A 114,497-nucleotide genomic window follows, 5' to 3' on the forward strand; every position below is an offset into this window, starting at 1 on the left:
CGCCGGCCGTCGGCGTTTCGTCCCGCCTTCGGGGGGAGCCCACGAACTAGGCTGACGGTGACCACATCCACGGGGGCCGCGTCCATGGGGGGCGCCACCGGCCGGATGACCACTCCCTGATCAGCGAAGGACGCGACGATGAGCACACCACAGGACACTCCGAACGGGCAGGACAACGGGCCCGCCTGGAACGCACCGGGAGCGGGCGGCAGCGGCCAGAACCCCTCTGCCCAGCAGTCCCCGTCCCCGAGCTACGCCTACCCGGCATCGGGCGCGCCGGGTCTCACCGAGAAGGGACCGGCGCCGAAGGAGGTCCAGCGGGCGTACTACCTCATCCTCGCTGCGGGCGTCCTCCACTTCCTCTCCTCCGTCGTCGGGGTGACGGAGATCCCCGAGGGCGCCGGATCATCGGTCCAGATGGTGTCCCAGCTGCTGTTCGCGGCCCTCGCCGCCGCGGTCTACGTGGTCCTGGCGATCTTCATCCGCCGGGGTCGCAACTGGGCCCGCATCACCGCGACGGTCCTCGCGGCCCTCAACGTGCTGGTGACCGTCGGCGGCCTGCTGCTCCTGCCGCTTGCCAACCAGGCCGTCGAGGCCTCGGGCCAGGAAGCGGTGCCGGTCTCCGGTCTGTCGATCACACTCAGTGTGATCGTCCTGCTCCTGGGCGTGGCGGGCGTCGTCCTGACCTACCTGAAGCCGGCGCGGCCGTACTTCGCCCCGCAGAAGCTCGGGTACTGAGGGCGCGGGCGCTCGTACCCCCGCCTACTGGGCGCGGGAGACCGGACCGAGGTCCGGCTCCTGCGCCCTTTGTGCGTGGTAGGCCAGGATCTGGAGCTCGGTGGACATGTCCACCTTGCGCAGCTGGACGTGCGGCGGTACCTGCAGCACCACGGGCGCGAAGCTGAGGATGCTGGAGATCCCGGCCGCGACGAGGCGGTCGCACAGCTCCTGGGCGACCGCCGCGGGAACCGCGAGCACCGCCATGTTGGTGCGGGTGCGCTCCAGCACCGCCTCGAGGTCGTCGACCGCACTGACCCGGAGGTAGCCCACCTCGGACCCGACGACCAGCTGGTCGGCGTCGAAGAGCGCCACGATCTCGAACCCGCGCGAGCCGAACCCCGAGTAGCCGGCGAGGGCCCGTCCGAGGTTGCCCGCGCCGAGGATCGCGACGCGCCAGTCGAGCGTGAGCCCGAGGGCCACCGAGATCTGCCGGTTGAGGTACTGCACGTCGTACCCGACGCCCCGGGTGCCGTAGGACCCGAGGTAGGAGAGGTCCTTGCGGAGTTTGGGCGAGTTCACTCCGGCGGCATCCGCGAGTTCCTCGGAGGACACCCGTTCGATGCCCTCGGCGAGCAGGGAATTCAGCGCCCGCAGGTAGATGGTGAGACGCGCGACCGATGCGGGAGGGATGTGGCGCGCCGCATCGTCCACGGGGTGAAGGCCTGGCATGTCCGGCGTTGTCACTGTCATCGGCTCCGTTGCTAGCACCGCCGCGCCCGGTCCGGGAGCTGCGGTTCCGGGGTCCCTCGGCATCGGGGGCGGAAGTACCACCCACTGTATGCCGACGACGCGGGGCCTCCAAGCCGGGCGGCGAGCATCGTGGGGGGAACGGAGGGGCGGCCGGTCGGGGCCCCTCAGGCGCCCGCCAGCAGCCGCCTCAGCCTCGCCTCGTCGATCGACCAGAAGTCCCGCTGGACGCCGTCGATGAACAGGACGGGCAGTTCCTCCGCGAAGCGTGCACCGAGCGCGGGGACCTCGGCGGCGCTCACCTCGCGCCAGCCCAGGCCGAGGTCGTCGGTCACCCGCCGCACCACGGCGCGGGCATCCTCGCAGAGATGACACCCGGGCCGGGTGAGGAGCACCACGCCGGTGCCGGGCATCTCCGCAGGGGTTTGCATCCCTCCACGGTACTGCGCCCGTGCGGTGCCGGCAGCAGCGGCAGGAGATGCCGTCGAGCGGCGGGGCCGAAGAACTAGACTCGGAGCATGCCGGACGCCGCCCGGGTCACGCACCCCATCCTCCAGCCTTCGGCGACCGTCGCGGGCGAAGCAGCCTTCTTCGACGTGGACAACACGCTGATGCGCGGCGCCAGCCTGTTCCATGTGGGCCGCAAGATGTACCAGCGCAAGGCCTTCACGCTGCGCTTCGCCGCGGGCCTGGCCTGGAAGCAGCTCCGCTTCATCATGCGCGGCGAGACGATGACGGACGTGAACTCGGTGCGCGACGCCGCCCTCGCCTTCGCCATCGGGATCGCCCACGAGGACATCCTGGCCCTGGGCGAGGAGGTCTACGACGAGATGATCGCCTCGAAGATCTGGCCCGGCGCGCGCGCCCTGGCCGAACAGCACCTGACCTCGCACCGGCAGGTCTGGCTGGTGACCGGCACCCCCGTGGAGGTGGCCGGCGTGATCGCGAGCCGCCTCGGGCTCACCGGGGCCCTCGGCACCGTGGGGGAGGTCGCCGACGGCCTCTACACCGGCAAACTGGTCGGCGAGTTCCTCCACGGGCCGGCCAAGGCCGTCGCGGTGCTGGAACTGGCGCAGCGGGAGAACCTGGACCTCTCGCGGTGCTGGGGCTACAGCGACTCCTACAACGACATCCCGCTGCTGACCGCCGTCGGGCATCCGGTGGCCATCAACCCGGACGCCCGGCTCCGCCGCCATGCCCGGGCGAACAACTGGCCCGTCTACGACTTCCGCAGCGGACGGCGGGCCGCGACCCTGGGCCTGCGCGCGGCCACCGTCGTCGGATCCGTCTACGGGCTGTGGCGCGGGTACTCACGGTTCAGGAGCCACTGACCCCGGACGGGCCGGGAGCCCGGCCGACGACGGAGAGTCCGCCAGACGACGACGGCCCGGCTTCCACGCCGAGAAGGCGGGAATCCGGGCCGGTCGGCACGCTCCGGCTCTGGGCCGGGCGCCTGCCTACTTCTTGTTGCGGCGCTGGTGACGGGTCTTGCGAAGCAGCTTGCGGTGCTTCTTCTTTGCCATACGCTTGCGGCGCTTCTTGATTACTGAACCCATAGAGTCCTCACAAACTGTTGTGTTGCCAGGTCGGACCGCGGCGAAGAGCCTCGGGGCACACCCTGGTGATGACGAAAGGCGCGTGCCTGGTGGCAGTTGCCCGTTTGATGCAATAAGTCGAGCAGGCTCGAAACCCGCCCAAAACGCTCCTTAACAGGGTACATCCGTTTGCGGACCCCACGGACGACCGGCGATCAGGCGGTCTCGGACTGCCCGTCGACCTGCGCCCGGCGGAGGAAGTCCTCCACCGCGGACTCGGGGACACGGTAGGAGCGGCCGAACTGGACGGCCGGCAACTCTCCTGCGTGCACGAGCCTGTACACGGTCATCTTCGACACGCGCATGAGTCCCGCCACTTCCGCGACCGTCAGGAACTGCACATCCGAGACGTTGTTCCCGTCTGCCATCTCACCACTATTCCTTTGCATGGAGGCTTGCACGTCACCCTGGGACCGGTGCCGGAGAGCTACCGGCGGGTGACCGTTCGGCGTGTCGCCTTGAAGCAAAAGGATAATCCGCCTAAGGAGTCATTCTAGGGGCAGATGTGACTGGAGTGAAAGACGGCCGACCCGCCGGACCTACGACGACGGATCGCGGCGCCGGCGCAGTTGGGACAGCAGGTCTGCCGCGCGTTCCGCCGCCCGACCCATGGTCCGGCCCATCGGGGGACGCGGTGCGTCCGGCCCGCCGGACACCGGAGGTGCCACCAGGACCGCGGCGGCCAGCGCCGTCTTGTCCTCGGTGCTCGGCGCAGCGGTCGTCTCCGGCTCGAGCACCGCGACGACGTCCGCCACCGTCATCACCTCGGCGGACTGCTCCTCCGGACGGGCACCCCCGGAGGCCGCAGCGGGGACCGGGTCCGCGCTCGGCTCGAACCCGGCGAGCCAGTCGCGCACCAGGCCGAGCGGCGCGGTGTCCAGCGAGTAGTAGCGTTTCTGCCCCTGCGCCCGCATGCTCACCAAGCCCGCCTCCCGCAGCACCTTCAGGTGCTTCGACACCGTCGGCTGGCTGACCTGCAGTTGGATCACGAGCTCCCCCACCGCCTTGTCGCCGTCGCGCAGGTTCTCGAGGATCTGCCTGCGCGTTCCTTCGGCGATGACGGCGAATACATCATCGATTCCCATTCGCCCACCCTAGCGACATATACGCCACGCGGCATCCTGACGCGATCGGCGGGTCACGGTCAGTCGAACCAGGGGTCCAGTCCGTGGAGCGGGAACAGGGCCTTCCGGGTCGCCATCACCGTCCGGTCGAGGTCGTCGTTGGGGTCGTAGCCGATCTCCCACGAGCGCCACCAGATGTCCGCGCCGTCGCCCATCAGGCGGGGCGCCTCGACGCCGTGCCGTTCCAGCACGTACTCCCGCCAGACGGCCGGGACGGGCGTCGCCGGGCCCATCGGTGCGCCGGCGGCCACCGCGACGAGCAACGACCACGACCGCGGCACCACGCTCGCCAGGGCGTAGCCGCCTCCCCCGGTCGCGATCCACCGCCCCCCGCACAGGCGGTCCGCCAGTTCCCGGACGCCCAGCATCAGCGCGTGCTGGGCGTCGACACTGACCCGCAGGTTCGTGAGGGGGTCCTCACGGTGGGAATCACAGCCGTGCTGGCTCACGACGACCTCGGGCGCGAAGGCCCCGGCGAGCTGCGGCACGACGGCGTGGAAGGCCCGCAGTACCGCGGCGTCGCCGGCGACGGTGGGCAGCGCGACATTCACCGCGTACCCCTCCGCCCCTGGCCCCCCGGTCTCGCTGGCGAAGCCTGTGCCCGGGAAGAGGCTCATGCCCGTCTCGTGCAGCGAGATCGTCATGACGCGGGGGTCGTCCCAGAAGATGCTCTGGGTCCCGTCACCGTGGTGTGCGTCGACGTCGATGTAGAGGACGCGCTGGACGCCGCGGTCGAGCAGTCGCTGGATGGAGGCCGCGGCGTCGTTGTAGATGCAGAAGCCGCTGGCCCTGGAGCGGGCCGCGTGGTGCATGCCGCCGCCGAAGTTGACGGCCCTGACCGCGGAACCCCGGAGGATCGCCTCGGCGGCATCGAGCGACCCGCCGGCGAGCCGGGCACTGGCCTCGTGCATCCCCGCGAAGGCGGGCGTGTCCTCCGTGCCGAGGCCACGGGCGGCATCCGAGGTGTCCGGGTTGCTGCTGACCTGGCGGACCGCCCTGATGTAGTCCGGGCTGTGGACCGCCGCCAGGTCCTCGTCCGAGGCCACGCCGGGAGCGGCGACCGTCACGCCGTCGAGGTCCAGCAGTCCGCAGTCCCGCGCGAGCCGGGCCGTCAGATGCAGCCGCTCCGGGTTCATGGGGTGCTGGCCGCCGAAGTTGTAGGCCAGCATCGACTCGTCCCAGGCGACCTGGAGGGGCACCGCCGACCTTGAGTGCGTAGACATTCCTGAAAGGCTACGCGATGCGCGATATTCCGACGACGCACGCCGGTGAGATGCTTTACTACTGCAAGGGACAAATCAGGCTTGGTTACGCGCCGATGCGGCGGATGGACCAGCGGACAGGGCAGAGCGGACGTCAATGGTAGGTCAACAGCCGCGATGGCTGACGGACGATCGCCGCGGGTACATCAGGCTGCTGGCCTCGATCCGCGACTTCGCCGACTCCTTCGCCAACAGTTCACCCGCACGCCTGGCCCTCTTCATCTTCACCGCCGTGATCCTGGTGTTCACCGCACTGCTGAGCCTGCCGATGTCCGCCAGCAGCGGCACCGTGACCCCTCTGCACGATGCCTTCTTCACGGCGGTGTCCGCCGTGTGCGTCACGGGCCTCACCGTGGTGTCCACGGCCACCCACTGGTCCTTCTTCGGCCAGTTCGTGATCTTGCTCGGCATCTTCATCGGTGGGCTCGGCACGCTCACGCTGGCCTCGCTGCTCGCGCTGATCGTGAGCAAGCGGCTCGGGGTGCGCGGCAAGCTGCTGGCCCAGGAGGCGCTCAACAATGCGAGCCGCCTCGGCGAGATCGGCACGCTCCTGCGGATCGTCATCACGACGTCGGTGGTGATCGAGATCGTCCTGGCCGTCGTGCTCATCCCGCGCTTCATGCTCCTGGGGGAGCCCTGGTGGCAGGCGCTCTGGCACGGCATCTTCTACTCCATCTCCGCCTTCAACAACGCCGGCTTCACCCCCCACAGCGACGGCCTGGTCCCGTACGAGACGGACCCGTGGATCCTGACCCCGCTCATGGTCGGGGTGTTCCTCGGGAGCCTCGGCTTCCCGGTGATCATGGTCCTCGTGCAGGTGCGCCACCGCTTCAGCAAATGGACGCTGCACGCCAAGCTCACGGTGTCCGTGTCGCTGATCCTGCTCGTGGCGGGGACGTTCGCCTGGGGCTTCCTCGAATGGGAGAACCCCGACACCATCGGCACCCTGAGCGTCACGGACCGGGTGATCCATGCCCTCTTCGCCTCGGTCATGACCCGCTCCGGCGGGTTCAACCTCGTGGACCAGAATGACATGACGACGACGACGATGCTCCTGACGGACGCCCTCATGTTCGCCGGCGGGGGGTCCGCGTCCACGGCCGGCGGCATCAAGGTGACCACCATCGCGGTCATGTTCCTCGCCATCGTGGCCGAGGCCCGCGGCGACTCCGATGTCCGGGCCTGGGGCCGGACCATCCCCTCCGGTGTCATGCGTGTCGCGATCTCCGTGATCTTCATGGGCGCCACCCTCGTCCTGATCGGGAGCGGCCTGCTCCTCCGTATGACGGACGAGCCGCTCGACAAGGTGGTCTTCGAGGTCATCTCCGCCTTCGCGACCTGCGGCCTCAGCACCAACCTGAGCGCCGAGCTGCCACCCGAAGGAAAATACGTCCTGTCCGCCCTGATGTTCGCCGGGCGCATGGGCACCATCACCCTCGCCTCGGCCCTCGCGCTGAGGCAACGCAGCACGCTGTACCGCTACCCCGACGAGAGGCCGATCATTGGCTGAAAGACCCGCCCACAACGCACCCGTCCTCGTGATCGGCCTCGGCCGGTTCGGCGCGGCCACCGCGGAACAGCTCGTCCGCCAGGGACGGGAGGTCCTCGCGATCGAACGGGACCCGCAGCTCGTGCAGAAGTTCTCGGGCATCCTCACCCACGTGGTCGAGGCCGACGCGACGAACCTCGACGCCCTCCGCCAGCTCGGCGCCCAGGAGTTCTCCGCCGCCGTGGTGGGGGTGGGCACCTCGATCGAATCGAGCGTGCTGATCACCGCCAACCTCGTGGACCTCGGCATCGACCACCTGTGGGTCAAGGCCATCACGCCCTCGCACGGCAAGATCCTCAAGCGCATCGGCGCCAACCATGTGATCTACCCGGAGGCGGATGCCGGCCAGCGCGCCGCGCACCTCGTCGGCGGCCGCATGCTGGACTTCATCGAGTTCGACGACGGCTTCGCGATCGTGAAGATGTACCCGCCGAAGGAGACCCAGGGCTTCACGCTCGCGGAGTCCTCGGTGCGGTCGAAGTACGGCGTCACCGTGGTCGGCGTGAAGTCGCCGGGCGAGGACTTCACCTACGCGCGCCCCGACACCAAGGTGTCCAGCCGCGACATGCTCATCGTGTCCGGGCACGTGGACCTGCTGGAGCGTTTTGCCGGCCGCCCCTGACCGCACGGAGGAGACCGGGGCGCCGGTGCGGCGCAGGCGCAGCTCCGGCGGGTCCCGCCGTCGGACATCCACCCCCGCCGCGCGGTCGGCGGTCGGCCGGTGGGCCGCCGGGCTCGGCGGCGCCCTCGTGCTCGCCGTCGTCCTGCTGGCCGCCGGGATCCACGGCCTGGACCTGTCGGTGTACCGCGAGGGGGCCCTCGCCCTGACCGGCCGCGCAGGCGGGAAGGACCTGTACGACGACGCCCTGATCCAGACCGACACGCGCGGCCTGCCCTTCACCTACCCGCCCTTCGCCGCCCTCCTCTTCGTGCCCCTCGCGCTCGTCCCGGAGGCCCTCGCCCTCGGGATCGTGACCGCCCTGACGTGCGCGTGCCTCGTGGGCGTGGCGTTCGTCGTCGTCCGCTACCTGCGCGCGGCGGGCGTGGTGTCGGGGGCGGGGACACGTGCCGGCTGGCGGGGTCCGGCCGCCGTGCTCGCCGCCGTGCTGCTCATCGGCGTCAGCGGGCCGTGGCGTGAGGGCCTCGGATTCGGCCAGATCAACGCCCTGCTGATGGTGCTGATCCTCGCCGACCTGCTGCGCTCCACCAGGCTTCCCTCGGGCGTGCTCATCGGGATCGCCGCCGGGATCAAGCTGACGCCCCTCGCGTTCGGCCTAGTGTTCCTCGCACGCCGTGATTGGCGGTCCCTGGCGTGGCTGGCGGCGTCCTTCACCGGGACGGTGGCCGCGGGCTGGTTCCTCGCGCCCCGCGAGTCGGCGATCTTCTGGCTGGACGCGCTCTTCGACGCCTCGCGGGTGGGGGCGACGGCCGATCTCTACAACGTGTCCCTGAACTCGATCGTGGCGCAGTCGGGCCTGGCCGAGGACCTGCAGCGGCCCGTGTGGGTCGTGGCGTCCCTGGCGGTCGTCGCGGTCGGCTACCTGGCGATCCGCCGGGCGGACGACGACGGCGACCCCGTGCGGGCCATCGCCGCGAACGCCGTCGTCATGCTCGCGATCTCACCCATCTCGTGGTTCCACCACTGGGTGTGGATCGCCCTCGTGTTCCCGGCCGGCTGGGTCCTCGCCCGGCAGCAGGCGGGCGCACCGCGCGCGGCGGGCCGGGCGCTGCTCGCGCTCCTGGTGCCTGTGATGGTGTTCTCCTCGATCACCGTCACCCTCACGCTCACCGGCGCGGTCTCCGGCGAGGGGCCGCTACCGCTCCGGCTCTTCACCGCCCTCGGCGTGGTCCTGCCCGTCGCGCTGCTGGTCCTGTGGTCGCTCCGTCCCGTCAGTCGGCCGGGCCCGTCAGTTCCCGGGTGATCTCCGCCGCGCGGGCCGTGGCGGCGCGGGCGCCGTCCGCGACGATGCCGGGAAGGCCCAGCTCCTCGAAGGCCTCGATGGCGCTCTGCGTGGTCCCGTTGGGGCTGGTGACGGCGCGGCGGAGGGCGGCGGCGTCCGCGCCCTCCTCGGCGAGCATGAAGCCCGCGCCCGCGACGGTCTCCCTGGCGATCAGCGCGGCCAGGCCGGCGTCGAGGCCCAGACCGACGCCGGCGGCGGCCATCGCCTCCGCCAGGTAGAACGCGTACGCCGGCCCGGACCCGCTGACGGCGGAGAGGGCGTCCACCTGGTCCTCGGGGATCTCGACGACCGTCCCGGCGGACGCCAGGAGCTCCCGGGCCTGCGCCATCTGCTCGGGGCCGGCCGCGGTCCCGGCGGAGATCGAGAGCACACCCCTGCCGAGCCGCGACGGGGTGTTGGGCATCGACCGGATGACGGGTTGCCCCTCGGGGAGGACGGCCTCGATCATCGCGATCGTCACGGCCGCGGCGACGCTGAGGACGAGGGCGGTCGGCTTCAGGGACGATCCGATCCCGCGGGCGAGCGCGACGGTGCCGGCGGGCTTCACCCCGAGGATGACGACGTCGGCATCCCGGACGGCGGTGGTGTTCGCGGCGCCGTCGTCCGTGGTGGCGAGGGCCGTGACGCCGTGCCGCTGCCGGAGCTCCTCCGCGCGCCCGGTGCGTCGGACCGTGGCGGTGACCCGTCGGGGGTCGAGGCCGGCGGCGAGGAGACCGGCCAGGATGGACTCGTTCATGGATCCGCAGCCGAGGAAGGCGATGCGCGGGGCGCCCGGGGTAGTCATGATCCCATCCTGCCATGAGGGTCTCACAGGCTACTCCCAGCCTGTGTGGTGTTGCAGCACAAGGAGGAGCCCTAATGTGGGAGCTACCTCATAAGGGTGCGAGTGATGCGGCCGGAACTTCCTGATCCGGCCCGGCGTCGGTGGCACCGGATGGATTCCCCCACCATCCGGACCGTCCACCGGCGCCATTCCTCGTTGATGCCCCATTCGATCCCCGATCCGACCGGAGTGGGACGTCAGTGGCCCAGGTGCTCCCGGGCGAAACGCAGCGTCTCCGCGAGCCAGTCCTCGCGCTCCCCGGCGGCCCGGGCGCGGCGCGTGCTGACCTCCACGGCGACCACGCCGTCCCATTCCGACGCCGCGAGGTGGCCCAGCGCCTCCGCGCACCGCTGCTGCCCCTGGCCGGGGAGCAGGTGTTCGTCCTTGCCGTTGGGCGTGCCGTCCGTCAGGTGTACGTGGGCGAGCCTGCTGCCGAGCGTCCTGATCTCCTCGTAGGAGTCCATGCCGGCGATCGCGGCGTGCGAGAAGTCCCACGTGATGCGCTCGTACGGCTCGGGGATCGGGTTCCAGTGCGGCAGGTAGGCCTTCGCCTCGCGGCCCCGGACCTTCCACGGGTACATGTTCTCGACGGCGATGTCGACGCCGTACTCGGTCGCGATACGCGCGATGCCCTCGGGGAACGCCTCGGCGTACCCGGTCTGCCAGCGGAACGGCGGGTGGGTCACGACGGTCGCGGCGCCCACCTCGGCGGCCATCGCCGCGGACATCTCGATCTTCGTCCAGGCCTTGCCCCACACCTGCTGGGTGAGCAGCAGGGTCGGGGCGTGGATGGCGAGGATCGGGAGCTCGTAGCGTTCGCTCAGCATGGACAGCTGGTTCGGGTCCTGGCTGACCGAGTTGTTGGTGACCATCACCTCGACGCCGTCGTACCCGAGGTCCTGGGCCAGCGCGAAGGCGTCGTGGACGGCGAGCGGGTAGACCGACGCGCTGGAGAGCGCGACGGGGATGGAGGGCAGGCTGCCGGCGCGGGACACGTCAGGCTCCTCGCCCGACGGGGGTGCGCGCTGTCGCGTCGAGCTGGGTGTGGCCCACCCCGGCTCCCGGGAGGGGCTCGTCGGCGTCGAACATCTTGGTGTCGAAGCGCCGCAGCAGCAGTCCCTCGCGCAGCGCCCACGGGCAGATACTGATCGACGGGACGCCGAACAGATCGAGCGCGGACTCGGCGACGAGGGCGCCCGCGAGCACCTGGGGCGCGCGGAGCTCGGAGACGCCGTCCAGGTGGGTGCGGTCCTCCACGGTCATGGCGGCGAGTCGCTTCGTCCACAGGCCGAGGTCCTCGAGGCGCAGCTCACGGCGGACGAACGGCCCGGCGGCCGACGGTGCGGCCCCCGCGATCCGAGCCAGGGAGCGGAAGGTCTTCGACGTGCCAGCGACCAGGTGCGGCGTGCCGAGGTGGGCGAACGAGGGCACGGCCTCGCGGAGGGTCGCCCGGATGTACCGGCGGAGCTCCTTCACGCTCTTGGCCGACGGCGGATCCCCGTGCAGCCAGTCGCGCGTGAGCCTCCCCGCGCCGAGCGGGACGGAGAGGGCCACCTCGGGCAGCTCGTCCGTGCCCATCGCCATCTCGAACGAGCCGCCGCCGATGTCCAGGTTGAGGATGGACTCCGAGCCCCAGCCGTACCAGCGGCGCACGGCCTGGAAGGTCACCGCGGCCTCCTGGTCCCCGGACAGTTCCTGGAGGTCGACGCCGGTCTCCCGGCATACGCGGTCGAGGACCTCGCGGCCGTTGGCGGCCTCCCGGATCGCGGAGGTGCAGAAGGCGAGGAAGTCCTCGGCGTCGTGTCCTGCCGCGAACGCGCGGGCCTCGCGGACGAAGCCGACCAGCTCGTCCTGCCCCCGCCGCGAGATGCTGCCGTCCTCCTCCAGGTAGGCCACGAGCTGCAGGGGCCTCTTGTGGCTCGCGAAGGGGACGGGCCTCCCCCCGGGGTGGGCATCCACGAGGAGCAGATGAACCGTGTTCGACCCTATGTCCAGTACGCCTAGCCGCATTGTTCCCGCGCTTCCAGCTCATCCCCCGCCAACGTGTGTGTACCTGCCGCGCCCTCCGGGCTACTTCCCTGCGGCGACCTTGCGCTTCGCGGGTGCCCGGCGGGTCGACTTCTTGGGGGCCGGACCCTTGGCGCGCTTGTCGGCGAGCATGTCGATCGCCTGTTCGCGCGTCAGTTCCTCGATCGCCATCGAGCCCGGCACGGTGATGTTCGTGTCGCCGTCGGTGATGTAGGGGCCGAAGCGGCCGTCCTTCACCACGATCGGCTTCTCGCTCACCGGATCGTCGCCGAATTCGGCCAGCGGCGGCGTGACGGCGCGGCCGCCTCGCTGCTTGGGCTGCTTGTAGATCTCCAGCGCCTGCTCGAGGGTGATCGTGAAGATCTCCTCCTCCGAGCCGATGGAGCGGGAGTCGCTGCCCTTCTTCAGGTACGGGCCGAACCGGCCGTTCTGTACCGTGACCTCCTTGCCCTCCTCGTCCGTGCCGAGGACCCGCGGCAGGTTCATGAGCTTGAGGGCGTCCTCGAGCGTCACGGTGTCCACGGACATGGACGTGAAGAGGGATCCGGTGCGGGGTTTGACCTTCGCGGGCTTCTTCGGCGGCTTGGGCTTGCCGTTCTTGTAGTACTCGACGGGCTGGCTGGCGAGTTCCTCCGCCGTCGGCTCGGTGATCAGCTCGATCACGTACGGTCCGTAGCGGCCGTCGCGTGCCACGATGGTCCGGCCGGTCTCCGGGTCCGTGCCGAGCACGCGCTCCTGCGACGTCGGGGCTTCCATCAACTCGATGGCCTTCTCCGCGGTCAGCTCGTCCGGAGCGAGGTCCTCGGGGACGTTGGCGCGCTGCGGCTCCGTCCCCTCGGGGGCGTCCTCCGGCAGGGGCTTCTCGAGGTAGGGACCGAACTTGCCCACCCGGAGCGTGATGCCCTCGGCGATCTCCACCGAGTTGATGCGCCGCGCGTCGATCTCGCCGAGATCGTTGACGATGGTGTGCAGCCCGGTGTCCTTGCGGTCGCCGTAGTAGAACCGGTTGAGCCACTCCACCCGGCCGGCCTCCCCGCGGGAGATGCGGTCGAGGTCCTCCTCGAGCTCGGCGGTGAAGTCGTAGTCGACGTAGTCGTTGAAGTGCTCCTCGAGCAGGCGGACCACCGAGAACGCGATCCAGCTCGGCACGAGGGCCTGCCCGCGGGTGCGGACGTAGCCACGGTCCATGATGGTGGACATCGTCGCGGCGTACGTCGACGGACGGCCGATGCCGCGCTCGTCGAGGACCTTGACGAGCGAGGCCTCCGTGTAGCGCGGGGGCGGCGACGTCTCGTGGCCGAGGGCCTCGATCGCCGTCGCGCCGAGCGTGTCGCCCTTGGCGACGTTCGGCAGGCGCGTGCCCTGGGCGTCGTCGTCCGTGGTGTCCTCGTTGCGGCCGGCGTCGCGGCCCTCCTCGTAGGCGGCCATGAAGCCGCGGAAGGTGATGACGGTGCCGGAGGCCGCGAACTCCGCGTCCCGGCCGTCCGCGCTCTTCGCGCCGAGGCGCAGGGACGCCGTCGAGCCCTTGGCGTCAGCCATCTGCGAGGCGACGGTGCGCTTCCAGATCAGTTCGTACAGGCGGAACTCGTCGCCGCGCAGGGACTGGGCCACCTGGGCGGGGGTCCGGAAGGAATCACCGGAGGGACGGATGGCCTCGTGGGCCTCCTGCGCGTTCTTGGCCTTGCCCTTGTAGACGCGCGGGGACTCGGGGACGTACTCGGGACCGTACAGCTCGGAGGCCTGGCGGCGGGCGGCGTTGATGGCCTGGTCCGAGAGCGCCGACGAGTCGGTACGCATGTACGTGATGTAGCCGTTCTCGTACAGTCGCTGCGCCACCTGCATGGTGACCTTGGAGCTGAAGCGCAGCTTGCGGGCCGCCTCCTGCTGCAGGGTCGACGTCGTGAACGGTGCGGCGGGACGGCGCGTGTAGGGCTTGGTCTCGACGGAGCGCACCGCGAAGGCAGCGCTCTCCAGGCCGGTGACGAGCGAGCGTGCGGCCTCCTCGTCGAGCCGGACGACGTTGGCGGCCTTCAGCTCGCCGCGATCGGAGAAGTCCTTGCCGGAGGCGATCCGGCTGCCGTCGACGGCCACGAGCTTGGCCGGGAAGGTGCTGCCCTTGCCCGCGTCCTCGGGCGTGAACGTACCCGTCAGGTCCCAGTACGACGCCGTGCGGAACGCCATGCGCTCACGCTCCCGCTCCACGACGAGGCGGGTGGCTACGGACTGCACGCGGCCGGCGGACAGGCCGCGGGCCACCTTGCGCCACAGCACCGGGGAGATCTCGTAGCCGTACAGGCGGTCGAGGATGCGCCGGGTCTCCTGGGCGTCGACCATGGGAATGTCGACGTCGCGCAGCTCGCCCATGGCGCGCGTCACGGCCTCCTTGGTGATCTCGCCGAAGGTCAGCCGGTAGACGGGGACCTTCGGCTTCAGGACCTGCAGCAGATGCCAGGCGATGGCCTCGCCCTCGCGGTCGTTATCGGTGGCGAGGTAGAGCTCGTCGGCGTCCTTCAGGGCGGCCTTCAGCTCGGCGACGGTCTTCCGCTTCTCCGGGGAGACCACGTAGTAGGGCTCGAAGTCCTTGTCGAGGTCCACCGCGAACTTGCCCACCGAGGACTTCTTCAGCTCGGCAGGGAGGTCGGACGGCTGGGGGAGGTCGCGGATGTGCCCCATGGACGCGGCGACCTGGAAACCCTCGCCGAGGTAGCCCGAGATGCTCTTGATCTTGCTGGGGGACTCAACGATGACGAGCTTCTTGCCGTGCTTCTTGTCCGTGGCCTTGGTCGGCACTTCTCTCCTATATATACGGGTGAATGCCGCGGCAGATCCTGGGTATCCGGTCCGGATCCCGCTGCCGGGGTCACCTCACAGTATGCGCCATGAGTACCTGCACAAGACTAATGGCAGGTCTCAGGGGGCCGGAAGGAGGAAGCCCTCCCGGACGAGTTGCTCGACATCGAGCAGCAGTTCCGAGGTGAACGCGGCATCGGGCCGGTCCAGCAGCATGGCGAGGGCTCCCGCGATCTGCCCGGCCGTGAGATCGCCGTCGCACGCGGACGCGAACCCGGCCAGCTCGGTGCTGAGCAGGCTGGTCCGCCGCAGGCCCGCACCCTGCCGCAGCAGGATGACGCCGGGGTGCTCGGCGCCGGGCCGCTGGTGGCGTTCCTCGGTGACATCCTCGGCGACGAGCAGGAACTCGTCGGCGATGCCGATCCCGGACGCCGCCTGCTCGGTGTGGGCGGCGAGCCAGTCGCTGCGGCCGATCGCCGCCGCGAGGTGCGGCCCCACGGGCTGCTCGATGTCATGGGTGATCTCCTCGAGCGTCACCCGGACGAGGTCGCTCGGATGCCGGGGACGCCTCAGCCAGACGGACCCGAAGCCGATGCCCTCGACGTCCCGGCCGGCGAAGTCGGCGAGATAGGCGGCGAAGCTCGCCATGTAGCCCTCGCGGTCGCGGTTCTCGGCGGCGTCCCGCAGCCAGGTCTCCGCGTACTGCATCGGCGTCAGCTGCTCGCGCTGGATGATCCAGGCGTCGACGCCGGGAGGCACGAACCCGCGGATGCGGCGATCCCAGGGCGTCCCCTCGGAGATCTCCCAGTTGCCGAGCAGCTGCGCCGCCCCGCCCGGCGCGAGGATGCCAGGAAGCTCCCGCACGAGCGTGCTGACGATGGCGTCACCCGCGAGACCGCCGTCCCGGTAGGTGTACGCCTGGCCGGGTCCACCCGTGCGGGGCGTGATCACGAAGGGAGGATTGGAGACCACGAGGTCGAACTCCTCCCCGCGGACCGGTTCGAGGAGGCTGCCGAGCCGGAGGCTGACCCGCCTGCCGGGCCGCACGGGGTCGATGCCCAGGGCCGGCGCGTTCAGGAGCAGGTTGAAGCGGGCGAAGGCGAGGGCCCGATCCGAGATGTCGGTCACCGTCACGTGCCCGGCGTGCGCCAGCAGGTGGAAGGCCTGGATGCCGCACCCCGTCCCCAGGTCCAGCGCCCGATCCACCGGCGTCCTCATGACGGTCTGGGCGAGGGTCAGTGAGGCTCCGCCGATCCCGAGGACGTGGTCGTGCGGCAGGGGGCCGGGACGCTGCTCCGACCCGAGGTCGCTCGCCACCCAGAGGTTCCCTCCGACGTCCGAGCCATAGGGGCGGAGCTCGACGGCGGCACGCCAGCAGCGGGCGTCGGCGGCGGCGACCCGCTCGGTGACATGTTCGGTGACATGTTCGGTGACAGCAGGGGCCGCGGTGTTCTCCGCGGCCCCTCCCTCGGCGCTGTCTGCGGGGCCTTCCGCGGCGCTGTCTGCGGGACTGTTTGCGGCGCTGTCTCCGGCGCTGTTTGCGGCGCTGTCTGCGGGGCCTTCTGCGGGGCTGTCCGTCGTGCGCTCGATGAGCCTCAGCTGCTCGAGGCCCGCCACGCCGCTGCCGGGGAAGGCCTGCCCGAGCTCCTGCTCCGTCACGGTCTCGCCGAGCAGCCACAGCAGCACGGGAACGGCTCGTGCGGCATCTCCTGCGGTGGCTCCTGATCCGGATCCGCCGTCCGCGAGGCGACGGCATGCCAGCAGTGCCGGGACCAGCTGGTCCCGGCCGAGGGCCGCGTATGCCGCCGCGCCGAGGAGTGCCTCGACGCCGTCGACCGTGTAGTCGAGGGCCGTCAGGTCAGCGGCCAGCGCCGTGAGCGCAGCGAGGTCGCTGCTCGACGGCGCCGACTCGACCTCGTCGTCGAACTCCGGCCAGGCCGGGGCCTCCGCCGGCATCACGCGGCACCCGCGGCAGTCGCCTCGGCCTCGTCCGACTCGCAGCCCTGCGGGCAGCGGAGGGTCGAGGGGTCGGCCGCGCAGGCGGCGCAGTACAGGGTGAGGTTGCGGCAGGACTGGTTGGAGCAGTTCTCGAACGTGTTGGTCGGCGCCTGGCAGCGCACGCACTTGCCGATCGTCACGGCGTCGTCGCTGAACTCGAGGTGCATCCGCTTGTCGAAGACGTACAGCGAGCCCTCCCACAGTCCGGCGTCCCGGTACTTCTCGCCGTAGCGGACGATCCCGCCGTCGAGCTGGTAGACCTCCTGGAAGCCACGGTTGACCATGAGGCTGGAGAGCACCTCGCAGCGGATGCCGCCCGTGCAGTAGGTGACCACGGGCTTGTCCTTCAGGTCGTCGTACTTGCCCGAATCGAGTTCGCGGACGAAGTCGTGCGTCGTCCGGACGTCGGGGACCACTGCGCCCTTGAAGCGGCCGATCTGCGCCTCGAGCGCATTCCGCCCGTCGAAGAAGACGACCTCCTCCCCCGCCGCGCGCCTGGTGTCGACGAGCGCGTGCAGTTCCTCCGGGGCGAGGTGGATGCCGCCGCCCACGACGCCGTTCCCGTCGACCTTCAGCTCACCGGGCGCGCCGAAGGAGACGATCTCGTCGCGCACCTTGACGCTGAGCCGCGGGAAGTCCTCCGCACCGCCGTCGGACCACTTGATCTCGAGGCCCTTGAAGGCCGGGTATTCGCGCGTGGTCCTGACGTACTGCTTCACCGCGCCGATCTCGCCGCCCACGGTGCCGTTGATCCCGTCCTTCGAGATGAGGATCCTGCCGCGCAGTCCCCACTTCTCGCAGAGGGCCCGCTGCCACAGCCTGATGGCTTCGGGATCGGGCAGGGGCGCAAACACGTAATACAGGGCAATCCGGTTCATCGACACGGTTCACAGCCTACTTCGCGACTCATAACCGTTACCTCGCGGCCGCCTATATCATCGGCGGCGCCGGAGAACTATCGTCAGCACATGAACGCCCATGCAGACAGCCAACTTCTCCAGACCTGGATCACGGGATGGTCCAGATGTCGTGGCTACGAGCGTCGTGATGACGGACACAGCACCTCCGTCCTGCTCACCGACCAGCAGAACCAGACGGAGCATTTCCTGTTCGAGCCGACGACCGAGCAGTTCCTCGAGCTGGCAGCCGACACGCAGCGGGACCCGACGCGTGTCCTGACGGTGGTCACCAACCGGATGCGGGAACTGATCGACGCGGCCCACCCGCTCGGCATGCGGGTCACGGACCGTCAGCAGGCGCTGATGAGCGTCGACATGAGCGGCCAGGATGTCGAGGATCCACGCCCTCCCGGTGACGACTACACGCTGGAGCATGCCATCGACGGCGGATGCCGCCGCGTCCTGGTGCGGGCCTCCGGGGAGCTCGCGGCCCGCGGGTCGGTGGCGGCCGTGGACGACTACGCGGTCTATGACCGCATCATCACGGAGGAGGCCTTCCGGCGGCGGGGCCTGGGCAGCTTCGTCATGCGCGCGCTCACCGCCGGGGTCCTGGAGGACGACGTCACCACGGGCCTGCTCATGGCCTCGGCCGACGGCCGGGCACTCTACGCGTTCCTCGGCTGGGAGCACCTCGCCGACGTGTTCGTCATCAGAGGATAAGGCGCGTTTCCGCGGTTCGGTCCGTGCACCGATGGGAGAATGGCCCGATGGCTGCGCGCGATTCCCTCATCGACCTGCTCGGGGGTGGACCCGATCCCGAGCAGCTGCTGCATGTCCGTGAGATTCCCGCTCGCGACGCGGAGAACGCGCCGTGGCCCGCCTGGGCGCACCCCGACGTCGTCGGGGCCTTCACCCGGCGCGGCGTGCACCAGCCGTGGCGTCACCAGGTGGAGGGTGCCACGTCCGCCCACGACGGCGCGCACACCATCATCGCGACGGGGACAGCCTCGGGGAAGTCCCTCTGCTATCAGCTGCCGGTGCTCGACGAGATCCACCGCAGCGAACTGCTGGACCGCGCCACGCTGGCGCCCACCGGGTCGGTCGCCCTGTACCTGGCTCCCACGAAGGCACTGGCCGCCGACCAGCTGTCCGCCATCAAGGCACTGGGCATCCCCACCGTCCGCGCCGAGACCTACGACGGCGACACGGAGTCGGGTGCCCGCCGCTGGATCCGCGACCACGCCAACCTGGTCCTCGCGAACCCCGACATGCTCCACTACGGCATCCTGCCCAACCACACCTGGTGGGCCCGGTTCTTCCGCCGCCTGAAGTACGTGATCATCGACGAGGCCCACAGCTACCGGGGTGTGTTCGGGTCCCACGTCGCGAACCTCCTGCGGCGCCTGCGGCGCATCTGCGCGAGCTACGGCGCGAATCCGGTGTTCATCGGTGCGTCCGCGACGTCGGCGGAGCCCGCCGCGTCCTTCGGGAAACTGATCGGCGCCCCGGTGCGCGCCGTCGACCGGGACAGCTCGCCGCACGGCTCCACGACGGTCGCGTTCTGGGAGCCGCAGCTCACCGGCAAGAAGGGCGAGAACGGGGCACCCACCCGGCGGACCGTGATCGCCGAGACCTCGGACCTCCTGGCCAACCTCGTCTCCTCCTCGGTGCGGACCATCGCGTTCATCAAATCCCGGCGGGGCGCGGAGAGCATCGCGCAGACCTCGCGCCGGATGCTCGAGGACGTGCATCCGAGCCTGCCGCACCGCATCGCCGCCTACCGTTCCGGGTACCTGCCGGAGGAGCGGCGCGCCCTCGAGGCGTCGCTGCGCAGCGGTGAGCTGCTGGGTGTGGCGAGCACCTCGGCCCTGGAACTCGGGATCGACATCTCCGGCCTCGATGCCGTCCTCGTGGCGGGGTGGCCCGGCACCCGCGCGTCCCTGATGCAGCAGATCGGCAGGGCGGGCCGCTCCGGCCAGGACGCCATCGCGGCCTTCGTGGCGAGCGACGACCCCCTGGACACCTATCTCGTGCACCACCCGGAAGCGGTGTTCGACCTCGCCGTCGAAGCGACGGTCTTCGATCCGTCGAACCCGTACGTGCTCGGCCCGCACCTCTGCGCCGCCGCGGCCGAGCTGCCGCTGACCGAGAAGGACCTGGGCATGTTCGGTCCCACCTCGGAGGACCTGCTGGGCACTCTGTGCGAGCAGGGCTTCCTGAGGCGCCGCCCGGCCGGCTGGTTCTGGACCCACCCCCAGAGTGCCGCCGGGATGGTGAACCTGCGGGCCGACGGCGGTGGCCCGATCAACATCGTCGAGGAAGGATCCGGTGCCCTGCTCGGGACGATGGACTCGCCGCAGAGCCACTACCAGGCCCACCCCGGCGCGGTGTACGTGCACCAGGGCCGGACGTACGTGGTCCAGGACCTCGACGAGCAGGACCACTGCGCCGTGGTGGCCCGTGCGTCCCCGGACTACTACACGCAGGCGCGGGACGTCACGCAGATCGAGGTCATCGACCGGGACGTGAGCGCGCTGTGGGGCGGCGTCCTCGCGAGTTTCGGCGACGTGAAGGTGACGACCCAGGTGGTGTCCTTCCAGCGCAAGGCCTTCTCCTCGAACGAGATCCTCGGCGAGGAGCCACTGGAACTGGCAGCGCGGGACCTCTTCACGAAGAGCGTGTGGTTCGAGATCAGCCCGGAGCTGCTCGAGGCCGAGGGCATCCTCGCCGAGGAGCTCCCGGGTGCGCTCCACGCCGCCGAACACGCGGCGATCGGGCTGCTGCCACTCGTCGCCTCGAGTGACCGCTGGGACATCGGGGGCGTGTCGACGGCCCTCCATGCCGACACCGGCCTGCCGACGATCTTCGTGTACGACGGACACCCCGGGGGCGCCGGGTTCGCCGAGCGGGGGTTCGAGGCCGCCCGCACCTGGCTGTCGGCGACCCGCGACGCCATCGAGGCGTGCGAGTGCGAGTCCGGCTGCCCGTCCTGCGTCCAGTCCCCTAAGTGCGGCAACCGGAACAACCCGTTGAGCAAGGGCGGTGCCGTGGCGGTGCTGTCCCTGATCCTGCAGCAGGCCGCCGGCAGCGTCGCTCCCGGCCCGACCCTCGCCGGCGTCGATCCCGGCGCCTCCGGCGTCGAGCCCGGCGTCGATCCCGGCGTCGATCCCGGTGGGTCCCACGCGCCATCGGCGCTGGACACCGGAGCGGGGGCCGGCGGGGTCTGACGTTCCGGGCGGTGGTCGCGTCCGTCGGGCTGCGTTCGCCGGACCGTCCTCGCCTGGCGCCCCTCGTCTCACTGCCGTCACGGCGGTGGTCCGGCCCGTGCCGCACCGACGGCGTCCGGGAGCACCCCGGGCACACCTACGGATACCCGGATGACGGCGGTCCCCGCGCCGGTCCCGCCGATCTCGCAGGTCTCGATCACGGCACCGTGCTGATCGGCCACTGCCGAGGCCGCCGCGCAGGGGTCCCCGGAGGACAGTCCCCGGGCGGCATCCGCGGCGGCGAGCGCCGCGAGGTCGGCCGCCGTCGCTGCCTTCGAGGCTGCCGAAGCTGCCTGCAGCAGGAGTGCCGCCGACGCGACCAGCAGCAGCGCCAGGAGGGCGAGTGCCCCCATCAGGATGGTGCCGGCCCCGCGCTCGGAGTGGGTATCCCCCGGCAGCACCACGTCACCCTGCACGTCACCCTGCACGTCACCCATCGTGTTCCTTCCTCCCCGCTGCCGACGCATGCAGCTCGAGGTCCATGAGTTCGACGAGAGGACCCTCCACCCGCGCCCGCACCTCGATGGTCGTCCACTCCCCGGCCGACGCGATGTGCGCCGTGGCGTTGTCCCCGGCGAGGCGCCGCACGGTCTGTTGCACGCTGGCGCTGCTCTCGCCCCGCATCACCTCGCGGGCTCCGGCCCGTGCGGCCTCCTCCAGGCGCAGTTGCACGGTCCCGACATGGGCTGTCGCGAGCAGGAGCGCCAGCAGGACGACCAGGGCGGGGAGCACGACGGCGACCTCGGCAGTCACGGATCCCCGCTGCGAGCCCACCGCGCGTTCCCGTCGTATGGTCCCCGCGTGGAAGGCCCCGGCGAGCACCCCGGAGCGCGGCACGGAGGGACACCTGCCCGTCCGTGACGGTGTCGAGGGCTCCCCTCGGTCGCGCGTCGCCCCGCCCTGGCCGGTCCGCATCAGCCGAAGTTCAACGCCGACGTGATGAGGGACATGAGGAGTCCCTTGATCTCGCCGCTGGACAGGACGGCGACGAGGAGGGCGGCGAATCCGACGGCCGCGAGGGTGGCGATGGCGTACTCCGCGGTGGCCATGCCGGCCTCCTGGTCCATGATCCGGCCCCGGCCCTGCCGGATGACCCGATCATTGGCCCGCTGCCGCCGTGCGTCGGCCCGGCGCGTGGCCCTGTCCGCGAACTGGAGGGGTCCACTGTCACCGGACCCCTCCAGCTCGGCTGCGGGTCGGGCCTCCACGGACCGCGACCACCGGATGAAGGACACGGGGGTCGCCCGGCAGTCCTCAACGCGTGGGGGCCGTCGGGGCATCGGGGGCATCGGGGGCATTGCGCTCAGCGGCTCCCGCTCACGCGGCCCGTTCCTCGGCGGCTCGCCCTGAGCTCCGTCCGCGACTGCGTTCGTGGACGTGCTGTCCCGACCGTGGCCGGGGCTCCCGGGCTCCACCTGAGGAGCCTTGGATGTCAAGCCCTTCCCCTCCATACGCTGCGTCTGAATCGACATGGCATGCCCTTTCGTCGGTGGGGCTTCCCCCACGTGCTGTGAGCGACGGACGTCGCTGGACCAACTCTGTCGATCCAGGGGCCGGCCGCGGGGCGGAGGAGTCGCTAAGTGGATAACCGGGGGTTCCCCTGATCGGAGACCTCCGTGATCGTGCCGAACGCGCGAGACGTGGCCGGACAGGGACCGGCCATCACCGGATCGTCCCCGAAGGGACCGTCCGTGCCGGGAGCGGTCGGCGCCGGGATGACGGGAACGACGACCGGCCGGGCTACAGGTCGGGGAGCAGGCCCAGGACGACGGGCACCACGCCCAGGCAGATGAACGCGGGCAGGGAACACAGGCCGAGCGGCAGGACGAGTTGGACGCCGAGCGCTGCGGCCCTCCTGTCCACCTCGCGGTTGTGTCGCCGTCGGAGCTGGGCGGCGTGGGCGTGCAGGAGTGCCGCGGACGGCGCCCCGGTGGCCGTGCCGAACCGCAGACCCTGCCGGACGTCCTCGATGATCGGCAGCGGGTCGGAGCGCCGCCGGGTCCACCGCCCGCGCACCTCTCGCCGGCCGGACGCCTGTCGATCGGTCGCCCACAGGTCGGGGGGCGGGTGGCGGGTGGACGGGTCGTCGGTGGGCAGGCGGCCACCCGCTGCCCCCGCCTCCCACGCCGCATCCCAGGCTGCCCCCGCCTCCCACGCCGCATCCCAGGAGGCCCCGAGGAGGCGAGCCGCACGTACCCGGGTCAACACCGAGCCGACGGACGGATCACACGCTTCCCCGACGACCAGCAGGGAGCTTTCGACGGACGCTCCCGCGGACAGCACGGCAGCCAGCAGGTCGAGGATGAGGGGACCGTCCTGGATACCGCCGCGCAGCGCCCGATCCGTGGGCGCTGTCGTGACCCGCTGCAGGCGACCCGACGGCGCCGTCAGGACCAGTGCTCCCGCGGCGAGGAGGAGGGACACGATCAGCCCTGCCATCACGGGGAGCCGTCGACCCGCCCGACCAGGCGGCGGGACCAGAGGCGGGCGACGAGCATGAGCAGGACTCCGCCGGCGAGCGCAAGGCGTCCGAGCGAGGACCCGAACAGTACCTCCAGCGGATTCACGCCGAGGGCGAAGGCCAGCACCAGCCCCAGGGCCGGAAGCCAGGCCAGGAGCACGACCGTGGCTCGTGGTCCGGCAAGCGCTGTCTCCCGCGCCGACAAGCCGTCGAGCTGGGCATCGAGCTGCGTGGCGTACTGCTCGAGGATCCCGGCGAGGGGCGCACCGCTGCGCTCCGCGACGATCAGGCACCCGGCGAGGTCGACCCACAGTCGGTCGACGCGGCTGCGGGCCATGCCTACCCTCGCAGGGGCGGAGGTGTTGTCCAGCGCCTGGCGGAGAGCATCAGGGACGCTCAACCCGAGCTCGGCAGCCCGCCGGGCCGTCGCGATCACCGGCAGCGCGGTCACCGCGAAGGCGGTGCGTCCGTCAGCATGGACACGTTCCATGTCCTCCCACAGGACATGCGGAGGGCGGCCTGCGCGGAGGAGCCCGGCGAGCTGATGCACGAACAGCGGGAGCTCGTGCAGGTCGACGGTCCGGCGTCCAGCGGACCGCCACGGCCTGCCGTCGAGGACCCTCCGGGACTGCTGCGCGGGGCTGGACGCCGGGATCGGTCCCGTCCCCACCCCGGGCGTCACGCCGCTTCGTCGGCCGGCCCGCGGGAGGGCGAGGGTGATGCCGACGAAGGCCAGCAGGAGGGCCACCGCGATCCCGGTCACGGCGCCCGCCGTCCACGCCCGGGTGCGGCCGCGTGCCCGGGCCCCGGCCCGTCATCGTGGTCGAGGCGCTGTGCCCCATCGGCCCCAGAGCGTGGCCTCAACCCCGACCCCGAACCTGTCCCTGCCCCAGAACCTGACCCTGCCCCTGCCCCAACCCCAGCCCCAGCCCCAGCCCCTGAATCCCGGGCATCCTCGGCATCCTCGGCATCCTCGGCATCCCGGGCATCCTCGGGCCAGCGCACCCGGCGCGCGAAGCCCTCCCAGCCCGCAGCGCGCCGGCACCCCGCCCCGGCGTCCATGAGGACGGGCACCACGGTAAGTTCCCCCGTGGCGGTCCGCTCCAGCCTGCCGATGCCCTCCACGCGCCTGCCTCGCGCATCGCGCACCACGTGCACCACCACGTCGAGGGCGCTCGCCGCCTGCAGCGCGACTGCGTCCGGGCCGAGCCCTGCGAGCGCCGCGAGTGCGTTGAGCCGCGCGGGCACCGCCTCGGCGGAGTTGGCGTGGACGGTCGCTCCGCCGCCGTCGTGTCCAGTGTTCATCGCCGCAAGCAGTTCGCGGACCTCGGCGCCCCGGCACTCCCCCACCACGAGCCGGTCCGGCCGCATGCGCAGCGCCTGCCGGACGAGCTCGGTGAGGTCCAGCACGCCCGCCCCCTCGAGGTTGCCGTGCCGCGCCTGCAGCCCGACCGTGTGCGGGTGCTCGGGGTTCAGCTCCGCGGCGTCCTCGACGAGGACCACGCGCTCGTGGGGCGCGGCCAGGCCGAGCAGGGTGGCCAGGAGCGTGGTCTTGCCCGTCCCCGTCGCTCCACTGATGAGGAAGTTCAGGCGGCGCCGCATCATCAGCCGGAGTGCCTCTGCCATCATCGGCGAGACCGTCCCGCTGCCCACGAGGTCCCCGAGCGAGAACATGCGTGCTCGCCGGATCCTGATGGACAGCAGGGTCCCGGCCGTCGAGATCGGCGGGAGGACGGCGTGCACCCGAAGGCCCCCCAGCCGGACGTCGACGGCGGGGCAGCCGTCGTCGAGGCGCCTTCCCCCCGCCGCCACCAGGCGGACGGCCAGTGCCCGCACGTCCGCCTCGGAGACGAAGGCGCCCCCGATACGGCGCAGGCCCGTCGAGCCGTCGATCCACACGTCGTCCGGCCCGTTGACGAGGATGTCCGTGATCGATTCCTCGGCGAGGAGGTGCTCGAGCGGGCCCAGTCCCCTGAGCTCCGCACGGACACGATCGAGCGCCGACAGGGTGCCCTCCGAGCCGAGCAGCCTGCCACTCGCCCCGACGGCGTCCGCGAAGGCCGCTCCGGTCGCCGGGACGTTCCCGGCCAGAACGGCCCTGCGGACCGTTTCCACCATCGAGGCGGCACCCGGATCATCGCCGGCGACCGCCTCCGCCGCCGGGCCCGCCGTGGTCGGGTGCGGCGACGCCCTCCGATCGGCCGCACGCCGCTCGCGTCTGGTGGGCGCTGCCGCGATCCCGCCGTCCTCCGGCCGATGCGGGGCCATCCCGTTCTCCCCGCTCCTGGTCATCCCGCCTTCTCCAGACCGGCGACGACCGATTCGACGAGCTTCCGGGCCCTTCGGGGCAGCGGGAAGTCCAGGGCCCTGCCGCCGGCTTCCGCCGCCGAGGACCCCCGGACGAAGGGCAGGTACGGCAGCGGACCGGCGCGCCCGGCGAGGTCCGCGACCAGCCAGGCATCCAGTCCGTCGAGCACCGGACCGCGTAGTACGACGGTGGTCGGCAGTGGGCTGTAGGCCTCGAGGATGCGGGTCACCGCGACGGCGCTCCGCGGCCTGGAGGGAACGAGGAGGACCAGCTGGTCGCACAACGGCACCAGGGACTGGATCCCGGCACTGCCGGCGCTGCCGAGATCGACGACGCTCAGGTCGAACGCCCCGCGGGCGGCGTCCAGGACGGCTCCGGCGGATTCCATCCCATGACCGGGGTGCGGACCGGACCCCTCGGAGTGCGCGGCATGGGACAGCACGGCGAGGCGCCCGTCGGAGGGCAGCGCCGCCACGAGCTGCTCCGCATTGAGGGTCCCCCGGAGGTCGCGGAGGTCGCCCCAGCGCACGCCCGGGCGCTCCTCGATCCCGAGCGCCAGGTCGAGGCCTCCCCCCAGGGGATGCCCGTCCACCAGCAGCGTGGAGGTCCCCCGACCGGCGGCATGGCGTGCACACCAGAACGCGAACGTGCTGACGCCCGCCCCGCCGGCGGCCCCGAGGAAGCCGACCACGGTTCCGGAGGCAGCGGGGTTGAGGCGCCGCCCGAGGTGCTCCGCGAGCCAGCCCGCACCCTGCGGCAGGATGACCACCCGGGAGGACGCCAGGTTCGCGGCGGCGGCCCATGCCCGCGTCTCGTCGTCGGCCGCCCCGACGACGATGACGTCACGATGGCCCGGCAGTCCGCCCGCGGCCTGGTCGGCCCCGAGGAGCAGCACGGCAGGCTCGAGGGGAAGGGCCCGCGCGAGGTCGACCGCGAAGTGCGGGGCGACCCCCGCGGCGGCGCAGGCACGCGCCACCTGGTCCTGGACGAACTGGGAACCGCCGGCCAGGACCACGGGCCGTCGTCCCTCCGGGGTCCACGTCTGCTGGGTCATCCCTGAAGCATCCCCGGGCGGGTGGGGCGCGGCGAGTCCGATCCCCCGTATGTGGACAACGCTGCGGATTGCAAAAATGACACCGGCGCCACCGATGATATGGACATGTACATCGCCATGGCGCAGGGGCCGTCGACCCGCGACGGCCGCGTCGCCGTCGCGCTCCAGCCCCTGGACGCCGTCGGCGGCCGCATCGGCGAGCCGCTGCTGGTGGACCGCGACCGGCTCCCCGCAGCCGTCGCGCAGGCCGGGGCCCGACGGCCGGTCTGGGTCTGGGCGGGCACGAGGCTCTGGTACCCGGATCTGCTGGCGGCGGGGGTCGACGTCGACCGCTGCCGCGACATCGGCCTCACCCGCGCCCTCCTCGCGAACGCCCCGTCCTGTGCTCCCTCGCCGTATCTGGCGTCGATCCGGGCCGCGGCCCTCACGGCGGACGGCACCGAACCTCCCCGGACCCTGCTCCCACCGCCGCCTCCGCCGAACCAGCACTCACTGTTCGACGAGCCGCACGAGGCCACCGGACCCCTCCTCGACGACGTCGTCGAGGAGTTCACCCAGCAGCTCTCCACCATCGCCGGCGCCACGGACCCGGGGCGCCTGAACCTCCTCGTCGCCGCCGAATCCGCGGGCGCGCTGATCGCGTCCGAGATGGAGCACTGGGGGCTGCCCTGGCGCAGGGATGTGCACGAGGACCTCCTCGAACGGACCCTCGGACCGCGGCCCGCCGAGGGCGTCCGGCCCGCGAAGCTCGAGTACCTCGCCGGTGAGCTGCGCCGGACCCTGGGCAGTCCGGCACTCAACCCCGATTCCCCCCAGGAGGTCCTGAGGGCCCTGCACCGGGCGGGCGTCGAGGTGAAGACCACGCGGTCGTGGGAGCTCGAGCAGCAGCAGCACCCTGCCATCAGGCCGCTGCTCGCCTACAAGAAGCTGTCGCGGCTCCTCACCGCGAACGGCTGGAACTGGCTCGACGCGTGGATCCGGGACGGGCGTTTCCGGCCGGAGTACGTGGTGGGCGGAAGCGTGTCCGGGCGGTGGGCCTCCCGCGGCGGCGGCGCCCTGCAGATCCCGCGGCAGGTCCGCGACGCCGTCCGCCCGGACGCGGGCCACGTCTTCGTCGTCGCGGACGCCGCCCAGCTCGAGCCCCGGGTCCTCGCCGCCCTCGGACAGGACTCGGCGCTCGCCGCGGCGGCCCGGGGCCGCGACCTCTACCAGGGCATCGCCGACCAGGGCTTCGGTGGTGACCGTTCGCAGGCGAAGCTCGCCATGCTCGGGGCCATGTACGGCGCGACGAGCGGCGAGTCGGGGCGCCTGATGCCCCAGCTGACGCGCGCGTACCCGCGGGCCATCGGCGTGGTCGAGGCGGCCGCGCGGGCCGGCGAATCGGGTGACGGTGTGACGAGCCACCTCGGTCGGGGCTGCCCTCCCGCCTCGGAGGAGTGGCGTGCACGGCAACGGACGACGACGGCGGAGGAGCAGCGCCGCGCGGACGGCGCGGCGCGGGCCCGCGGTCGCTTCACCCGGAACTTCGTGGTCCAGGCGACCGCGGCGGAGTGGGCGTTGTGCTGGCTCGCGGAGATCCGGAGGCGGCTCGCGGAGAGCGCCATCCCGGAGCCACGCAGCAGGATCGCGTTCTTCCTGCACGACGAAGTGGTCCTGCACGTCCCGGAGGACCGGGCCGCCGAGGCGACGACGATCCTCGCCGACGCCGCGCGCGCCGCGACCCGGCTGATGTTCGGGGAGATCCCGATCGAGTTCTCGATCTCGACGGTCACCGTCACCTCCTACGCCGACGCCAAGTAGCGGCACCCGGGCAGCCCGTCCGCGTCGTCCACCCGGCCCTTCATCGGCCGGGCCGCCGGCCGGCCGGACCAGCGGCGGGCGCTACGAACCCGACCGGTTCACAGCGGCGCAGGGATCTCCAGCGACCGGTCCCACGGCGTCGTCCAGCCGAGCCCGTCGAAGATCGCGTCCAGGAGCATCGCCGTGAACCCCCAGATCACGGCGTCCGGCGTGAGGAAGGCGGGGGTCCTGCTGACGAATCCGTTCCGTCGCACCACGGCCGTCCTCCGACGGGACGGGTCGAGGAGCGTGCCCACGGCACACCGGAAGACGAGCTCGGACTCCGCCGTGTCCACTGCATGGACCGGCGACTGCTCCGTCCACCACGCCAGGACGGGCGTGACCATGAAGTTGCTGACCGGAAGCCCCACTTCGGGCAGCAGGCCCAGGATCTCGATGCCCCCGGAATCCACGCCGGTCTCCTCGCGCGCCTCGCGCAGCGCCGCCGCGCCTTCGTCCAGGTCCTCGGGGTCGATGGTCCCGCCGGGAAACGCTACCTGCCCGGGATGGTGGGCCAGGGAACTGGCGCGCATCACGAAGAGGAGGTCGACGTCGTCGGGTGCGGGCCGCGGCGAGGAGGCGGGTGGCATATCGTTCCTCGCCCCGAACAGGATGAGCACGGCGGCACGGCGGCTCTTCGCGGGATCGAGTGTCGCGAACTGCCAGCCGTCCGTGCGTACGAGGGGTGTCGTCGTCACCTGCAGGGACCTCACCCAGTGGGCGAGCTCGTCGCGCGCCGTCATGCCCCAGTCTCCGGGGGTCGCGCGGTGACCACGTCCCGGGCCGTCCGGGCCGGGCGCCCGCCACAGCGCTGCCGCGCGGGCCGCGGGCGGGCGGTCCTAAGCACCCAGCCCGTGCCCGGCTTCGCGGAGCTCGGCACGGGTTCGTCCGGCGCGCATCGACTCGAGCAGGTCCTCCCGACCGGGCGCAAGTTCGTACTTCAGCAGCTTCGCCGCCTTCACCGGGTCCGTCTCCCCGTCCCCGTAGGACGGGCACAGTGCGGCCACGGGACAGGCGCCACATGCGGGCTTCTTCGCATGGCAGATCCGACGGCCGTGGAAGACCACGTGGTGCGAGAGCATGGTCCAGTCCCTGCGCTCGAACAGTACTGCCACGTCCTGCTCGACCTTCACCGGATCATCCGATGCCGTCCATCGGAAGCGGCGGGCGAGCCGACCGAAGTGCGTGTCCACCGTAATGCCGGGGATGCCGAAGGCGTTTCCCAGGACGACGTTGGCGGTCTTCCGACCGACCCCGGGAAGGGTCACCAGATCGGCCAAAGTGCCCGGCACCTCGCCGTCGAACTCGTCGACCAGCCGCCGGGACAGCGCGAGCAGGCTGGTGGCCTTCGCACGGTAGAACCCCGTGGGCCGGATGAGCTCCTGCAGTTCGCTCTCCTCGGCCTCGGCCAACGCCCGCGGGTCGGGATAGCGCGCGAACAGCGCCGGTGTCGTGAGGTTCACGCGCACGTCCGTGGTCTGTGCGGACAGCACCGTCGCGATCAGCAGTTCGAACGCGTTCCCGAAGTCGAGTTCGGCCACCGCGTACGGGTAGGTCTCACCCAGGATCCGGTTGATCTTCCGGGCCCGCCGCTTCAGGGCGACGGGCGACTCCTCGTCGACCTGAGCTTTCCTGCCTGCCACTCGCGTGTCTCCTTCCGATGCTGATGCCCGCCGGCTGCGCCGCGGCAGGGAGTGGTCAGTCCTGGGGGGCGCGTTCGATGTTGCGGAGATCCCGGAGGATGCCGACCGAGCCCGTCCGCTTGTCCTGGACGAGGAAATCGGTGCCGCGGTCCTCGATGCCGACCTCCCAGTCGCCGGGCTGCAGCGTGAAGACCTCACGGCCCGTCTGTTCGTCGAAGACCGGCCGGGGGGACCCGACTGCGAACCAGAACGCCTCGACGACGGGCTCCTCCTCCGCCGACCGCGTCGCGGTGATCGGCTCCTGGCGATGGGGCTCCTCGGCGGGCTGCGCGGTGTCGGTCCGGGTCGACTCGTCCCGGACGACCTCCTGGATCCGGGTCTCGCTCGAGGACGCCGTGTGGACCGCAGTGGAGGATTCCTCCTCATCGGTGCCGCCATGCGCCGCGTCGCGACCCTCGACGGCGTGGGCACCACCCACGGACGATCCCGACGTGCGGGCCGAGCCCTCCGCTCCACGGGCGGACGCGTCGTCAGGGGTGTCGGACGCGGTGACCTTCTCGTCGGCCGCACCGGACGCTTTGCCGGCGACCGCACCGGACACCTTGCCGGACGCCTTGCCGGATGCCTTGCCGGCCGTATCGTCGGCTGCCGGGGCTGATGCTGCGGACGTCCTGGCGGTGCCGGGCTCCATCCCGGACTGGCCCGAGGCGGCGGCGCCGGCACCTACGGCGCCCGCGCCCCCGGCCCCGTACAGGCCGGCGCCGTTCTGCAGGACGGCCGCGGCGGCGGGGTTCACCCCGGACTTCTCCTTCCGGCCGAACCGGGGAGTCGACGCGGCAGTGTCCGTCGCAGCAGTATCGGTCGCAGCAGTATCGGTCGCCGGTGCGTCGAGTGCGCCGGTGTCCGTCGTCGTGAGCGCCGGCTTCTCACGGGCGGGCTTGGCGGGCTTCGCGGGCTTGGCGGGGCGGGGCTGCGCCGCCGTGATGGGGCGCGCCGCCGGGTGGGCCGGCACCTCGGGGCGGTCGGCGAAATCGTCCTTGAGGACGGGCAGGAACGGTGCGAGGACGGTCGCGGTCAGCATGCCGAGCGCACCGATCAGGGCCACCAGGGGCCCCAGATGGAACTGGGTCACCGTCTGCAGGAAGAAGTAGGTGGTGGCGAGTACCGCCGAGACCGAGGCGAACTGGTCGACCGACAGTGAGCCGACGCGCAGCCCCGAGCTGCCCAGACGGCGTCCCGCGACGAGGGCCAGGGACACCACGGGCAGCAGGATGCCGATCCCGACGAAGAAGAGCGGTGCGGTGTTCCAGAAGTTCTCGGAGCGCACGATCCCGTCGATGAACGGCAGCAGGGTGCCGATGAAGACGAGCAGCACTCCGCCGCCGAACAGCACTTCCCGGAGCGTGAAGGGTCCGACGAGGGCCCGGCTCCGGCCGACGGGCCGGGTCTCGGTGGACGTCCCTGCCGATCCCGCCGCCTGGACGGGCGACGAGGACCGCTCCGCGCCGTCCGCCGTCCCGTGGTCCGTGCTGCGATGTTCCTCGGATGCTTCGGTCATGGTGTACTCCCGTTCATGGCGCTGGTGTCCGTCGGAGCACCAGCGGCCTCCGACGTCGATTGCCTCCCTCCACCCTAGCCACCGGCCCAGACCTTCTCCAGCAAGCACGGGCGCCGGCACCGCGCCGCTCATCGCACAATCGCCGCAGTTCGGCTAGGCCGTGTGACCGCGGGCACACGCGGCCGGGGAGAACTCGGTAGGGTTCCCGTAGAGCACGTGGTGGTGCGCCGGAAGGGCGTACCCCGCTTCTTCTGTCCGTTACCGACCACGTCACAAAGGGGTAGATCATGACCGCCGAACGACAAGGCGACGCCTTCGAGAACCTGCTGAACGAGGAGCGCCGCTTCCCGCCGAGCGCGGAGTTCGCGGCACAGGCGATCGCACAGCCGTCGCTCTACGACGAGGCCCGTGAACAGGGCACCGAGTTCTGGGCCAGGCAGGCCCGCGAGCTGCTCACCTGGGACCGCGACTTCACCCAGACCCTCGACTGGTCGGACGCGCCGTTCGCCAAGTGGTTCGTCGGCGGCACCGTGAACGCCGCCTACAACGCGCTGGACCGGCACGTGGAGGCGGGCCTCGGGGACCGCGTGGCCATCTACTTCGAGGGCGAACCCGGGGACACGCGCACCATCACGTACGCGGAGCTCACCCGCGAGGTGAAGAAGGCCGCCAACGCCTTCGAATCCCTCGGCGTGCAGAAGGGCGACCGCGTGGCCGTGTACCTGCCCATGATCCCCGAGGCCGTCGTCACCATGCTCGCCTGCGCCCGGATCGGCGCCGTCCACTCCGTGGTCTTCGGCGGCTTCTCCGCCGAGGCGCTCCGCAGCCGCATCGACGACGCCGAGGCCAAGCTCGTGGTCACCGCCGACGGCACGTACCGCCGCGGCAAGCCGAGCGCCCTCAAGCCGGCCGTGGACGGCGCCCTCGAGGGGGAAGGCCACACCGTCTCCCACGTCGTCGTGGTCCGCCGCAACAACGAGCCCGTCACCTGGACCGAGGGGCGCGACCTCTGGTGGCACGACGTCGTCGACGGCGCCTCGGACGAGCACACGGCGGTCGCGCACGACGCCGAGCACCCCCTGTTCATCCTCTACACCTCGGGGACCACAGGGAAGCCGAAGGGCATCCTGCACACGACCGGCGGCTACCTCACCCAGACCGCGTTCACCCACCGCAACACGTTCGACCTGCATCCGGAGACCGACGTCTTCTGGTGCACCGCGGACATCGGGTGGGTCACCGGGCACAGCTACGTCACGTACGCGCCCCTCGTGAACGGCGCCACCCAGCTCATGTACGAGGGGACGCCGGACACCCCGCACCAGGGCCGCTGGTGGGAACTCATCGAGAAGTACAAGGTGAGCATCCTCTACACGGCGCCGACGGCCATCCGCACCTTCATGAAGTGGGGGCGGGACATCCCGAAGAAGTACGACCTCTCGTCGATCCGCGTGCTCGGCTCCGTCGGGGAGCCCATCAACCCGGAGGCCTGGATGTGGTACCGGGACGTGATCGGCGGAGGCAAGACGCCGATCGTGGACACCTGGTGGCAGACCGAGACCGGGGCGCACATGATCGCCCCCATGCCGGGGGTGACCGCCACCAAGCCCGGCTCGGCGCAGGTCGCCGTGCCCGGGATCGCGATCGACGTCGTCGACGAGATGGGCGAGTCCGTCCCGGACGGCGCCGGCGGCTACCTCGTCATCCGCGAGCCCTGGCCCGCGATGCTGCGCGGTATCTGGGGTGACCCCCAGCGGTTCAAGGACACCTACTGGTCGCGCTTCGACGACATGTACTTCGCCGGCGACGGCGCGAAGAAGGACGCCGACGGCGACATCTGGCTCCTCGGCCGGGTCGACGACGTCATGAACATCTCGGGCCACCGCCTCTCGACCACCGAGATCGAGTCGGCCCTGGTCAGCCACCCCTCGGTGGCGGAGGCCGCCGTCGTCGGGGCGAGCGACGAGACGACGGGCGAGGCGATCGTCGCCTTCGTGATCCTGCGCGGCTCGGCGAAGGACGACGACGACATCGTCACCACCCTGCGCAACCACGTGGCCAAGGAGATCGGCCCGATCGCGAAGCCGCGGAACATCCTGGTGGTCCCCGAACTGCCGAAGACCCGCAGCGGGAAGATCATGCGGCGCCTGCTCAAGGACGTCGCGGAGGGCCGGGAGGTCGGTGACGCCACCACGCTGTCCGATCCGACGATCATGCAGCAGATCGCCGTGTCGCTGCGGAAGTAGCAGTCCGGACGGACACGAGGAAGGCCCCCGCACCTGCGGGGGCCTTCCTCGTGTCGGGACCGATCAGCCGATCGTGGCGTCGACCGTGACCTCGATGTTGCCGCGGGTGGCGTTCGAGTAGGGGCACACCTGGTGTGCCTGCTCCACGAGCCGGTCCGCGGTCTCCTGGTCCACCCCGCCGATCTCGGCGTGCAGGGCGACGGCGAGCTGGAACCCGCCGCCGTCGACCGGATTGATGCTGACCTCCGCGGTGACCGCCGTCTCGCTGATCGTGGCCTTGCCACGGGCCGCGACGAGCTTGAGGGCACTGTGGAAGCAGGCCGCGTAGCCGACGGCGAAGAGCTGCTCGGGGTTGGTCGCGCCGCCCGCACCGCCCATCTCCGTGGGGACCGCGAGGTCCACCACGAGCTGCCCGTCGTCGGTCCGTGCCTTGCCGTTGCGGCCGTCACCGGTCGCCGTCGCCACTGCCGTGTAGAGAGCGCTCATGGTGTCGATTCCTTTCGTCGTGGGGGCCGGATGCCCTTACCGACTATGTAGACTAACTAGTAACTCTACGTCCGCCTAATCGGCACGACGACCGCAGAATGGAGCATGATGACCGTCCCTCCCGTCCGCGAGCGCATCCTCGCGTCGGCGACCCGCCTGTTCGACGCCACGAGTATCCGCTCGGTCAGCGCCGACCGGGTCATCGCCGACGCCGGGACCACGAAGGTGACCTTCTACCGCCACTTCCGGACCAAGGACCACCTCGTCGTCGCGTACCTCGAGGACCAGCTGCGCCGGCTGCAGGCGGCGGTCGACCGCGAGCGGGCCGAGGGTGCCGACGCCTGCGGGGTCCTGCTCCGGCTGGCCGCCGCGAACGGCGACGCGGCGTGCCGGCCGGGCTTCCGCGGGTGCACGTTCATCAACGCGGCCGCCGAGTACCCCGCGGACTCCATGGTGCGGGACGCCGTCGGGCAGTACCGGACCTGGCTGCACGCCGTGGTGACCGATCTGCTGACCGAGCTCGCGGTGGAGGGACCCGACGTCGTCGCCGACCAGCTCATCATGCTGCGCGACGGCGCCATGGTGCACGGCTTCATGGGAGACCCGGCAGCCGTGACCGGGTCCCTCACCACGGCCGGACGGGCGATCATCGACGCCCGCCGCCGTACACCCCTGCCCGCTTGAACCGGGCTCGACCCGGGCAGGGCCGGGTGTGACGTTCGTCCTGAAAGGTGGCTGGGGCCCTGCAGCGAGAGGATGATTTCAGCGTGTCCACAACCCTGCAGCAGCCTCCCGTCACGGATCCACGCATGGCCCGCCGCGTCGCCGGCGCCTCGTTCGTGGGGACGGCCCTCGAGTCCTACGACTTCTACGTGTTCGGCACGGCTGCGGCGCTCGTCTTCAACACGGTCTTCTTCACCGCGCAGGACCCCCTGGCCGGCACCCTCTCGGCGTTCCTGGTCTTCGCGATGGGCTTCGTCGCCCGGCCGCTCGGGGCCATCCTCTTCGGCCACCTCGGCGATCGGATCGGCCGCAAGCGCACGCTGATCTGGACCATCACCCTGATGGGACTGGCGACCGGCGCGGTGGGCCTCCTGCCGGACTACACCACCATCGGCATCTGGGCGCCGATCATCCTGACCGTGCTCCGCCTCCTGCAGGGACTCTCGCTCGGCGGTGAGTGGGGCGGCTCCATCCTCATCGCCACCGAGCACGCCGAACCGCGCAAACGGGCGCTCTACGCCTCCATCCCCCAGCTCGGCTCACCCGTGGGCACCATGCTGATCTCCGCCATCTTCCTGGCCCTCGCCGTCGTCGCGCCGGAGGTCATGACCACCTGGGGCTGGCGCATCCCGTTCCTGCTCGCGTTCCCGTTCCTCGCCGTCGCGATCTACCTGCGGCTCGCGATCGACGAGACGCCCGTCTTCAGGGAGACGAGCCGGGAGCGCGCCCTCCCCCGCGCCCCCTTCCTCGAGGTCCTGAGGTCCCAGCCCGCCGCCATCGTGGTCGCCATCGCCTCCGCCGTGCTGGGGATCGGCTCCTACTTCCTGATGGTCACCTACACGCAGGCGTACGGCACCGGGACCCTCGGCCTGTCCCAGGCGACGGTCCTGAATGCGGCGCTCGTCGGTTCCGTCCTGCAGCTCGTGACCATCCCCGCGTTCGGCTACCTGGCGATGCGCATCGGGTCCGCCCGGGTCGTCGCCGGCGGAGCGCTGGGGACGGCGCTCATCGCCTTCCCGCTGTACTGGGTCATCAGCATCGCCACCGAACCGGTGTACATCGCGGCGATCATCCTCGGCGGCATCCTCCCGACCGCCAGCTGGGCGGCGCTCGGCGGACTCATGGCGGACATCTTCAAGCCCGCGACGGCGTTCACCGCGCTGTCCTTCGCCTACAGCATCGCCGCGATCGTCGCCGGCTTCGCGCCGTCGATCACGCAGCAGTTCGGCATCGCCACCGACGGCGCGTGGTGGCACCCCGGGGTGGTCCTCGCCGCGATGAGCCTCGTCACGGCCGCCGGTGCGCTCGGCGCGGTGCGCCTGCGGTCGCGGCTCACGGATCCGGCCGACTCCGCCGCAGGTGCGGCATAGTTAGGGCATGACCCCGCGCACGCCCAGCATCCTCGTGATCAACGGACCCAACCTGAACCTGCTCGGCACACGGGAACCCGACGTCTACGGGACGGCGACGCTCGACGACGTCGTCCGCCTGGCGTCGGACACCGCGAGGGACCGGGGCTGCACCCTCAGCGCGCTGCAGTCCAACCACGAGGGCGAGATCATCGACGCCATCCACGCCGCGCGCGCGACGGCGGACGGCATCGTCATCAACGCCGGGGCCTACACCCACACCTCGATCGCCATCCGCGACGCGCTCGCGGGCGTCGGCCTGCCCGTGGTCGAGGTCCACATCAGCAACGTGCACCGCCGCGAGGCCTTCCGTCACCACTCGTACATCTCCGGCGTGGCCGACGCCGTGATCGTCGGCGCGGGCATCGACGGCTACCGGCTCGCCGTCGACCACCTCGCCCGGGCGCTCACCGCGGCGGCCCCCGACGCCGCAGCGGCACCAGAAATATAGCGGGCCCGTCCCGCCACGACGCCGATCACCCGACCCATAGGGCACGATGGTCCTATGACGGACATCACTCCCGCCGGAAGCACGGCCGCACTGCCCCAGGACCCCGACGCACCCCTGCTCGAGGTGAGGAACCTCGCGGTGAGCTTCCGCACCACGCACGGCGAGGTCCATGCGGTCGAGGACGCCAGCTTCACCCTCCGGCGCGGCAGTGCCCTCGCGATCGTCGGCGAGTCCGGCTCGGGCAAGTCGACGACGGCGATGGCCTGCATCGGCCTGCTGCCGGGCAACGGCAGGGTGACCTCCGGCAGCATCCTGTTCGAGGGCCAGGACCTCACGAGCCTGCCCGAGGCGAAGATGCGCTCGATCCGCGGCCGGGCGATCGGCCTCGTCCCGCAGGACCCGATGTCCAACCTGAACCCGGTGACGAAGATCGGCACGCAGGTCGCCGAGACCCTCCTCGTCCACGAGATGGCCACGAAGAAGAACGTCAAGCAGCGCGTGATCGAGGTCCTCACCGCGGCAGGGCTCCCCGATGCCGGGGAACGCGCCAAGCAGTACCCGCACGAGTTCTCGGGCGGCATGCGCCAGCGGGCGCTCATCGCGATCGGCCTCGCCTGCCAGCCGCGCCTGCTGATCGCCGACGAGCCGACGTCGGCCCTGGACGTGACGGTGCAGCGCACCATCCTGGACCAGATCGAGACCATGACGGAGCAGCTCGGCACGTCGGTGCTCCTCATCACCCACGACCTCGGCCTCGCCGCCGAGCGCGCCTCGCAGCTCGTGGTCATGCACCGCGGGCGGGTCGTGGAGGCCGGACCGGCCGACCAGCTGCTCAACGACCCGCAGCACCCCTACACGCAGTCGCTGGTGCGCGCAGCCCCCAGCGTCGCCGCCGTCCGCCTGAGCCCGGGGGCCTTCACCGCGGACGCCGCGAGCCGGCTGAAGCTCGCCGAGACCGTCTTCGCGGAGCAGGGCACCGGGGCCGACGACGGGCCCGCCGTGGCGAGCCCTCACGCCTCCGGTCCCGCCGCCCACCCCCTCGGCGGCGCCCCTGCGGGGACGTCGTCGTCGGACCGCCCGGCACAGCCCGCCCGTGGCGGGATGCCCGCCTCCCCCGCGAACATCGTCGAGATCCGGGACCTCACGAAGGTGTACAAGCGGCGGGGCAGCAAGGAGGACTTCTACGCGGCGAAGAACGTCACCCTCGACATCCCGCGCGGGCAGACCGTCGCGATCGTCGGCGAGTCCGGCTCGGGCAAGACCACGACGGCGCGCATGCTGCTGAAGCTCATCGAACCGACGTCGGGCACCATGACGTTCGACGGCCTGGACGTCGCGACCCTCGACAAGGCGCAGCTGAGCGACTTCCGGCAGCGCGTGCAGCCCATCTTCCAGGACCCCTACTCCTCGCTGAACCCGATGTTCACGATCGAGCGCATCGTCGAGGAACCCCTCAACGCGTACAGGCGGGGGTCCAAGAAGGAGCGCGCCGCCCGGGTCCGCGAGCTGATGGACCAGGTCTCGCTGCCACAGAACGCCCTGCGCCGCTACCCGGCGGAGCTCTCGGGCGGGCAGCGGCAGCGCGTCGCGATCGCACGCGCCCTCGCGCTGAAGCCGGAACTGATCGTGTGCGACGAGCCGGTCTCGGCGCTCGACGTACTGGTGCAGGCGCAGATCCTGAAGCTCCTCGGCGACCTGCAGTCGGAGCTCGGCCTCAGCTACCTGTTCATCTCGCACGACCTCGCGGTGGTGCGCCTCATCTCGGACTACGTGTGCGTCATGAAGGACGGCGAACTGGTCGAGGCGGCCAGCTCGGAGGAGGTCTTCCAGAACCCCCGCCACCCGTACACGCGGAAGCTGCTCGCGTCCATCCCGGGCAACGAGCTCAACATCGGCGAACTGGCCTCCTGACGTCCCTCACCAGCTGATCCGTTCGAAGGCGTCCCTGAGCCGGCGTCCCCGCTGCGGGTTCAGGGACTCCACCCAGGAGATCCGCCCGGCGAGGTGCGCCCGGAGGTCGGCCTGCCCGCGCCGCTGGGACTCCGGCCCGTGCACGCGGCAGTTGTGGAGGATCGCCCTGAGGGCGTCGTAGTCCGTTCGCGCCACGTTGGTGCGCACGTTCACGACGATGCCGGTCACGGTCTGCCGGACCGGGGCTCCGCCGACCCGGGTCTTGAGCCGGTTCACCGTGTGGCCTTCGGCGACGACGATGCGCTCGACGCCGCGGACGAACGCGTCGGCGCGCCGGGCGAGGGATGCCGGGCCGCTGAAGGAGAGGTCGTCGGCGTACCGCGTGTAGGTGCCCCCGGCCGCGGCGGCCCAGCCGGCCAGCCGGGAGTCGAGGCGCCGGACGGCGAGGTTGGCGAGGGCCGGCGACGACGGCGCCCCCTGCGGCAGATGCGCAGTCCGCAGCGCCCGTCCGAGGGCGAAGCGTTCACCGGCGCTGCCGCCGTCGGGCATCGACCGCAGCACCGCGTCCGGGACCGCGTGCGTGCACAGTCCCGTGAGGGCGTGGGCGGTCGCTTCCGGGAAGCCCGCCTGGCGGAAGACACCGAAGACCCGGCCCGGCGGGACGCGCGCGAAGAAGGCGACCAGGTCGAGGGCGATGACGACGTCGGCGCCCGTGTGGACCGCAGCGCCCGTCCGCGCGCTGCGTCCCGGCACGAAGCCGTGCGCCGCATCGTGCAGCGGCAGCGGGGCGAGGATGTGGTCCAGCACGCGGCGCTGCAGCGTCCGCAGGCGGATCCCGGGGATCTCCAGGAGCCGCGGCACGCGTCCCGGCCGCACGCGCCACTCGTACCGGTAGTGGTGCAGTGCCCGATGCGCGGCACGCCGATTCCAGTGCCGGGTGTCAGCGAACCAGTCGAGCTCCCCGGGCGTGAGTCGCAGCTCCCGCGCGAGCCAGGCGAGGTCCCTCGTGCCCGGCGTCCGGACGGCATCCGCCGACGCCGTGGTCCGAAGCGGGGTCCGCTCCTCCGGGACCGCGGGGAGATGATGGGCCGGACCGATGGGTGTGCCGCGGGCCGACGCCCTGGCGACCGCCTCCGTGAACGCGGGCTGGGCGGCGATCCAGCGGGCCAACTCCCGGGGCGCGCCGTCCGGAGGCCTGGGGTGACCGGAGAGGACACCGCGGACGAGAGGACCCAGCCAGCGCCGTCGCGCGCCCAGGAGGGCGGCACCCGCCACGATCAGCTCCTCCCGCCGCCACTGGGGAGCGGCGAGGAAGGCGTGGGCCAGGAGGAGCGAGAGGCCCGGGACGCCCGGTGCCGGCTCCCGGGCCAGCGTTGCCGAGGCCGGTGTCGGCCGTGGGGACGGCCTGCCGCGCCCGCCGCCATCCCGCGCCGTGGCGGGACGCATCCGGTCGTCGTCGCCCGTCGTCGGACCGGTCCTGTCCATGGTTTCCCCCCTCTGAACCCGCACGTGCCGCCGCGCGGTGGTGCGACGGACCCCGGCCGACCTGTCCCTCTGTTCGGGCGCTGAGCTGCGCGGAGCGCAGGCGGGCGCCTGAGGCGCCCTGTGCTGGTCGGTCTGCGTGCCCCGGGGTTGCCCCGGAGAGGAACGCGCACTGCGTACGCGTCCCGCCTCGGCCGGGATCCGTCGCTGCCACCCTAGCAAGCGGTCCCGGCCCGTCCCTGGACCGGCTCCCGCCCGGCGCATAGATTGGCGGCACACGACGACGGGGGTCATCATGAGCGGGCGCGGCACCATGAGCGGCACGACGACGGCCGGCGGCTGGCCCGCGCTCCGGGTCGAGGACTGGCAGGACACCCGGGCCACGCTGCACATGTGGTGCCAGGTCGTCGGCAAGATCCGGATGGCCCACGCTCCCCTCGTCAACCACTGGTGGCAGGTGCCGTTCTACGTGACGCCGCGCGGCTGGGGGACGTCGTCGATCCCCTACGGCAACGGCATGTTCGACCTGGAGTTCGACGTCGTGAACCACCGCCTGCTGGTGCGCACCAGTGCGGGTGTGGACCGCAGCGTCCCTCTCGAGCCGCAGTCCGTGGCCCGGTTCCACGAGCGGACCATGGCGGCGCTGGCCGGGGTGGGGATCGATGCCCCGATCCGGCCGGTCCCCACGGAGGTGGATCCGGCGGTGCCCTTCGCCGAGGACCGCGACCACGCCTCCTACGATCCCGCCGCCGTGACGGCGTTCTGGCTCCAGCTCGTCCAGGCCGAGCGGGTCCTCACGCGCTTCAGGGCCGAGTTCCTCGGCAAGGTGAGCCCGGTGCACTTCTTCTGGGGAGGCATGGACCTCGCCTGCACGCGGTTCTCCGGGCGGCCCGCGCCCACCCATCCCGGGGGCGCCCCGAACTGCGCGGACTGGGTCATGGAGGAGGGCTACTCCCACGAGCTCTCGAGCTGCGGGTTCTGGCCCGGCGGCGGCGAGGAGGGCGCGTTCTACTCGTACGCCTACCCCGAACCCGAGGGCTACCGGGACGCGCCCGTCGACGTCGGGGGCGCGTTCTACAGTGCCGAGTTCCGCCAGTTCCTGCTGCCCTACGAAGCCGTCCGCACGGCTGCCGACCCGGATGCGGTGCTGCTCGCCTTCCTGCGGGCCACCTACGCCGCGGCAGCGACGACGGGCGGCTGGGACGCCGGCCTCCTGACGGACCCCCGGCGGCTGGACGTGCACGCCCGCTGAGCGCCCGGGACATGGGAAGCGGCCATCGGCCCGGGGGCTGATGGCCGCTTCCGCAGCGGACCCGGCTACTTCTTGCGGGTCTTCGGGTCGAGCGCCTCGCGCAGGGACTCCCCCAGCAGGGTGAAGCCCAGCGCCGTGATGACGATGCACGCACCCGGGAGGAAGGCGAGCTGCGGCGCGACCCCGAGCTCCGCCTGCGCGTAGGTGAGCATGCGTCCCCACTCAGCGGTCTGCGGCAGCCCGCCGCCGAGGCCGAGGAAGGCCAGCGCGGCGGCGTCGATCACGGCGGTGGCGAGGCTGAGGGTGGCCTGCACGATCACGGGACCCATGCTGTTCGGCAGCAGGTGGCTCATCGTGATCGTCCGGCGGCTGAGGCCCAGGGTCCGCGCCGCGAGGATGTAGTCGGCGCCCCGCTGCGACAGCATCGTGGAGCGCAGGAGCCTTGCGAAGATGGGGATCTGCGAGACGCCGATGGCGATCATGATCGCGTAGGTGCTCTGGCCCAGCATCGCGGCGATACTGACGGCGAGGAGGAGGCTGGGGACGGACAGCAGGATGTCCACGAACCGCATGATCGCGCTGTCCACCCAGCCGCCGAGGCCCCCGGCCAGGACGCCGAGCAGCATCCCGCCCGCGAGGCCGAGCGCCGTCGAGACGACGCCGATCAGCAGCGATGCCCGGGCGCCCCAGATGAGCTTGCTGACGACGTCCCCGCCGAAGCGGTCGAGTCCCAGCGGGAATCCGTCGATCTCGCCCGGACCCGGAATGGTGGTGGGGGTGATCGACGTGCGTCCCGGGAGCTCGTCGCCGCCATAGGGCGCGAGGATCGGCGCGAGGATGGCCACGAGCAGGAAGAGCCCGATGATGACGGCGCCGACGATCGCCTGCGGGTTCCGGCGCAGCCGGAGGTAGGCGTCCTTCCACAGGCCGGTGCCGCGCCCGGTGTCGATGGCGGGATCGTTCGGGGCCACGGAGCCGTCGGCGGCGGGCGGCAGGATGGTACTCATTGCACACGCACCCTCGGGTCGATGACGGAGTAGGAGAGGTCGACGATCAGGTTGATCAGCGCGTAGAGGACGGCGATGAAGATGATGAAGCCCTGGAGGACCGGGTAGTCGAGCCCGAAGATGGCGTCCCGCAGGAACCGGCCGATGCCGTTGAAGGCGAAGACCGTCTCGGTCAGCACCGCGCCGGAGATGAGCAGGCCCAGCTGGAGGCCGATGGTCGTGACGACGGGGAGCATCGCATTCCGCAGGATGAAGCTGCCGCGGATGGTGCTCTCCTTCAGTCCCTTGGCCCGGGCGGTGCGCACGTAGTCGGCGTTCTGCACCTCCAGGACCGAGGCGCGTGTGATGCGGACGATGATCGCGAGCGGGATGGTGCCGAGGGCGAGTCCGGGCAGGATCAGGTGCAGGAAGGCGTCCCAGGCGGCGTCGTACTCGCCGGTCAGCAGGCCGTCCAGCACGTAGAACTGCGTGTAGTGCGTGGCATCCATCCGCGGGTCCTGCCGCCCGTCCGGGGGCAGGAGCGACCACTGGATGGCGAACAGGTACTTGAGGATGAACGCGAGGAAGAAGACCGGCACCGTGATGCCGATCAGGCTGAGGACCACCGAGCTGTGGTCGATGAACCGGCCGTTGTGCCGCGCTGCGAGGTACCCGAGGGGCACGCCGACGCCGACGGCGAAGATCAGGGCGATGACCGTCAGTTCGATGGTCGCCGGGAACCGGGTGGCGAATTCCTCGAGCACGGGGCGCCCGGTGTTGATCGAGACCCCGAAGTCCCCCTGGAACAGCTTGCCCATGTAGGTCAGGTACTGGGTGATCAGAGGGCGGTCGAACCCGTACAGCTCGTTGATCCGGGCGATGGCCTCCGGGGTGGCCTTCTCCCCGAGGAGGGCTGTGGCCGGGCCGCCCGGGAGATTGCGCACCCACAGGAACAGCAGGATGGACAGGCCGAACAGGGTGGGGATGAGCAGGGCTAGCCGCTTACCGATGACGCGTAACACTGGGGATCCTTCCGGGTGAACCGGGATGCCGGGCGGGTGTGTCGCAGCGCGGGCCGACCACCGGGATCAGTGGCCGGCCCGCGCTGCGTGGTACTGCTACTCGCTCAGCTCGATGTCCGTGAAGACCTCGTCGTTGACGGGGCTCGCCGGGTAGGAGGTCACGCGCGGCGCGAAGGCCAGCGATGGAGCGGGGTGGGCGAGCGGGATGGCCGGGTTGAACTCGGCGATCTGCTCGTTGATCTCCTTGTACTTCTCGGTCTGCTCGTCACGATCGCTCATCCCACGGGCCTCGTCGAGGGCCGCGAAGAGCTCGGGGTTGTCGAAGCCGAACTCCTGCTTCTCCTGGCCGAAGAAGACGCCGATGAAGTTGTCGGTGTCGTTGTAGTCGCCGGTCCAGCCGAGCAGGTGCAGGCCGTGGTCGGGTGTCGCCTGGATCTGGTTCAGGTAATCGGGGGACCAGGCGGCGGGAGCGGGCTCGACCGTGATGCCGACATCCGCGAGCTGGGCCTGCAGGTTGGTGAAGACCTCCTCGGGTGTCGGCATGTACGGACGGGAGACGTTCGTCGGGTAGTTGAACGTCACCTCGAAGCCGTCGGGGTAGCCCGCCTCGGCGAGCAGTTCCTTGGCGCGCTCGGGGTCGAAGTCGTAGGTGGTGACGTCCTCGTTGTACCCGTCGACGACGTCGGGGATGAACTGCGTGGCGACCTTGGTGCCTTCGGGCAGGGTCTGCGCCACGAGGGCTTCCTTGTCGATCGCGTGGGCGATGGCCTCGCGGACCTTCGGGTCCTCGAGCTCGGGGATGGCCTGGTTCATGCCCAGGTAGAGGATGGTGAAGGGGTCACGCGCGGTGATGTTGTAGCCGGCGTCCTTCAGGGACTGCGTGTCGGCGGGAGCGACGAGGTCGTAGCCGTCGATGTCCCCGGCCTCGAGGGCCTGGCGGCGTGCCTGCGGGTTGTCGATGATGCGGAAGATCGTCTTGGTGATCTGGCCCTTGTCGCCCCAGTACTCGTCGTAGATCGAGAGCTCGAGCTGCTGGCCGACGTCCCACGAATCGAACTTGAAGGGGCCCGTGCCGACGGGGTGGCCGAGGGCGTATTCGCTCAGCGACGGGGCTTCGGCCGTGCCGCCGATCTCGTCGGCCGAGTACTCCTCGAGCGCCGTCGGGCTCTGCATCCCGAAGGCCGGCAGCGACAGCGCGGGGATGAATCCGGCGAACGGCTTGGCCAGGTTGATGGTGACTTCGTTGTCTCCATTGGCCTCGCAGGACTCGTAGATGGCGTTCTCGGGGCTGTCGGCGAAGCCACGGAACAGCGACCCGTAGTAGTACGACGTCGACTCCGCCTGCTGGATGCCGGTCCAGTTGTACCAGCGGTCGAAGTTGAAGCAGACGGCCTCGGCGTTGAACGGCGTGCCGTCGTGGAAGGTGACGCCCTCCTTGAGCTGGAAGACCGTGGACAGGCCGTCCTCGGCGGTCTCCCAGGACTCCGCGAGCAGCGGGGCGGGGTCGGCGGTGCCGGGTTCCACACCCACGAGGCCCTCGAAGATCTGCCGGCTGACGCGGAAGGACTCGCCGTCGCTCGCGAAGGCGGGGTCGAGCGACTTCGGGTCGGAGGATGCGGCGAAGACGAAGGTGGAGTCGATGGCGGAGTCGCCCTCGGCGCCGGTGTCCTCCTCGCGCTGGCTCTGGACGCAGCCTGTGAGGAGGAGTGCGGCGATGGAGATTCCCGCGGTGAGCGCAGCGCGTTTCCTCGCGAAACCTGCGCCGCGCACGGATGTGCCTCGGTTAGACATGTAGTACTCCCTGGTGACGAGTGATTCCTGGCGGAAGTGCCGGTATCCCGGAGGATCGCGACGACGAACGCGCTGATAGGTGTGACGAGCCTAACTTCCGGAAGGGGCGCAAACAGTATTTCGGGGGTCGAGGTGGTTACGATTTGGTATCGTCGGCGCGTCGAGCCGACCCGCCGGCGGGCCGTGCCCGCGGACCAGGAGGACCCATGACGGAGACGGAAGCGACCACCGCCGAGCGTTACCGCCGCTTCGCCGAGGTGGAGGCGCGGGGCTACTCGCCGCTGTACGACGAGTGGTGCACGGGGATCAGCGGCGACGACGACGTCCTCGGCCGCCTCGACACCCTGCCGCCCCACCGCCGCCAGCCGGTCCTGTTCCTCGGTGCCGCACGCTTCGTCGGGGTGCCGCTGGGCGACTACTCCGCCTTCCGTGCCTTCGTCCTCGCCGAGTGGGCGTCCATCCGTGCGGTCATGGAGAGCCGGACCACCCAGACCAACGAGGCCGGACGGTGCGCCGTCCTGCTTCCGCTCCTCGCCGCCATCAGTGCCGAGGAGGGCCGGCCGCTCGCCCTCATCGAGGTCGGCGCCTCCGCCGGAGCCTGCCTCTACCCCGATCGGTACGCGTACTCCTACACCCCGGGGCCGGCGCTCGCACCGAGCACCGGCTCGCCGGTCCCTCCCCTCGAGTGCGCGGTATCGGGGGACGTACCGCTGCCCGCGCGGCTGCCGGAGGTCGTCTGGCGGGCCGGGATCGACCTGAATCCGCTCGACGCCCGGAACGAGGACGATGTCCGGTGGCTCGAGGCGCTCGTCTGGCCGGAGCACGGCTTCCGCGCCGAGCGGCTCCGCGCCGCCCTCGGCGTGGTCCGCGCCGATCCGCCGCTGCTCGTCCGCGGTGACCTGAACGAGCACATCGGGCCGCTCGTCGAGCGCGCTCCGCGGGACGCCGTCGTCGTCGTGTTCCACAGCGCGGTGCTCGCCTATCTCGACCAGGCGGGCCGGGACCGCTTCGCCGGGACCATGCTGGGGCTGGCGGCGGACCGGACCCGCCCGGTCCACTGGCTGTCCCACGAAGGCCATCGCACACTCACCGGAGTGCCCGGCGCCATGCAGCCGGCGCCCGGCGAGCAGGACGGACTGTTCGTGCTGCAGCACAACGGCCGGTCGGTGGCCCGGACCGGTCCGCACGGGCAGTCCATCACCTGGCTCCAGCCGTCCCGGTCAGGTGCCTAGCCGCGCGTGCACTGCCCCGCGGAGACGGTGTCGTCCAGGCTCCCGGCGCTCTCGGCGATGGGGCGCAGCTCCGCGAGGGAGAGCGCGTAGCCCACGGGCGCATCCGCCGTGGACTTCGCGAAGACGACCCCCGCCACACGACCCTGCAGGTCCAGCAGCGGACCCCCCGAGTTCCCCTGCTGGACGTTGGCGGCGAGGCTGTAGATCTGCAAGGGCCGGGGGTCCGCGCCGTAGATGTTGTTGACGAGCACGGGCGAGATGCCCTGCACGCTCGCCGGCTGGATCCGGTAGGGGCCGCCCGCGGGGTAGCCGGCGAACGCCGCCGTCGCCCCGCTCGCGAGCTCCTCCCCGAGGGTCAGCGGAGGGGCCTGCAGGCCGTCGACGGCGATCACGGCGACGTCCCGCACGGTCTCGAGCTGCACCACCCGGCCCGGCAGCGCGCCGCCGCCCGGCACTTCCACGACGGGGCGGTCGACGCCGGCCACGACGTGCGCGTTCGTGATGACCCGCCCGGGCGCGATGACGAAGCCCGAGCCGGTCTGGTTCTGCCCGCACTGGAAGGCCGTGCCGGTGATGCGGACCACGGAGGCCCCCGCGGCGGCGAGTTCGGGCGTGTCCACCGAGGCGTCGGGCACCTCGGCGGGGGTGGCGGGTCCCACGCTCTCGAGGATGGTGGGGATGCCGTCGTCGACCGCGATGGACCGCAGCTGGGCCATCCAGGTGCGGACGGGCCCGGGCGTCGCCGTGTCGATGGTCCGGATGACCTGTGAGGAGGCGAGCTGCTGGGACAGGAACGGGACCCCCAGGGTCCCGACGCTGAAGGCGAGCATCGACAGGACCAGGGCGGCGACGACGACGTTCACCACCCCGCCGAGGATGCGGTCGATGAGGCGCAGGGGCGGGAAGTCGGACCAGCGGCGGATGGACGCTCCGAGGGCGGAGCCGACGCCCTGCCCCACGATGATGAGCACGATGACCGTGCCGATGACCGCGATCAGGCGCCATGGATTGTCCGGCACCCACCCGCTGACCAGGGGGACGGCGAAGAAGGCGGCAACGGCTCCGGCGACGAAGCCGGCGATCCCGCCGAGGGTGACGAGGAACCCGTTGCGGAGCCCGGCGACCAGATAGCCGAGGAGGACCACCACCAGGATGATGTCGAGGAGGGTGAACTCCCCGAGGCTGACTTCCGGCACGTACGTTCTCCCCTGGCTATGGCCGCGGGACGGCTGCGCAGGTCCCGGCACTGCGTGCGATTCTAGCTGCGAAGTTTGGGAGAAGGCGGGGAGTCCCACCCCTTCCGGCCCGCAATACGGACCGGAAGGGGTGTATCAGTCGTCACAACCGCTCAGGTACGGCAAGATGGACAGGGGAAGACAGCGGGGACCGCCGCGGAACGACGCACTATAGACGCATCAGGAGAATTAATGGACATCGAGGTACTGCGCCGGGCACCCCTCTTCGCATCACTGGGAGACGACGTCTTCGCCGCACTCACGGACGAGCTGATCGAAGTCGATCTGCCCCGCGGGTCGTCGGTCTTCCGCGAGGGCGATCAGGGCGATCAGCTGTACTTCATCGTCTCCGGCAAGATCAAGCTCGGGCGCACGGCACAGGACGGCCGTGAGAACCTCCTCGCGATCCTCGGCCCCGGGGAGCTGTTCGGTGAGATGGCGCTCTTCGATCCGAGCCCGCGCACCGCGACCGCGACCGCCGTGTCCGAGACGCGCCTGGCCGGGCTGAAGAACGAGAACCTGCGGGCGCTGCTCGAGACGCGCCCCGAGGTCTCGGCCCAGCTGCTGCAGGCCCTGGCCCGCCGCCTCCGCCGCACCAACGAATCACTAGCCGACCTCGTGTTCTCGGACGTGCCGGGCCGCGTGGCCAAGGCCCTGCTCGACCTCGCGGACCGATTCGGCCGGCCCGCCACGGACGGCATCCTCGTGGCCCACGAACTCACGCAGGAGGAACTGGCACAGCTCGTGGGTGCTTCCCGCGAGACGGTCAACAAGGCCCTGGCCGAGTTCGTCCAGCGCGGCTGGCTCCGCCTGGAGGCACGCGCCGTCGTCATCCTCGACATCCAGCGGCTGCGCCAGCGCAGCCGCTGAGCGTCGGCGTCTCCTGGGCACCCTCTCCCGTTCCCCGAGTGCGCAGCCGTGGCGGGTGTTCGGCGCCAGGACCCATCACACGTGGACACTCGAGGCGCGGCCGCCGGTGCTAGCCGTGTGATGACGCCCGGCGCAGCGCGTCCGGCTGCGCGGCACCTCCGATGCCGCGACGAGGGCGAAGGACAGACCACTGATCGACGGCGGCAGATCGGTGCGGCGGGTCAACACCCCGGTCCACTACGGGTTCCCGCGGGAGGGTGAATGTCCACAGGAGAACGCGGTGACTGCGCAGCTACGGTCGGTCCACGACGACGACGCCCACCCCACGTGCCAACGAGCCGAGGACAAGGGCCCGGGACGGAACCGTCAGCGCCCGCGCTGAACCGACCCGCCCTCGGTGAGCTTGGGGCACTCGACCTGCAGCATGAGGTTGCCGTCGTGGTCGGAGAGCTCCGGGTGGTACAGCTTCACGGGCCGCTTGTGGGACAGGTAGGCGATGCAGCCGCGTGAGGAGCCGATCTTCTCGAGGATGATCTCCACGGCCGGCACCGCGAGCTCACTGAGCGTGCAGCCCACGGTGTTCGGCTGGCTCACCTCGTCACCGAGCCGCGTGGTGTCGCGGTCGGCCACCTCCTGGGCGGCCCAGCGCCATTCGCCCCAGACGCCCTTGCTCTCGAGGATGCTCGGTTCCTGGTTCACGGGCTGCGCGGCCGCGAAGTAGTGGGTGTCGAACCGGCGGTGGGCGAAGTCAGGGGTGACCCAGTGCGAGAGCGGCTTGATGAGGTCGGTCCTGACGCCGAGGCCACGGCGGGTGAGGATGTCCGTGAACCGGCATTCCCCCTCGTTGATGGCCTCGCGCGCCTTCATCCACTCCCTGGCCTGGGTGCCCTCGACCATCGACGACGCATCGGGTCCGGCCAGCAGCACGCCGGTCTCCTCGAAGAGCTCTCGGATGGCACACAGCACGTGGCGCCGCGCCACCCGGTGGTCCTCGACGCCCAGCGTCTTCGCCCACATGGACGGCGTGGGGCCGTACCAGGGGATCTCGTCGTCGTCGGACTCCTCGACACTGCCGCCCGGGAAGCCGATGACCCCCAGCGGGGACTGCCCCCGCCGGTAGGACAGGTAGGTCTCGGTGCCGATCGCGCTGTCGCGCAACAGGACCACGGACGACGCCGCGCGGGCCTTGAGGGGTGTGCGCTCCCCGTGTTCGACCCAGCTCTCCGCTGCCGACCGCTGGTCCGGGTGGACGGGGAAGAACCTGGTGCTGAGACGGTCCACGGCCTAGACGAACTCCGCGATGATCTCGACCTCGACGGGCGAGTCGAGGGGGAGGACGGCCACGCCGACGGCGGAGCGGGCGTGCACGCCGGCGTCGCCGAGCACGGTACCGAGGAGGTCCGACGCGCCGTTGATCACGCCCGGCTGACCGGTGAACGAGGGGTCCGAGGCGACGAAGCCCACCACCTTCACGATCCGCGTGATGCGCTCGAGGTCGCCGATCTCGCTCTTGATCGCGGCCAGGGCGTTGACTGCGCAGATCGACGCGAGGGTGGTGGCGGTCGCGGCGTCGACACCCGCACCGACCTTGCCCGAAGCTGGGAGTTTGCCGTCAATGAAGGGGAGCTGCCCCGAGGTGTAGACGTGGTTGCCGCTCACGACGGCGGGAACGTAGGAGGCCACGGGCGGGACGACGGCGGGCAGAGTGATCCCGAGGTCGGCGAGACGTGCCTCGACCCCCGAGATCACCGGATTCCCTGCGGACACTGCTAGCTCTTCTCCCTTTTGAGGTAGGCGACGAGGCCGTTGCCGTCGGGCCCGGGAACCACCTGGACGAGCTCCCATCCGTCGTCGCCCCACTGATCGAGGATCTGCTTCGTCGCGTGGATGATGAGCGGAATCGTGGAGTACTCCCATTTCGTCATGAAGAAAGCGTAGCGCGTGCTTGTAAACTGGAATAATGGCTGCGCGCAAATCACCCCTGTTCGACACGGCGACCACTCTCGGCAAGATCATCGCGTTCCTCGGAATCAGCTGCCTTGCCGGTGTGCTCGCCGCAGGTCTCCTCGTGCCCGTGGCTGCCGCCGCCGGAACGGGGGCCTCCGCGTCGATCGAGTTCTTCGAGGAACTGCCGGCCGAGCTCGAGCGCGAGGCGCTGGCGCAACCGACCAGGATCGAGGCCGCCGACGGGGCGCTCATCGCGACGCTGTTCGAGGAGAACCGTCAGCCGATCACCCTCGACCAGGTGTCGCCGACCATGCAGGACGCGCTGATCTCGATCGAGGACTACCGCTACTACGATCACGGCGGCGTGGACCTCGAGGGCATCCTGGGCGCGATCGCCAGCAACGTCTCGAGCGGGACGAGCCGCGGAGCGTCCACCATCACGCAGCAGTTCGTCAACAATGTGCTGATCGACTCCGCCCGGCAGAACGGCGGGACGATCACCCTGAGCGGCGGCGGGAAGTCGGTGGGCGACAAGCTGCGCGAGATGAAGCTCGCCATCGCCGTCGAGAAGGAGCTCTCGAAGGAGGAGATCCTCGAGGGCTACCTCAACATCGTCCCGTTCAGCGGGAACACCTACGGCGTCCAGGCTGCGTCGAAGTACTTCTTCGATGTTGACGCGAAGGATCTCAACATCCCGCAGAGCGCACTGCTGGCCGGACTCGTCAACGGCCCGAGCGCCTACAGCCCCACGGAGAACCCCGAGGGTGCGCTCCAGCGCCGCAACCTCGTCATCAACTCCATGCTCACGCGCGGCAAGATCACGCAGGAGGAACACGACGCCGCCATCGCCACGGATCTCGGGCTGAACGTCACCCCGACCTTGAGCGGGTGCGTCGGCGCGGCCCAGGCGCCCTACTTCTGCGACTACGTCTCCCACCTCATCCTCAACGATCCCGCCTACGGCGAGACCGTGGAGGACCGCGAGAAGGTGCTGTACCGTTCCGGACTCACGATCAGGACGACCCTCGACACGCGCGTGCAGGCCGCGGCGCAGACCGCGGTCAACGAGACGGCGGATCCGGACACCACCGACGGCTCGGTGGGGCATTCCATGACCAGCATCGAGCCAGGGACCGGCAACATCCTCTCCATGGCGCAGAACACCCGGTACATCCCGGGAGAAGCCGCCGGCGACTCCGTGCTGAACTTCAACGTGGACCAGTACCAGGGCGGGGATCCCGCGAAGAGCCTGGGCGGCGTGGGCGGCTTCCAGCCGGGTTCGACGTTCAAGCCCTTCACCGTGGCCGCCTGGGTGGACTCGGGCCGCTCCCTCAACACCGCGATCGACGGCCGGAAGCGCACCTACCCCGAGGGCGACAGGTGGCCGGCGAGCTGCCTGCGCGGCGGCGCCTACACCGTGCTGACCGACGACGGCAGTGGGTACACGCCGCAGAACTACGGCGACACCAACTACGGGACCTTCACGGTCCTCCGGGGTCTGGCCCAGTCCTACAACACCATCACCATGGAGACCGCCCGCCAGCTGGACATGTGCAGGATCTTCGACATCGCGTACGACATGGGTGTGCACAACGGAAAGAGCGCCGGCGGAGAACCGGAGCGGCTCGACGTCCTCGCGCCCGGCCTGATCGGCGGCGTCCAGGACGTCGCCCCGCTGTCCATGGCGACCGCGTTCGCAGGTTTCGCGGCCGAGGGCAATGTCTGCCAGCCCCGCGCCCTCACCGAGGTGACCGCCGCCGACGGCACGAGCTACCCCGTTGCCCCGGTCGACTGCACGCAGGCCGTGTCGAAGGAGACCGCGCGGGGCGTGAACTACGCGACCCAGGAGGTCATCGAGAGCGGTTCCGGCCAGGAGCTCGAGTTCGGGGACATCCCGATGGCCGGCAAGACGGGCACCAACGACCAGCGGTCGCAGACCTGGTTCATGGGCTACAACTCGGGCATGGCGACCGCGAGCTGGATCGGGAACTGGAAGGAAGGCAACACCTCCCTCAGCGGCCTCCAGATCGGCGGGCGCACCTACCCGGAGATCGACGGCTCGCTCATCGCGGGCCCCTCCTGGGCACGCTTCATGCAGCAGATTCCCGACCTGCACGTGGGGGAGTCCTTCGTGGATCCCCCGTCCAGGATGATCAACGGCACGCAGCGCGGTACCACGCCGGGCACGAACAACCGCGGGACTGGCACGCGTGGCTCCACCGGTGGTACCACTGGAGGAACAACCGGCAACAACGGCACTGGAGGAAACGGCTAGCGTGACATCGACTCAGACATCCCGGAGCGGGGCACCGCTCGGCTGGGCGGCAGGCCTCACCCTGACCGCCGCGGCCGCGACCCTCGCCTACGCTTCGACCGTCGAGCGCACGCTGTACGAGGTGAGGGAGGAGACCCTTCCCATCCTCCCGCCGGGCGCCGCTCCCCTGCGGGTCCTGCACCTCTCGGACATCCACATGGTGCCGGGGCAGAAGTCCAAGTCGGACTGGCTGCTCGGCCTCGCGAGCCTGAAGCCGGATCTCGTGGTCAACACCGGTGACAACCTCAGCCACCGGAAGGCCGTGGGCCCCCTCCTCGACGCGCTCGAGCCGCTGCTGAAGGTTCCCGGGGTCTTCGTCCCGGGGTCCAACGACTACTATGCGCCGGCGCTCAAGAATCCACTGCGCTACTTCGCGGGTCCGTCGATCACGCCCAAGGAGTCGGCACCGAAGGATCTGCCCTGGGCGGACCTGTTCAGCGCGTTCGGGGCGGCCGGCTGGGTGGACCTCACGAACCGGTCCCAGTCGATCGGCTTCCGGGGCATGCGCATCGACTTCACGGGTGTCGACGATCCGCACCTCGACCGCGACCGGTACGTGCCCTACCCCTCCGGGAGCAGCACCTCCGCCCAGGCGCCGCACATCAGGGTGGCCGTCGCCCACGCGCCCTACCAGCGCGTCCTGGACTACTTCACGGTTGGTGGCGCGGACCTCATCCTCGCCGGGCACACGCACGGCGGCCAGGTCTGCGTCCCGGGGTACGGTGCCCTCGTCAGCAACTGCGATCTGCCGACCTGGCGTGCACGGGGACTCACGCAGTGGGAGTCGGACGGGCGCTCCGTCCCGCTCAACGTCTCGGCGGGCATCGGGACCTCACGCTTCGCGCCGATCCGGTTCGCCTGCCGGCCCGAAGCCGTGCTCCTGACGCTCACTCCCGGGAACGGGAGCTAGCCGGCACCCGCCTGCTTCTTCGGGTGCCACGGCTGTGACCGGCGTTACAGCAGCCGTGGCCTAGGATCGTTGCTGAGGGACACCAACAACCATCGATCACCGAAGAGTTGGCATGAAGAACCAGAACACGCTGTGGGAATCGCTCGGCCGCCTGTACCCGCACGTCAAGCCCATCGTTCCCCGACTGATCCTCGGGCTGCTGTGCGCGCTCGGCGCAAGCCTCATGGCGCTCGCGATCCCCCAGGTGCTGCGCGTCCTCATCAACGACGCCCTGGCCGAGGGCGGGTCCGCCCGCACGGTCTGGATCGCGTCCGGGGTCGTCCTGCTCCTCGGCGTCCTCGAGGCCACCTTCGTGGCCCTGCGACGCCAGTTCGTCATCACGCCGGCGACGACGGTCGAGACGAACATGCGCACGTCCTTCTACCGCCACCTGCAGAACCTGACCGTCGAGTTCCACGACCGCTGGGGCAGCGGGCAGCTCCTCTCCCGTGCGATGAGCGATCTCAACCTGATGCGGCGATGGATGGCCTTCGGGCTCATCATGCTGGTGGTCACGTCGCTGACCGTGGTGATCGGCGTCGTCATCATGTTCTTCATGAGCTGGATCCTGGCCCTGATCTTCCTCGCGGCCGCCGTGCCGCTGATGGTCTACGGCTACCGCTTCCGGACCTCCTACAGCCGTGTGTCCCGCAAGAGCCAGGACCAGGCCGGCGACCTCGCGACGACGGTCGAGGAATCCGTCCACGGCATCCGCGTCCTCAAGGCGTTCGGCCGCAGCCAGGAGGCCCTCGACGACTTCGAGGAGCAGGCCGAGGAGCTCCGCCAGACCGAGATCTACAAGGCGAAGGCCCTCGCGAACTTCTCCATGGTCGTCACGCTGCTGCCCGAGCTCGCCCTCGGCGCGTCCCTCGTGGTCGGGGTGATGCTGGCCGCGAACGGCGACGTCAGCATCGGCGCCCTCGTGGCCTTCTTCGCGACCGCCGCCGCGGTGGCCGGCCCCGTCGAGTTCATCGGCCCGCTGCTCGCCATGACCTTCACGGCGAAGACGGCCATCGACAGGCACTACGAGGTCATGGAGTCGGAGAACACCATCACCGACCCGGCCACGCCCGTGCACCTCGAGGCGCCCCGCGGCGACGTCGTGTTCGACGCCGTCCACTTCCGCTACCCCGACGCGCAAAAGGACACCGGCGACGTGATCGACGGCGTCGACCTGACCCTCCGCGCGGGCGAGACCATGGCCCTGGTCGGGGTGACCGGGTGCGGGAAGAGCACGCTCCTGCAGCTCGTCCCCCGCCTGCACGACGTCACGGCCGGCAGTATCACGATCGACGGCGTGGACCTCAGGCAGTTCACGCTCGGCGAGCTGCGGACCCTCGTGGCGGTCGCCTTCGAGGACACCACGCTGTTCTCGAACTCGGTCCGGGACAACGTCCTCATGGGCTCCGACGCCACGGGCGCCGAGGCCGAGCGGATCCTCGCCGAGGCGCTCGAGGTGGCGCAGGCGCGGTTCGCGTACGAGCTGCCCGAGGGGCTCGACACGCTCATCGGCGAGGAGGGCCTCAGCCTGTCCGGGGGCCAGCGCCAGCGCATCGCCCTGGCCCGCGCGATCGCCGCGCAGCCGACCGTCCTGGTCCTCGACGACCCGCTGTCCGCGCTCGACGTCGCCACCGAGGAGCGCGTCGAGGTGGGGCTCCGCGCCATGCTCCGCGCCACCACGACGCTCATCGTGGCCCACCGGCCGTCCACCGTCGCCCTGGCCGACCGGGTGGCCCTCATGCAGGACGGGCGGATCGCCGACGTCGGCACGCACTCCGAGCTGCTCGCCCGCAGCGACCACTACCGCTACGTCATCGCCAGCCTCGACGACGAGGAGATCGCCCAGCTCGGGCGCACCGGTGGATCCACGCACGACGACGAGGAGGCGCTGGCATGAGCCGCACCACGGCCGCGCCCGGCGAGGCGCCGAAGGACAGGGACGGGCAGGGGACCACCTCCGCCGGTGTCCTCAACGAGGACGACGTCCTCCTCGACCGGGCGCAGAGCAAGTCCGTGCGGTCGCGGTCCTTCCGCCTCCTCGGTTCGCTGATCCGGCCCAACCGCCGGCAGTTCATCTGGACCGTCCTGCTGGTCGTGATCTCGCAGGCGGCCCGGGTGGCCGGACCGGCGATCATCGCGTTCGGCATCGACCGCGCGCTGCCCGCCCTCATGGCGGGGGATCCCCGCCTGCTGTGGTTCGCCGGCGGCACCTACCTCCTGGCGGCCGTGCTCGCCTCGGTCCTCACGGCGGGGTACGTGCGGGCGACGGCGCAGCTGAGCCAGGCCATGCTGCTCGACCTCCGGGTGCGGGTCTTCCGGCACACGCAGCGCCTCAGCCTGGAGTTCCACGAGAAGTACACCTCGGGGCGCATCATCTCCCGGCAGACCTCGGATCTCGAGGCGCTCCGGGAGCTGCTCGATTCGGGCGTGAGCTCGCTGGCGTCCGGCGCCATCTTCATGCTGTTCACCGCCGTGACGATCTTCGCCCTCGACTGGCGGACGGGCCTGCTGATCCTGGCCGCGGCGATCCCCATGTTCTTCCTCGCCCGCTGGTACCAGAAGCACTCGCAGATCGCCTACCGGGAGTCCCGCGTGGTGTCGGCGAAGCTGATCGTCCACTTCATCGAGACGATGACCGGCATCCGCGCCGTCAAGGCGTTCCGCCGCGAGACGGTCAACGCCGACCGCTACGACGAGCTGGCGGAGGACTACCGCCTGGTCACGGTCCGCTCCATCAACCTCAACGGCGTCTTCCAGCCCGGGCTCGTGCTGATCGGCAACGTGACCGTCGCCGTCGTCCTCGTCTTCGGCGGCTTCCGGGTCCTCGGCGGGACGCTGGAGGTCGGGGCGCTGCTGGCGCTGCTGCTCTACAGCAAGCGGTTCTTCCAGCCCGTGGACCAGATGGCCATGTTCTACAACTCCTTCCAGTCCGCCGCCGCGGCGCTGGAGAAGGTCTCGGGCCTGCTCGAGGAGGTCCCCACCGTGCGCCCGCCGAAGCACCCGGTGTCCCTCCCCCATCCCCGGGGCGCCGTCGAATTCCGCGCCGTCGAATTCCGCTACGGCACCGGACCCGTGGTGCTGCCACGCCTGGACCTGGCCATCCACGCCGGGCAGACCGTGGCCCTCGTGGGCCAGACGGGTGCCGGCAAGTCCACGCTGGCCAAGCTCATCGCGCGGTTCTACGACGTGTCCGAGGGCAGCCTCACGCTCGACGACGTCGACCTCCGCGATCTCGCGCCGACAGACCTGCGGCGCGCCGTCGTCATGGTGACGCAGGAGGCCTTCCTCTTCAGCGGGTCCGTGGCGGACAACATCGCCCTCGGCAGACCCGAGGCCGGCCGCGAGGAGATCGTCGCGGCAGCCCGTGCCGTGGGCGCCGAGGAGTTCATCCTGGAGCTGCCCGAGGGCTTCGACACCGACGTCAACAAGCGCGGAGGGCGCGTCTCGGCGGGGCAGCGGCAGCTCATCAGCTTCGCCCGCGCGTTCCTCGCCGACCCGGCCGTCCTCATCCTCGACGAGGCGACGTCGTCCCTGGACATCCCGAGCGAGCGCCTGGTGCAGGAGGGCCTGCAGAAGCTGCTCGGGAACCGCACGGCGCTGATCATCGCGCACCGGCTCTCCACCGTGGCCATCGCCGACCGCGTGCTCGTGGTCCACGACGGCCGGGTGGTGGAGGACGGGACGCCCGCCGAGCTCATCGGCGGCACGGGGCGCTTCGCGACGCTGCACGCGGCGTGGAAGGACTCGCTCGTCTGACACCGGCCCGCGGAGCAGGTGCCGGTTTTCCTCGCCGCTGATCCTCCGCTATCCTTGGACAGTTGCTGTTCGGGAGGTCCGCCTTCCAGCGAGCGACATCGGGGTGTGGCGCAGCTTGGTAGCGCGCGTCGTTCGGGACGACGAGGCCGCAGGTTCAAATCCTGTCACCCCGACCAGAGAAGACGGGAGGCGCTGAGGAACCCGCTGCGTCCCGCCGGGCCCGGGTCAGCTGCACGAGGTCCTCCGGGGCATCGATCTCCAGCAGCGCGCATGGACCGACCGACCGCTGCCACCTCCGCGCGAAGGCCTCCGCGTCCGCCCGTCGTCGTCCGAGGAGGGCCGGGACCGGCAGGAGGCGGTCCTTCCGCGTGAGCAGGCGGGTGGCCCACAGGACGAGCTGCAGGAGGGGTTGATGGTGGAGCCTCGCCGGTTCACCACGATCGATCCGGAGGAGGAACCGCGGGCTGCGGACGGGGCCGAACAGTTCGGCGAGCGCCGTCGCGACGACCCGGCGTTCCGCGGGTGAGCCGCCGAGCACCTCCAGCTCGAACCGCTCGACGAGATCCTTGCTCCCCTCCGGGGCCACCCGGATGTCCCCTTCACCGAAGGCGGGGACGTGCCCGGCATCGTGCAGCGCATCGGCGACCGCCCGCACCACCCGGCGGTAGGCGGCGGTCGTGGTGAAGGCCTGCCGGGCCGCGAGGCCCACCTGCCGGACGAGCGGCCGGACGAGCCAGCCGGCGAGGCCGAGCGCGAGGGCCGTGCCGGCGAGCCCCGCAGCGGGGTGGACCTGCCAGAGGGCCCCCAGCGGCCGGCCGGACTGCACCAGGACCGCACCCACGATGACGATGATCGCGGTGAGGATGAACTGCAGCGTCCACCCGGTCCTGAAAGCCCGGGTGCGGGCACGGCTCACGACGGCCGCCGCCCCCTCGCGGTCCGCATAGGGCTCACCGATCCGCCACGACCGGTAGCTGTCCTCACGCGGGGGCAGCGCCGCCGCGGTGCTCTCGTTGAGCCCGGCGACCGTCTGCCGCCGGTCCTTGCCCTCGAGGGCACGCAGCCAGCCTGCCTGCTGCTCCGTGAGCGCGATCGGCAGTCCGCGGACCACCTGGGTGGAGTCCTCCCGCAGCAGGCCCCAGATGCGATCGTGCTTCCGCTTCATCCTGCGGAGGTCGGGCGCGGATGCCAGGGCGATCCTTGCGGGGATCACGGCGGTGACCACCCAGTTGTGGGCCACTTTCCGCGGCCAGGCGGGGTCCAGCCGCAGGGTGCGTCCGCGCAGCTGCTGGGTGGACGACGACGTCGCGACAGCGGTGAGGTCGATCAGCGTGTTGACGGCAGGGCAGTCCCACCCCTCTCCGAGCAGCCCCCGGGTGCCGACCACCACGCGCACCTCCCCCCGCGCGAGCAGGGCGGACACCGCGGCGACGACGGCCGCGGATCCCCGGCCCGCCGTGTCGAGGTCGAGCACGCCCGGGGAACCGTCCACGGGGGTCGGGGTGAGATCGGCGTCGAGGGCTGCGGACAGCGCCGGGACGAGGACGCCGGCATCGCGCGCGGCGATCCGGAGGTGCCGGGCGGTGACGAGCACCGGGCGCAGCGCCGCGAGTGTCGCGTCGCCGGCCACGGCGTCGAACACCCGCAGCGCACCCGCCGGGCGGCGGGCCGCGCCGCGCTTGTTCCCGTGGACCGCGAAGTCGGCGATCACCACGGCGCGCACGAGGTGTCCGGTCGCCTGGCCGAGCTCGAGGCGGAGGATGTCGCCCACGGCGGCGTCCTTCGCCGCCGACGAGGCGAGCAGCGTGTCGATGGGGTCGCGGCCGCGCCGGACGCCGCGGTCCGTCAGGGTGTAGCCGAAGTCCGCCACCGTCCGCTTGATCCGCTGCCACTGGTCGGCGCGTGAGGGGTCCGGCAGCACCCGGTCCAGCGCGTAGCGGGCGAGCAGGCGGACACTCTGCTCGGTGTCGGGCGGCGTGCGCAGGTCGGGGGGCAGCAGGGCGCGCAGCGGATGGTCCGGGGTGAGGTCGAGCAGCATCCGTGCGGCCGACTCGGCGAGGCCGAAGTCGCTCGCGAAGGCCCGCGCGAGGCGCTGCTCCGGTGGCTCGTCACCGCCGTCGGACGATGGCTGGAGGAGCGCGGCGACGTAGGTGACGCCGTCGTCCCCGGCCAGCAGCTCCCGGATGAGGCCGGCCAGGCGGCGCTCGTGGTCGCGCAGGAACACGAGCTCGTCCTCGATCGGTTCCACGAACCAGACGTGGTCCCGGTAGGGCGCGAGATTGCCCTCCTTGACCACGGCAGGGGTGGGCACCTCGTAGTCCACCTCGCCGAGCAGGCCGGCGTAGTTGTCGTAGGACCGCTTGTCCTCGACCGACGGCAGCGTGGCGGTCAGCCCGATCAGCAGGGGGGTCCGTCCGGCGTCGCGGATCCGCGAGGCGAGATAGGCGACGACGAGCGCCCAGTGATCGAGCAGGTGGTGGCATTCGTCCAAGAGGATGGTCTCCACGCCGTGCTCCACGAGGCGGTCCACGAGGGCCAGGGCGTTGGGGTGGAGCACGCGGGCCAGGAGGTCCGCGTCCTGCTGGGCGAACTGCCGCCGTAGCGTGCGGGACCGGCGTGTGACGCCGTCGCGGAACGCCGTCGGATTGGCCGCCCGGAGCGCCTCGATCCATTCGCCGGCCGCCGTGGCCGTGCGCCCGCCCGCCTCGAGTTCGCGGGCCCATTCGGCGACGGCGAGATCGGTGAGGGGGTTCCCTCCCTCGATCACACTGAGCATCTGGTACGTCAGGACGGTCAGGTCGCCGAGCTCGTGCGGGTCCTCCGACACGGCGCCGGATGCGCCCTCGAGTCCTTCCGCCGCCCGGGCCCATTGGGAGCGGATGGTCGCCGTGGGGGCCAGCGCGACGGCGGGGGCGCCGCGCCGCGCGGCGAGCAGCAGGCCGAGCAGGGTCTTGCCCGAGCCGGGCGGCGCCACGATGTGCAGGGGGTCCCCGGCGACGACCGGCACCCGCTCGAGCACGTCGGCCTGGTAGGTGCGCAACCGTCCGGTGAAGCGCCAGGCCGCCAGCGGCCTGGCCTGGACGGCGACGGTCTCCTCGAACTGCTGCATGGCGCTTCCTCCCCCGGGCGTCGTCGCCTGAGCGCGCCGACGTGCCGCGCGCGGCGAGGCCATGCGCGGCAGCCCCATCCTAGTGGGGCCGTCAGGGGTGGCCCGCCGGTCCCGGCCGGTGGGCCTCGCGTGTCTCCGGCCGCGGTCAGCGCGCGGAGACCGTCACCACCTCGTAGCCGCCGGGCTCGGGGTCGCCGAACTTCGCGTTGACGAGTGCCAGCGTGTTGCCGAACAGTGCCACCGTCGTCGGCACCTTGAACAGCGGACTCGTGATGACGTCCTCGACCTCGCCGCGCGTCAGGTCCTTCGACAGGTCGATCCGGCTGACCTGGTTGCTGAAGTTCTGGACGGCATACACGGTGTCCCCCTTGGCGAGGATGCCGTCCACGTCCGGCAGCGCACCGGTCGCGATGTCCGCGCTGACACCCGTCTCCGGGTCCACGGTGTAGAGGGCCTTCTTCGCCGAGTGCGCCACGATCAGCGTCCTGCCGCGGTCCACCGACGTGATGCCGTTGAGGTTGAAGGCCCCCGTCAGCGCCTTTGCCGGGCCGGTCAGCGCGATCGTCTCCGGGTCCCCGAGCTCGCCGTCGTGGTCGACGGGGACGAAGTACAGCTCCGCGGCCTGTGAGTTGGTGAAGTAGGCACCGTCCCGCGTGAGCGTGACGTCGTTGATGAACGCACTGCCCGTGGCGAGCAGGAGGTCCGCCACTTCCGCGCCCGTGTCGGTGTCGTAGACGTATGCCCGGCCCGTCGCGCCGCCCGAGACGAACAGCAGGTCGTTCCGGACGTCGGCCTTGAGGCCGACGGCGGCCCTGCCGTCGGGTGCGTCGATGAAGAGCTCGGCCGTCCCCTTCCGGAGGTCGCCGCGGAAGATGTCGCCGCGGCCCAGGTCTCCTGCATAGAACGTGGAGCCCTTGCCCTTGGCGATGCCCTCGGCGGAGGATGCGCCGGGAAGCGGAATACTGATGTCCTGCTGCCGATGGGAGGACACCGACATCGGGGGAGACGACGTCGGCGGTGCGGCCGCGGCGCCCGCCGCAGGTAACAGGAAGGCGGTCACGGCGAGCGCGAGGGCCGCCCGGGCCGCGCGTCGGGTGGCGGTCGAGCGACGCGGGGTGTGCTGGGTGCTGTTCACGGTGCTCCTCGAGGGGTCGGCGCCGCTGGTTGCCCTGAGGATCCGCACGGCGCTGGTCGAATGAAGCTGGTCGAATGGACCTGGCCGGATGAAGCCGGGCCGACCGGCCGGACTGGACTGCAGGCCGGACCGAGACGACAACGATCCGTGCACGGGCATCGTCCCCGCGCCCCGGCGTGGCGCCGGAAACCTGCCTCAGGCGAAGGTGCGGCCCGTCAGTCGCTCGTACGCCTCGATGTAGCGGGCGCGCGTGCGCTCGACGACGTCGGCGGGCAGCGCCGGCGGCTCCGACTGCCGGTCCCAGCCGGAGGCGTCGGAGGTCAGCCAGTCCCGGACGAACTGCTTGTCGAACGAGGGCTGCGCCTGCCCGGGCGCGTAGAGGGCGGCGTCCCAGAAGCGTGAGGAGTCCGGCGTCAGCACCTCGTCGCCGAGGGTGATGCGGCCGGTGGCCGGGTCGAGGCCGAACTCCACCTTCGTGTCGGCGAGGATGATCCCGCGCTCCCGGGCGATCGCCTCCGCCGCGGTGTAGATGTCGAGGGTGAGGGACCGCAGCTGGGCCGCGGCGTCATCCCCGACCGTCATGACGACCGCGTCGTAGGTGATGTTCTCGTCGTGCTCGCCCACCTCGGCCTTCGCCGACGGCGTGAAGAGCGCCGGCTCGAGCCGGGAGCCGTCCACCAGACCCTCGGGCAGCGGCAGGGAGCAGACGGTGCGGGACTGCCGGTACTCCAGCAGTCCGCTCCCGGTGAGGTAGCCGCGGGCGATGCACTCGATCGGGTACATGACGAGCCGGCGGCAGATCATCGCCCGGCCCTCGACGGCGGCGGGCACGCCGCCGGCGGCGTCGGACGCGATCACGTGGTTCGGGATGCCGCTGAGCCGCTCGAACCACCAGAGGCTGAGCTGCGTGAGCACGCGCCCCTTGTCGGGGATGCCGGTGGCCAGGACGTGGTCGTAGGCACTCATGCGGTCGCTCGCCACCACGAGCACGACGTCGTCGCGCCCGTCCTCCGGCTCGTACAGGTCGCGGACCTTGCCGGAGTAGACGTGCCGCCAGCCCGGCAGGTCGGGATGCTCGGGCGCGAAGGTGCTCATGCGGTGGCCGCCGCGGGGCCCGTGACGGCGATCTCCGAGCGGGAGGCCTTGAGGGCGATGTCCGTGCGGAACTGCCCGCCCGCGAGGTCGATCCGGCCCAGGCTCTCGTAGGCGGTGGCCCGCGCGTCCGCGAGCGAGTCCCCGACGCCGACGACGGCCAGCACCCGGCCGCCGGAGCTCACCACCTTGCCGTCCCGCAGGGCGGTGCCGGCGTGGAGGACGCGAGCGCGCTCCACCTCCGCGGCCTTCCTGAGCCCGCGCACGCGCCGGCCCGTGACCGGGGCGTCGGGGTAGTTCTCGGAGGCGAGGACGACGGCGACGGCGGTCTCGGGCGACCAGTTGAGGGGGTCGATCTGGTCGAGGGCACCCTTCGCGGCGGCGAGCAGCACCCCGCCCAGCGGCGTGGTCAGGCGCGCGAGGACGGCCTGCGTCTCGGGGTCACCGAAGCGTGCGTTGAACTCGATGACGCGCAGGCCGCGCGCCGTGAGTGCCAGGCCGACGTAGAGGACGCCGGCGAAGGGCGTGCCGCGGTGCGCCATCTCGTCGATCACGGGCTGCGCCACGCGCGTGACGACCTCGTCCACGAGGCCGGCCGGCACCCACTCGAGCGGCGAGTAGGCGCCCATGCCGCCCGTGTTGGGGCCCTGGTCGCCGTCGTGGATGCGCTTGAAGTCCTGGGCGGGTGCCAGCGGGACCACGGTGCGGCCGTCGGAGAGGACGAACAGCGAGACCTCGGGTCCGTCGAGGTACTCCTCGATGACCACGGTGCCTCCCGCCGCGAAGCACGCGGAGGCGTGGGCGCGGGCCTCGGCGAGGTCGTCGGTGACCACCACCCCCTTGCCGGCGGCGAGCCCGTCGTCCTTCACCACGTAGGGGGCGCCGAACGCGCAGAGCGCCTCGCCGGCTTCCTCGTCCGTGGCGGCGACGCGGGCCATCGCGGTCGGCACGCCGGCGGCGGCCATGACCTGCTTGGCGAAGGCCTTGGACGCCTCGAGCTGCGCGGCGGCCCGCGTGGGTCCGAAGACGGGGATCCCGGCGTCGAGCAGCGCGTCCGCGACGCCGGCGGCGAGCGGCGCCTCGGGTCCGATCACCACGAGGTCCGAGCCCAGCCGGCGGGCCAGCCCGACGACGACGGCGGGATCGTTCGCGTCGATGTCGTGGGTGGGGACGTCCTCGGCGATCCCGGCGTTGCCGGGGGCGGCCTGCACCTCCCGGACGAAGGGATCGGCCAGCAAGGCCCGGACGATGGCGTGTTCGCGGCCTCCGGGGCCCAGTACAAGAACCTTCACAGTTAGACAGCGTACTGGAGGGGCTCCCGGCCCGACACAGGATCGGCGCCTGTTACGGCGGCCCGCGCGACCCATACGGCCCACGGGCCTCTCCGAATACTTCCCATGAGCAACCTCTCGACGTCCCGCCGCGGCCTTCCCCTGCTCGCCGCGCTCGCCGGCATCATCGCCGCCGGCGTGGTGCTCGGCGTCGCCGAACTCGCCGGGGCCTTCTTCCGGGCGAGCGCCACCCCCGTCATCGCCATGGGATCCACCTTCATCGACTTCACCCCGCCGTGGATGAAGGACTTCGCGATCGCGACGTTCGGGACCAATGACAAGTCGGCGCTGCTCGTGGGCATGGGCATCACGATCGCGCTGCTGGCGGCCGTCCTCGGCATCGTCGCGTTCCGGCGGTGGGCGCTCGGCGTCGCCGGGGTGCTGTTCATGGGGGCCGTCATCCTGGCCTGCGTCCTCACCCGTGCCGGAGCCTCCCTGCCCGATGCCCTTCCGACCGTCGTCGGCACGGCCGCGGGGCTGCTGGCGCTGCGCCGGCTGACCGCCCGCCTGCGCCATGCCGCCGTCGTCCCGTCCTCCGACGAGGCCGCGTCGGCGGACGCCGCCGGACGGACGGGCACCGCCATCACGGAGACCGACGGGACCGACGGCACCCGCACGGTGGCCGTGGCGACCGCTCCCCCGCGGTCCGGCGCCTCGGGCTCCGGTGCGACGTCACGGCGCGGGTTCTTCGCCGCCGCGGGCGTCACCGCCGTCGTCGCTGCCGCGGCCGCCGGCGGGGGCCGGCTGCTCGCGGGCGCCCGCAACAACGTCGCCGCCCTCCGGGACAGCCTGCAGTTCCCGGCGCCGGCCAGTCCCGCGCCGGCGCTGCCCGCGGGCGTGCAGTCCCCCGTGGCGGGCGTGACACCCTTCGTCACCCCGAACGGCGACTTCTACCGGATCGACACGGCGCTCAGCGTCCCGCAGCTCACCACCGACGACTGGGTGCTCCGCGTGCACGGCATGGTGGAGGAGGAGTTCGAACTCTCCTTCCAGGACCTCCTCGACGCCGATCTCATCGAACGCCACATCACCCTCACGTGTGTCTCCAACCCCGTGGGCGGCTACCTGGCCGGGACCGCGAAGTGGCTCGGCTACCCGCTGCGCGACGTCCTCGCGCGGGCCAGGCCCCTGGACGGCGCGGACATGGTCCTGTCCACGAGTTCGGACGGCTTCAGCGCCTCCACGCCCCTGCCCGTGCTGCAGGACGACCGCGACGCCATCCTCGCCCTCGCCATGAACGGCGAGCCGCTGCCCGTGGAGCACGGCTTCCCCGTCCGCATGGTGGTCCCCGGCCTGTACGGCTACGTCTCGGCGACCAAGTGGGTCGTGGACCTCGAGGTCACCCGCTTCGCCGACCGGACGGCGTACTGGACGGACCGCGGGTGGTCCGAGCTGGGCCCCATCAAGACGATGGCGCGCGTGGAGGTCCCGACGTCCTTCGCCCAGGTGGACGGCGGCGCCGTCATGCTGGGCGGCGTCGCCTGGTCCCAGCAGCGCGGCATCACCGCGGTCGAGGTCTCCGTGGACGGCGGTGACTGGGAGCCCGTGAACCTCGCCGCCGAGGCCTCCGTGGACACCTGGCGCCAGTGGTCGCACGAGGTCTCGCTGGAGTCCGGGCTGCACACGGTCAGGGCGAGGGCCACCGACGCCGTCGACGGCCTCCAGACCGACGAGCGCGCGGACACCGTCCCGAACGGCGCGTCCGGCTGGCAGTCGGTGCAGTTCACGGTGACGTGACCCCGGGCCTGCGCCCACCGAATGACCCTCCTCTCCGGTGGGCGCAGTGGTGTCAACGGGGGATCCCCGCGGGCCGGCGCAGCGGATAAGGAATACTGGGACCATGCCCTCCACTTTCACTACGGCTGACGCCGTGGACTTCGCCGTCCTCGAACGCAACGGTTTCATCGAGTCCCGCCACGTGGGGGCCGCCGTCGTTCTCGCCGCCGACGGCTCCGTGGTGACCGGGCTCGGGGACATCACGAGCCCGATCTTCCCGCGGTCCACGCTCAAGCCGTTCCAGGCCCTGGCCAGCATGAAGGCGGGGGTCCCCCTGCGGGGACCCCAGGTGGCCCTCGCGGCGGCAAGCCACGTGGCCAGCAGGGAGCACATGGACGTGGTGCGGACCATGCTCGCCGCCGCCGGGGTCACCGAGGACCACCTGCAGTGCCCCGAGGACTGGCCGCAGGACGAGGAGGCCCGCAACGAGCTCGTCCGCAGCGGCAAGGGCAGGCAGCGCATCGCCTTCAACTGCTCCGGCAAGCACGCGGCCTTCCTGTGGGCGTGCACGGAGAACGGCTGGGACACCGACACCTACCTCGACCCCACCCACCCGCTGCAGCGCTCCGTGGCCTCCGTCATCGAGGAGTACACGGAGGAGTCGGTATCGGCCTGGGGCGTGGACGGATGCGGTGCGCCCGTCGCCGCCGTCTCGCTGACCGGCCTGGCCCGCGGGATCGGGAAGATCGCGAAGGCGCCGTCGGACAAGCACGCGGACGCGCGCGCGGCGACGATCGCCACCGCGATGCTGGACTACCCCTGGGCCGTGCACGGCAACGGCATGGAGAACTCGGTGGTCATGGAGGACCTCGGCGTGCTCGCCAAGAGCGGGGCCGAGGGCGTCCTCGTCCTCGCCGCGCCGACCGGAGCGACCCTGGCCCTGAAGGTCCTCGACGGCAACGCCCGCGCGGCGACCCTCGTGGGCCTCACGCTCCTCGCCGCATCCGGCGCGATCGACGCCGAGAAGGTCGGGGCCACCCTCGAGAAGGTCGTCTCCCCGGTCCTCGGCGGGGGCCGCTCCGTGGGCAGCCTGCGCCTGGCCGCCCCGGTCCTGGCCCTGCTCGACTAGGAGCGGCAGCCCATGGCACGACGACGCATCACCGGTGAGGACGGCCGCCGCGCGCTGGCACAGGTGGCGGACGGCTCGGCCGGCCGCCCCGAACTCGCCATGGCGGTGCGGTTCACCCTCGAGGAGCTCGCGGAGCTCGCACCCGGCAACAGCGTCGAGGTGCGCGTCCCCCCGTTCGGCGTCACCCAGTGCGTCGAGGGGCCCCGCCACACCCGCGGCACGCCGCCGAACGTCGTCGAGACCGACGCCACCACCTGGCTCGCGCTCGTCACCGGGGCCACGACCTGGCCGGACGCCGTCGCGGCGGGCAGGGTGGCGGCCTCCGGTCAGCGTGCCGATCTCAGCGCCTGGCTCCCCCTCGTCGGGCGCCCGTGAACGGTGACGCGCCCAGCGCCGACCTGACACCGCCATCGGGCCCGGCGCCCGTCGCCGGGCCGGCCACGCGTCCGACGACGGCGGCACCGTCCCTGCGACGCGCGGCCGGCCCGGCGGAGCACCGCCCGGACCGCCCCGCCACCGCTCCCGCCACGCTCCGGGGGCGGACCGCCGCGGCGGTCCGCCGGCAGCCGCCCGGCGCCTGGCTGACCGGCCTCGCCGCAGCCCTCCTCTACACCGTCTTCTCCGTCACCCAGTGGAACCGACTGGAGGCGCCCTCCTGGGACCTCGGGATCTTCACGCAGCTCGCGAAGGCCTACGCGGGCGTCGACACGCCGATCGTCCCCATCAAGGGCGAGGACTTCAACCTCCTGGGTGACCACTTCCACCCGCTGCTCGTGCTGCTGGGACCCGCGTACGCGGTCGCGCCGTCCGGCCTGACCCTCCTTCTCGTGCAGAACCTGCTCTTCGGGCTGTCCGTGGCGGTCGTCGCGCGCACGGGCATACGGCTCCTCGGGTCCGCCGCCGGGATCGCCGTCGGGGTCGCCTATGCGCTGTCCTGGGGACTGCAGTCCGCCGTCGCCGCGCAGTTCCACGAGATCGCGTTCGCCGTGCCGCTCCTGGCCCTCGGCCTCGAAGCCCTGCTGGCAGGGCGTGTGCTGCCCGCCGTCCTGTGGAGCGGCGTGCTCGTCTTCGTGAAGGAGGACCTCGGGCTCACCGTCATGGCCCTCGGGCTGGTGATCGCGTGGCGGCTCCGGTCGGTGGCCGGCCTGTGGCTCGCCGCCTGGGGGGCGCTGTGGCTGGTCCTCTCCGTGCGCGTGGTCCTGCCGGCCCTGAACGCCGCCGGCCAGTACGACTACTCGGACCGCATCGACGCCGGTGCGATGATCGCGGACCCCGCCGGCGCCGTCGTCGGCCTCCTCACCGGCACCGCGAAGCACGAGACGCTCCTGCTGCTCCTGCTCGCCGGCGGCGTCCTGTTCCTCCGCTCGTCGCTGAGCCTGGTCCTCCTGCCCACCCTGCTGTGGCGGTTCGCCTCCGGCCAAGAGGGGTACTGGGGTCCCGAGTGGCACTACAGCGCGGTCCTCATGCCCGTGCTCTTCCTCGGCCTGGTGGACGGCGCGCACTCCCTCCGGAGCACCCGCCGCCGCTGGGTGCGGTCGGTGGCGCTGCTGGGGGTCCCCGCCGCCGTCGCCGCCTGCCTGGTCCTGCTGCCGACCCAGAAGTTCGCCGTCCTCGCCGAGCCGGACACCTACCGCCAGTCCGCCCGCTGGGACGCCGCCCACCGCATGATGGGCCTCATCCCCGAGGGGGCCACGGTGGAGAGCGGCGTGGTCCTCATGGCGTACCTCGTGCCGGAGACCCGCGTGTACTGGCTCGGCAACGCCAATCCCGCGCCCGACTACCTGATCGTCGACGCCGACGACTGGAGCTGGGGTGCAACCCGCCCGGCCGACGCCGAGGCCCACGCGGAGCAGCGTTTCCCGGGGACGGACTACACCCTCGCGTTCGACGAAGCGGGCTACCAGCTCGTCCGGCTGGAACGCTGACGCCCGGTAGCCTTAATCCATGACCTCCGAGCAGCCGCACACCTCCCCCGACCAGCCGGATCCGCGGGGCGACGATGGGGTGCCGGCGGACGGCCGGACCGCCCCCGGGGATCGCCCGACCGCCGGCCCTGACGCACCGGTCCACGGCGCCGATCCCGTCCGGCCGCCGTCGCCCGCGCCGGCGGCGCCGGCTGTCCGTGAGGTGACCGTCCGCCGGGCGCCGAAGTTCGTACCGTTCATGCTGGTCGGTGCGGTCCTCGGGTTCCTCGCGGCCCTGGTGCTCGCCTACACCGGCCCGGAGGACCCGACCCTCACGCGCGAGTCCGTCCTCGGGTTCTTCACCGTGGCCTTCGCCCTGCCCGGGCTGCTCCTCGCCGCGCTGCTGGTGCTCGTCATCGACCGCCGCAGCGTCAGGCGTGCCGAGCGGGCACGGGCGGAGCGCACGGACGACGCCTGAGTCCCTCCACCGGCGGATGCCGCTGCTTACACCCCGGGCCCGGGTGACGACAGTAGGGCGTGATGGGGGAACCATCGAGCCGGAGAAGAGGACTGTGCCATGAAGGCATTCGCATGTGGAGATGTCGTACCGGGCTGCGAAGCCCGCTGGGTCTGCAGCACGGAGGACGAGGTCCTCGCCCGCGTGGGAGCGCACGCGGCGTCGGCGCACGGCCTGACCGAGATCTCGCCCGAGCTCGTCGGCGCTGTCCGCGGCAGCATCGTCGCCGTCTGATCCCGCTCCCGATGGAGGCCCTGGACCAGGCGGTGGCCGCGCGGGAGAGCGCCGAGCTCGCGGCCGCGTGCCTCGGCGAGGGGATCACCTCCGCCTACCAACCCATCATCGATACCGCCCGCGGCACGGTGGTGGGCTACGAGGCCCTCGTCCGCTTCCCGGGGTACGGCGAGGGGAATCCCGAGGTGTGGTTCGCCCGGGCGCGGCGCGAGGGGCGCGCGGCGGAGCTCGAGGCGGCCGCGCTCCGCAGCGCCTTCCTGCACCGGGGAACACTCCCGCCGAACTGCTTCCTCACCGTGAACGTCTCGCCCGCCCTGCTCCTCTCACCCCTGGTGCGGCAGGTGTGGGCCGAGCAGGGCGGCCTCGGCGGCGTCGTCGTGGAGCTGACGGAGCAGACGCCCATCGAGTCCTACCTGCAGCTGGAACCCCACCTGAACTCCCTGCGCGCAGCCGGCGCCATGATCGCCGTCGACGACGCCGGGTCCGGCTACGCGGGCCTGCAGCACCTGCTCGCGCTCCGGCCGTCCATCATCAAGATGGACCGGGAACTGGTGCGCGACATCGACGCCGACGAGGCCAAGCGGGCCCTCATGGAGATGATCGGGCTCTTCGCCAGCAGGGTCGACGCCTGGATCCTCGCCGAGGGCATCGAGCGGGTGGAGGAACTCGACACCCTCGCCGCCCTCGGGGTCCCCCTCGTGCAGGGGTACCTGCTGGGCCGGCCCGCTGCGCCCTGGCAGGACCTCGACCTCGACCTCGCGCTCCGCCTGTCCACCCGGGTGCGCGACGCCGCCGCGTCGACGGTCCGCGGCGTCCTCGAACCGGCGGCGACCGCCCCCTCCCCCGGCGCGGCGGCGGCCCTGTTCACCCGGGACCCGGACCTCACCGACGTCGTACTCCTCGACGGGAGGCGACCGCAGGCGGTCCTCAGCGAGGAGGCGGCGCGCCTGGGCATCGTCACCACCGGCCTGGTCGTCAACGTGGACACACCCGTCGACGAGGCCCTCGCCCGGTCCATCACCCGGGAGGCGGGCTCGCGCTTCGCTCCGCTCCTCGTGACGGACAACGCTGGACGATTCGTCGGCATCGCCCGGATGGAACGGCTCATCGGAAAGCTCGCCGGCACGAAATAAGCGCCCCCGGAAGAAGGGCGGCACACCGTACCGTGAGAGAATGGCCGCATGCTGCGCGGCGACGGAACCCTCTCCCACGATCTTCTTCCCGGCGAAAAAGGACCCCAGGACGCCTGCGGCGTCTTCGGGGTCTGGGCGCCCGGCGAGGAGGTGGCCAAGCTCGCCTACTACGGCCTGTACGCACTGCAGCACCGAGGCCAGGAGTCGGCGGGCATCGCCACGAGCGACGGCCGCCGGATCAACGTCTACAAGGACATGGGCCTCGTGTCCCAGGTCTTCGACGAATCCACGCTCAACACCCTGACCGGGCACATCGCCGTCGGCCACTGCCGCTACTCCACCACCGGCTCCTCGCACTGGGCCAACGCACAGCCGACCCTCGGCGCCACCGCGGCGGGCACCGTGGCCCTTGCCCACAACGGCAACCTCACCAACTCGGCCGAGCTCCACCAGATGATCCTCGCGCGCCACGGCAAGCCCCGCGCCGGCGAGATGGCGCAGGGCAACACCACCGATACCGCCCTCGTCACCGCGCTCCTCGGCGGCGACGACGACCGCTCGCTCGAGCAGACGGCCCTGGCGCTGCTGCCGAGCATCCGCGGCGCGTTCTGCTTCGTCTTCATGGACGAGGGGACGCTCTATGCGGCCCGCGACACCTACGGCGTCCGCCCGCTCGTCCTCGGCCGGCTCGAGCGCGGCTGGGTGGTCGCCTCCGAGCAGGCGGCGCTCGCCACCGTCGGCGCGAGCTTCATCCGGGAGATCGAGCCCGGCGAGTTCATCGCGATCGACGAGGACGGCGTGCGCAGCAGCCGCTTCGGCTCCCCCACCCCCGCCGGCTGCGTCTTCGAGTACGTGTACCTGGCGCGGCCCGACGCCGCGATTGCCGGGCGCTCCGTGTACGAGGCCCGCGTGGAGATGGGCCGCCAGCTGGCCCGCGAGAACACGGCCGAGGCGGACATCGTGATCCCGGTCCCCGAGTCCGGGACGCCCGCCGCCGTCGGCTTCGCCGAGGAATCCGGCATCCCCTTCGCCCACGGCTTCGTGAAGAACGCGTATGTGGGCCGCACCTTCATCCAGCCCAGCCAGACGCTGCGCCAGCTCGGCATCCGGCTCAAGCTCAACGCCCTCGAGTCCGTCATCCGCGGCAAGCGCATCATCGTGGTGGACGATTCGATCGTCCGCGGCAACACGCAGCGCGCCGTCGTCCGCATGCTGCGCGAGGCCGGCGCCGCCGAGGTCCACGTCAAGATCTCCTCGCCGCCCGTGCGGTGGCCCTGCTTCTACGGCATCGACTTCGCATCCCGCGCGGAGCTCATCGCGAACGGCGCGGCGATCGACGAGATCAGCAAGTCCGTCGGCGCCGACAGCCTCGCCTACATCTCCGAGGACGGCATGATCGACGCCACGCAGCAGCCCCGCGAGCGCCTCTGCACGGCCTGCTTCACCGGGACGTACCCCATCGAACTGCCCGGCGACGACCGCCTGGGCAAGAACCTGCTCGAGCGCCTCGACCCGGCCGACCGCTCCGGCGCCGTGGGCTGCGACCCCGGGCCGGACGCCGAGTTCGAAGCCGTACTGACCGACGACGACAAGAAGGAGCGGGTATGAGCGCGCCCAACCCCATCACGTATGCCAGCGCAGGAGTGGACGTCGAAGCGGGAGACCGCGCCGTCGAGCTCATGAAGGACGCCGTCCGTGCCACGCACGGCGAGCAGGTCATCGGCGGGGTGGGTGGTTTCGCGGGGCTCTTCGACGTCTCCCGCCTCCTCACCTACACGCGCCCGCTGCTCGCGACGTCCACCGACGGCGTGGGCACCAAGGTCGCGATCGCCCAGGCCATGGACATCCACGACACCATCGGGTTCGACCTCGTGGGCATGGTCGTGGACGACATCGTGGTGGTCGGCGCGGAACCGCTGTTCATGACGGACTACATCGCCTGCGGGAAGGTGGTCCCGGAGCGCATCGCGGACATCGTCCGGGGCATCGCCGCCGGCTGCTCGGTGGCCGGCACCGCCTTGGTGGGCGGGGAGACCGCGGAGCACCCGGGGCTGCTCGGCGAGCACGAGTACGACGTCGCGGGGGCCGCGACCGGCGTGGTCGAGGCGGACCGCGTCCTCGGTCCCGAGCGGGTCCGGGCGGGCGACGTCGTGATCGGCATGGCCTCCTCCGGCCTGCACTCCAACGGCTACTCCCTCGTCCGCCGCGTCATCAACCAGGCGGGGTGGTCGCTGGACCGGCAGGTCTCCGAGCTCGGCCGGACGCTCGGCGAGGAGCTGCTCGAGCCCACGCGCGTCTACGCCTCGGACTGCCTCGCGCTGGCACGGAACGACGCCGCGCAGGTGCACGGCTTCAGCCATGTCACCGGTGGCGGGCTCGCGGCGAATCTGGCCCGGGTGCTGCCCCGCGGACTGGAAGCCACCGTGGACCGCTCCACCTGGGGCCTCCCCCCGATCTTCACGATCGTCGCGCAGCTCGGTTCCGTCCCGCTGCCGGACCTCGAACGCACCCTCAACCTCGGCGTCGGCATGGTCGCGATCGTCGGGGCCGCGGGCGCCGACACCGCCCTGGCGCAGCTGAATGCGGCGGGTGTCCCGTCCTGGGTCATGGGCAGCGTGCAGGTCGCGGGCGGCGGGAGCACCGACGGACCGGACTACGTCCAGGGCGCCAAGGGCGTGGACGGCGGCTCCGTGCGGCTCCTGGGCGCCTACGCCTCCTGATCCCGTCACTCCCGACGACGAAGCCCCTGCCCTCCGGAGAGGACAGGGGCTTCGTCGTGCTGCCGGGAGTGCCGCGGACCGTCAGGGCTTCCCGGGCTGCTTGCGGGTCACGACGACGTCGAACGAGCCGGTGCGGGTGTTGCCCGCCTCGTCCGTGGCGGTGCAGGTGACCGTCGTGACACCGATGACGAAGCGTGAGCCCGGTGCCGGATCGCAGTCCAGCGGGACCGCGCCGTCGAGGGTGTCGATGGCGGACGGCAGGGCGTACTTCACCTTCGCGCCGCTGGCACCGTTCGAGACCGCCTGCACATCGGACCGGTCCGCGATCCGGGGCGGCAGCACGTCGGCCGGCCGCGCGGGCAGGCGTGACGGATCGACGATGCCCCAGTAGGCCGGGGTGGCCTGCAGCTCGTCGTCGAACGGGAGGGGCTGCTCCCAGGGCCGGGCCATCGGCCAGGTCCGCAGCCAGGTGCGGGCGTTGCTGATGCCCCAGAAGGTCACCGAGTCCACGGACTCGTCGTGCTCCCGCAGCATCGCGAACAGGTCGCGGTAGTAGTAGCCCACCTCGGCCGCCGCGTCCGCGTCGTCCTCGAACGCCGGACTGTACGGGTCCTGCGGGGCACCACTGACATCGGCGCCCTGGTTCTCCGTGGAGGCGTTCACGTCGAGCTCGGTGATGGCCTGCAGCAGCTCCGGGTTCAGGCGCTCCACCGCCACGATGGAGTCCTCGAGCCACTCCACCGGCCGGGCGACGTCCACGTGGGCCTGGTGGCCCACCCCGTCGATCGGCACGTCGCGTGCCTCGAGCGCACTGATCAGCGAGAGGTAGTCGGCGCGCTTCTCCGGCATCTCGGTGTTGTAGTCGTTGATGAACAGGGCCGCGTCGGGGAAGTAGCGGTCGGCGAGGCGGAAGGCCTCGTCCACGAACCCCTCGCCGAGGACCTGGAACCACCGGCTGTCCCGCATGTCGTGCGGGTTGGCGGTGCCGCCGTCGGCGATGACCTCGTTGACGACGTCCCATGCCCAGACGGGGCTGTCCCCGTCGGGGTAGCGGGCGTCGATGTGGTCGGCGATGCCCTTGATGTGGGCTTCCATGCGGGCCTTCAGCAGCGCCTGGTCGGCGGGGCTGTCGGTCAGGTCGCGTGTCCCGTCCCTGAAGAACCAGGCCGGGGTCTGCGAGTGCCAGGCCAGGACGTGCCCGTAGACCTCGACGTCGTTCGCATCGGCGAAGTCCAGGAGCTGGTCCAGCTGGGTGAAGGCGAACTGGCCCTCGACCGGCTGCACGCTCTCCGGCTTGCCCGCGTTCTCCGGGGTGACGGCGTTGTAGTGCTGCCGGAGGAGGTCGGCGGCCGTCCCCACGGTCTCGCGCGCGTCGATGGCCACCCCGACGTGCTCGATCCCGTCGACCCCGAGGACGTCCTTCAGCCCCGGCAGGTCCGTCTGGACGGGCTTCTCGACGATCGGCGCGAGGCTGAAGTCGTCGAGGAGGAAGTCGGTGCCCACCGGGCCCTCGACGTACACCTGGGCCCTGTCCGCCGCGGCCCCGAGCGTGTAGGTGCCCCTGAGCTGTGTCCAGCCGTCGGCCGAGACGGTCGCCGCGGCGCCGGCCACGCCCTCGTAGGCGCTTCCCGCACCGTTGTCGCGCTGCACGGAGACCTTGAGGGAGGCGGGAGCCTCCCCCGGGGCGAGCTTCGCCCACACGGAGACCTCCACGGCCGTGCCCACGGGCAGTCCTGCGGTCACGTCGAGGGCGGCACCGTGCCAGGGCTGCGTGCGGTCGGTGACGAGCAGGCTGCCCGTCCCGGTGCGCGCGTCGGTGCCGGGGGTGACTCCGACGCCGTCGCCCCGAGCCGTCCAGCCGTCGGCGCCGGTCTCGAAGCCGCTCGTGATCGTCGTGGCGACGCCGGCACCGCCGCGTGGGAGGGTGAACGTCCAGCCCTCGGCGAGCTTCTCGTTCACGACCGTCGTCACGGCCCGGACCGTGGTGGTGCGGTCCCCGCCGCCGTCGTGCGCGAGCACCACGGCGCCGGGGGTGAACGCCCCGCGGAGGTTCGCCGTGAGGGTGGCCTCACCGAGGTCGTTGCCGTCCCAGTCGGCGATGACGTTCCCGAGGCCGAGCGGCTGCATGCCGAGTGCTGCGGCCACCTCGCCGGTGGAGCCCCAGCTGCCGTTGGGTGCCCTGAAGTACGGCACCTGCAGGGCGGGATCGCCCGCGGCGTCACGGATGATGCGCAGGTTCTCCTTGAGGTCGGCCTCGATCTGCGCCGGGCTCCACGATCCCATGTCCGCGAAGGACGTGCCGTGGTTGCACAGCGTGTGCCCCTCGGCGACGATGCGCCGCAGCAGCGCCGCCCCGCCGTCGGCCTGCACGTTCTGGCCGATGACGCAGAAGGTCGCGGTGATGCCCTTGTCCTTCAGGAGGTCGAGGACAGCGGCGGTCTCGCCCGGGTTGGGGCCGTCGTCGAAGGTGAGGGCGACGGCGTTCCCGGCGCCGCGGGCTGCAGCGAGAGGGGTGGTCGAGGGGTTCGTGGCGCCGCCCGGGACGAAGGCGGGATCCGGGGTGGGCTGCCAGGCGCCGCCGTCGCCCGGCCCGGCGGTGCCGGTGATCACGACGTCGTCCACGAGGTAGTCGTACGGTGCACCGAGGTCTCCCGTTCCGAGGTAGGCCCGCAGCGTGGCCGGGTCCGCACCGGCGGGGGCGGTGAACGTCCCGCTCACGGTGGTCCACGCATCGGCGGAGACCGTGGTGTTCCCCACCCAGCTGTACGCGGGTTCGACGACGAAGCGCGCCGACGTCGTCGTCCCGGCTGCGGCGAGCTTCACCTGCGCGGAGAAGGAGTAGGTGCCACCGGCCTGCAGGAGGGCGGCCGGCGTCTTCACGCCGTCGTAGTCGTTGGTCCTGCCCTTCACCAGCAGCGCCTTGTCGCCGTCGGCGTCGACCACCGACAGCGTGGCTCCGCCGTTCTGGACCAGCGGCCCGAAGGCGCCGTCCTCGAAGTCCTCACTGAGGAGCACCGCGGGCTCCTCGGCGTTCGCCGCGGGCAGCGCCAGGGCGCCGGCTCCGGCCACCAGGCCGACGGCCGTGGCGCCCGCGATCAGGCAGCGTCGTCCCATGGTTCTTCCTGTCCTGTGGTCCATCACGGATCAGCGGTTGCCGCGACCGGGGGACGCCTGCTCCAGGGTGTCCTGCAGCGCGTAGTAGGCGGGCTTGCGGGTGAAGTCGTTCCACATGACGGTCGCCTCGCCCTCGCCGCTGAAGAACACGGGCACCCACGAGTACTTGTCGGTGAAGCCCCAGATGGTGAAGGAATTGCACTCGTCGACACTCACGCACGCGTCCAGGGCGCGCTGGTAGTAGCTCGCCTGCGTCGCGAGCTGGGCGTCCGTCGGCGAGGACCCCGCCGCGACGTCCATGCGCACGTCGATCTCGGTGATCGCCGTCTCGAGGCCCAGGTCGTCGAAGCGCTGCAGGTTGGCCTGCAGGTCGCCCGGGAAACCGTAGCGCGTGCTCAGGTGGCCCTGGATGGCGAAGCCGTCCACCGGGACACCCTGTGCCTGCAGCCGCGGGATCAGTTCGAGGTAGGCGTTGCTCTTCGCGTTGATGCCCTCCACGCCGTAGTCGTTGAAGAACAGCGTGGCCTTGGGATCCGCCTCGTGCGCCCAGCGGAACGCATCGGCGATGATCTCCGGGCCGAGCTCGCGGATCCAGATGTTGTCCGTGGTGCGCAGGGTCCCGTCGTCGTTGAAGATCTCGTTGGCGACGTCCCACTGCTGGATCTTCCCCGCGTACCGGCCCACCACGGTCTGGATGTGGTCCTTGAGGATGGCGCGCAGCTCGTTCTTTGTGAAGTCGCCCTCCTCGAGCCAGGCGGGGTTCTGGCTGTGCCAGAACAGGGTGTGGCCGCGGACCACCTGCTTGTTCTCCTGGGCGAACTGCACGATCGCGTCCATCTCGGCGAACCGGTAGGTGCCCTGCTCCGGGTGGACGAACTCCCACTTCAGCTGGTTCTCGGGTGAGACCGAGCTGAACTCCGCCGCAAGGCCCTCCCGGTACTCCTGGTCGAAGGTGAAGGGATCCGGGTAGGGCTGCGTCTCGTGGTGGCCGCCGCCCGCGACGGCCGTGCCGACCTCGAGGTCCTGCGGGGCCACCCAGCGGAGGGTGTCCTTCTTCTCGATCCCGTGGGGGCGGGGCGGCTGGTGCTGCGCCGCGAGCGCGGGCGCCGCCGCGGGAAGGACCATGGCGGACGCGAGGACTGCCGCGGCGATGGATGAACGAACCTGCATGAGCTCTCCTTTGAGGTACGTGAGGAACGGAGCCGATCCCAGCGATCGAACGTTTCCGGAAGTTTCCGGAAATACCGTTGCTGTAGGTTAGGAACACCGCGTCGGGAAGGTCAAGGGTGCGGTGGTTTTCGACCCCGGAGATGCCCTGCTGCAGCGTCGGGGCTTCCCCAGGAGGACGCCATGCAGGACAATGCCCACCCCGCGGTGACGATCTCCGCTATCGCCTCCGCGGCGGGCGTGTCGGTCCCCACGGTGTCCCGCGTCCTCAACGGACGATCCGACGTCGCCCCCGCGACCCGCGAGCGGGTCGAGGTCCTGCTGCGGGAGTACGGTTACCGGCGGCGCGGCGCGGGGCGGCCGGCCGCGGCCGGCCTGGTGGACCTGGTGTTCAACGATCTCGACAGCCCTTGGGCGGTCGAGATCATCCGCGGCGTCGAGGAGTCGCTGAACACGGAGGGCCTGTCCATGGTGGTCTCGGCGATCCACCGCCGCGGCGGCAGCGACTCGACCCGCAAGTGGCTCGACACCCTGGGTGCTCGGGCCAGCGACGGCGCCATCCTCGTCACGACGGACCTCGATTCCTTCCTGCATGCGGAACTGCAGCGCCTCAACCTGCCCCTCGTCGTCGTGGACCCGGCCGGTGTACCCGATCTCGAAGTGCCGACCATCGGGGCGACCAACTGGACGGGCGCCGTCACCGCGACCGAGCACCTCCTCCAGCACAACCACCGCCGGATCGGGTTCGTCGCCGGCCGCCCGGGGCTCTGGTGCAGCAGGGCGCGCCTCGACGGCTACCGGGCGGGGCTCGACGCCGCCGGTATCGCCGTCGACCCCGAGCTCGTCATCGGCGGGGACTTCGACTACGCATCCGGATTCGCCGCCGGAACGGAGCTCCTCGCGCGGACCGAGCGGCCCACCGCGATCTTCGCGGCCAGCGACCAGATGGCCCTCGGGGTGTACGAGGCGGCCCGCCAGCAGGGGCTGCGGATCCCGGACGATCTCAGCGTGGTCGGCTTCGACGACCTCCCCGAGGCCGGCTGGGCCTCTCCTCCCCTCACCACGGTGCGCCAGCCCCTCTCCGAGATGGGGAGCCTCGCGGCCCGCACGCTCGTCCGCCTCATCCGCGGCGAGGCGGTCGAGAGCCCGCGGATCGAGCTCTCCACGCGTCTCGTCCAGCGGGCCAGCGTCCGCGCACTGCATCCCTAGGGTGCTCGGGGCAAGGACGGCACCATGCTTGACTCTGGGCTCAAACCTAATATGTTTGTAACGGCAACATATTAATCACACACACTTCCTGGAGCACTCAATGACGATCGAGCCCACCCGCGACGACAAATTCTCCTTCGGCCTCTGGACGGTGGGCTGGGAGGCCCAGGACCAGTTCGGTTCCGCGACCCGAGCCCCCCTCGACGTGGTCGAGGCCGTCAACCGCCTGAGCGACCTCGGCGCCTACGGCATCACCTTCCACGACAACGACCTGTTCCCGTTCGGCTGCTCGGCGGCGGACCGCCAGCGCGAGATCGACCGGCTCACCGGGGTGCTGAAGTCCACCGGCATGGTGGTCCCCATGGTCACCACCAACCTGTTCAGCCACCCGGTCTTCAAGGACGGCGGCTTCACCAGCAACGACCGCGGCGTCCGCCGCTTCGCCCTCCGCAAGGTCCTGGACAACATCGACCTCGCCGCCGAGCTCGGCGCCAAGACGTTCGTCATGTGGGGCGGCCGCGAAGGCAGCGAGTACGACGCCGCCAAGGACATCCGCGGAGCCCTCGAGCGCTACCGCGAGGCCGTGAACCTGCTCGGCGACTACGTCACCGACAAGGGCTACGACATCCGCTTCGCGATCGAGCCCAAGCCCAACGAACCGCGCGGCGACATCCTCCTGCCCACGCTCGGACACGCGATGGCCTTCATCGAGACCCTCGAGCGCCCCGAACTGGTGGGCATCAACCCGGAGACCGGCCACGAGCAGATGGCGGGCCTGAACTTCACCCACGGCATCGCGCAGGCCCTCTACCAGGGCAAGCTGTTCCACATCGACCTCAACGGCCAGCGCAGCATCAAGTTCGACCAGGACCTCGTGTTCGGCCACGGCGACCTGCAGAACGCGTTCTCGCTCGTGGACCTGCTGGAGAACGGCGGCCCCACGGGCGGCCCGTCCTACGACGGACCGCGCCACTTCGACTACAAGCCCAGCCGCACCGAGGACATGGACGGCGTGTGGGACTCGGCGGCCGCGAACATGCAGACCTACCTGCTGCTCAAGGAGCGCGCCGCCGCGTTCCGCGCCGACCCCGAGGTCCAGGCCGCCCTCACGGCGTCCCGCGTCTCCGAGATCAACGAGCCCACGCTCAACGAGGGCGAGGGCTACGAGGCCCTCCGCGCCGACCGCGCCTCCTACGAGGACTTCGACGCCGACGCCTACTTCAACGGCAAGGGCTTCGGCTTCGTGAAGCTGCAGCAGCTCTTCATCGAGCACCTGCTCGGAGCCCGCTGACCCATGGCCCTCGTTGCCGGCGTCGACTCCTCGACGCAGAGCTGCAAGGTCGTCGTCGTCGACACCGTGACCGGCGCCGAGGTCCGCACCGGCCGTGCCCTCCATCCGGCGGGCACGGCCGTGGACCCGGAGGCCTGGTGGAGCGCACTGCGCGCTGCGCTGGAGTCCGCGGACGGCCTCGGGGCCGACGTCGACGCGATCTCCGTCGCGGGCCAGCAGCACGGGATGGTGCTGCTCGGCCATGACGGGAGGGTCCTCCGGGACGCCCTGCTGTGGAACGACACCCGGTCCGCGGACGCCGCCCGGGACCTGATCGGCGAACTGGGCCTCGGGGAGATCGTCGCCCGCACCGGGTCCGCCCCCGTGGCGTCCTTCACCGGCACCAAGGTGCGGTGGGTGCGCGACGCCGAGCCCGACGTCGTCCCGGCCATCGCCGCCGTGGCACTCCCCCACGACTGGCTGACCTGGCGGCTGCGCGGCTTCGGCCCGGAGGGCGAGTCGCCGCTCGGGCCGGTGCTGGAGGAACTGGTGACCGACCGCTCGGATGCGAGCGGCACCGGCTACTGGAGCCCCGCGGCGGACGCGTACGACCTCGCATTGTTCGAGCACGTGCTCGGTCGTCCGGGCCGTGAGGCACGCCCGGACCACGGAACCCCGGGAGAGGAGGCCCGCCCGGGCGCGGTGGTCCTCCCCCGCGTGCTGCAGGCGGATCAGGCCGCGGGCGTGGTCCACGGCTCCTTCACCGCGTCGGGTGACGGTCGCATCGTGGTCGGCGCGGGCGCAGGAGACAACGCGGGGGCCGCCCTCGGGCTCGGTGCGGAGGAGGGCGACGTCGTCGTGTCCCTCGGCACCAGCGGCACGGTCTTCGCCGTCGCCGCCGACGCCGTCGCGGATGGCACCGGGACCGTCGCCGGGTTCGCCGACGCCAGCGGGCTGTTCCTGCCGCTGGTGGCCACCCTCAACGCGGCGCGCGTCCTGTCCTCGGTGGCGGAGATCCTCGGCGTGGACCATGACGGCTTCGCGGAGCTGGCCAGGGCTGCCGGGCCGGGCTCGGACGGCGTGGTTCTCGTCCCCTACTTCGAGGGAGAGCGCACGCCCAACCTCCCGACGGCGAAGGCCAGCTTCCACAACCTCAGCATCATGTCCGCCACGCGGCCGAACCTGGCGCGGGCGGCCATCGAGGGCATGCTGTGCGGACTGGCCGACGCCCTGGACGCGGTGCGGGCCACGGGGGTGCAGCCGCGCCACCTGCTGCTGATCGGTGGCGCCGCCCAGAACGCGGCCGTGCAGGAGGTGGCGGCGCAGGTGTTCGACCTCCCCGTCCGCGTCCCGGCCCCCGGCGAATACGTGGCACGGGGGGCAGCGGCCCAGGCCGCATGGGCCCTGACGGGCTCGCGGCCGTCCTGGACGCTCGACACCGTGGAGGACCGCGCCGTCGATCACCGGCCGGTGATCCGGGAGCAGTACCGGGCGGCGGTGGGGTCCCTCCGGCTCTGAGGTCCCCTGGAACGACGAGAGGCGCCACCCGACCGGGTGGCGCCTCTCGCTGTCCGTGGTGCGTGCCTGCTACACGCCGGCGCGGTGGTCGATGCCGACCTGGTCGACCTTGCGGTGGAAGCGCATGCCGGCCTTGCCGCCGAGGATCGCGGCGATCAGCGGGACGAGGACGGCGATGGCGAGGCCGATCAATCCGCTCGTGGTCAGCGCGCTGCCGTCCACGGGGATGCTGGGCGCACCGTTGAGGTCGGACAGCACATTGAACCGGTCACCGGCGACGACGGCGAGGATCGCCAGGACGATTGCGACGATGATGCCCCACAGCCAGACGGCGAGGCCCTGCTTGGCGCCGTCGAACCGTGCCATGCGGCCGGCGACGTAGCCGCCACAGTAGTAGGCGACGAACAGGATGACCGCGAGGACGATCCCGCTGACGATGCCGATGGTCCCGGCGTTCTCGGTGGCCTGGTTCGCGGCGTCGCCTGCCGTCCCCGACCCGGAGGCCCCGATGCCGACGCCGATCGCGGTCGCGAGGGCGCTGAGGATGACGGTCAGGCCGATCGCGGTGAGCCAGCCGAAGAAGGCCGACCCGAACTTGATGCCGCCGAACTGCTCCTTCTCCGCGGCCACGACGTCGTTGCGGCGCCCCCTCGGGGTGCTCGCGCCCGCTGTGTTCTCTGCTGCCATGATGCTGGTCCTCTTCGATAGTGGGGTGATCCTGCCACCCGCGGCTCGCGCCGGAGGACAACATGATCAGTCTACTTACTATCGTGGGTCACATCGATGCCGGCTGCAACCCGTCTCTACGGGTCGACGCGCGGCGTGCGGCTCAGCTAGCGTGCGGTCTTCTTCGCGGGGAGTTCACCGCTGGTGATGAGGTGGTCGGCGACGTCCTTCAGCTTGGTGTTGCTGCGCTGGCTGGCCATCGACAGGACGAAGAACGCCTGGTCCCCGGTCACCTTGTGGCGTTCCATGAGGATGCCCTTGGCCTGGCCGATGGCATCCCTCGAATCGACGGCTGCATGGAGTTGCCGGCTCTTCTCGGCCTCGGCGAACGCCACGGCGGCATGGGAGGCCACGAGCAGGCCCACGTTCTCCGACTCGTCCGTGAACGCGTTGGCCTCGTACGAATAGAGGTTCAGGGCCCCGAGGTCGTCACCTTCGACCCACAGCTGGATGGACAGCATACCCTTGGCGCCGGCCTCGGTGGCCCGCTGGGCGAAGAGCGGCCACCGTTCCTCGTGCGCCATGTCCGGGACCCGCACCGTCCGGTGCTCGTATGCCGCTTCCAGGCACGGGCCCTCCCCGGTCTCCATCTGCAGCGCATCGATCCGCGCCGGAAGATCCCCGGATGCGCCCCGCGAACCGACGTTCTTCCGTCCGATGACGACGCTGACTGAACCTTCGTCGACCCCGGGGATCAGTTCGAGGGCCGCGTGGACGAACCCGGCGAGGACCGCGTCCGAGTCCGGTTCCTGCTGCAGCGATCGGGCGAGCTCGGCCAGTTCCGTGGCGAGATCACGCTCCCGGTCGTTGTCGCCGTGATGCGACGACGGCTTGCCCCGACGTTCGCTGGAATCCTCACCCGTCACGGGGCCCTCTCCTGTCGCCGGATCCTCACGGACGCGGCCTTCATTGTGCTCAGTCATAGCAATCATCGTGCCAGACGGAACGAACCGCACCCACCACCAATCATCACGGCCGGTCCGGTCCGTCCGCCACATGGTCGTGGTAGAGCCGGTCCGCGGATCACCCGGTCCGACGCCGCTGGAGGAAGCCGGCGATGGCGGTTGCCACGGCGCCGGCGGCGCTGTGATGGGCGGCGTGGGGTGCGCCGTCGATGGTGGCCGCTTCGCCCCGCCGCGCTGTGCGTGCGAGCCGGTCCGACCAGGCGGCGCCGGCGACGACGTCGCGTGAACCGCGCAGCACGAGCACGGGCTGTTCCACCCGGGGCAGCCGGTCCTCGAGCGGATAGCTCATCGCGAGTCCGAGCTGGGTGACGTACCACCGCGGGCCGCACCGCAGGACGTCCAGAAACTGGACCGTGCTCAGCAGCGGCTTCTCGAAGACGGAGTTGATGCCCAGCCTCAGGGCCTGCTGGCGGGCGGTGCGGCGTTCGGCGTCCACGGCGGCTCCGATCAGCACGAGATGGGAGACCAGGTCCGGGCGTTCGATGGCCAGTTCCGTCGCGCTCTGCGCCCCCATGGAATGCCCGACGACGACACAGGACGACGCACCGGCCTCGTCGAGGAGTTTCCCGATGAGCTCCGCCGTACCCTCGTTGGTCGTCGCGTGCGCCGGTCGCCTCGTCCATCCGTACCCCGGCAGGTCGATGAGGTGCACCTCGCCGTAGGCGGAGAGGAGGGCGCCGAGCCGACGGAAGTACCGGTGGGACATGCCGATGCCATGAATCAGCACGAAGACCGGCACGGATGCCCCGCCGTCGGGCTCGGTACGGCCGGCGGACGAGCCGTGGGCGTCGGGGTAGGAGCGGCACTGCCGGTCCTGCACCGTGACGCTCCGCATCTCGATGACCTCCCCGGACGGGCGCGGCCCCGGCGGGTAGGTACGCACCGTGCGGGTGCGATGGGTGGGCGTCAGCCCTTCCTGCCGGGGGGCATCGGCCTGCGCCGACTCCCGGAACCGTTCCCCCCGATCGGGGAGGGATGCGAGGATGGCGGCCGCGATGTCCATGGCGCCTCCCCTGTGCGCGGCATGCGGCCGGCCCGTGAGTTCGACCAGGCGTCCGTGCCGTGCCGTACGGGTGAGTTTCTCGCACCAGTCATGGCCCGAGATGATGTCGAGGGTGCCCCGGACCACCAGGACGGGGCAGGTGACCAGGGGCAGCCTGTCGTCGAGGCGGTACCCGAGCATGACCGGCAACTCCTTCAGGTACCAGCGGATCCCGCATCGCGCGTACGCCGATCCGACCATCAGGTTGTTGACCGGGGGTTCGACGAGCGTGTCCGCGGCGAGCATGAGGGCGTGCTGGACCACGGAACTGCGTGCGGAGTCGGTGACCGGCCCGATCAGCACGAGCCGGGAGACGAGATCGGGCCGGCCGATGGCGAGCTCGGTCACGAACTGGGCACCCATCGAGTGGCCGACCACCACGCAGTCCTGCACGCCCTCCTCGTCCAGCACCCGGGCGATGACCGCCGCGTACGCCTCGACGCCGAGCTGATGGTCCGGAGTGGGCGTCCCGCCGAAGCCGGGAAGATCCAGGACGAGGGTGTCGCCGTGCCCGATGAGCGTGCGCTGCAGCCTCTCGAAGTAGCGGTGGGACATCCCGAGCCCGTGCACCAGCACGAAGAGCCGGCGCGGGGACCCCGGGTCCGGTGCCTGCCGGGCGCGATGCACGCGGCAGGTCAGCCCGCCGCGCACCGGCAGGGCTGCGACGTCCGCGGTACCGGCAGCGGCGCTGTCATCGAGGGTGGGAGTGGGGTGCATGGGATTCACGGTGGTCCAGTGGGTCGGGATCGGTGGCTCAGGGGCGGCGGTAGCGATGGAGGGTGGGGCAGTCGAAGGGGTCGCGGGCGGCGAGGCCGACGCGGTTGAGGTAGGTGATGACGGCGGTATAGGAGGCGGTGACGCCGACTTCGGTGTAGGGCACGCGGAGGCGTTCGCAGTGCTCCTTCACGATGACCGCGGCGCGGCGCAGGTGCGGGCGCGGCATGTCGGGGAAGAGGTGGTGCTCGATCTGGAAATTCAGTCCGCCGAAGGCGTTGTTGATGAAGGAACCGCCGCGGATGTTGCGGGAGGTCATCACCTGTTTCTGGAAGAAGTCCAGGGTGCTGTCCTTCGGCACCACGGGCATGCCCTTGTGGTTGGGGGCGAAGCTGGCGCCCATGTAGAGGCCGAAGACGGCCAGTTGCACGCCCAGGAACGCGAACGCCATCCCGACGGGCAGGAACCAGAAGAGGATGCCCAGGTAGGCGCCGAACCGGGCACCGAGGAGGGCCAGTTCGGCCCACCGGCCGGGGATGGTGCGGCGGGCGAAGAGGGTGGCGATGGAGCGGGCGTGGAGGTTGATGCCCTCCAGGGTGAGCAGGGGGAAGAACAGGTAGCCCTGGCGGCGGGTGATCCAGGCCTGGAGGCCGCGGGCCTTCGCGGCGTCCTCCTCGAGGAAGGAGATGGTGTCGACCTCGATGTCGGGGTCCTTGCCGCGGGTGTTGGGGTCGTTGTGGTGGCGGGTGTGCTTGTCCATCCACCAGGCGTAGCTGATGCCCACGACGCCGGCAGCGAGGATCCGCCCGGACCAGTCGTTCGCGCGACGGCTGGCGAAGATCTGGCGGTGGGAGGCTTCGTGGGCGAGGAACGCGACCTGCGTGAGCAGGATGCCGAGGACGGCGGCGACGAACAGCTGGAACCAGGTGTCGCCCAGGAGCGCGAAGCCGGTCCAGGCCACCCCCATGGCCAGGGCCAGGACTGCGAACACGCTGATGTAGAAGCGGCGCCGCCGGGTCAGCAGGCCTTCCTTGCGGACCTGCTTCAGCAGCACCGAATATGACGCCACCACGTCGTTGGGCCGTGACAGGCGAACAGAACGCGGGGCTGCTGCCGGCGGGGAGGGCGGGACGGCGAGATCGCTCATGGGTGTCCTTGGCGGTCGTGATGGGTGCTGGGTGGGTCGGTGTCGGCGGTGGCGCCGACCGGTGGCCGTCAGGATCGAGCGGGCAGGGGCGCGGGATACAGGTCATCCCCGTGCCGGAGGACCTCCGACACGGGGATGACGATGCGGGCTATGCGCTGTAGTGCTCGCGGCTTCCGGACTTCGCCAGTCCACGGGCCACCATGTAGCCGATGGTCAGGTACGTGATCAGCTGCATGGCGTCACGGCCGTCGAAGATGTCATCGCCGCCGCCCTCGCCATTACCCACCATCACCGAGGTGACGATCGTGGCGAGGACCATCGCGATGTAGGCGAAGAACTCGGTGGTCTTGGTCGAGGCCTTCGTCTCGGTCGAGCGGCGGGTGTCGGCCGCGTGATCACCGGTGTTGGTGTTGTTGGAGTGGGTGTTGTTGTGCGCGTTGGTGTTAGCCAAGAGATGCTCCTGAAATGTAAGGGGGCCGGTGTACGGCGATGGACGCCCTGATCGGGCTCGTCCATGGGTGTGTGAGCCGGAAGATCCGCAGTGTTCTCTACGGCCGCTCTACACCCACAACGCTACGGCCTGCGATCCGAAATAGCAAGACGGCTTAGTATTATCCGGATCGTTCCACCAGCACCCCCGGTCAAAAGGTAAGCTAGCTTGCAATAAGTGTCCGCCCGGGGCTTTTCCGGTTCCCCGGTGGTGTTTTCAAGAGCACGGACATGACTCGTTTCCCGGTCGAAGCCTGAGCAGGCATTGAGATGACCTCACAGACCCAGCAGCACAGCGCCTGGCTCGCAGCGCATCACGCGGAGCTGACCGCGGGCGACCTCTGGCTCCACTACTTCAGCATCGGCGGCTACCTCACGGAGTTCGAGCTGGACGCCTACCTGCACGGCATGTTCCCGATCCCCCAGGGCGAGGGCAATACCGTCGCGCTGGCCCTGAACGAGCTGATCGACGATCTCCCGCGACGGCCCCGGGCCCACTACGTGGTGGGGCCGCCCCCGGACCAGCACCGGCCCGCAGCCCCCTCCAGCAGGAGCCCGGACGACGACTAGGCCCGCGCCTGCCGGAGCGGGCACGGGCCTCGGCCTCGGACGGCTCCCGTCAGAGCGTCGTGACCTGCACGCCGCAGTGCAGCCGGCGCGTGTGGTCCACGGCCCGCGTGCTCCCGGTCAGGGTGAGGGGCAGGGCCGCGCGGAGATCACTGCTCGACGCCCCCAACCGCAGCTCGATCGCGCCCGGTTCGACGATCCGCCCGCCGTCCCGGCCCGTGAAGGACGTGACGTCGGCCGGCACCGTGAAGGCGATCCGCGCCGAGGCCCCCGCGGCGAGGGCCACCCGCGCGTAGCCGATCAGGCGCTGCACCGGGCGTACGACGGACGCCACCGGATCGTGCAGGTACAGCTGCACCACCTCGACGCCGTCGCGCTCCCCGGTGTTCGTGACCGTCACGTGGACGCCCGCCTCGCCGTCGGTCGCGGCGGTGTCCGCGGTGGTTCCTGCGTCCGACCAGGCGAACCCGGTGTAGCCGAGCCCGTGGCCGAAGGCGAAGGCCGCCGTCGGATCGATGTTCGACACCCCGCTCGCCTGCGCGAGCGGTGCGGCCAGATAGGTGGATGGCTGGGCGCCCGGTGATCCCGGGATACTAACCGGCAGGCGCCCGGCCGGGTTGATCCTCCCGCTGAGCACCCCGGCCACGGCGGCCGCGCCCTCCTCCCCGGGGAAGAAACCCTGGACGATCGCGGCCGCGCCGCCCGCAGCCGCTCCGAGCGCGTACGGCCGCCCGGTCAGCAGGACGACGACGACGGGCTTCCCCGTCGCGAGCAGCCCGTCGAGGAGCTGCTGCTGGACGCCCGGGAGGTCCAGCGATTCGGCGTCGCACCCCTCGCCGCTCGTGCCGCGACCGAACAGCCCGGCACGGTCGCCGAGGACGGCCACGACGACGTCGGAGCCCTGCGCGACGGCGAGCGCCTCGTCGAAGCCCGTGGTCGCGGTCCCGTCGATGGTGCACCCGGCGGCGATCGTGATGTCGCTGCCCGGGAACTCGTCCTGGAGCGCCTCCGCGACCGTCGGGATGTCGAGGCCCATCTCGACGTCGGGATGCTGCTCGCCGACGTGCGCCGGGAACGAGTAGCAGCCGAGGAAGGCGCGGTGCGTGTCCGCGTTGGGCCCGATGAGCCCGATGCGGGGTACCGCGGCGAGCGGGAGGATGCCCTCGTTGCGGACCAGGACGATCGACTGCTCGGCGAGCTCGCGGGCGATGGACCGGTTGCCCGGGGAGTCGAGGTCGACCACGGGCGTACCGCCGCCCGCGAGCGCCGACGGGACCGGCGACCAGTCCGCGTCGAGGAGGCCGAGGTCCAGTTTCTGCCGCAGCACGCGTCGGAGCGCACGGTCCACCAGCCCCTCGTCGAGCCGGCCGCCGTCGATCTCGGCGATCAGGTGCTCGCCGAAGGTGTGGATGGTGGGCAGTTCGACGTCCACCCCTGCGGTGAGGGCCGCCCCGGCGGCCTCGCCGAGGGTCGCGGCCACACGGTGGAGTTCCTTGAGGAACGCGATGCCGAAGTAGTCGGCCACCACGGTGCCGTCGAAGCCCCAGGTCTCGCGGAGCAGCGCGGTGAGGAGGGACGCGTCGGCCGCCGTCGGGACGCCGTCGATGTCCGTGTACGCATGCATGACCGAACGCACGCCGGACTCGCGGATGGCCATCTCGAACGGCGGCAGGAGCACATCCGCCCGCTCACGGTCGCCGACGGACACGGGGGCGAGGTTGCGGCCCGCCTTCGACGCCGAGTAGCCGACGAAGTGCTTGAGCGTGGCCACGACCCCGGCCCGCTCGAGCCCCTGGACGTACGCGGTCGCGATGGTGCCGATGAGGTACGGGTCCTCACCGATGGTCTCCTCGACCCGGCCCCAGCGGGCGTCGCGGACGACGTCGAGCACGGGGGCGAGGCCCTGATGTACGCCGACGGAGCGGAGGTCGGCGCCGATCGCGGAGGACATGCGCCGCACCAGGTCCGGATTGAACGTGGCCCCCCAGGCGAGGGGCACCGGGTACGCCGTCGCCTTCCAGGCTGCGAAGCCGGCGAGGCACTCCTCGTGCACGAGGGCGGGGATGCCGAAGCGGTTCGCCGCAATGATCCGCTCCTGCGTGCGCTGCAGGGACAGCGCGCCGAGGCCGGGTTCCACCGGGGCGGTGCCGAAGGGGCGCGTCAGCTGTCCGAGGCCGTGGGGCAGGAGCTCGTCGAGGTCCACGGCCTCGTTCATCTCGTGCTGGTGCGGGGCCACCTCGCCGCCCTCGGTGTTGGCGCCGACCCACACGCCCACCAGCTGGGCGACCTTCTCACGCAGGGTCATCTCCCCGAGCAGGGCCTCGACGCGGTCTGCGGGGGCGGCGGTGGTGTCCTGCCAGGGGGCGTCGTTCAGTGTTGTCTCGGTCATGATCACTTTCCGCCAGCGCCCATGAGGCCCTGGACAAGCGCGCGGCGCGCGAAGAGGTAGACGAGCAGGACGGGCACCATCGAGAGGGTCACCGCGGCGAGCAGCCCCGGGATGTTGATGCCGTACTGGGTCTGGAAGTTGAAGAGGCCGAGGGTCACCACGCGGGTGCTCTCGGACTGGGTCAGGATCAGGGGGAACAGGAAGCCGTTCCACGCCTGGAGGGCGGAGAAGACCGCGATCGTGGAGATCCCGCCCTTGGACAGCGGGACCACCAGCCGGAAGAAGGCGCGCGCGGGGCTCGCACCGTCCATCGCCATCGCCTCGTACAGCTCGCCCGTGATGTCGCGCATGGTGCCGCTGAGGATGAGCGTGCAGATCGGCAGGGCGAACGCCGCGGTGGGGAGGATGACGCCGAGCAGGTTGTCGTAGAGCCCCACCGAGTTGATCAGGTAGAACACCGGGACGATCACGGCCTGCGCAGGGATGGCGAGGCCCAGCAGGAAGAACCGGAACACGAACGACGCCGCCCTGCTCTGGCTGCGCACGATTGCGTAGCTGAGCGGCGGGACGAGCAGCAGGACGATCGCGACGACGCCGACCGTCACCACCACGGTGTTGAGGAAGTACCGGCCGAAGCCGCTGGTGATGGCGTCCGCGTAGTTCTGCAGCGTGAAGCTCGTGGGGAAGGACAGCGGACCGTTGTCGCCGAACTCCTCCCGTGTCTGGAACGTGCCCGAGAGCATCACGTACAGCGGGATCGCGACGATCAGCAGCCAGACGACGGAGCCGATGCCGGCGAGGTAATTGGGGCGGGTCTTCATCACAGGCCTTCCAGCGAGCTGTTCATCTTGTCGTAGCCGGACACCTTGACCACCACGAGGGAGATCAGGGTGGCGACGACGACGAGCACCAGGGCGATCGCGCTGCCGACGCCGAAGTCGAAGCTCTGGAACGCCTGCTGGTACATGTAGAAGGCGGTGATCGTGGTGTCCGTGCCGGGCCCGCCGTTGGTCAGGATGAGCACGGTCTCGAAGGTCGTCAGGCCACCGACCACCATGAGGATGATCGAGGTGATCGCCGTGTTGCGGAGCTGGGGCAGCGTGATGGAGAAGAACTGCCGCACCGTGCCCGCGCCGTCGATCGACGCCGCCTGGTAGAGGACGGTCGGGATGCTTTTGGCCGCGCCCTGGTAGATCAGGGTGTGGAAGGGCGTGAACTGCCACATGCCGACGAAGATCAGGACGCCGATCGCGCCGGCCTGCGTGCCGAGCAGGTTGCCGTCCCCGAAGAGCCAGGGGAGCTGGCCCGGGATGCCGAAGTTCGGATCGAGGAGGGCACGCCACAGGACGGAGATCGCGGCCGAGGAGAGCAGCAGCGGGATGAAGTAGATGGCGCTGAGGACGGCGCGGTTGCGCTGGTTGCCCGCGGCCCACACGCCGAGCAGGATGCTCAGCGGTGTCTGCGTGACGACACCGAGGACGATGAACAGCAGGCTGAGCCAGAGGCTCTTCAGCATCACGGGATCGGCGATCAGCGTCTTCCAGTTCTCGAGCCCCACGAATTCGGGGTCACCGAGGCCGCTCCACGAGGTGAAGGACAGGACGGCGACCGCTGCCAGCGGCACGAGGGCGAAGAGGGCGAAGAAGATGGTGGCGGGCAGGGCCCAGGCGAAGCCGGGGCGCCCCACGGAGGAGGCGCCCCGGCGGGCCGGGCGGCTCGGTGTTGAGCCGCCCGGCGTCGCCTGCCTGCGCGTTGCAAGCGTTGTCATGGTGTGTCCTACAGACTCTGCATGGCCTTGATGAAGCCGTCTTCATCGATCTGGCCGCTGAAGAACTGTGCGATGGCGGTGTGGATGGTCACCGTAGCCTCGGGCGGGTAGGCCTGGTCCCAGGAGAGCTGGAAGTGCGGGGCATCCTTCACGAGGTCGAACTGGTACTTCGCGTACTCGGGGTTGGAGGCCTCGTCGAGGAACTCCTCCGTGTTGGTGGTGGTGGGCAGGTTGCCGATGGCGATCTGCTCCTGCACGAACTCGTCCGAGTACATGAGCTTCAGGAACTCGGCCACCTCGTCGGGGTAGCGGGTGTCCTTGTGGACCGAGTAGAAGTTGTTCGTGTTGCCGGCGAGGTTGGCGGGGTCTCCCTCTCCACCCTCGATCGCGGGGAACTCGCTGTAGCTGAGCACGTTCTCCGCGAACTCGGGGTTCGCGTCGAGGTGGGTCGCGTAGGCCCAGGAGCCCATGAGCTCGAAGCCTGCCCGGCCGCTGGAGAGCAGCGTGGGCGACCCGCCGTCGGTGAACTTCACGGAGTCGAAGTTGGTCCCGAAGGCACCGGCGTCGACCAGTTCGCGCAGCTTGCCGAGCGCCTCGCGGCTCTCCTCGGAGTCCCAGACACTGGTGTCGCCGTCGAGCGCGGCCTGGAACAGGTCCTCGCCGGCGACGCGGTCGAACACGTACTGGAACCACATCTGCGTGGGCCACTGGTCCGCGCCGCCGAGCGCGATCGGGGTCACGCCCGCGGCCTTCAGCTTCTCGACGGCGTCCAGCAGTTCGTCCCAGGTGGCCGGGGGCGCGTCGATGCCGGCCTGTTCCAGGACCTCGGAGTTGTTGAAGAGCATCACGGGCTGGGTACCGCGCATCGGGATGCCGTAGCTCTTGTCGTCGATGACGGCCGTCTCGAAGACGGAGGGCAGGAAGGCCTCCTTCAGCTGCGGGTCCTCCTCGATGAAGTCGTCGAGAGGCATGAGCAGGTCGGCCTCCACGAAGTTCGCGATGCTTCCACCGCCCCAGTTGAAGAAGATGTCCGGGGCCGACTCGGTGTCGATGATGGTCTGCAGCTTGGTCTGGTAGTCCGCGCCGGGAATCGTGTCGAGCACGATCTTGACGTCGGAGGTCTCGTTGAACTTCGCCACCATGGCCTCTTCGACCTTGTTGCTGGCGTCGCCGTACACGGCCAGATGCAGTTCGTTCTCGGGTCGGCTCGACGCGTCACCGCCTCCGCCACCGCACCCGGCGAGGGTGAAGCCCAGCATCAGGACCGCGGTGCCCGCGAGACTGCGGGACATCCAGGTTCGGTTGTTCATCGTTGAACGCCTCTCGAAAGTTTCGACGATATAGCCGAAAGTTATGTGATGCGTTGAGTGTATGTAGCGCTCATGCCGATGCGCAAGACCTGCTGTGCAGCCGGTCACATTCTGCGCCGAGCGGCAGCCCGAACCGCGGAAGATGGCGGGGGTATGCTGTGGGTCATGTCGATTCCGGCCAAAGAACCGCGTGTCACCCTCGCCCAGCTCGCAACGGCAGCCGGCGTCTCGCTGTCCACGATCTCGAAGGTGCTCAACGGACGCGCCGACGTGTCCCCGACAACCCGGGCGAAAGTTGAGGAGCTCCTCGAGGACCACGGCTACCGGCGGCGCAAGGTCTCCGCGGCCAAGGCCGGCCTGGTCGAACTCGTGTTCCACGAGCTCGAGAGCGCCTGGGCTCTCGAGCTCATCCGCGGGGTGGAGAACGTGGCCCGCGAGCACGGCATGAGCGTGGTGCTGACCGAGACGGGGACGCGGCATGCCCCCGGGCCCGACTGGATCGAGGGCGTGATGTCCCGGCGGCCCGCCGGCGTGGTCCTCGTGTTCTCCGACCTGCCGCAGGACTTCCGCCGCAAGCTCGACGCCCGCTCCATCCCGTTCGTCATCATCGATCCCGCGGGGGACCCCTCCCCCGACGTCCCGTCGGTGGGCTCCGCCAACTGGGCGGGCGGGATGATGGCCACGCGCCACCTGATCGACCTCGGGCACACCAGGATCGCCGCGATCAGCGGGCCCGAGGACATGATGTGCTCCCTCGCCCGCATCGACGGCTACCGGTCCGCGATGGGCATGGCCTCCCTGCCGATCGACCAGGACCTCATCAGGTACGGGAACTTCCATGTCGACGGCGGACGCGACCACGCGTTCTCGCTGCTGCGTGGCCCCCACCCGCCCACGGCGATCTTCGCCGGCAGCGACCTGCAGGCGCTGGGCGTACTCGATGCCGCCCGGCAGATCGGGCTCCGTGTCCCCGAGGAGCTGTCGATCGTGGGCTACGACGACCTGCAGCTGGCGCAGTGGTCCAGCCCCGCCCTGACCACGGTGCATCAGCCGCTCATCCAGATGGCCGAGGAGGCCACGCGGATGGTGCTGCGCCTGCGGGACGGCGAACGACCGAACAATCTCCGGCTCGACCTCGCCACGAGCCTGGTGGTGCGCCAGAGCACCGCGGCGCCGCCCGCAACCCGCGCCCGGGCAGCCCGACCGGCACAGCAGCGCGCCTGACCGGCAGCACCCCGGCAGGGGCTGGATACGATAGGGCGAGGCAACGCGCAGGAGGCTCCTGCAGGACGAAGGAGAACCCGAGACTGTGCGGTCACTACCCGGCGGGGCGAACGGCACCGAGGGCCTGCGCGCACAGAACCTCTCCCAGATCCTGACGATGGTCCACCGCAACGGCCCGCTGTCCCGGTCCGACGTCACCCGCCGCAGCGGCTTCAACCGCTCCACGGTGGGCGCCCTGGTCTCGGCGCTCACCGAGAAGAACCTCGTCCGTGAGTCGGATCCGGCCGTCGGCGGCCGGGTGGGCCGCCCGAGCCCCATCGTGCAGGCGAACCCGGCCGTCGCGGTGATCGCCGTCAACCCCGACATCGACGCCCTGACCGTCGGTGTCATCGGGCTCGGCGGTCATGTGCACGCGAGGGTCCGCCGCGAGACCCGAGGCATCCCCTCGCTCGATGACGCGGTCGGGCTCACCGAGGAGATCGTGGCCGGCCTCCGGCCCACCCTGGCCGGACTCGACCGCGTGCTCGGCGCGGGGATCGCGCTGCCCGGGCTCGTCAATGCGGGCACGGGGCGCGTGCTCGTCGCGCCGCACCTCGGCTGGCACGACGCCGACCTCACGGGCCCCTTCGGCAGCGCCCTCGGACTCCCGACCGTGGCCGCGAACGACGCCTCCCTCGGCTCCCTCGCGGAGAGCATCTTCGGCGCGGCGCTCGGCGTCGACGACGCGGTCTACCTCAACGGCAGCGCGAGCGGCATCGGCGGCGGCATCGTGAGCGGCGGCGCGCAGCTGGTCGGCAGCCGGGGGTACGGCGGCGAACTGGGCCACACGCTCGTCAGCCCGGGCGGCCGGGCATGCCACTGCGGGCGTGCGGGCTGCCTCGACGCCGAGGTCCGCCTCGAGCGGCTGCTCGAGGCGGCCGGCCTGGACGGCGGAGGCATCGAGGCCCTCGAACGGGTGCTGTCGGACGACCCGCCCGACGCCGTGCGGGTGGAGGCCGACCGGCAGCTGGAACTGCTCGCCGTCGCGCTCACGGACTTCGTCAACATCTTCGACCCGGAGCTGATCGTCCTCGGCGGATTCCTGGGGTCGCTCGTCGGCTTCCGGGGCGGTCAGCTCGCGGAAACCGTCAACGCGGGCTCGCTGGCCGGCCGTGTCACGGTGCGGCGCGCAGCCCTGGGGCCGGAGCTCCTGCTCGTCGGCGCCGCGGAACTGGCCTTCCAGCCCCTCCTCGCCTCACCGGCCTGATGCCTGCCGCCCGAGACCCGACCCCGGGCCGGGATCCGGGCACGCAGAACGGCGCACCGTCCCCGAAGGGGCGATGCGCCGGGTGGTTCACGTTCCAGTCCACGGAGGACCGGCCGATCGCGGTCAGCCGGTGCGGCGCGAGCCGCTCTCCTCGCCGTCGTCGTCGAGCTCATCGGCGTACTTGTCCGCATACTCCGAGTAGTCAGGCTCGACCGGCTCGAGAGGTTCGGTACGTCGGGTGGATGCACGACTACCCGGGCCTGTGAGCTCTCGCTGCAGTGCCGAATAGTCAGTGGCCGGGCTGAAATACTTCATGTCCCTGGCCTGCTTGGTTGCTTTTGCCTTTTGACGGCCGCGCCCCATGGCGTGACCCCCTTTGTGCGTCGATCCGAGGTGGTCACTGGGGCGCGAGGCCCAAGGCTGCAGCGAGGCCCCGGATTATTTGGTCGTTTTGTCGTAAGTATAGGTTACATGTTTTCGAGGGGACCCGAGTGCGCGGCCGCCGAGACCCCGCCGTCCACCGGCGCACCGTCCGCGGCGCAGGTTTTTCCGCCGGGCCGTCTCCGAGCCGACGATCTTGGATAGAGTCGACTCCACGTCGGAGCGCCGGCCATGGTGATGACCATCCGGCACCAGGAGTGCGAGGAGACAGCAGCCCACCATGAGCAACGAGGAGCAGGCGCCGAGGGAGTCCGGGCACGAGCCCGGACCGGACGGCACCGAGGAACCCGAGAGCACCGCCGTGCTCGATCCCGACACCGTGGTCCTCGAGGACCCGGATATCTCCGCCGAGACGCTGGAGCCCGAGCTGACGGTATCCCCGGACACCCTCGACCTCGCGGAACCCGCCCTCGAACCGGCGCAGATCAGTCCGGAGGTCGCGGAGGCGGCCTCGCTCGACGATGCCGCCGCCGAAGCCCGCGCCGTGGCCGCCGAGGCCGCGAAGGCGGGGACCCTCGTGGGTGGGCCGCTGCCGCCCGGAGCCCCGTCCGTCGAGGCCGCTCCGGCCGGCTCGGCGCCCGCGGGAGGAACCGCCGGTGATGCGGCGGGCCGCGCAAGAGACAGGACGGAAGACAGGACGGAAGACAGGACGGAAGGCAGGACGGAGGCAGCGGGAGTGACGGCGGAGGGGGCGATCGGCGGCCCCTACGCCTTCCCTCCGGAGGGCGGCGGCACCGATTCGGGAGATCCCGGCCCCTACCCCGGCTTCGACCCCGGCATCGATCCCGGCATCGATCCCGGCATCGGCCGGGGACGCACCGGATCCTCGGCACCGGGGATCGCCGGCGGATCCCCCGAGGAGCCGGTCGTGGACCCCGTGACCCCCGCAGGCCGGGCCCCGGCGCCGGAGAACAGCGGACCGGCGCCGGAGAAGAGCGGGCCGACGGCCGAGGGCGGCGGGCCGACGCCCGAGGCGCAGCCGACACGGGACAGGACCCGGTCCGGGAGCAGCATCGTCCCGCTCCTGCTGCTCGTGGGCGGCGCCGTCGTGCTGCTCGGGCTCCTCGTCTGGCTGCTGCTCTCGCTGCTGGGCGGATCGGAGGACGAGGGCCGCGTGGATCCGTCGTCGCTCGCGGCCGGCGCATGCCTGGCGGAGTTCACGGACATCACGGAGGAGGCCGTCCTGGTCGACTGCTCGGAGCCGCACAACGCGCAGCTCGTGGCGAGCGAGGACTACGCCGACGACGCCGCGTTCCCGGGACGCGACCAGCTGGGCCTGCGCGCCGAGGCGGCGTGCTCGGCGGCATCCTCCGGCATCGACCCGGATGTCGTCACCGAGGACCTCCAGGTCACGCTCCTGCGCGCCACGCCCACGGAGGGGACCTGGGCGGACGGGGACCGCCGCGTGGACTGCTTCGCGGTCGTCGAGGACGGCGGGCCCGTCAGCCAGAGCCTTCTGGCCCGCTGAGGGGACCCCGGAACACGCGGACGGGACAGGGCGGGACGCACCCGGCACCCCAGGCCCCGTGCCCCGCGCCCCGCGCCCCGGTCAGCGGACGGCGTGGACCAGCAGGCCCCCGGCGTCGGGTCCGGCCTCGGCGAGGGCGTCCACGTCCGGTGCGGGACGGTCGACGAGGACGGTGTCGCCGTCGACGATCTCCCCGGCGAGGATGCCCTTCGCCAGCCGGTCACCGATCTCGCGCTGCACGAGCCGGCGCAGCGGACGTGCGCCGTACGCCGGGTCGAACCCCGTGAGGGCAAGCCATTCGCCGGCCGCCGCCGTGACGTCGAGCTCGAGCCGGCGATCGTGCAGCCGGTCGCCGAGGGCCCTGACCTGGAGGTCGACGATCCTCGAGAGCTCATCGAGGCTCAGGGGATCGAAGACCACGACGTCGTCGAGCCGGTTCAGGAACTCGGGCCGGAAGTTCGCGTTCACCGCGGACATCACGGCGGCACGCTTCGCGGCGTCGTCGAGGGACGGGTCCACGAGGAACTGCGAGCCGAGGTTGGACGTCAGCACGAGGATGACGTTCCGGAAGTCCACGGTCCGGCCCTGGCCGTCGGTCAGCCGCCCGTCGTCGAGCACCTGCAGCAGCAGGTCGAAGACCTCCGGGTGCGCCTTCTCCACCTCGTCCAGCAGCACCACGCTGTACGGGCGGCGCCGCACGGCCTCGGTGAGCTGGCCGCCCTCCTCGTAGCCCACGTAGCCCGGAGGGGCGCCGACGAGACGGGCCACCGAGTGCTTCTCCGAGTACTCGGACATGTCGATCCGGATCATCGCGCGTTCGTCGTCGAACAGGAAGTCCGCGAGGGCCTTGGCGAGCTCCGTCTTGCCCACGCCCGTGGGCCCGAGGAACAGGAAGGACCCGGTGGGGCGGTTCGGGTCCGAGACTCCGGCCCGGGCGCGCCGGACGGCGTCGGACACCGCGGAGACCGCCCGCTGCTGACCGATCAGCCGCGCGCCGATGACCTGCTCCATGGCGAGCAGCTTCTCGCTCTCGCCCTGCAGCATGCGTCCGGCCGGGATGCCCGTCCAGGCGGAGATGACCTCGGCGATGTCGTTCGCCGTGACCTCCTCGGCGACCATCAGCTCGGGGGTGGTCGCCGTCTGCTCCTCGGCGGCCTGGGCCTCGCGCAGCTCGCGTTCCACACCCGGGATCTCGCCGTACAGGATGCGCGACGCCGTCTCGAGGTCGCCTTCGCGCTGGGCGCGGTCGGCCTGCGAGCGCAGCCCGTCGAGGGAGGCCTTCAGGTCACCCACGCGGTTCAGGCCCGCCTTCTCCGCCTCCCATCGTGCGTTCAGGGCGTCGAGCTCCTCCTGGCGGTCGGCCATCTCGGCCCGCAGGGCCTGCAGCCGTTCGAGGGACGCCTCGTCCTTCTCGCGGGAGAGAGCCATCTCCTCCATGTGCATGCGCTCCAGGGAGCGGCGCAGCTCGTCGATCTCCACCGGGGCCGAGTCGATCTCCATGCGCAGATGCGACGCGGCCTCGTCCACGAGGTCGATCGCCTTGTCCGGGAGCTGCCGGCCGGGGATGTACCGGTGGGAGAGGGTGGCCGCGGCGACGAGCGCGGAGTCCGCGATGGAGACCTTGTGGTGTGCCTCGTAGCGCTGCTTCAGCCCGCGCAGGATGCCGATGGTGTCCGTCACGGACGGCTCCCCCACGTAGACCTGCTGGAACCGGCGCTCCAGCGCCGGGTCCTTCTCGACGTTCTCGCGGTACTCGTCCAGCGTCGTCGCGCCGATCAGCCGGAGTTCACCGCGCGCCAGCATGGGCTTGAGCATGTTGCCGGCGTCCATCGAGCCCTCGGACGCGCCGGCCCCCACCACGGTGTGGAGCTCGTCGATGAAGGTCACCACCTGGCCGTTGGAGCCCTTGATCTCCTCGAGCACGGCCTTCAGGCGCTCCTCGAACTCGCCACGGTACTTGGCGCCGGCGATCATCGATCCGAGGTCCAGGCTGATGAGCCGCTTGCCGCGGAGCGACTCGGGGACGTCCCCGGCGACCATGCGCTGTGCCAGTCCCTCGACGACGGCGGTCTTGCCGACGCCGGGCTCGCCGATGAGCACGGGGTTGTTCTTGGTGCGGCGGCTGAGCACCTGCACCACGCGGCGGATCTCGGCGTCGCGGCCGATGACCGGGTCGAGCTTGCCGCTGCGGGCCACCTCGGTCAGGTCCACCCCGAACTTCTCGAGCGCCTGGAACGTGTTCTCGGGGTCCGGCGTCGTCACACGCTTCTCGCCCCGCACGCCGGGCAGCTCCGCGGCGAGCGCCTCGCGGGTGAGCCCCACGGACCGCAGGATGCCGCCCGCCGCTCCCCCGTCGGCCGCCAGGGCCAGCAGGAGGTGCTCGGTGGACACGAACTGGTCGCCGAGCGTCTCCGCTTCCTGCTGCGCGACGCTGACGACCTGCAGGGCGCCGCGCGAGAACTGCGGCTGCGCCACGGACGAACCGGACGACGACGGCAGGGCCTTGATCGCGGCGCTCGCCTGGACGCTCACGGTGTCCGGATCGGCGCCCGCCGCCCGCAGCAGGGCGACGGCGATGCCGTCCCGCTGGTCCATCAGCGCCTTGAGGAAGTGCGGCGCCTCGATCTGGGCGTTGCCCGCCGTGGACGCGTTCATCGCAGCGGCTGACAAGACCTCACGGCTCTTGGTGGTGAAGTTGGTATCCACGCGCGGTTCCTTTCCGATGCGGTGACGATCCCGGTGACACCTTGAGTGTACTCGACTCAACTTTCGGCGTCGCCGGGGTGTTCCGGCTCCGCGCGCCGTGCCGTCCGCTGCGGACGGCACGGTACGGCACAGGGAAGCAGCCGGGCCAGATGTGATCGAGATCAACTTTTTCCCGGCCCTCCGTGTGGTTCCCGTAGCGTTGACGACCCACGGCGAATGTCGACGGTCGCCGCCTGCCCGCATCCGGGCCTGCCGCGCCCGTACCATTCCGCCCGCACGAACAGCGCCACGACGTGGCGCCGACGAGAGGGACGACATGAGTCAGACAGCCGACGCTCCGCCCGGGACGGACACGGGAGGCGGTGACGCCACAGCCGCCGATGCCCCGAGGACCCGGGTCAACTGGACCGTCTTCATCGGATCGGCCGCCGGGATCCTCGCGATCACCATCTGGGCCATCGCCGACGCGGCGGGGGCCGAGGCGGTCATCGGATCGCTGGTCACCTGGGTCTCCACCAACATGGGGTGGTACTACTTCCTGATCGTCACCCTCGTGGTGGTGTTCGTCCTGGTCCTCGCCCTGACCCGGGTGGGCAAGACCAAGCTGGGCCCGGACCACTCGAAACCCCAGTTCAGCATGTTCACGTGGGCATCGATGCTCTTCGCCGCAGGCATCGGCATCGACCTCATGTTCTTCTCGGTGTCCGAGCCCGTGACGCAGTACCTGGCACCCCCGCAGGGCGACGGCAGCACCGTCGAGGCCGCGCGGCACGCCATGGTCCTCACGCTCTTCCACTACGGCATCACCGGCTGGGCGCTGTACGCGCTCATGGGCCTTGCCCTCGGCTACTTCGCCTACCGGCACAACCTGCCCCTGAGCATCCGCAGCGCGCTGTACCCCATCTTCGGCAGGAAGGTCGACGGCCCGCTCGGCCACGGCGTGGACATCGCCGCCCTCCTGGGCACCATCTTCGGGATCGCCACCTCGCTCGGCATCGGGGTCGTGCAGCTGAACTACGGCCTGAGCCTCATGTTCGGCCTGCCCGAGAACGTCTCCGTCCAGATCGGTCTGATCGCCGTCGCCGTCGTCATGGCGACCGCCTCCGTGCTCTCCGGCGTCGAGAAGGGCATCCGGCGGCTCGCGGAGCTGAATGTCCTCCTCGCCCTGGCGCTGATGGTGTTCATCCTGCTCAGCGGGAAGACGAGCTTCCTGCTCGACGGCATCATCCAGAACACCGGGGACGTGCTCAGCCGCTTCCCGGCCATGACGCTGGACACCTTCGCCTACGACCGGCCCGGCGACTGGCTGCAGGGCTGGACGCTCTTCTTCTGGGCCTGGTGGATCGCCTGGGCGCCCTTCGTCGGGCTCTTCCTCGCCCGCATCTCCCGCGGCCGCACCATCCGGCAGTTCGTCCTGGGGACCCTGCTGGTCCCCTTCACCTTCATCCTGCTGTTCATCTCGATCTTCGGGAACAGCGCCCTGGACATCGTGATGAACGGCAACGCGGCGTTCGGGGAGACGGCCATGGCCCAGCCGGAGCGGGCGTTCTACGGCCTTCTCGAGCAGTACCCCGCCGCGCCACTCGTCATCGGCGTCGCGACCTTCACGGGCCTGCTCTTCTACGTGACCTCCGCCGATTCGGGGGCACTGGTCATGGCGAACTTCACCAGCCACCTCAAGGACCCCGAGGCGGACGGCCCCAAGTGGCTGCGCGTCTTCTGGGCCCTCGTGACCGGCCTGCTGACGCTCGCGATGCTGACGGTGGGCGGCGTGACGACGCTGCAGAACGCGACGATCATCATGGGGCTGCCGCTGTCGATCCTGCTGCTGTTCATCATGCTCGGCCTGTATCGGGCCCTGCGGGTGGAGAACTCGCTGGCGGACAGCTACCGCGCGAGCCTGCCCGGCATCATCTCGGGGCGGAGCACGGGCGGTACCTCCTCGCGCACCTGGCGGCAGCGACTCAGCCGGGCCATGAGCTACCCGGGGCCGCGGCAGGCCAACCACTTCGTGGACACCGTCGCGCTTCCCGCGCTGCAGGAGGTGCACGACGAACTGCTCGCGCAGGGCGCCGACGTCGGCCTCGCGACCGGCATCGTCGAGCCCTGCGGGATCCGCCACGTGGATCTCCTGGTGGAGCTCGGCGACGAGCGTCCGTTCAAGTACCAGATCTACCCCGTCCAGTACGACGTGCCGTCCTATGCGCGCGGCGGTGCGTCGACGGAGGCCAAGTACTACCGCATGGAGGTCTTCTCCCTCGAGGGGAGCCACAGCTACGACCTCGCGGGCTACAGCACGGACCAGGTCATCACCGACGTCCTGGACCACTACGAGACCCACCTCGAGTTCCTGCACCTGAACCGGGCGGCGCCGGGCAACACGGCCTTCGCCGAGGACCAGTCGGCCAGGGACAACTGGGAATCCGATTTCGCACACCAGGAGGACACCAAATGACCGAGACACCGACCGGGACGACGCCGGCCACCCTGTTCATCGACGGCGCGTGGGTACCCGCATCCGACGGCGGCACCCGCACCATCAGCTGCCCGGCGGACGGCTCGTTCGTCGCCGAGGTGTCCGAGGGCACCCGTGAGGACACCGAGCGGGCCATCGCGGCCGCGCGCCGGGCGTTCGACGGCGGCGAGTGGGCCTCGGTCCCGGCCCCGCAGCGCGGCGACTTCCTCCTGAAGGTGGCCGCGGAACTGCGCGCCCGCAAGGACGAGTTCGCACGGGCCGAGACCCTGGACACCGGCAAGCGCCTCGTGGAGAGCGAGGTGGACATGAGCGACATCGCCGACTGCTTCGCGTACTTCGGCAAACTCGCCGGGCAGGACGCAGGCCGCATCGTCGACGCCGGCAACAACAGCGTGGTCAGCAGGATCGTCTACGAGCCCGTGGGGGTCTGCGGCCTCATCTCGCCGTGGAACTACCCGCTGCTGCAGGCGGCCTGGAAGATCGCCCCGGCGCTCGGCGCCGGGTGCTCGATCGTGCTCAAGCCCAGCGAGCTCACGCCCTCGACCGCCATCCTCATGATGGACGTCCTCGACACGCTCGGGCTCCCGAAGGGCGTCGCGAACCTCGTCCTCGGCCCCGGCGCCGTGGTCGGCGCGCCGCTCTCCGAGAGCCCCGACGTCGACATGGTGTCCTTCACGGGCGGCCTGGAGACGGGGCGCACCATCGCCGCGGCCGCGGCGGGCACCGTCAAGAAGGTGGCCCTCGAACTCGGCGGCAAGAACCCGAACATCGTCTTCGCCGACGCGGACTTCGACGCCGCCCTCGACAACGCCCTCAACGCCGCGTTCGTGCACTCCGGCCAGGTCTGCTCGGCCGGCGCCCGGCTCCTCGTCGAGGAACCCATCGCCGATCGCTTCGTCGACGAACTCGTGCGCCGTGCGCAGCAGATCCGGCTCGGCGGCCCGTTCGACGAGGCCAGCGAGACCGGCCCCCTGATCTCCGCCGCCCACCGGGACAAGGTCACGGCCTACGTGCAGAAGGGCATCGAGGAGGGCGCCCGACTGCGCTGCGGCGGGACCTGGGGCGAAGGCGAGCTCGAGACCGGCTTCTACTACACGCCGACCGTGCTCGACCAGGTCACGCGCGGCTCGTCCGTGCTCGTCGACGAGGCCTTCGGCCCCGTCGTGACCGTGGAGACGTTCAACGGCGAGGACGAGGCCGTGGAGCTCGGCAACGACACCCACTACGGGCTTGCCGGCGCGGTGTGGAGCCAGGACGCCGGCAAGGGCCAGCGCGTCGCGGCCCGCCTGCGCCACGGCACCATCTGGATCAACGACTTCCACCCCTACCTGCCGCAGGCGGAGTGGGGCGGCTTCAAGCACTCCGGCGTCGGTCGCGAGCTCGGCCCCACCGGTTTCGCGGAATACCAGGAGGCCAAGCACATCTACCACAACATCGACCCGGCGGTCACGGGCTGGTTCGACGCCCGGATCGAGGAGGAATCCGCATGAGCACCCCCGACGAGCAGCTGCAGAGGACAACGTTCGACTACGTCGTCGTCGGCGGTGGATCCGCCGGCGCGGCCGTCGCGGCGCGCCTGAGCGAGGACCCCGACGTCGAGGTGGCCCTCGTCGAGGCCGGACCGGACGACCGCGGCAAGGAAGTCATCCTCCGCCTCGACCGGTGGATGGAACTGCTGGAATCCGGGTACGACTGGGACTACCCGATCGAACCCCAGGAGCACGGCAACTCCTTCATGCGCCATTCACGCGCCAGGGTCATGGGCGGTTGCTCGAGCCACAACTCGTGCATCGCGTTCTGGGCGCCGCGCGAGGACATCGACGAGTGGGAGCAGCGCTTCGGCGCCACCGGCTGGAACGCGGAGACGGCCTACGCGCTGTACAAGCGGCTCGAGCAGAACGAGGACGCAGGGCCCGACGCCCCGCACCACGGCGACAGCGGCCCCGTCCACCTGATGAACATCCCCCCGGAGGACCCCTCCGGGCAGGCACTGCTGGACGCGTGCGAGCAGGCCGGCATCCCGAGGACGAGGTTCAACACGGGTGGGACGGTCATCAACGGCGCCGGCCTCTTCCAGATCAACCGGCAGGCCGACGGCACCCGGGCGTCGTCGTCCGTGTCCTACATCCACCCGATCACGGACCGGCCCAACTTCACGCTGCTCACCGATCTCCGGGCGCGGGAACTGCGCATCGACGCGGACAACACCTGCACCGGCGTCGACGTCGTGGACGGCGCCTTCGGGCGCACGCACGCGCTGACCGCACGACTCGAGGTCATCGTGTCCACGGGTGCCATCGACACGCCGAAGCTGCTGATGCTGTCGGGCATCGGCCCTGCCGCCCACCTCGAGGAACGCGGCGTGCGCGTGCGCGTCGACTCCCCCGGCGTGGGCGAGCACCTGCAGGACCACCCCGAGGGCGTGATCCAGTGGGAGGCGAAGAAGCCCATGCCGCAGACCTCCACCCAGTGGTGGGAGATCGGGATCTTCACCACCACCGAGGACGGGCTCGACCGCCCGGACCTCATGTTCCACTACGGATCGGTGCCGTTCGACATGCACACGCTGCGGCACGGCTACCCGACCACGGAGAACGGCTTCTGCCTCACGCCGAACGTCACGCACGCCCGCTCGCGCGGGACGGTCCGGCTCCGCAGCCGGGACTTCCGGGACAAGCCCATGGTGGATCCGCGGTACTTCACCGACCCGCACGACATGCGCGTCATGATCGCCGGCATCCGGAAGGCCCGCGAGATCGTGGCGCAGCCCGCCATGGCCGAATGGGCCGGGCAGGAACTGTACCCCGGGGCCGAGGTGCAGACCGACGAGCAGCTCCAGGACTACGTCCGCAGGACGCACAACACCGTCTACCACCCGGCCGGGACGGTGCGCATGGGAGCGGTCGACGATCCCCTGTCCCCGCTGGATCCCGAGCTGCGGGTGAAGGGGATCCGGAACCTGCGGGTCGCCGATGCGTCCGTCATGCCCGAGCTCACCACCGTGAACCCGAACATCACCACCATGATGATCGGTGAGCGCTGCGCCGACCTCGTGAAGCGGGCGCGCGTGCTTCCGGGTTCCGGCAGGACGGCCGCGACCGTCTGATACCGCCGGGCCTGTGCCCCTGGCCGCCGCACCGTCCCGCCCGGCACGCCGTCCCGCCCGGCACGCCGTCGCCGCGGCGGGGCGGGGCGTCGCGGCGTTCTCGGACATAATGGGCCGCATGGGGAAACTGCAGCGTGCCACATCCGTCCTGACCACCCTCGCCCTCGCCCTCACCCTCGCGGCCTGCACGGATGACCGCCCGACGGCGGAGGACGCCGCCGGCACGCTGGCCGAGGGGCTCGCCCGGCTCGACGTCGGACAGTCCTCCTTCACCTCCGGGGAGCCCGCCGAGGTGACCGCCCAGCTCGCCGCCATCACGGAGGGCTTCGCCCCGGAACCGCCGCAGGTCACGGTGGCGGGCGTCGAGGAGACCGGCGAGGACACGGCGACGGCGACGCTCGACTATGCCTGGGACCTCGACGCGACCGACCAGGACTGGACCTACAGCACGACGGCGGACCTCACGCGCGTCGAGGACACCTGGCAGGCGGCCTGGGACCCCGGCGTCTTCGTCCCCGACCTCCTGCCGGAGGAGAAGCTCACCCTGACGCGCGTCCCCGGGGACCGCGGCGACATCACGGGAGCGGGCGGCGCGGTCATCGTCACGCAGCGCCCCGTGGTCCGCGTGGGGATCGACAAGACCCTGGTCCCCGAGGCGCAGCAGGCCGCCTCCGCCCGCGCCCTCGCGACGCTGCTCGACCTCGACCCCGCCGGCTACGAGGAGCAGGTCGCCACGGCCGGCGCCGAAGCCTTCGTCGTGGCCCTCGTCCTGCGTGACGACGCCACCCGGACCGTGACCGACGCGCAGATCGACGCCGTCCCGGGGGCACTCCGGCAGGCGGACACGCTCGAGCTCGCCCCCACCCGCACCTTCGCCCGGGAACTCCTCGGCGGCGTCGGGGAGGCCACCGCGGAGCTCGTGGAGCAGTCCGACGGCGCCATCCGTGCGGGGGACGTCACGGGCCTGGGCGGGCTGCAGCTGCAGCACAATGACCGACTCGCCGGCACCCCGGGGCTGTCCGTCGACGCCGTGGCGGCGGGCGACGCGCCGGCGGCCCCCCGGACCCTCTTCACCACCGCGCCCGTGGACGGCGAGGACCTCGCCACCACCCTCGACCCCCGGCTGCAGGGCCTCGGCGAGGAGGTGCTCGCGGACGAGCCGTCGGCGTCGTCGATCGTGGCCATCCGCCCCAGCACGGGCGAGATCCTCGCGGCCGCCAACGGGCCGGGCAGCGAGGGCCTGCAGACGGCGCTGCTCGGCCAGTACCCGCCGGGTTCCACGTTCAAGATCGCCACGAGCCTCGCACTGCTGCGCAAGGGCTTCACGCCGGAGACGCCGACCGAATGCAGCGAGGAGGTCGTGGTGGACGGCCGGACGTTCAAGAACGCCAGCACCTACCCCGCGCAGTCCGTCGGCACCGTCCCCCTCCTCGAGACCTTCGCGCAGTCCTGCAACACCGGGTTCATCTCCGCACGGGACAGGATCAGCCAGGCCGACCTGGCGAGCGCCGCCACCGACCTCGGGATCGGCGTCGAGGCGGGCATCGGGACGCCCGCCTTCTTCGGCTCCGTGCCGGGCGAGGCCGAGGGTACCGCCCACGCCGCCGCCATGATCGGCCAGGGCGAGGTCCTCGTCTCGCCCCTCGCGCTCGCGACACTGACCGCGACCGTGGGCGCCGGTGCCCGCGTCACCCCGACGCTCCTCGCGCCCGGGGAGTCCACCGAGGGCGCGACCGGCTCGCCGTCCGCCGCCGCGGGGTCATCGACCGCGGCACCCTCCGGTGCCGCCTCCACCGACGCCCCTCCCACGGAGGCCGCGCCACCGAGCGCGCTCACGGCCGCGGAGTCGGCGACGCTGAAGACGCTCATGGGCGCCGTCGTCGCCCAGGGCGGCGCGCAGCTGCTGCAGGATGTTCCCGGGGCCCCCGTCCTGGCCAAGACCGGCACGGCAGAATTCGGCAGCGAGGATCCCCCGCGCACGCACGCCTGGGTCGTCGCCCTGCAGGGAGACCTCGCCGTCGCCGTCTTCGTCGAGGAGGGCGAGCTGGGCTCCACCTCCGGCGGACCCCTCATGCAGGCATTCCTCACCGGAGCGGCCTCCTAGAACCACGGGCCCGCAGCATGCGGGTCATCCACGTCGACGACATGGGGGTCGGATCAACACAGTGCGCTCAACAGCTTGATCACGCTCCGGCGCGCACCCGCGCGGCCGGGGCCTCTTCGAAGACCATTGAAAGGGTCGCAAGTGGATCTCACGTTCATCCCGCTCATCATCGGCGCGGTGGTACTCCTCGTCCTCGTCGTCGCCGCCGTCGTGCTCGCCCGCATGGCGCTGCACATCGCCAGCCCGGACCAGGCACTCATCATCTCGTCCAAGGACAGCAAGGGGCAGCCCGATCCGGACAGCCAGCGCGTCGTCTTCGGCCGCATCTTCATCAACCCGTTCTCGCAGCGGGCCTACCCGCTGTCCCTGGCCTCCCGGCAGGTGTCCCTGCGCATCGAGGGCATCTCGAAGAACGGCATCAAGCTCCACCTGACCGGCGTCGCGCAGGTCAAGGTGGGCGGCGACGCCGACGCCGTCCGCAAGGCGGCCCAGCGCTTCCTCAACCAGCAGGACGCCATCGACCACTACACGCAGGAGACGCTGTCCGGTTCACTGCGCTCCATCGTGGGCACCCTGACCGTCGAGTCGATCATCCGCGACCGCGCCACCTTCGCCAAGAGCGTGAAGGAGGAGGCGGAGCACTCCATGCACAACCAGGGGCTGGAGATCGACACCTTCCAGATCCAGTCCGTGGACGACGACTCCGGGTACCTGAAGAACCTCGGCCGGCCCGAGGCGGCCCTCGCCGAACGGAACGCGAAGATCGCCGAGGCACGCTCCATGCAGGAGTCGGAGCAGGCACGCGCCCTGTCCGACGAGCAGGTGGCTCTCGCGCAGCAGCAGCTGATCATCCGGCGCGCGGAACTCAAGGAGGAGGCCGACGCCCGCCAGGCGCGGGCCGACGCCTCGGGACCGCTCGCCCAGGCGGAACAGCAGGAGCAGGTCATCATGCGCGAGCAGCAGGTGGCGCAGCGGCGTTCGGAACTGCGCGAGCGCGAGCTCGACACCGAGGTGCGCAAGCCCGCGGACGCCGAGAAGTACCGCCTCATCCAGCAGGCGGACGCGAAGCTCGAGGAGCGCCGTCGTGCCTCCGAGGCCTCCGAGATCGAGGCTCGCGTGGACCTCGCACGCCGCAAGCTCGTCGCCGAGGGTGACCGCGTGGCCGCAGAGGCCGACGCCGCCGCGAACACCGCACGCGGCACCGCCGAGGCGTCCATCAGCGAGGCCAAGGGCCGCGCCGACGCCGCCGTCATCGCGTCCCGCGGTGACGCGGAGGCCGGGTCCGCGGAAGCACGCGGCAAGGCGGAGGCTGCCGGGATCGCCGCGCAGGCGGAGGCCTACGAGAAGTTCAACCAGGCCGCCATCCTGTCGAAGGTCCTCGAGGTCCTGCCCGCGATGGCCCGTGAGATCGCCGCGCCGATGTCGGCGATCGACACCATGACCGTCGTCTCCAACGACGGCGCGAGCCAGCTCAGCAAGAACGTCTCGAGCGGCGTCCACCAGACCACGCAGATGGTCAAGGACACCACCGGGCTCGACATCATCGCGCTGCTCGGCGACCTGCTGAAGAACGCGGACAAGCCCGGGCAGAACGGGGCCGCGGTCCACAGCTCCACGTCGGACTGACCGCCGGATGCGGGCCGTCGCCGGTGATCCGGCGGCGGCCCGTCAGCGGGGAGGCCGGCGGGATGGCCGGCGGGGAGGCCGGCGGGATGGCCGGCGGGGTGGCCGGCGGGGTGGCCGGCGGGGTGGTCAGCGGTACGTCGGCAGGTAGGTCCCCTGTGACGGGACGATGACCTTGCCGAGCGGTGCCAGCGACACCGGGATCAGCTTGAGGTTCGCGATGCCCAGGGGGATGCCGATGATGCTGACGAACATCGGGATGGCCGTGACCACGTGGCCGATGGCGATCCAGATGCCCGCGACGAGCAGCCAGATCACATTGCCGATCGTGGACCACGCACCCGTCTGCCCGCCCCGGTTCACGACGGTCTGGCCGAACGGCCACAGCGCATACACGCCGATCCGGAACGAGGCGATGCCGAAGGGGATGGTCACGATCAGCAGGCAGCAGACCACGCCCGCGGCGAAATAGCCGAGGGCGAGCCAGATGCCGCCGAACAGGAGCCAGATGACGTTCAGGAGTGCGTTCATCCGGCCATTGTTCACCACCCGGCGCACGCCCGCACCACCCGGGACGCGTGAGGCCCCCTACCCGGACGGGTAGGGGGCCTCATCAGCGCGTGGATGCTAGCGCGGGCGGCGGTCGTTCGACGCCGGTGCGCTGGCCCTGCGGGAGCCGCCGGAACGGCGGGCGCCCTCGGAGCGTGCTCCTTCGGAGCGTGCGGCCGACGGCGCGTGGCTGCGCTGTCCACCGGCTGCGGGAACCCCCGCGGCCGTGCGGGGGACGGCGTCGCCGACGCGCTGGCCCGACGCAGGACGGCGGCTGCGCGACGTCGTCTCCGAAGCCGTGCGGGGCTCCTCGGAGCGGCGGCGGGAGCCACCGGACTTCGCCGCGGCACCGGTGTCGGAGCCGAAGCGGGGTGCCTGTGGCTGGTCCTTGCGGCGCTCGGCGCGGTTGCCCTGGGCGCCCTGCGGATCGGCGGAGACGCGTCCCCGGCCGCCACGGCCACCGCGACCGCCGGCGGTCGGTGCTGCAGCACCGCGGCGTGCGCGCTTGCGCTCGGCGTTCGCCCCGGTGGACGTGCCCTGACCGCGGGCGGCGTCGCGGGAGACGAGGAGCGCCGCACGGGTGCGGGGGTCGATCTTCTCGGCCAGGTCACCGGTCAGCGACTGGACCAGGGGCGAGGTCGCCTTCACGTTTTCGAACGCGACGTCGACGCCCGCGGCCTTCATGAGCTTCTGCACCTCGGACTTCTGCTCGGGCAGCGTGATCGTGACCACGGTGCCCGACGAGCCGGCGCGGGCCGTGCGGCCCGAACGGTGCAGGTACGCCTTGTGCTCCGTGGGCGGATCCACATGGACCACCAGTTCGACGTCGTCGACGTGCACGCCGCGCGCGGCGACGTCGGTGGCGACGAGCACGCGGACGTCACCCGAGGAGAACTCCGCGAGGTTGCGGTCGCGGGCGTTCTGCGACAGGTTGCCGTGCAGGTCGACGGCGGGGATCCCGGCGTCGGTGAGGGTCTTGGCGAGCTTCCGCGCGTGGTGCTTGGTGCGCATGAAGAGCAGGCGGCGGCCGGAGCCGGAAGCGAGCTGGACGATCAGCTGCTTCTTCTGGGTCTGGTCGCCGATCAGCAGCACGTGGTGCTCCATGGTGGTGACCGCGGCCTGGGGGTCGTCGACCGAGTGGGTGACCGGGTTGGTCATGTAGCGGTTGACCACCTTGTCCACGCCGTTGTCGAGCGTCGCCGAGAACAGCAGGCGCTGGCCGTCGGCCGGGGTGGTGTCGAGCAGCTTCTTCACGACGGGGAGGAAGCCGAGGTCCGCCATGTGGTCGGCCTCGTCGAGGATGGTGATCTCCACGGACTCGAGCGTGATCAGCTTCTGCCGCATCAGGTCCTCGAGGCGCCCGGGGCAGGCGATGACGATGTCGACGCCGGCGCGGAGTGCCTTCTCCTGGCGCTGCTGGGAGACGCCGCCGTAGATGACGGTGGTGTTCAGGCCCAGTTCCTTGGCCAGCGGCTCGACCGTGGCGTTGATCTGCGTGGCGAGCTCACGCGTGGGGGCGAGGACCAGGGCCAGCGGGCGCCCGGGCTTGCGGCGGTAGGCCGCCTCCTGCTCGGCGAGGCGAGCGACCATGGGGAGGGCGAAGGCGAGGGTCTTGCCCGAGCCGGTGCGGCCGCGGCCGAGGACGTCGCGCCCGGCCAGGGAGTCGGGCAGCGACTTGACCTGGATGGGGAATGGTTCGGCGATTCCCTGCGCGGCGAGGTTCTCGACCAGCGCTTTGGGCACACCGAGGGCAGCAAAAGTAGTCATGTGGGGTACACGAACTTTCTTCTCATGTTCCCCGGCACCGGTCGGCGCAGGGGTTCGCCGAAGAAGAGTCAGACAGTGTCCACCGCGCTCACGATCGTGCGAGCTGGATGCGGGACAAAAGAATGCGTTCTATCGACGCAGGCTGCGCGCTGTTCTGGCTGACGCCAGTCTGGATGACATGGTCGGCCGTGCGCAGGCAAGTTCCCCCAGTTTATCAGCCGGAGCGCCGGAACCCCGCATCGCGGACCCTGCCGGAGCGCCGCGGGGACCCGCTGCCGGTAGCCTTGGGAGTGATGGATCCTCATGTACAGACCCCCGACCAGCCGCACCGCACCCAGCCCGTGTCCTTCGTCCGGCGCGGCTCGCGCCTCCAGGGCCGGCGGCGCGAGGCCTGGGACGAACTGGCCGAGGCCTTCCTCCTGGACGTCCCGCGCGTCCACAACGCCGACACCTCCGTGGCACCCGGCTTCGTGCTCGACGTCGGGGCCGCCTTCGGCCGGTCGGCGCCGCTCGTCGTCGAGGTGGGGTCGGGGCTGGGCGAAGCCATCACCCACGCCGCGGAACTCGACCCGGACCGTGACTACCTCGCCCTCGAGGTGTACCGTCCCGGGCTCGCCCAGACCATGCTGCGCATCAGCCAGAAGGACCTGACGAACGTGCGGACCGCGCAGGTCAACGCGGCGGAGGCCTTCGAGGGGATGATCCCGGCGTCGTCCGTCGCCGAGCTCTGGACCTTCTTCCCCGACCCCTGGCACAAGGCCCGCCACCACAAGCGCCGGCTCGTGAAGGAGGACTACGTCGAGCTCGCCGCCCGCATCATCGCCCCGGGCGGGCTGTTCCGCCTCGCGACCGACTGGTCGAGCTACGCGGTGCAGATGCGCGCCGTCCTCGACGCGCACCCGCTCTTCGAAAACCTGCACGACGGCGAACGCAGCGGCGCGGACAGTCCGCTCACCCAGGTCTGGGAGAGCGGCGTGGAGTCGGTGGTCGGCGGTGCGCCCGTGCGGGAGGGCCGCGACCCGGTGAGCACCGGGAACACCGGCGTCAACGAGGGGACGGACACACTCGGCGGCTGGGCCCCCCGCTTCGAGGACCGCACCCTCACCAGCTTCGAGAACAAGGCGATCGAGGCCGGGCGCATGGTGTTCGACCTCACCTACCGCCGCCGCTGAGCGCCCGCGGATACCGGGGGACGCAGGAGTGAGGGGTATCTTCAGCCGCCGCAGGGGTTCCGCCCGCAGGGCCGGGGCGGACCCGATCGAGGCCTTCTGGCGCTGGTGGGCGGACGACGGCGAGGAGCTCCTGACCGAGGCCACGCGGGCCGGGGACTTCGACGCCTACGTGGACGTCATGACCCGGCGCGTGCGGGCGATCGCGCGCGGCCTCGAGTGGGAGACCCGCACGGGCACCGACGCCGAGCACACGCTCTGCGTCTCGAGCGGCGGTGACGCGTCGCTGCGTCCGGTGGCCGAACGCTGGTACCGGGCGTCCCCGCCGCCCGGCCCCCGGTGGGACTTCGTGCCTGCCCGCAGCGCCAAGCCGGACATGCTGGAATCGAGCATCACCTACCGCGGCCGGACCTTCGACCTCCGCCGGACCCGCGTGCATGCCGCGGTGACCCGCGCGGGCGACGGCTTCATCGTCTCGGTGTACAACCCCGGCTTCACCGGGCAGTGGGACGACGAGTACGGATTGTGCGTCCTGCTGCTCGAATGGCTGCTCGGCGAGGACGACGTCGAACGCTGGGTCCGCCGCGTCGACTGCATCGCCCGTGACGTCGTGGACAGCATCCCCGCCGCGGAGCTGCCGGCCCGGGTGGCGGACCTGGCCCGCACCCTCCCCGCACCGGACTGGCTGCTCATGCAGGGGACGCTCGGGGCGGGCGATCCGATCCTCGTGCGGGTCCTGCGCCCGCTGCGCTGGATCGACCATCCGCGCTTCGACCTCCACACGGCCTTGCGGGTCCCGTTCGACGCCGACGGGCAGGGCCTTCCCCGGCCCGCGGCCCTCGACGACCTCGACGACCTCGAGGACTCGCTCGTGAAGGCCCTCGGGATCCGGGGGATGCTGGTGGCGGCCGAGACGTCCCGGGGCGTGAGGACCCTCCACTTCTACTCGGATTCGGAGGACCAGAACGGGAGGGACGTCCTCGACGCCGCGGCCCGCGCACAGCGCGCCGTCACCGCGAGGCACGCGCTCGACCCCGGCTGGAAGAAGGTCCGGGACTTCGCCTGACCCGCGTGCCGGCGCTGGTCGAGGCATGCGCTCAGGGCGCGGAGGACGGTGGTCCGGCGGCGGCGCGCAGAGTCATGCCGGCGATGTGCCGGCCCTCGGCGGTGGCGGTGTCCACGTCCGTCCCGCGCAGGATCATCCCGAGGACGCCGGTGTAGATCAGGACGAGCCGGCGCGCCAGCAGCGGCGCCTGCTGCGCGCCGACGAGGGTGGCCGCCAGTTCCTCCAGCCTGCCCAGCAGCAGCCGGGTGTCGGCGGCGAGTATGTCCTCGAGGTCCCGCCCGGGGTGCGGGGTCTCCGCGGCGACGCCGAGGAACACGCACCACCGCGAGGGCGTGAGGGCGTGCCTGTGCCGGGAGAGCGCGGTGAAGACGGCGAGCAGCTTCTCCTCGGGGGTGGGCGCCTCGTCGACGCACTCCTGCCAGGTGGTGTCCCACCGCGCCAGCCGCCGGC

94 protein-coding genes and 1 tRNA gene (1 of these 95 running past the window's edge) are annotated in these 114,497 nt (G+C 71.2%); 44 read left to right on the forward strand and 51 right to left on the reverse strand.

Features of this window, described 5'->3' with window-relative positions:
• Window positions 1-138 precede the first annotated feature (138 nt).
• Window positions 139-738: a hypothetical protein gene (locus tag MWM45_RS14750; RefSeq protein WP_247827082.1), complete on the forward strand. Its 600-nt coding sequence runs from the start codon at window positions 139-141 to the stop codon at window positions 736-738.
• A 24-nt stretch (window positions 739-762) separates the two neighbouring features.
• Here MWM45_RS14750 and MWM45_RS14755 read toward each other — a convergent pair whose 3' ends face one another.
• Together MWM45_RS14755 and MWM45_RS14760 are read right to left on the reverse strand one after the other, a co-directional pair.
• Window positions 763-1,449, reverse strand: a complete 687-nt coding sequence (locus tag MWM45_RS14755; protein WP_247827083.1) for a redox-sensing transcriptional repressor Rex — start codon at window positions 1,447-1,449, stop codon at window positions 763-765.
• A 185-nt stretch (window positions 1,450-1,634) separates the two neighbouring features.
• A complete protein-coding gene (locus MWM45_RS14760) occupies window positions 1,635-1,898 on the reverse strand; it encodes a glutaredoxin family protein (RefSeq protein ID WP_231554400.1) in 264 nt (87 codons plus the stop codon).
• A gap of 87 nt (window positions 1,899-1,985) precedes the next feature.
• Between MWM45_RS14760 and MWM45_RS14765 the strand changes: the two genes are divergently transcribed.
• Window positions 1,986-2,798 carry an HAD family hydrolase gene (locus MWM45_RS14765; RefSeq protein WP_247827084.1) on the forward strand — a complete coding sequence of 271 codons (813 nt, stop codon included), beginning with the start codon at window positions 1,986-1,988 and terminating at the stop codon, window positions 2,796-2,798.
• 126 nt (window positions 2,799-2,924) lie between these two features.
• Here the strand turns inward: MWM45_RS14765 and MWM45_RS14770 are convergent, their stop codons facing one another.
• The 4 genes from MWM45_RS14770 to MWM45_RS14785 form a co-directional block, all read right to left on the reverse strand.
• Complete coding sequence (locus MWM45_RS14770) at window positions 2,925-3,023, reverse strand: 30S ribosomal protein bS22 (RefSeq protein WP_003792170.1); 99 nt, start codon at window positions 3,021-3,023, stop codon at window positions 2,925-2,927.
• Between the two features lie 194 nt (window positions 3,024-3,217).
• Complete coding sequence (locus MWM45_RS14775) at window positions 3,218-3,430, reverse strand: helix-turn-helix domain-containing protein (RefSeq protein WP_247827085.1); 213 nt, start codon at window positions 3,428-3,430, stop codon at window positions 3,218-3,220.
• A gap of 171 nt (window positions 3,431-3,601) precedes the next feature.
• Window positions 3,602-4,147: an ArsR/SmtB family transcription factor gene (locus MWM45_RS14780; protein WP_247827086.1), complete on the reverse strand. Its 546-nt coding sequence runs from the start codon at window positions 4,145-4,147 to the stop codon at window positions 3,602-3,604.
• A 59-nt stretch (window positions 4,148-4,206) separates the two neighbouring features.
• On the reverse strand, window positions 4,207-5,409 hold the full coding sequence (locus MWM45_RS14785) for an acetoin utilization protein AcuC (RefSeq protein ID WP_247827087.1): 1,203 nt from the start codon (window positions 5,407-5,409) through the stop codon (window positions 4,207-4,209).
• A gap of 136 nt (window positions 5,410-5,545) precedes the next feature.
• On the opposite strand from MWM45_RS14785, the gene MWM45_RS14790 reads away from it, so the two are divergent.
• The 3 genes from MWM45_RS14790 to MWM45_RS14800 are packed head-to-tail and all read left to right on the forward strand — an operon-like array spanning window position 5,546 to window position 8,919.
• Window positions 5,546-6,958, forward strand: a complete 1,413-nt coding sequence (locus MWM45_RS14790) for a TrkH family potassium uptake protein (RefSeq protein WP_247827088.1) — start codon at window positions 5,546-5,548, stop codon at window positions 6,956-6,958.
• Window positions 6,951-7,619, forward strand: a complete 669-nt coding sequence (locus MWM45_RS14795; protein ID WP_043441864.1) for a potassium channel family protein — start codon at window positions 6,951-6,953, stop codon at window positions 7,617-7,619. The genes MWM45_RS14790 and MWM45_RS14795 overlap by 8 nt, the downstream gene beginning before the upstream one ends.
• Window positions 7,603-8,919: a glycosyltransferase 87 family protein gene (locus MWM45_RS14800; protein WP_247827089.1), complete on the forward strand. Its 1,317-nt coding sequence runs from the start codon at window positions 7,603-7,605 to the stop codon at window positions 8,917-8,919. Before MWM45_RS14795 ends, MWM45_RS14800 begins: the two co-directional genes overlap by 17 nt.
• Here MWM45_RS14800 and proC read toward each other — a convergent pair.
• The 6 genes from proC to trhO form a co-directional block, all read right to left on the reverse strand.
• Window positions 8,888-9,742: a pyrroline-5-carboxylate reductase gene (gene proC / locus MWM45_RS14805; protein ID WP_247827090.1), complete on the reverse strand. Its 855-nt coding sequence runs from the start codon at window positions 9,740-9,742 to the stop codon at window positions 8,888-8,890. The genes MWM45_RS14800 and proC overlap by 32 nt on opposite strands.
• 236 nt (window positions 9,743-9,978) lie before the next feature.
• Window positions 9,979-10,776 carry a sugar phosphate isomerase/epimerase family protein gene (locus MWM45_RS14810; protein WP_247827091.1) on the reverse strand — a complete coding sequence of 266 codons (798 nt, stop codon included), beginning with the start codon at window positions 10,774-10,776 and terminating at the stop codon, window positions 9,979-9,981.
• Between the two features lies 1 nt (window position 10,777).
• Window positions 10,778-11,791, reverse strand: coding sequence for a Ppx/GppA phosphatase family protein (locus tag MWM45_RS14815; RefSeq protein WP_247827092.1), 1,014 nt, complete (start codon window positions 11,789-11,791; stop codon window positions 10,778-10,780).
• Window positions 11,792-11,851: 60 nt separating this feature from the next.
• Window positions 11,852-14,599, reverse strand: a complete 2,748-nt coding sequence (topA, locus tag MWM45_RS14820) for a type I DNA topoisomerase (protein ID WP_247827093.1) — start codon at window positions 14,597-14,599, stop codon at window positions 11,852-11,854.
• Window positions 14,600-14,719: 120 nt separating this feature from the next.
• The gene (locus tag MWM45_RS14825) at window positions 14,720-16,555 is read right to left on the reverse strand and encodes a DUF7059 domain-containing protein (RefSeq protein ID WP_418909774.1); all 1,836 of its coding nucleotides are present in this window, start codon (window positions 16,553-16,555) and stop codon (window positions 14,720-14,722) included.
• Entirely contained in the window at window positions 16,555-17,481 is a 927-nt protein-coding gene (trhO, locus tag MWM45_RS14830; RefSeq protein ID WP_247827095.1) for an oxygen-dependent tRNA uridine(34) hydroxylase TrhO, read from the reverse strand. The genes MWM45_RS14825 and trhO overlap by 1 nt, the downstream gene beginning before the upstream one ends.
• 84 nt (window positions 17,482-17,565) lie before the next feature.
• On the opposite strand from trhO, the gene MWM45_RS14835 reads away from it, so the two are divergent.
• Window positions 17,566-18,216, forward strand: a complete 651-nt coding sequence (locus tag MWM45_RS14835; RefSeq protein ID WP_247827096.1) for a GNAT family N-acetyltransferase — start codon at window positions 17,566-17,568, stop codon at window positions 18,214-18,216.
• A 47-nt stretch (window positions 18,217-18,263) separates the two neighbouring features.
• Window positions 18,264-20,723 carry a DEAD/DEAH box helicase gene (locus MWM45_RS14840; protein WP_247827097.1) on the forward strand — a complete coding sequence of 820 codons (2,460 nt, stop codon included), beginning with the start codon at window positions 18,264-18,266 and terminating at the stop codon, window positions 20,721-20,723.
• A gap of 77 nt (window positions 20,724-20,800) precedes the next feature.
• On the opposite strand, the gene MWM45_RS14845 is transcribed toward MWM45_RS14840, so the two are convergent.
• The 7 genes from MWM45_RS14845 to ssd all read right to left on the reverse strand — a co-directional run bounded on the left by MWM45_RS14845 (window position 20,801) and on the right by ssd (window position 26,585).
• Entirely contained in the window at window positions 20,801-21,199 is a 399-nt protein-coding gene (locus MWM45_RS14845) for an Rv3654c family TadE-like protein (RefSeq protein WP_247827098.1), read from the reverse strand.
• Window positions 21,192-21,515: a TadE family type IV pilus minor pilin gene (locus tag MWM45_RS14850; RefSeq protein ID WP_247827099.1), complete on the reverse strand. Its 324-nt coding sequence runs from the start codon at window positions 21,513-21,515 to the stop codon at window positions 21,192-21,194. The genes MWM45_RS14845 and MWM45_RS14850 overlap by 8 nt, the downstream gene beginning before the upstream one ends.
• A 161-nt stretch (window positions 21,516-21,676) precedes the next feature.
• Complete coding sequence (locus tag MWM45_RS14855; protein WP_247827100.1) at window positions 21,677-21,970, reverse strand: DUF4244 domain-containing protein; 294 nt, start codon at window positions 21,968-21,970, stop codon at window positions 21,677-21,679.
• 532 nt (window positions 21,971-22,502) lie between these two features.
• Window positions 22,503-23,201: a hypothetical protein gene (locus MWM45_RS14860; RefSeq protein ID WP_247827101.1), complete on the reverse strand. Its 699-nt coding sequence runs from the start codon at window positions 23,199-23,201 to the stop codon at window positions 22,503-22,505.
• The gene (locus tag MWM45_RS14865) at window positions 23,201-23,986 is read right to left on the reverse strand and encodes a type II secretion system F family protein (protein ID WP_247827102.1); all 786 of its coding nucleotides are present in this window, start codon (window positions 23,984-23,986) and stop codon (window positions 23,201-23,203) included. Before MWM45_RS14865 ends, MWM45_RS14860 begins: the two co-directional genes overlap by 1 nt.
• Window positions 23,983-25,515, reverse strand: a complete 1,533-nt coding sequence (locus tag MWM45_RS14870; protein WP_418909700.1) for a TadA family conjugal transfer-associated ATPase — start codon at window positions 25,513-25,515, stop codon at window positions 23,983-23,985. Before MWM45_RS14870 ends, MWM45_RS14865 begins: the two co-directional genes overlap by 4 nt.
• Window positions 25,512-26,585 (reverse strand): septum site-determining protein Ssd, encoded by a 1,074-nt coding sequence (gene ssd / locus MWM45_RS14875; protein ID WP_247827103.1) that lies wholly within the window; start codon window positions 26,583-26,585, stop codon window positions 25,512-25,514. Before ssd ends, MWM45_RS14870 begins: the two co-directional genes overlap by 4 nt.
• A gap of 105 nt (window positions 26,586-26,690) precedes the next feature.
• Between ssd and MWM45_RS14880 the strand changes: the two genes are divergently transcribed.
• Window positions 26,691-28,385 carry a bifunctional 3'-5' exonuclease/DNA polymerase gene (locus tag MWM45_RS14880; protein WP_336296671.1) on the forward strand — a complete coding sequence of 565 codons (1,695 nt, stop codon included), beginning with the start codon at window positions 26,691-26,693 and terminating at the stop codon, window positions 28,383-28,385.
• Window positions 28,386-28,483: 98 nt separating this feature from the next.
• On the opposite strand, the gene MWM45_RS14885 is transcribed toward MWM45_RS14880, so the two are convergent.
• The 3 genes from MWM45_RS14885 to MWM45_RS14895 form a co-directional block, all read right to left on the reverse strand.
• Window positions 28,484-29,167 carry an NUDIX hydrolase gene (locus tag MWM45_RS14885; RefSeq protein ID WP_247827105.1) on the reverse strand — a complete coding sequence of 228 codons (684 nt, stop codon included), beginning with the start codon at window positions 29,165-29,167 and terminating at the stop codon, window positions 28,484-28,486.
• A 96-nt stretch (window positions 29,168-29,263) separates the two neighbouring features.
• Window positions 29,264-30,067 (reverse strand): endonuclease III, encoded by an 804-nt coding sequence (nth, locus tag MWM45_RS14890; RefSeq protein ID WP_247827106.1) that lies wholly within the window; start codon window positions 30,065-30,067, stop codon window positions 29,264-29,266.
• 55 nt (window positions 30,068-30,122) lie between these two features.
• Entirely contained in the window at window positions 30,123-31,625 is a 1,503-nt protein-coding gene (locus MWM45_RS14895) for a hypothetical protein (RefSeq protein ID WP_247827107.1), read from the reverse strand.
• 287 nt (window positions 31,626-31,912) lie between these two features.
• On the opposite strand from MWM45_RS14895, the gene acs reads away from it, so the two are divergent.
• A complete protein-coding gene (acs, locus tag MWM45_RS14900) occupies window positions 31,913-33,871 on the forward strand; it encodes an acetate--CoA ligase (protein ID WP_247827108.1) in 1,959 nt (652 codons plus the stop codon).
• A 63-nt stretch (window positions 33,872-33,934) separates the two neighbouring features.
• On the opposite strand, the gene MWM45_RS14905 is transcribed toward acs, so the two are convergent.
• Entirely contained in the window at window positions 33,935-34,357 is a 423-nt protein-coding gene (locus tag MWM45_RS14905) for an organic hydroperoxide resistance protein (protein ID WP_043441824.1), read from the reverse strand.
• A gap of 105 nt (window positions 34,358-34,462) precedes the next feature.
• Here MWM45_RS14905 and MWM45_RS14910 point away from each other — a divergent pair, with 105 nt between their 5' ends.
• The 4 genes from MWM45_RS14910 (at window position 34,463) to MWM45_RS14925 (ending at window position 38,851) form a co-directional block, all read left to right on the forward strand.
• Window positions 34,463-35,041 carry a TetR/AcrR family transcriptional regulator gene (locus MWM45_RS14910; protein WP_247827109.1) on the forward strand — a complete coding sequence of 193 codons (579 nt, stop codon included), beginning with the start codon at window positions 34,463-34,465 and terminating at the stop codon, window positions 35,039-35,041.
• An 83-nt stretch (window positions 35,042-35,124) separates the two neighbouring features.
• Window positions 35,125-36,450 carry an MFS transporter gene (locus MWM45_RS14915; RefSeq protein ID WP_247827110.1) on the forward strand — a complete coding sequence of 442 codons (1,326 nt, stop codon included), beginning with the start codon at window positions 35,125-35,127 and terminating at the stop codon, window positions 36,448-36,450.
• A gap of 7 nt (window positions 36,451-36,457) precedes the next feature.
• Window positions 36,458-36,940 carry a type II 3-dehydroquinate dehydratase gene (aroQ, locus tag MWM45_RS14920; RefSeq protein ID WP_247827111.1) on the forward strand — a complete coding sequence of 161 codons (483 nt, stop codon included), beginning with the start codon at window positions 36,458-36,460 and terminating at the stop codon, window positions 36,938-36,940.
• A 54-nt stretch (window positions 36,941-36,994) separates the two neighbouring features.
• The gene (locus MWM45_RS14925; RefSeq protein WP_247827112.1) at window positions 36,995-38,851 is read left to right on the forward strand and encodes a dipeptide ABC transporter ATP-binding protein; all 1,857 of its coding nucleotides are present in this window, start codon (window positions 36,995-36,997) and stop codon (window positions 38,849-38,851) included.
• A gap of 6 nt (window positions 38,852-38,857) precedes the next feature.
• Here MWM45_RS14925 and MWM45_RS14930 read toward each other — a convergent pair whose 3' ends face one another.
• Window positions 38,858-40,336, reverse strand: a complete 1,479-nt coding sequence (locus MWM45_RS14930) for a reverse transcriptase family protein (RefSeq protein ID WP_247827113.1) — start codon at window positions 40,334-40,336, stop codon at window positions 38,858-38,860.
• 292 nt (window positions 40,337-40,628) lie between these two features.
• Between MWM45_RS14930 and MWM45_RS14935 the strand changes: the two genes are divergently transcribed.
• Complete coding sequence (locus tag MWM45_RS14935) at window positions 40,629-41,585, forward strand: DUF5996 family protein (RefSeq protein ID WP_247827114.1); 957 nt, start codon at window positions 40,629-40,631, stop codon at window positions 41,583-41,585.
• Window positions 41,586-41,650: 65 nt separating this feature from the next.
• Here the strand turns inward: MWM45_RS14935 and MWM45_RS14940 are convergent, their stop codons facing one another.
• The 3 genes from MWM45_RS14940 to MWM45_RS14950 all read right to left on the reverse strand — a co-directional run bounded on the left by MWM45_RS14940 (window position 41,651) and on the right by MWM45_RS14950 (window position 45,384).
• The gene (locus tag MWM45_RS14940) at window positions 41,651-42,592 is read right to left on the reverse strand and encodes an ABC transporter permease (RefSeq protein WP_247827115.1); all 942 of its coding nucleotides are present in this window, start codon (window positions 42,590-42,592) and stop codon (window positions 41,651-41,653) included.
• Entirely contained in the window at window positions 42,589-43,593 is a 1,005-nt protein-coding gene (locus tag MWM45_RS14945; RefSeq protein WP_247827116.1) for an ABC transporter permease, read from the reverse strand. Before MWM45_RS14945 ends, MWM45_RS14940 begins: the two co-directional genes overlap by 4 nt.
• Before the next feature lie 96 nt (window positions 43,594-43,689).
• Window positions 43,690-45,384: an ABC transporter substrate-binding protein gene (locus MWM45_RS14950; protein WP_247827117.1), complete on the reverse strand. Its 1,695-nt coding sequence runs from the start codon at window positions 45,382-45,384 to the stop codon at window positions 43,690-43,692.
• 206 nt (window positions 45,385-45,590) lie between these two features.
• On the opposite strand from MWM45_RS14950, the gene MWM45_RS14955 reads away from it, so the two are divergent.
• Complete coding sequence (locus MWM45_RS14955) at window positions 45,591-46,616, forward strand: DUF2332 domain-containing protein (protein WP_247827118.1); 1,026 nt, start codon at window positions 45,591-45,593, stop codon at window positions 46,614-46,616.
• Here the strand turns inward: MWM45_RS14955 and MWM45_RS14960 are convergent.
• Complete coding sequence (locus MWM45_RS14960) at window positions 46,613-47,812, reverse strand: MarP family serine protease (RefSeq protein WP_247827119.1); 1,200 nt, start codon at window positions 47,810-47,812, stop codon at window positions 46,613-46,615. The two genes, MWM45_RS14955 and MWM45_RS14960, sit on opposite strands and share 4 nt — an antisense overlap.
• Before the next feature lie 231 nt (window positions 47,813-48,043).
• Here MWM45_RS14960 and MWM45_RS14965 point away from each other — a divergent pair, with 231 nt between their 5' ends.
• Window positions 48,044-48,721, forward strand: a complete 678-nt coding sequence (locus MWM45_RS14965) for a Crp/Fnr family transcriptional regulator (protein WP_043441798.1) — start codon at window positions 48,044-48,046, stop codon at window positions 48,719-48,721.
• 366 nt (window positions 48,722-49,087) lie between these two features.
• Here the strand turns inward: MWM45_RS14965 and MWM45_RS14970 are convergent, their stop codons facing one another.
• The 3 genes from MWM45_RS14970 to MWM45_RS14980 are packed head-to-tail and all read right to left on the reverse strand — an operon-like array spanning window position 49,088 to window position 50,646.
• Window positions 49,088-50,002 carry an NUDIX hydrolase gene (locus tag MWM45_RS14970; protein ID WP_247827120.1) on the reverse strand — a complete coding sequence of 305 codons (915 nt, stop codon included), beginning with the start codon at window positions 50,000-50,002 and terminating at the stop codon, window positions 49,088-49,090.
• Between the two features lie 3 nt (window positions 50,003-50,005).
• Window positions 50,006-50,467 carry a RidA family protein gene (locus MWM45_RS14975; RefSeq protein WP_418909775.1) on the reverse strand — a complete coding sequence of 154 codons (462 nt, stop codon included), beginning with the start codon at window positions 50,465-50,467 and terminating at the stop codon, window positions 50,006-50,008.
• Window positions 50,468-50,490: 23 nt separating this feature from the next.
• Window positions 50,491-50,646, reverse strand: a complete 156-nt coding sequence (locus tag MWM45_RS14980) for a Sp36 family protein (RefSeq protein ID WP_137370103.1) — start codon at window positions 50,644-50,646, stop codon at window positions 50,491-50,493.
• Between the two features lie 35 nt (window positions 50,647-50,681).
• On the opposite strand from MWM45_RS14980, the gene MWM45_RS14985 reads away from it, so the two are divergent.
• The 5 genes from MWM45_RS14985 (at window position 50,682) to MWM45_RS15005 (ending at window position 57,863) form a co-directional block, all read left to right on the forward strand.
• Complete coding sequence (locus tag MWM45_RS14985) at window positions 50,682-52,943, forward strand: transglycosylase domain-containing protein (RefSeq protein WP_247827122.1); 2,262 nt, start codon at window positions 50,682-50,684, stop codon at window positions 52,941-52,943.
• A 1-nt stretch (window position 52,944) separates the two neighbouring features.
• Window positions 52,945-53,892, forward strand: coding sequence for a metallophosphoesterase (locus MWM45_RS14990; RefSeq protein ID WP_418909701.1), 948 nt, complete (start codon window positions 52,945-52,947; stop codon window positions 53,890-53,892).
• A gap of 112 nt (window positions 53,893-54,004) precedes the next feature.
• On the forward strand, window positions 54,005-55,828 hold the full coding sequence (locus MWM45_RS14995) for an ABC transporter ATP-binding protein (protein WP_247827123.1): 1,824 nt from the start codon (window positions 54,005-54,007) through the stop codon (window positions 55,826-55,828).
• Window positions 55,825-57,687, forward strand: coding sequence for an ABC transporter ATP-binding protein (locus MWM45_RS15000; RefSeq protein ID WP_247827124.1), 1,863 nt, complete (start codon window positions 55,825-55,827; stop codon window positions 57,685-57,687). The genes MWM45_RS14995 and MWM45_RS15000 overlap by 4 nt, the downstream gene beginning before the upstream one ends.
• 99 nt (window positions 57,688-57,786) lie before the next feature.
• Window positions 57,787-57,863: transfer RNA gene (locus MWM45_RS15005), tRNA-Pro, on the forward strand.
• On the opposite strand, the gene MWM45_RS15010 is transcribed toward MWM45_RS15005, so the two are convergent.
• The 4 genes from MWM45_RS15010 to purD all read right to left on the reverse strand — a co-directional run bounded on the left by MWM45_RS15010 (window position 57,842) and on the right by purD (window position 64,315).
• Entirely contained in the window at window positions 57,842-60,796 is a 2,955-nt protein-coding gene (locus MWM45_RS15010; RefSeq protein WP_247827125.1) for a DEAD/DEAH box helicase family protein, read from the reverse strand. The genes MWM45_RS15005 and MWM45_RS15010 overlap by 22 nt on opposite strands.
• Before the next feature lie 145 nt (window positions 60,797-60,941).
• Window positions 60,942-61,931 (reverse strand): SMP-30/gluconolactonase/LRE family protein, encoded by a 990-nt coding sequence (locus MWM45_RS15015; RefSeq protein ID WP_247827126.1) that lies wholly within the window; start codon window positions 61,929-61,931, stop codon window positions 60,942-60,944.
• A gap of 195 nt (window positions 61,932-62,126) precedes the next feature.
• Window positions 62,127-63,026 (reverse strand): phosphoribosylaminoimidazolesuccinocarboxamide synthase, encoded by a 900-nt coding sequence (locus MWM45_RS15020; RefSeq protein ID WP_247827127.1) that lies wholly within the window; start codon window positions 63,024-63,026, stop codon window positions 62,127-62,129.
• Window positions 63,023-64,315, reverse strand: a complete 1,293-nt coding sequence (purD, locus tag MWM45_RS15025; protein ID WP_247827128.1) for a phosphoribosylamine--glycine ligase — start codon at window positions 64,313-64,315, stop codon at window positions 63,023-63,025. Before purD ends, MWM45_RS15020 begins: the two co-directional genes overlap by 4 nt.
• Window positions 64,316-64,420: 105 nt before the next feature.
• Here purD and MWM45_RS15030 point away from each other — a divergent pair, with 105 nt between their 5' ends.
• The 9 genes from MWM45_RS15030 to purM all read left to right on the forward strand — a co-directional run bounded on the left by MWM45_RS15030 (window position 64,421) and on the right by purM (window position 73,707).
• Entirely contained in the window at window positions 64,421-66,091 is a 1,671-nt protein-coding gene (locus MWM45_RS15030; protein ID WP_247827129.1) for a molybdopterin-dependent oxidoreductase, read from the forward strand.
• A 103-nt stretch (window positions 66,092-66,194) separates the two neighbouring features.
• Window positions 66,195-67,199 (forward strand): asparaginase, encoded by a 1,005-nt coding sequence (locus MWM45_RS15035; protein WP_043441777.1) that lies wholly within the window; start codon window positions 66,195-66,197, stop codon window positions 67,197-67,199.
• 12 nt (window positions 67,200-67,211) lie between these two features.
• Window positions 67,212-67,574 (forward strand): sterol carrier family protein, encoded by a 363-nt coding sequence (locus tag MWM45_RS15040; protein WP_247827130.1) that lies wholly within the window; start codon window positions 67,212-67,214, stop codon window positions 67,572-67,574.
• Window positions 67,571-69,124, forward strand: coding sequence for a DUF2079 domain-containing protein (locus MWM45_RS15045; protein WP_247827131.1), 1,554 nt, complete (start codon window positions 67,571-67,573; stop codon window positions 69,122-69,124). The genes MWM45_RS15040 and MWM45_RS15045 overlap by 4 nt, the downstream gene beginning before the upstream one ends.
• A gap of 19 nt (window positions 69,125-69,143) precedes the next feature.
• Complete coding sequence (locus MWM45_RS15050) at window positions 69,144-69,581, forward strand: hypothetical protein (protein WP_247827132.1); 438 nt, start codon at window positions 69,144-69,146, stop codon at window positions 69,579-69,581.
• A gap of 99 nt (window positions 69,582-69,680) precedes the next feature.
• Complete coding sequence (locus MWM45_RS15055; protein WP_082046019.1) at window positions 69,681-69,854, forward strand: DUF1059 domain-containing protein; 174 nt, start codon at window positions 69,681-69,683, stop codon at window positions 69,852-69,854.
• A gap of 11 nt (window positions 69,855-69,865) precedes the next feature.
• The gene (locus MWM45_RS15060; protein ID WP_247827133.1) at window positions 69,866-70,987 is read left to right on the forward strand and encodes an EAL domain-containing protein; all 1,122 of its coding nucleotides are present in this window, start codon (window positions 69,866-69,868) and stop codon (window positions 70,985-70,987) included.
• Window positions 70,988-71,035: 48 nt separating this feature from the next.
• Entirely contained in the window at window positions 71,036-72,595 is a 1,560-nt protein-coding gene (gene purF, locus MWM45_RS15065; RefSeq protein ID WP_247827134.1) for an amidophosphoribosyltransferase, read from the forward strand.
• A complete protein-coding gene (gene purM / locus MWM45_RS15070) occupies window positions 72,592-73,707 on the forward strand; it encodes a phosphoribosylformylglycinamidine cyclo-ligase (RefSeq protein ID WP_247827135.1) in 1,116 nt (371 codons plus the stop codon). Before purF ends, purM begins: the two co-directional genes overlap by 4 nt.
• Before the next feature lie 81 nt (window positions 73,708-73,788).
• Here the strand turns inward: purM and MWM45_RS15075 are convergent, their stop codons facing one another.
• Window positions 73,789-76,821: an endo-1,4-beta-xylanase gene (locus MWM45_RS15075; protein ID WP_247827136.1), complete on the reverse strand. Its 3,033-nt coding sequence runs from the start codon at window positions 76,819-76,821 to the stop codon at window positions 73,789-73,791.
• A 30-nt stretch (window positions 76,822-76,851) separates the two neighbouring features.
• Window positions 76,852-77,991: an endo-1,4-beta-xylanase gene (locus MWM45_RS15080; protein WP_247827137.1), complete on the reverse strand. Its 1,140-nt coding sequence runs from the start codon at window positions 77,989-77,991 to the stop codon at window positions 76,852-76,854.
• A gap of 180 nt (window positions 77,992-78,171) precedes the next feature.
• Here MWM45_RS15080 and MWM45_RS15085 point away from each other — a divergent pair, with 180 nt between their 5' ends.
• The 3 genes from MWM45_RS15085 (at window position 78,172) to MWM45_RS15095 (ending at window position 81,985) form a co-directional block, all read left to right on the forward strand.
• A complete protein-coding gene (locus MWM45_RS15085; RefSeq protein ID WP_247827138.1) occupies window positions 78,172-79,197 on the forward strand; it encodes a LacI family DNA-binding transcriptional regulator in 1,026 nt (341 codons plus the stop codon).
• A 100-nt stretch (window positions 79,198-79,297) separates the two neighbouring features.
• Window positions 79,298-80,488 (forward strand): xylose isomerase, encoded by a 1,191-nt coding sequence (xylA, locus tag MWM45_RS15090; RefSeq protein WP_043441759.1) that lies wholly within the window; start codon window positions 79,298-79,300, stop codon window positions 80,486-80,488.
• A gap of 3 nt (window positions 80,489-80,491) precedes the next feature.
• Window positions 80,492-81,985, forward strand: coding sequence for an FGGY family carbohydrate kinase (locus tag MWM45_RS15095; RefSeq protein WP_247827139.1), 1,494 nt, complete (start codon window positions 80,492-80,494; stop codon window positions 81,983-81,985).
• A 69-nt stretch (window positions 81,986-82,054) separates the two neighbouring features.
• On the opposite strand, the gene MWM45_RS15100 is transcribed toward MWM45_RS15095, so the two are convergent.
• The 5 genes from MWM45_RS15100 to MWM45_RS15120 form a co-directional block, all read right to left on the reverse strand.
• Window positions 82,055-82,672, reverse strand: a complete 618-nt coding sequence (locus tag MWM45_RS15100) for a hypothetical protein (RefSeq protein ID WP_247827140.1) — start codon at window positions 82,670-82,672, stop codon at window positions 82,055-82,057.
• A gap of 146 nt (window positions 82,673-82,818) precedes the next feature.
• Window positions 82,819-83,634 carry a GAF and ANTAR domain-containing protein gene (locus MWM45_RS15105; protein ID WP_247827141.1) on the reverse strand — a complete coding sequence of 272 codons (816 nt, stop codon included), beginning with the start codon at window positions 83,632-83,634 and terminating at the stop codon, window positions 82,819-82,821.
• A gap of 100 nt (window positions 83,635-83,734) precedes the next feature.
• Window positions 83,735-85,435: an alpha/beta fold hydrolase gene (locus MWM45_RS15110; RefSeq protein ID WP_247827142.1), complete on the reverse strand. Its 1,701-nt coding sequence runs from the start codon at window positions 85,433-85,435 to the stop codon at window positions 83,735-83,737.
• A gap of 37 nt (window positions 85,436-85,472) precedes the next feature.
• On the reverse strand, window positions 85,473-86,579 hold the full coding sequence (locus tag MWM45_RS15115) for a fatty acid desaturase family protein (RefSeq protein ID WP_247827143.1): 1,107 nt from the start codon (window positions 86,577-86,579) through the stop codon (window positions 85,473-85,475).
• A gap of 148 nt (window positions 86,580-86,727) precedes the next feature.
• A complete protein-coding gene (locus tag MWM45_RS15120) occupies window positions 86,728-87,030 on the reverse strand; it encodes a hypothetical protein (protein WP_247827144.1) in 303 nt (100 codons plus the stop codon).
• A gap of 308 nt (window positions 87,031-87,338) precedes the next feature.
• Here MWM45_RS15120 and MWM45_RS15125 point away from each other — a divergent pair, with 308 nt between their 5' ends.
• Window positions 87,339-87,638, forward strand: coding sequence for a hypothetical protein (locus MWM45_RS15125; RefSeq protein WP_247827145.1), 300 nt, complete (start codon window positions 87,339-87,341; stop codon window positions 87,636-87,638).
• 49 nt (window positions 87,639-87,687) lie between these two features.
• Here the strand turns inward: MWM45_RS15125 and MWM45_RS15130 are convergent, their stop codons facing one another.
• The 4 genes from MWM45_RS15130 to MWM45_RS15145 are packed head-to-tail and all read right to left on the reverse strand — an operon-like array spanning window position 87,688 to window position 93,102.
• On the reverse strand, window positions 87,688-90,024 hold the full coding sequence (locus tag MWM45_RS15130; RefSeq protein WP_247827146.1) for a beta-xylosidase/alpha-l-arabinosidase: 2,337 nt from the start codon (window positions 90,022-90,024) through the stop codon (window positions 87,688-87,690).
• Between the two features lie 2 nt (window positions 90,025-90,026).
• A complete protein-coding gene (locus MWM45_RS15135) occupies window positions 90,027-90,845 on the reverse strand; it encodes a carbohydrate ABC transporter permease (RefSeq protein WP_247827147.1) in 819 nt (272 codons plus the stop codon).
• Window positions 90,845-91,792 carry a carbohydrate ABC transporter permease gene (locus MWM45_RS15140; RefSeq protein ID WP_247827148.1) on the reverse strand — a complete coding sequence of 316 codons (948 nt, stop codon included), beginning with the start codon at window positions 91,790-91,792 and terminating at the stop codon, window positions 90,845-90,847. Before MWM45_RS15140 ends, MWM45_RS15135 begins: the two co-directional genes overlap by 1 nt.
• A gap of 8 nt (window positions 91,793-91,800) precedes the next feature.
• Window positions 91,801-93,102: an extracellular solute-binding protein gene (locus MWM45_RS15145; RefSeq protein ID WP_247827149.1), complete on the reverse strand. Its 1,302-nt coding sequence runs from the start codon at window positions 93,100-93,102 to the stop codon at window positions 91,801-91,803.
• Window positions 93,103-93,267: 165 nt separating this feature from the next.
• Between MWM45_RS15145 and MWM45_RS15150 the strand changes: the two genes are divergently transcribed.
• Together MWM45_RS15150 and MWM45_RS15155 are read left to right on the forward strand one after the other, a co-directional pair.
• Window positions 93,268-94,326: a LacI family DNA-binding transcriptional regulator gene (locus tag MWM45_RS15150; protein WP_336296672.1), complete on the forward strand. Its 1,059-nt coding sequence runs from the start codon at window positions 93,268-93,270 to the stop codon at window positions 94,324-94,326.
• A gap of 85 nt (window positions 94,327-94,411) precedes the next feature.
• The gene (locus MWM45_RS15155) at window positions 94,412-95,572 is read left to right on the forward strand and encodes an ROK family transcriptional regulator (RefSeq protein WP_247827151.1); all 1,161 of its coding nucleotides are present in this window, start codon (window positions 94,412-94,414) and stop codon (window positions 95,570-95,572) included.
• A 123-nt stretch (window positions 95,573-95,695) separates the two neighbouring features.
• Here the strand turns inward: MWM45_RS15155 and MWM45_RS15160 are convergent, their stop codons facing one another.
• Window positions 95,696-95,935, reverse strand: coding sequence for a DUF3073 domain-containing protein (locus MWM45_RS15160; RefSeq protein ID WP_104167997.1), 240 nt, complete (start codon window positions 95,933-95,935; stop codon window positions 95,696-95,698).
• A gap of 298 nt (window positions 95,936-96,233) precedes the next feature.
• Between MWM45_RS15160 and MWM45_RS15165 the strand changes: the two genes are divergently transcribed.
• On the forward strand, window positions 96,234-97,481 hold the full coding sequence (locus MWM45_RS15165; protein WP_247827152.1) for a septum formation family protein: 1,248 nt from the start codon (window positions 96,234-96,236) through the stop codon (window positions 97,479-97,481).
• 81 nt (window positions 97,482-97,562) lie between these two features.
• Here MWM45_RS15165 and clpB read toward each other — a convergent pair whose 3' ends face one another.
• Window positions 97,563-100,187, reverse strand: coding sequence for an ATP-dependent chaperone ClpB (gene clpB, locus MWM45_RS15170; RefSeq protein ID WP_247827153.1), 2,625 nt, complete (start codon window positions 100,185-100,187; stop codon window positions 97,563-97,565).
• A 316-nt stretch (window positions 100,188-100,503) separates the two neighbouring features.
• Between clpB and betT the strand changes: the two genes are divergently transcribed.
• The 5 genes from betT to MWM45_RS15195 all read left to right on the forward strand — a co-directional run bounded on the left by betT (window position 100,504) and on the right by MWM45_RS15195 (window position 109,499).
• On the forward strand, window positions 100,504-102,642 hold the full coding sequence (betT, locus tag MWM45_RS15175; protein WP_247827154.1) for a choline BCCT transporter BetT: 2,139 nt from the start codon (window positions 100,504-100,506) through the stop codon (window positions 102,640-102,642).
• Window positions 102,639-104,153 carry an aldehyde dehydrogenase family protein gene (locus MWM45_RS15180; RefSeq protein WP_043441726.1) on the forward strand — a complete coding sequence of 505 codons (1,515 nt, stop codon included), beginning with the start codon at window positions 102,639-102,641 and terminating at the stop codon, window positions 104,151-104,153. The genes betT and MWM45_RS15180 overlap by 4 nt, the downstream gene beginning before the upstream one ends.
• Window positions 104,150-105,769 carry a GMC family oxidoreductase gene (locus MWM45_RS15185; protein WP_247827155.1) on the forward strand — a complete coding sequence of 540 codons (1,620 nt, stop codon included), beginning with the start codon at window positions 104,150-104,152 and terminating at the stop codon, window positions 105,767-105,769. Before MWM45_RS15180 ends, MWM45_RS15185 begins: the two co-directional genes overlap by 4 nt.
• Before the next feature lie 13 nt (window positions 105,770-105,782).
• Window positions 105,783-107,873, forward strand: a complete 2,091-nt coding sequence (locus tag MWM45_RS15190; RefSeq protein ID WP_336296673.1) for a penicillin-binding transpeptidase domain-containing protein — start codon at window positions 105,783-105,785, stop codon at window positions 107,871-107,873.
• A gap of 141 nt (window positions 107,874-108,014) precedes the next feature.
• The gene (locus MWM45_RS15195; RefSeq protein WP_247827156.1) at window positions 108,015-109,499 is read left to right on the forward strand and encodes a flotillin family protein; all 1,485 of its coding nucleotides are present in this window, start codon (window positions 108,015-108,017) and stop codon (window positions 109,497-109,499) included.
• Window positions 109,500-109,625: 126 nt separating this feature from the next.
• Here MWM45_RS15195 and MWM45_RS15200 read toward each other — a convergent pair whose 3' ends face one another.
• Window positions 109,626-110,027, reverse strand: a complete 402-nt coding sequence (locus MWM45_RS15200; RefSeq protein WP_247827157.1) for a YccF domain-containing protein — start codon at window positions 110,025-110,027, stop codon at window positions 109,626-109,628.
• A 96-nt stretch (window positions 110,028-110,123) separates the two neighbouring features.
• Complete coding sequence (locus MWM45_RS15205) at window positions 110,124-111,812, reverse strand: DEAD/DEAH box helicase (protein ID WP_247827158.1); 1,689 nt, start codon at window positions 111,810-111,812, stop codon at window positions 110,124-110,126.
• Between the two features lie 293 nt (window positions 111,813-112,105).
• Here MWM45_RS15205 and trmB point away from each other — a divergent pair, with 293 nt between their 5' ends.
• Together trmB and MWM45_RS15215 are read left to right on the forward strand one after the other, a co-directional pair.
• Window positions 112,106-112,984 (forward strand): tRNA (guanosine(46)-N7)-methyltransferase TrmB, encoded by an 879-nt coding sequence (trmB, locus tag MWM45_RS15210; protein WP_247827159.1) that lies wholly within the window; start codon window positions 112,106-112,108, stop codon window positions 112,982-112,984.
• 28 nt (window positions 112,985-113,012) lie between these two features.
• Complete coding sequence (locus MWM45_RS15215; RefSeq protein WP_247827160.1) at window positions 113,013-114,047, forward strand: DUF695 domain-containing protein; 1,035 nt, start codon at window positions 113,013-113,015, stop codon at window positions 114,045-114,047.
• Between the two features lie 31 nt (window positions 114,048-114,078).
• Here MWM45_RS15215 and MWM45_RS15220 read toward each other — a convergent pair whose 3' ends face one another.
• Window positions 114,079-114,497 carry the 3' portion of a TetR/AcrR family transcriptional regulator gene (locus tag MWM45_RS15220; RefSeq protein WP_247827161.1) on the reverse strand. The gene runs 175 nt beyond the window's last position, so 419 of the gene's 594 nt are visible here — the last part of the coding sequence; its start codon lies beyond the right edge, outside the window — the gene reads right to left on this strand; its stop codon occupies window positions 114,079-114,081.

The organism is Arthrobacter antioxidans, assembly GCF_023100725.1.
In the GTDB taxonomy this organism is placed as follows: Bacteria; Actinomycetota; Actinomycetes; order Actinomycetales; family Micrococcaceae; genus Arthrobacter_D; species Arthrobacter_D antioxidans.

What these genes read in the sequence shown, in the direction of transcription:
- MWM45_RS15145 (WP_247827149.1), bottom strand. Translation starts at nt 93,102, where the DNA reads ATGAACAACCGAACCTGGATGTCCCGCAGTCTCGCGGGCACCGCGGTC.
- MWM45_RS14910 (WP_247827109.1), top strand. Translation starts at nt 34,463, where the DNA reads ATGATGACCGTCCCTCCCGTCCGCGAGCGCATCCTCGCGTCGGCGACC.
- MWM45_RS14775 (WP_247827085.1), bottom strand. Translation starts at nt 3,430, where the DNA reads ATGGCAGACGGGAACAACGTCTCGGATGTGCAGTTCCTGACGGTCGCG.
- MWM45_RS15100 (WP_247827140.1), bottom strand. Translation starts at nt 82,672, where the DNA reads ATGGCAGCAGAGAACACAGCGGGCGCGAGCACCCCGAGGGGGCGCCGC.
- MWM45_RS15150 (WP_336296672.1), top strand. Translation starts at nt 93,268, where the DNA reads ATGTCGATTCCGGCCAAAGAACCGCGTGTCACCCTCGCCCAGCTCGCA.
- MWM45_RS14815 (WP_247827092.1), bottom strand. Translation starts at nt 11,791, where the DNA reads ATGCGGCTAGGCGTACTGGACATAGGGTCGAACACGGTTCATCTGCTC.
- MWM45_RS15050 (WP_247827132.1), top strand. Translation starts at nt 69,144, where the DNA reads ATGACCTCCGAGCAGCCGCACACCTCCCCCGACCAGCCGGATCCGCGG.
- MWM45_RS15135 (WP_247827147.1), bottom strand. Translation starts at nt 90,845, where the DNA reads ATGAAGACCCGCCCCAATTACCTCGCCGGCATCGGCTCCGTCGTCTGG.
- MWM45_RS14950 (WP_247827117.1), bottom strand. Translation starts at nt 45,384, where the DNA reads ATGTCTAACCGAGGCACATCCGTGCGCGGCGCAGGTTTCGCGAGGAAA.
- MWM45_RS15095 (WP_247827139.1), top strand. Translation starts at nt 80,492, where the DNA reads ATGGCCCTCGTTGCCGGCGTCGACTCCTCGACGCAGAGCTGCAAGGTC.
- MWM45_RS14870 (WP_418909700.1), bottom strand. Translation starts at nt 25,515, where the DNA reads ATGACCAGGAGCGGGGAGAACGGGATGGCCCCGCATCGGCCGGAGGAC.
- MWM45_RS15125 (WP_247827145.1), top strand. Translation starts at nt 87,339, where the DNA reads ATGACCTCACAGACCCAGCAGCACAGCGCCTGGCTCGCAGCGCATCAC.
- MWM45_RS15030 (WP_247827129.1), top strand. Translation starts at nt 64,421, where the DNA reads ATGAGCAACCTCTCGACGTCCCGCCGCGGCCTTCCCCTGCTCGCCGCG.
- MWM45_RS14755 (WP_247827083.1), bottom strand. Translation starts at nt 1,449, where the DNA reads ATGCCAGGCCTTCACCCCGTGGACGATGCGGCGCGCCACATCCCTCCC.
- MWM45_RS15205 (WP_247827158.1), bottom strand. Translation starts at nt 111,812, where the DNA reads ATGACTACTTTTGCTGCCCTCGGTGTGCCCAAAGCGCTGGTCGAGAAC.
- MWM45_RS14885 (WP_247827105.1), bottom strand. Translation starts at nt 29,167, where the DNA reads ATGACGGCGCGCGACGAGCTCGCCCACTGGGTGAGGTCCCTGCAGGTG.
- ssd (WP_247827103.1), bottom strand. Translation starts at nt 26,585, where the DNA reads ATGACCCAGCAGACGTGGACCCCGGAGGGACGACGGCCCGTGGTCCTG.
- MWM45_RS14835 (WP_247827096.1), top strand. Translation starts at nt 17,566, where the DNA reads ATGAACGCCCATGCAGACAGCCAACTTCTCCAGACCTGGATCACGGGA.
- MWM45_RS15080 (WP_247827137.1), bottom strand. Translation starts at nt 77,991, where the DNA reads ATGCAGGTTCGTTCATCCATCGCCGCGGCAGTCCTCGCGTCCGCCATG.
- MWM45_RS14825 (WP_418909774.1), bottom strand. Translation starts at nt 16,555, where the DNA reads ATGCCGGCGGAGGCCCCGGCCTGGCCGGAGTTCGACGACGAGGTCGAG.
- MWM45_RS14860 (WP_247827101.1), bottom strand. Translation starts at nt 23,201, where the DNA reads ATGGCAGGGCTGATCGTGTCCCTCCTCCTCGCCGCGGGAGCACTGGTC.
- MWM45_RS15085 (WP_247827138.1), top strand. Translation starts at nt 78,172, where the DNA reads ATGCAGGACAATGCCCACCCCGCGGTGACGATCTCCGCTATCGCCTCC.
- MWM45_RS14965 (WP_043441798.1), top strand. Translation starts at nt 48,044, where the DNA reads ATGGACATCGAGGTACTGCGCCGGGCACCCCTCTTCGCATCACTGGGA.
- MWM45_RS14785 (WP_247827087.1), bottom strand. Translation starts at nt 5,409, where the DNA reads ATGTCTACGCACTCAAGGTCGGCGGTGCCCCTCCAGGTCGCCTGGGAC.
- aroQ (WP_247827111.1), top strand. Translation starts at nt 36,458, where the DNA reads ATGACCCCGCGCACGCCCAGCATCCTCGTGATCAACGGACCCAACCTG.
- MWM45_RS15140 (WP_247827148.1), bottom strand. Translation starts at nt 91,792, where the DNA reads ATGACAACGCTTGCAACGCGCAGGCAGGCGACGCCGGGCGGCTCAACA.
- MWM45_RS14790 (WP_247827088.1), top strand. Translation starts at nt 5,546, where the DNA reads ATGGTAGGTCAACAGCCGCGATGGCTGACGGACGATCGCCGCGGGTAC.
- MWM45_RS14925 (WP_247827112.1), top strand. Translation starts at nt 36,995, where the DNA reads ATGACGGACATCACTCCCGCCGGAAGCACGGCCGCACTGCCCCAGGAC.
- MWM45_RS15200 (WP_247827157.1), bottom strand. Translation starts at nt 110,027, where the DNA reads ATGAACGCACTCCTGAACGTCATCTGGCTCCTGTTCGGCGGCATCTGG.
- MWM45_RS14940 (WP_247827115.1), bottom strand. Translation starts at nt 42,592, where the DNA reads ATGAGTACCATCCTGCCGCCCGCCGCCGACGGCTCCGTGGCCCCGAAC.
- MWM45_RS15110 (WP_247827142.1), bottom strand. Translation starts at nt 85,435, where the DNA reads ATGCACCCCACTCCCACCCTCGATGACAGCGCCGCTGCCGGTACCGCG.
- MWM45_RS14930 (WP_247827113.1), bottom strand. Translation starts at nt 40,336, where the DNA reads ATGGACAGGACCGGTCCGACGACGGGCGACGACGACCGGATGCGTCCC.
- purF (WP_247827134.1), top strand. Translation starts at nt 71,036, where the DNA reads ATGCTGCGCGGCGACGGAACCCTCTCCCACGATCTTCTTCCCGGCGAA.
- MWM45_RS15010 (WP_247827125.1), bottom strand. Translation starts at nt 60,796, where the DNA reads ATGCAGCAGTTCGAGGAGACCGTCGCCGTCCAGGCCAGGCCGCTGGCG.
- purM (WP_247827135.1), top strand. Translation starts at nt 72,592, where the DNA reads ATGAGCGCGCCCAACCCCATCACGTATGCCAGCGCAGGAGTGGACGTC.
- MWM45_RS15000 (WP_247827124.1), top strand. Translation starts at nt 55,825, where the DNA reads ATGAGCCGCACCACGGCCGCGCCCGGCGAGGCGCCGAAGGACAGGGAC.
- trmB (WP_247827159.1), top strand. Translation starts at nt 112,106, where the DNA reads ATGGATCCTCATGTACAGACCCCCGACCAGCCGCACCGCACCCAGCCC.
- MWM45_RS15130 (WP_247827146.1), bottom strand. Translation starts at nt 90,024, where the DNA reads ATGACCGAGACAACACTGAACGACGCCCCCTGGCAGGACACCACCGCC.
- MWM45_RS14955 (WP_247827118.1), top strand. Translation starts at nt 45,591, where the DNA reads ATGACGGAGACGGAAGCGACCACCGCCGAGCGTTACCGCCGCTTCGCC.
- MWM45_RS14985 (WP_247827122.1), top strand. Translation starts at nt 50,682, where the DNA reads ATGGCTGCGCGCAAATCACCCCTGTTCGACACGGCGACCACTCTCGGC.
- MWM45_RS14750 (WP_247827082.1), top strand. Translation starts at nt 139, where the DNA reads ATGAGCACACCACAGGACACTCCGAACGGGCAGGACAACGGGCCCGCC.
- MWM45_RS14995 (WP_247827123.1), top strand. Translation starts at nt 54,005, where the DNA reads ATGAAGAACCAGAACACGCTGTGGGAATCGCTCGGCCGCCTGTACCCG.
- MWM45_RS15040 (WP_247827130.1), top strand. Translation starts at nt 67,212, where the DNA reads ATGGCACGACGACGCATCACCGGTGAGGACGGCCGCCGCGCGCTGGCA.
- MWM45_RS15020 (WP_247827127.1), bottom strand. Translation starts at nt 63,026, where the DNA reads ATGAGCACCTTCGCGCCCGAGCATCCCGACCTGCCGGGCTGGCGGCAC.
- MWM45_RS14845 (WP_247827098.1), bottom strand. Translation starts at nt 21,199, where the DNA reads ATGGGTGACGTGCAGGGTGACGTGCAGGGTGACGTGGTGCTGCCGGGG.
- MWM45_RS14780 (WP_247827086.1), bottom strand. Translation starts at nt 4,147, where the DNA reads ATGGGAATCGATGATGTATTCGCCGTCATCGCCGAAGGAACGCGCAGG.
- proC (WP_247827090.1), bottom strand. Translation starts at nt 9,742, where the DNA reads ATGACTACCCCGGGCGCCCCGCGCATCGCCTTCCTCGGCTGCGGATCC.
- MWM45_RS15075 (WP_247827136.1), bottom strand. Translation starts at nt 76,821, where the DNA reads ATGGGACGACGCTGCCTGATCGCGGGCGCCACGGCCGTCGGCCTGGTG.
- MWM45_RS15180 (WP_043441726.1), top strand. Translation starts at nt 102,639, where the DNA reads ATGACCGAGACACCGACCGGGACGACGCCGGCCACCCTGTTCATCGAC.
- MWM45_RS14905 (WP_043441824.1), bottom strand. Translation starts at nt 34,357, where the DNA reads ATGAGCGCTCTCTACACGGCAGTGGCGACGGCGACCGGTGACGGCCGC.
- MWM45_RS15055 (WP_082046019.1), top strand. Translation starts at nt 69,681, where the DNA reads ATGAAGGCATTCGCATGTGGAGATGTCGTACCGGGCTGCGAAGCCCGC.
- MWM45_RS15165 (WP_247827152.1), top strand. Translation starts at nt 96,234, where the DNA reads ATGAGCAACGAGGAGCAGGCGCCGAGGGAGTCCGGGCACGAGCCCGGA.
- MWM45_RS15160 (WP_104167997.1), bottom strand. Translation starts at nt 95,935, where the DNA reads ATGGGGCGCGGCCGTCAAAAGGCAAAAGCAACCAAGCAGGCCAGGGAC.
- MWM45_RS14770 (WP_003792170.1), bottom strand. Translation starts at nt 3,023, where the DNA reads ATGGGTTCAGTAATCAAGAAGCGCCGCAAGCGTATGGCAAAGAAGAAG.
- MWM45_RS14980 (WP_137370103.1), bottom strand. Translation starts at nt 50,646, where the DNA reads ATGACGAAATGGGAGTACTCCACGATTCCGCTCATCATCCACGCGACG.
- MWM45_RS14895 (WP_247827107.1), bottom strand. Translation starts at nt 31,625, where the DNA reads ATGACCGAAGCATCCGAGGAACATCGCAGCACGGACCACGGGACGGCG.
- MWM45_RS15115 (WP_247827143.1), bottom strand. Translation starts at nt 86,579, where the DNA reads ATGAGCGATCTCGCCGTCCCGCCCTCCCCGCCGGCAGCAGCCCCGCGT.
- MWM45_RS14880 (WP_336296671.1), top strand. Translation starts at nt 26,691, where the DNA reads ATGTACATCGCCATGGCGCAGGGGCCGTCGACCCGCGACGGCCGCGTC.
- xylA (WP_043441759.1), top strand. Translation starts at nt 79,298, where the DNA reads ATGACGATCGAGCCCACCCGCGACGACAAATTCTCCTTCGGCCTCTGG.
- acs (WP_247827108.1), top strand. Translation starts at nt 31,913, where the DNA reads ATGACCGCCGAACGACAAGGCGACGCCTTCGAGAACCTGCTGAACGAG.
- MWM45_RS15105 (WP_247827141.1), bottom strand. Translation starts at nt 83,634, where the DNA reads ATGACTGAGCACAATGAAGGCCGCGTCCGTGAGGATCCGGCGACAGGA.
- MWM45_RS14840 (WP_247827097.1), top strand. Translation starts at nt 18,264, where the DNA reads ATGGCTGCGCGCGATTCCCTCATCGACCTGCTCGGGGGTGGACCCGAT.
- MWM45_RS14760 (WP_231554400.1), bottom strand. Translation starts at nt 1,898, where the DNA reads ATGCAAACCCCTGCGGAGATGCCCGGCACCGGCGTGGTGCTCCTCACC.
- MWM45_RS14935 (WP_247827114.1), top strand. Translation starts at nt 40,629, where the DNA reads ATGAGCGGGCGCGGCACCATGAGCGGCACGACGACGGCCGGCGGCTGG.
- MWM45_RS15060 (WP_247827133.1), top strand. Translation starts at nt 69,866, where the DNA reads ATGGAGGCCCTGGACCAGGCGGTGGCCGCGCGGGAGAGCGCCGAGCTC.
- betT (WP_247827154.1), top strand. Translation starts at nt 100,504, where the DNA reads ATGAGTCAGACAGCCGACGCTCCGCCCGGGACGGACACGGGAGGCGGT.
- MWM45_RS15035 (WP_043441777.1), top strand. Translation starts at nt 66,195, where the DNA reads ATGCCCTCCACTTTCACTACGGCTGACGCCGTGGACTTCGCCGTCCTC.
- MWM45_RS15185 (WP_247827155.1), top strand. Translation starts at nt 104,150, where the DNA reads ATGAGCACCCCCGACGAGCAGCTGCAGAGGACAACGTTCGACTACGTC.
- MWM45_RS14765 (WP_247827084.1), top strand. Translation starts at nt 1,986, where the DNA reads ATGCCGGACGCCGCCCGGGTCACGCACCCCATCCTCCAGCCTTCGGCG.